Source organism: Notoacmeibacter marinus (assembly GCF_002238045.1).
Classification (GTDB): Bacteria; Pseudomonadota; Alphaproteobacteria; order Rhizobiales; family Rhizobiaceae; genus Notoacmeibacter; species Notoacmeibacter marinus.
Window position 1 is genome coordinate 1,476,301 of record NZ_NBYO01000001.1, and the last position, 98,700, is coordinate 1,575,000.

Here is a 98,700-nt window from a genome sequence, read left to right on the forward strand (position 1 = left end):
CAACCGGCGGATAGATCGCCGAAAGCCTGACGGGCGATCTCGATCTTCGTCACGCCGTCGATCTGCCCCCACATCGAGCCGGACACGTCGAGCACGACCATGAGTTGGCGGCCATCGTCCGCCGCTATTGCGCATGGTCCTGCCGAGAGCCCTGCGGCAAGCGCCGCGAAGGCCAGAATTGTCTTTCGCATGGTTCTACCTGAGATTGGACAAGGGTTGCCGGAGCGTAACCGCGGCCACTATGCTCAACAAGCTCAGGATTTCCTCAGGTAGACGGTATCAATCGTGGATGCAGATCAGTTTGCCGACTATGTGGAGCGTCTCGGTCGGGCCGACTCCAGGGACGTGGTCTGGTCCGTCGTTTGCGGTTATTTCGATCAGGCCGGCTTCGATGGGGTGTTCTATGCCGATCTTGCGCCCGGCCGCGCGATCCTTCGCACCAATCTGACGAAATGCTGGACCGATCACTACGCCGCCGAGCACTATTTCGACATCGATCCCTTTTTCCGGCATTCCTGCAGCCAGTTGGCCGTGACCTCGACGGGTCAGGACTATTTCGACGAACACCCCTATCTCGACCGCCAGGAGCGCCAATTCATTCTAACGGCGGGCGAAACCGGCATGACGGCGGGGTTGGCGCTGCCCGTCCGCCTGGCCGGTCCGGGAGGGGTCGGCGGCTGGAACGTGGTGACGAGCCATGGCCGTGAAACGGTTGACCGCCTGCGTGGAAGTGGATGGAGGATCTTTCACCTCGCTGCGCTTCTGGCCCACGAGCGAATGCGCGACATGACCGCGACGGACAAATCCGCGCCGCTGACCGAGCGGGAGATGGAAACGCTGCGCTGGGCGGCCAGCGGCCTGCGAACCAAGGAAATCGCGCTGAAGATGCGCATCAGCGCGGCGACCGTGGAATTTCACGGCCGGAACGCCCGCCACAAGCTCGGCGCGAAAACCCGCGAGCAGGCCGTCGCCATCGCCCTGACACGCGGGCTGATAGCGATGTGAGGGGGCCATGCAAAAAGACGGTCCTGAAAGTTTATCGAACCCCCGATATGTCTCCGGCCCACGAGGCGGGCTTTGGCCAAAACATCGCTTTACGACGCTGCCCTGACACGCCCCCGCTGCTCGGACCGAAAATTATTGCACTGGACGATATACTGTAATTCGACGATCAACATATGCGACAGGGACGGACGGTCCCACGGCACGATAGTCCTCCGGGAATTGCAGCCCAATCGGTTTCAGACTTGCGTTGAGCACTTCGGTGGAGAGGCCGTTTCGCGCTCCTTCAGGGCCTGGCATATACACGGCGATCCACATGGTGCGCAGATCGTCCTCGGTCAGTCGTGACAGCGCCCAGGTCAGAAAGTCGTTACTCCCATCATAGCCGGATAGAATCCAGGGCATGGACGGCACCCGGAAATCACCCATCCAGTTCAAGCCCGGAGCGCGGCCCGACAGGTCCAGCAGAACAGGGCGACCGTCCTGCCGTGCTTCTTTCCATTGCCGCGTCTCGCGCAATGCCGCCATCGCGCGATAGGTCTCGGCGATGGGCGGTGTGACACGCCAGACTTCGCCGCCGGCCTGGACGCGTTCTGTCGCTGCTGAGAGGGGCTCAAGCATTCGGTAGGGTTTGGAAGCTGCCAGATCGAGCGCGCTGAATGTAAGGCCCGCGCCGAGAAGCACCGTTATAGCCATCGCCGTATGGCGGCCGCGCTCCAAAGCCAAGGCCACGAGGAAAAGCGCCGCAATGGATGCTCCCGTGAAGATTGTCGCATGCGAAATGATTCTGCTGGCCGTGCCCAGACTCAACCCATACGGTGCACAACCGAAGAGCGTCGCAAAGAGCGCCAAACGCAGATCGCGGCCCGGCGCGAGCCAGACGAGTAGAGATGCGCCCAAGCCAAAAACCCATACGCGCTGGGCCATATTGTCGAAGTCGTTCACGTACTCCACCACGAGTGCGCATGTCCCGAGAAGTGCCAGCACCGTCAGGATCATCGGCATCCAACGCTGTCGGTCGTAGAGCCGGGTCTGCGCGAGGCCAAGACACAAAAGTGGCAACATGAGCATCAGCGGTTCGCCGAAGAGATATTCGGCAAACTGGGCAAGCGTGTCGAAAAGCTCTACTATGAGCTTTCCCAGGCTCACGTCGTGACTGGCGAGGATCGCCGCCGTCTCGAACCCGGTCGTCAAACGTTCCCACAAGATGGACAGCGGGAGCGTTGCGGCGGAGAGCAGCAGTGCAGAGACGAGCCCACCCATGATGACGCAGGATGCGACGAGGACGAGCGCTCCGAACACCCGGCCTGCCGGGAGCCGCGCTTGCCACAGCGCGGCGAGGGCGAAGAGCGGCAGAGCCATTACGACGAAGGCGACGCCGGAGCTGATCTTCAGAAACAGCAAACAGAAGAGTGCCGCACCCAGAGCAAGTCCGCCGCCGATCGCGGCAGTGACCCTACCGCTTGTTGCCGCGCTCCACAGTGCCCAGAGCGCAGCCGAGGCGATGAAGACGACCGGGAGGACGAGCCCGTTGTAATTCGGGTCCATCAGAAGCCATTTGTAGTAGGCCGAGTTCCCGGCCATGGCTGCAAGAAGCCCGGCAAGCAGAAGCGGCCACGGTTCTCCCTGCCGTCGTGCCCCAAGAATGGCGGGCACCAGTAAAGCGAGCGGGGCCGCGAAGATGAAGATGAGCGTGGCAAGCCGGATGGTTTGCAACGAGGCGTCCCCTGCGAAGGCGGCGACCAACGGACCGAAACCCGTCAGATTGCTGGCGATCTCGGCGTATTCCGTGTGCATGAGGACGTAGAAGGCACTGTCGGACAGCTCTGGTCCGAGGTCGATCGCGCCCCAAAGGAAGAACAGGGCCCATCCCAGCGCACCTGCCGCCAGAGCCAACGAGAGCCAGGGGACGAGATCGGCAAGAACACCCATCGCCCGCGTTGCGACCCTGATGGAGGCCGCCTTTGCTGGCAAAGTGCTGGGCGCGGTCATCGTATGATCTCCATTCTGCCCCGTGGAGTGGACGGATTGCGGCTTTGGATTCGGCAGCGTGTGGTGTATGTGCCAAACGATCTGCGTTGTCCATGAGAGGTGTCCCACCACAATGTTCAGCTATGCGACGTCCTTGGTTTTGCTGGCCTTGAGCATAATGTCGGTGGCGTCGTCTCAGTTGATCCTGAAATGGCGATTGGGCGATCTGACCGGTGAAGGCGACGGACGTTTGCCGTTGAGCCGATTTATCTGGGCCGCGGTCTCGGATGTCTGGGTCTGGGCCGGCGGTGCTTTGATCATCGTCAGCGCTGCCATGTGGTATGCTGCACTGACGCGGCTTCCCTTGTCCTTCATGATGCCCGCCGCCGCCCTTATCGCGCCCATCACCGTGATTTTCGCATATTTCCTTCTTCGCGAGCCGGTCTCACTCGGTCAGGCTTCGGCGATCCTGGTCATCACGGCAGGTGTCGCATGGCTGAGCTACCAGCAGTAGGACAGGGCATGGACAGGCTGCTCGATCGTCTCGATTCTTTTACAGAACGGCTGGACCGGGCAGCACTGGTGGATGCCGTTCTCCGTTATCGGGATATGCCCCGTGACCGGGCGACGCTGATGATTGAGACGTATCTGGGCGAGATGCCGACAGGCGCACGGATCGTGGCGCCGCATCTACAGCCCGGCCAACGCATCCTGGAGGTCGGCTCCGGCATCGGCGTGCTGAGTGCATTCCTGTTGAGCGAAGGTTTCGAAGTTCTCGGGATCGAACCGGGCCAGGACGGCGGTTTCAGCTTCATGACTGCGCTCTGCCAAGCGGTGCTCGATCAGATCCCGGCGGATTTTCGCCCGGATATCCTGCCCATCGGAGCCGAGGCGCTGACACCGGCGGAGCATGGGACCTTCGATTTGATCTTCTCGGCCAATGTGCTGGAGCATATCATGGCGCTCGACGCGGCGATTCCAGCCATGCGCGATGTGCTGAAACCCGACGGACTGATGCGGCACCTGTGTCCGAACTACCGCTTTCCCTACGAGCCGCATCTTGGCGTACCCCTGCTTCCTTTCGCGCCTCAGGCGACGCGTCACCTCATGCCCGGCAAGGTTGCCGCGAACCATGAAATCTGGTCGGGCGTGAATTTCATTACCGCTCACCGCATTGCACGTCTGGCGCGCGCGAACGGACTGTCCATCGCCTTCGATGATAGCGTGATGGGTGCCTATATGCGCCGGCTCAACGACGATCCCATTTTCGCCAGGCGCCATGGCGGCCTGCTGGGCGCCGTGGCGCGACGACCGCGCCTTGTGGAAGGGCTGGCGCGCCTGCTGGACGCGGTGCCTTCGGGATGGGCCAGCCCAATGACGCTGACATTGCGTCACAGCTGAGCCCGTTTGTCATTGAACGAAATACTTGTATGGACACTCCATGAACAAATCTTTCGAAATTATTCTTGTCACCGGCGGGTTAGGCTTCATCGGCAAGCATTTCGTGCGACGCTGCCTGGATAACGGTTGCTTTGTGCGCAACATCGATAAGGTGAGCTACGCGGCAGACCTTAAATCGATGGTCGAATTCGACGCCCACCCGCATTACCGGCTCCTGCAGATGGATGTCGCGGAGTGTGACTTCCTGCCGGAATGCGACGTCATCGTAAACTTTGCCGCCGAAAGCCATGTCGACAACGCCATTACGTCCAACAAGCAGTTCTGCCAGTCGAATTTCATGGGCGTCCAGAACATGCTTGAGCGGGTGCGTGCCAAGCAGGCGCGTGAACGCCCTCTGTTCATTCAGATCTCCACCGACGAGGTCTATGGCGACATCTCCAACGGAAAGCATTCCGAAGCCGATCTTTTGAAACCCTCGAACCCCTATTCGGCGACGAAGGCCTCGGCGGACATGCTTGTCACCAGCTGGGGCCGGACCTACGGGATCGACTGGAACATCATGCGTCCGACCAACAATTACGGTTGCCAGCAATATCCCGAGAAGCTTATCCCCAAGAGCGCCTGGCGGATGCGGCGCGGTCAGCCGGCGCTGATGCACGGGGATGGCAGTTATGTGCGTTCCTGGCTCCATGCAGAAGATACGGTCGATGCCATCCTGACGGTGATCGAGCGGGGGGAGCGCAACAGCATCTACAATATCGGCAGCGATACCGAATTGCGTAACATCGAAGTGCTTCGGGCGATCGCCGAGCATCTGAAGGTGCCCGAGGAAGATGCATGGATGGCGACCGGCAACCGAACGGGCCAGGATGTCCGCTACAGCCTCGACGACAGCAGGCTGCGAGAACTCGGCTGGGCGCCGAAGCGCCAATTTTTCGAGGAGTTGCCCGGCATTGTAGACAGCTTCGATTTCATGCGCTTCAGCTGAGTGAGCGGAGCCAAGCGAGAGCCATACGATGAAGGTGGATTTCTACAAACACGGATTGACCGAGACGGATGCGGCGGGGATCGCCGAGGTCCTCAAGACGCCCTTCCTGACGACCGGGCCCGTCGCGCATGGGGTCGAGGACCAGCTTCGGCGCTATTTCGACGTGCCCCACGCCGCGCTGGTCAACAGCTGGACGAACGGCGCAGTGGCGACGCTCCTTGCCATGGGCGTCGGACCTGGTGACGAAGTCCTTGTCCCGGCAGAGACATTCGTCGCATCTGCCAATGTCGTCGAATTGATCGGTGGGACAGCGCGGCTCGTGGATGTGGATCCCGATACGCTCCTCCTTACACCCGAAACTGCCGCTGCTGCCGTGACCGAGCGGACGAAAGCCGTCATGCCGGTCCACCTCTATGGCCGGATGGTGGATATCGCTGCGCTCCGTGATGCGATCGAAGCTGCCGCAGCGCCCGGCCAACGCATATACATCCTGGAGGATTGCGCCCACTGCTTTGAAGGAAAACTGGACGGGGACCGTCCGGGGGCTCATTCCGATGCGGCGATCTTTTCATTCTACGCGACGAAGAACGTCACATGCGGCGAGGGCGGCGCGGTGATCCTGCGGGATGATGCCCTGCATGGGAGCCTGTTGGAGACCCGCCTTCACGGCATGTCCGCGACCGCGATCGATCGCTTCAAAGGCGGTAAGTATAATCACTGGGGCATGGAGCAATTGGGCGTGAAGGCGAACCTGCCCGATCTGCTGGCGGCGCTTCTGCCGAGGCAAATCGAGACGATCGACGAGCTGCTTTCCCAACGTCATGCCCTCGCCGGTCGCTACCGCGCCGCGTTCGACGGCACGGGACTTCGGATGCCGGCCATCGTCGAGGGCGCGACGGATGCCGCGCACCTCTTCACCATCGGGGTGAATGAGCGTGACCGGGTCATCGCCATTCTCAACAACGCGGGAATCTCGGTGACGGTGAATTTCAGGGCGCTTCCCGACCTCGGTTATTACGCCAAGAAATACCCCGAGAGCCTGGCCGCCTGTCCGGCCGCCGTCGCCTGGGGACGCCAGACGATCAGCCTGCCGTTTTATCCGGGTATGCCGCAGGCGCATCAGGATCACGTTATCGAGACCGTTCTGCAGATTGCGGCATCGCCAGAGTTCCAGCTGCTATGACTTGCGTGGCCTGTGGGACGGCGACATTGGATCTGCCGGTGCCTCACCCCACACAATCTATGCTCAGCGATGGGCGAATCTCGCAGCGCGTGCTGGCAAAATCGCGTTGTCCGGCCTGCGGCCTCATCCAGCATTCGGAATTGCCGGACATAGCCACCGTGCGGAGCTTCTACGGGGCGGAATATAACCTGGCCGTGGAGACTGCGCCATCCGACGTGTCCCGGTCGTCTGCCTATGCTGATCTTCTGCTGGCGCGCCTGGATGCCGTACCTCTGCGCGTTATGGAAATCGGGTGCGGGTCAGGCCATACGCTGCGCGCCCTGGCCGCGACCTGGCAGAACACCGCCTTCGTGGGCTATGAGGCTGCGCCCCAAGTTGCGGCTTCGGCCAAAGGTGCAGACCCGCGCGTGACGATACGGAACGGCTTTGTCGAAGATCTGCTTCTGCCCGAGGCCGGAGCCGGATTCGACATGGTCTTTTCGATCAACGTCTTCGAACATGCCGCCGATCCGGTTGCCTTCCTCGCGGCTAAGGCTGCGCAGCTCACGATGGGCGGCGCGATCGTGATCATCTGTCCAAAGTCGGTTCCACCCAACATGGAGCTGGTTTTCCAGGATCACATTTACAGCTTCACACCGGAAGCTGTCGCCGCATTGGCCGAACGGGCTGGGCTCGTTTTGATAGAACATGATCCGGCTCCGGCTGGACTGGGCGATTTCCAACTCTTCGTCTTTTCCCGCGACGGTCAGAGCGCCGAGACCGCTTCTGCCGCCTCGCATGACGATTTTGCGACATACATGGCTGGTTGGTCGCGGCTCGACGCGGTGCTGTCAGAAGCCCTGAACGACATCACCGGCCATGCTTTCGTTTTTGGCGCGGGAGAAATGGCAGGGCTCCTTCGGGCCTATGCGCCCGCGACCTGGGGAGCGGTGGAAGCGTGCGTCGTGGACGACCTTGCCGGCGCGCGTGCGCTGGGAGTGCCGGTAAAAAAGCTGGAAGAGGTTCAGCCGGGCAATTGCGACGCCGTCATCGTCGCCACGCATCCCCGCACCCAGAAGGCCATTGCGCGGCGGTTCGGTGCATCGGAGGCGACCATCCTTACCTTCGACGAGCTGATCGCCCGATAAGACAGGAGACCGTTCCATGGAAATGGCAGTCAAGAATTACGGCGTGAAGCATCGAACTCCGCCAGGCGATGTCGTGGATCGCGCCCTGGAGCAACTGAAGCTCGTCGGATACGCAGTGGTCGACTCAGGGTACGATGCCGAAGAGCAAGCCGAAATCGCCGCCGCATTCGATCGCGCTCACGCGGCGCAGGCGGAAAGATACGGCGCCGATGCACTGCGCGAGATCGACGAGCACAATACCGTGCGGATGCCCATGCTCTATGAGGCGATCTTCGGAAAGCTGGCGCAGAACCCGCGGGTCCTGGCGATCACCGAGCACCTGATTGGCGGCTCATATAGCACCGGGACTTTCATCCTCAATCAGCAGAACGGGATCGTCAATCCGGCCGGGAAGGACTACAATCAGGCAGCCTATCACCGCGACCTGCCGTATCAGCACTTCACCAGCTCGCGTCCTCTCGCGCTGAACGCACTTTACTGTGTCGATCCCTTCACAAGCGAAAATGGCGCGACACTCGTCGTTCCAGGTACGCACAAAAGTGAACCGTTTCCGTCCGATGACACGGTGCGCGCCCTGGAGCGGCAGATCACGGCATCGGCAGGCAGTTTCCTCGTTCTCGACTGCATGGTCTATCATTCCGGGGCTCCCAACCGAAGCACCGCCGATCGCCGCGCTGTCAATCACGTCTACACGATCCCGATGATCCGTCAGCAGATCGACATGCCGGCGATCCTGGGCCATCGGGACGACCTGTCGGACGACGCGCGAAAGCTTTTCGGTTACGGCGCGCAGCACATCACGTCGCTCGACGCCTACTACGCCTCACGGCGTTCTCGATTGGAAGGCTAGGGATATGACAAGCCAGAAGACGGTCGTCATCCTCCAGTCGAACTACATCCCCTGGAAGGGCTATTTCGATCTGATGAATGCCGCGGATGTGTTCGTGCTCTTCGATGAAGTGCAGTTCTCCCGCCGTGACTGGCGCAACCGCAACAAGATCATCATCCAGGGACAGCCACGCTGGCTGACCATACCGGTGCAATCGAAGGGCAAGTATGCCGCCCCGGTCTCGGAAATCGAAGTCACCGATGGCAGCTGGGCCCAGAAGCACTGGACCTCCATCGAGCTCGCCTACGGCAAATCACCGTTCTTCCGGGACTACGCCCCTGGCCTCGAAACCACTTATGGAGAGGCCGCCAAGGAAACGCACCTGAGTTCGATCAACCGACTTTTCCTTGACCATCTGGCGACGGCCCTGGGCATAAACGTCACCTTCGGGCGGTCCGATTCCGTCCCGCGACAAAGCGATGATCCGGCCGAACGCCTGATCGAAATTTGCCGGGGGTACGGCGCGACGCGCTATCTTTCCGGGCCGGCGGCCAAGAGTTACATTGATCCCCAGCTATTCGTCGATGCCGGGATAGACCTCCGCTATGCCGATTATTCCGGCTATCCGACCTATGCGCAGCAAAGCGAGGATTTCGAGCACGGGGTGAGTATCATCGACATGTTGATGACCTTGGGGCCCGACACGGCCAGCCACCTGAAGTCGCAGATCCCCGGCGGCTTGTTCGAAACGCCAGAAAAGCGCTAAAGGGCCTTCATGCGCATTTCCCTCGTTACCCCGCTCTACCGAAGCGCATCCAGCCTGCGTGAGTTGTGCGACAGGGCTGATGCGACGATGAGAGCGCTGACGCCCGATTACGAGATCGTACTGGTCAATGATGGTTGTCCTGACAATAGCCTGACGGTCGCACGCGAGATTGCAACGGAAAATCCCCATGTCCGGGTCATCGATCTGTCACGAAATTACGGCCAGCACCCAGCGCTGATGACAGGGCTGGAGGCCGCGACCGGCGATTACATCTTCATTTGTGACAGCGATTTGGAAGAAGAACCGGAATGGATCGCGACCTTCTTTTCGCGACTTGTGGAAGAAGACGATTGCGACGTCGTCTATGGCATCCAGCAGGCGCGCAAAGGCAACATGTTCTATCGTGGCGCCAGGCGCCTGTTCTACCGAACATTGAGCTGGACGTCCGGCATCGATTTTCCCGCCAACATCATCACTGCCCGCCTGATGACCCGTCGCTACGTCGATGCGGTCCTTCAGTTCAGGGAACGAGAGCTTTTCGCCGCAGGCATCTGGCACATGGCGGGCTTTCGCCAGATTCCTTACGCCGTGGACAAACCACCACGCGATGACACCACCTACACATTCCGAAAGCTCGTGGGCATCTTCGTCAACGCGGTAACGGCCTTCTCCGTGCGGCCGCTTCAGGCGATCTCCATTGCAGGCGTTGTGCTCTCGCTTTCCGCAATCATTTTTATCATCTATCTGATATTCCAGCGGTTTTTCGGAGTAGTGCTGGAAGGTTGGACGTCCGTTATCGCAGCGATTCTTCTTGTTGGCGGGGTGACGCTTTTCTTCAACGGCGTCATCGCAATCTATCTTGCGAAAGTGTTTCTCGAGGTGAAGCGACGCCCGCTGACGATTGTGCGAGAGGTCATCAATCCCGAGCTTCCGCCCGCAATGATCGAAGGCGGCAATTATCGCAGCATCGTTTCCCATTACGAGGCATGTCTCGAGGATTACGGAGTGGGTCCCAAGGCGGTGGACTGGAAGGACGAGCATGCCGCCACGACGCGCTACGACGTCATGCTCGACCTACTGCCTAAAACAAAAGAGCCCGTGACACTTCTCGATTTCGGATGCGGGCTCGGCGGCCTGAAGAAGCATATCGACGCGCGGGGCCTCGACCATATCCAATATGAAGGCCTCGACCTTTCGCCAGCCTATGTTGAGGCCGCACGGAATGCCCTGCCCGGAACGACGATTCACTGTCTCAATGTTCTGGAAACGCCGGAGGCGCTGGGCAGCTACGATTACATCGTGATGAACGGGATCTTCACGCGGCGCCAGGACCTGACCGAAGCGGAGATGTTTTCCTATCTGGAACGACTTGGCGGGGCTGTCTTTGCCAGGGCCAAACGGGGGCTGGCCTTCAACGTCATGTCCATGCATGTCGACTGGAAGAACGAGAAGCTGTTTCACCCAGAAACTGCCGCACTCGCGCAGGTCGTATGCCGCGCATTCTCCCGGCACATAGTTCTGCGGGAGGATTATGGGCTCTATGAATGCACGTGCTACGCCTACAAGGCGGCCACATCCAGGAAAGACGTCTGAAATGCCCAAGCCTATCGTAATCTTCGGGACGGGAGAACTGGCAGAGGTCGCGGCGTTCTATTTCGAGGCCGACGCAGGCCGGGAGATTGCGGCCTTCACCATCGACGGAGACCGGATCGGGTCGAATCGTTTCGCCGGAAAAGCCGTGCTGCCCTTCGAAGATATCGTGACAAGTCATGGACCCGGCGACCACGATCTCTTCGTGGCGGTCGGCTATTCGGGGCTGAACGACCTGCGGGCGGCGAAATGCGCCGAGGCGGAAGGCAAGGGTTACACTCTGCCGAGCTACGTTTCGTCCAGGGCGACAACATTCTCGGATTTCGCCTGTGGGTCCAACTGTTTCATCCTCGAAGACAACACCATCCAACCATTCGTGCGCATCGGACGCGGTGTGACGCTATGGAGCGGCAACCATATCGGGCATCACAGCAGCATCGGAGATTTCGCCTTTATCAGCAGCCATGTCGTGATCTCCGGCGGCGTCAGTGTCGGCGCCCATAGCTTCATAGGGGTCAACGCGACCACCAACGACCACATCGCAATCGGAGCGCGCTGCGTCATCGGTTCGGGTACGACGGTCGCAAAGTCCATTCCTGACGAGACGGTCATCACGTCGGAGCCGGGCAAGATCGCCAAGATCCCGAGTTCCCGCCTCCGGGGTTTTTGACGGGTGGAGTTCAGGCGACTCAAGCGGGTCTTCGGTGCGGAGGACGGCCCTGACTGGATGGTCAGCCATGCCGCCTATCCAACCCCAGTTTGGCTGTCGGACGATCATCTGAGAGTCTTCATCGTCGCACGCGACAGCGACAATCGGGGTTCTGTCGGGTGGGTGGATCTGGACCCTCAGGATCCCACTCAGGTCGTTGCCGTTTCGGAAACGCCGGCTCTGCGGCCCGGTCCCACCGGAACGTTCTACGACCGTGGAATATCGATCGGCTCGATCCATCGGCGGCCGGACGGCGCGCTCTGGATGTATTTCCTTGGATGGAACAAGTCGGCCGACGTTCCCTTCCGCAACTCCATCGGCCTTGCCATAGACAGATCGGGGCGCGGTGACAGGTTCGAGCCTGCCTTCGAGGGTCCGCTCATCGACCGCAGCCGCCACGATCCATTCACGCTGAGCTATCCTTACACCAGTCCGCCACAGGCGACCGGTTGCCGGTGGCACATGCTCTACGGAACCAGTCGCGGAGGCGGTCTCGACGAGCGACAGATGCAACATGCGTTGTCCGAAGCCTGGTCGTCTGACGGGATCGACTGGTCACCGACAGGGCGTGATGTGATTCCCCTGGAGGAAGGCGAATACGGGTTGTCTCGACCCTGGATTTTCGATGCGCTGGGCGCACGGCAGGTCGTCTTCGCCATACGCCGCGCACAATACACGATAGGCTGGTCGAGCTGGGATCCGGATGCCGGTATCTGGCATCGCCAATCGCGGGACCTTCTGGGCCCTGGTGCCAAATGGGACGGTGAGGCCACCTGTTACCCGGCCGTGACCCACCTGGTTGGAAGGATTCTGTTGTTCTATAATGGCAATGGTTATGGGCGGACGGGCTTCGGTGTTGCCGAATGGACCGGACGATAGATGCATCTCTGATGTAACCGCTGTCCCGCGGCGATGATTTCGGTTCTCTTTTTGATTTGTGGTGTGAGGGTTTGCGGTCGGCCTCGCCGCACGTGCCCGGCGGGAGATGGAAACGCTGCGCTGGGTGGCCAGCGGTCTGCGAACCAAGGCGATCGCGCTGAAGATGCGCATCAGCGCGGCGACCGTGGAATTTCGCGGACGCAACGCCCGCAGGAAGCCCGGCGCCAAAACCTGCGAGCGGCTGTCGCCATCGCCCTGACGCGCGGCCTGATTGCGGTGTTAGGGCCGAAGTACTAGTATGGACTGATGTGTCCAGAACGGACACTTGAAAAATGGCGATCCCGACAGAATTCAAACCTGTCCCGCAGATTCAAATCCTGCCATTCCGACCATTTTCAACAGCGACAATTCAGCTCATACTCAGGCTCAGGTTCGCAGAAAAGCTCTTGCCGGGGAAATTCGATCTTGCCGCCAGGAAAAGTTGCGAAGAAGCCGCCATTCGCCCAGCACCACTCGCCATAACCAAATGCCTTCACATGGGCATCGCATGATCGGCCCAAGGCAAGCGTCTCGCGCTCAGACTTGATCTGTGTACCAGCGCCGTGCCCGATGAATCGGCCGACCGGATTGACAGACTTCAAGCTATAACCATTGGCATTGCAGGTCAGCCTATATTCATGCCCCTCTCCAGACATGTAGGCCGACGCTGGAGCCGCGAGGGCTATCAGAAAAATTCCTGCAAGTCCCAGCTTCATGCGCCTCTCCATGTTGCGTGGAACAGCCGAGCATAGCTGTATCTCGTTGTATTTCAATGGTTGCCAGTGCAACATGATCCAACATGAAATCAGCCAGATTGAAAACGTAAGCTTTTAAAATAGTTGGCGATCCCGACAGGATTCGAACCTGTGACCCTCAGATTAGGAATCTGATGCTCTATCCTGCTGAGCTACGGGACCGCGCGCTTTCCGCTTAGCAGAAGCGGCCGGGTCTTTCCAAGATGCAAAGAAGGGCGATATATCCCTGCGCTCTGGACCGGCGCGGCCGGAACGGCAATATTTGCGCTTCACGTCCGGGACCGTCCCATTGCCGCCGCAACTGGTTGTCAAAGCCGGCCGGATCAACGCTCAACGCCGTTCAGGACCAAAGATGCGCCACCGCTCCTTCCTCGCCAGCCTTCTCGTGCTCTGCCTGTCCATCGGAGCGGCGGGAGCCAATCCGCATATCGTAGTCGACGTCGAAACGGGCAAGGTATTGGCGCACGAACGGGCCTTCGACCGCTGGTATCCGGCCTCGATCACCAAGATCATGACGGCCTATCTGGCGTTCGAGGCCGTGCAGTCTGGCGATCTTTCCATGCGCTCGCCCGTCAGGATCACCAAGCGCGCCGCCGCCGAACCGCCGAGCAAGATGGGCTATCCGGTCGGCACCGAACTGACGCTGGAGAACGCAATCAAGATCATGCTCGTCAAAAGCGCCAACGATGTCACCATGGCCGTCGGCGAGGCGATCGGCGGCACGAGCGACAAATTCCTCGCCATGATGAACGAGCGGGCCGCCGCGCTTGGCATGACGGATACGAATTTTGTCAATCCGCATGGTCTCCCAGGTGCCGGTCAATATACCACGGCGCGAGATTTCGGCCTTCTGTCGGCGCTGGTGCGACGGCAATATCCCGAATATGCCGGCGTCTTCTCCATCGAGGCGCTGAAGCTGCCGGGCCGAAAGGCCCCCGTCACCAACACCAATATCCTCATCGGGCGGATGGCCGGCGCGGACGGCATGAAGACCGGCTATATCTGCGCGTCGGGCTTCAATCTGGTGGCCTCGGCCACACGCAACGGACGCACAGTCGTAGCCGTGGTGCTGGGCGCGCTCGACCAGCAGGAGCGCGCCGAGAAGGCGGCCGATCTTCTGGCGGCGGGCTTCGCCACCGATCCGGCAACCGTTTCGGACACGGTCCTGACCCTGCCGCGCTATGGCAATGGCGGCACCGAAGTGGCCGATATTCGCAGCGACATCTGCACCGGCGAAGCACAGCTCAACCGCTATGACGGCCGCGATGTCGACGGCAAGCTGATCTACCGCTCATCCAATATCGAGCCGATGCGGCGCGCGCCGGTCGCGGTCGCCGTTTCGCTGGGCGGGGCGGACGGCCCGCCCGCGCGCAATACGGGCATGGTGGACATTCCGATTCCGGCCAAGCGTCCCGCCGGTCTGCGCGATCTGGTGCTGGAAAGGCCGCCGGTCGATCCGGCGGGCCTGGTCGTTGAGGGCGAGGCCGAACCGACCGCCTCGGTTGCCGAAACCGGAGAAGCTGTCGCAGCCGATCAGGCAGAGGACACAATGGCCTCATCGCCAGGCGGGGAAGACGGCAAGGCGCAGTCGGCAGCCGTCGAGCCGGCCATTATCGCCATTCCCGTGCCACAGAGCCGACCGGAGCAGGTGCAGTGAGCGCAGGGACCGGCGGCCTGCCCGTCACCTTGCTGACGGGGTTTCTCGGCGCCGGCAAGACGACGTTCCTCAACCGTCTGCTCGCCGATCCGGCCCTCGGCGAAACGGGCGTGATCGTCAACGAATTCGGCGACGTTCCTCTCGACGGCACATTGATCGAAACCGCTACGGGCGGAGCCGTTCTGGAAATGGCGGGCGGCTGCCTTTGTTGCATGGATGGCGGTGTCCTCGACGAGACTTTGGCCGATCTTACCGAAGCGGCAAAGAAGCGCGGCAGGCCGCTATCGCGGATCGTTATCGAAACATCCGGGATGGCCGATCCCATGCCGATTCTCGGCGAAATCGGCGCGTCCGGGCGGGTCCGGCTGAATGGCGTCCTGACGGTCGTCGACTGTCTGCACGGCAAGACCACACTGGCCGATTTCGATGAGGCGCGACGACAGGTCGCCGCTGCCGACCGCATCGTCCTTTCCAAGGCCGAATTGGCCGATGCCGACAGTGTTTCGCGATTGCGCCGAGCCCTTGGCGACCTGGCGCCGCGGACGGAAATTTTGGATACAGGTGAAGAGCCCACGATGCTGCTTGGCGATCTCTCCTCCTTTTCTGGCGAGAGTGAGGTGTCGGATAGCGTGCCGCATGCGAGCCCCACCGACGGCGATCGCATCCATCATGCGCCGGCGGAGCACGCCCACCACCGGCACCACCATCATCATCATGGTACGGCCTACGCCACCACGGTGGTGCGGGCAGACCGGCCGCTCGCGCCGAGGGCGTTGAGCGGGTTTGTCGAAGTGCTGGTGGGCACACTTGGCAGTCGGTTGCTGCGGGTCAAAGGGCTGGCCCGGCTCAAGGGAGAAACAAGACCGTTCGTGGTGCAGGCGGTGCAGGGCATGGTTCATCCGCCCTATGCGTTGGATCGATGGCCGGACGATGCGCCTGAAGAGACGGCGCTCGTCGTCATCACCCATGGTCATCGCGATGGTGAAGTCGAGGCTTTGTTTGGCGCTTTCACAGGGGAGGTCGCGACGGATCGGCCCGATGCAGCCGCACTGTCCGACAATCCGCTTGCGATTCCAGGTTTCTCGTCGTTCTGAGCCTCAATCGCCTCAATCGCCTCAATCGCCTCGGGCGATGAGAAAGCGATGGCCCATCGACAGGCCTTCGCTTTTCAGAAGGACATGGCCATCCTCCTGGCAGAACGCCGGAATGTCGATCACCGCAAGCGGGTCCGATGTCAGGACGGCCAGTTGCTGGCCCGGCCGCATGTCGCGCAGGCGACGCCGTGTCTTCAGAACCGGCATCGGGCAGGAAAGGCCCCGCAGATCGTAGAATTCGGCGTTGTCGGCTTCCATTGGGCCAGCGGCTGATGCGCCGGCTGTCACCTTGCGAACCGCTGCTCGATCTCCGCTTCACCGCCGGAAGCCGGGATCGACGCCGTCGGGAGCGCATCGGCCTGCCCAGCCGCCGAAGGCTGCGAGGTGGCGGCGACGCTGGCTGCGATCATCGCGGCGGCGCGAGAGCGAGCAGCTTCGGCGCGGCGCTTTTCCTCGGCTGCCCGCTGCGGCGTCAGCGGCCTGTTGCCGCCCAGAGAAGGCGGCTGGCGCGAAGTCCGTTCACCGCGTACGCGCTTCTTCATCCATGCCGAAACGAGACGCGCTTCCTCGATTCCGTTGATCGAATGCCTCGGTGGCGCGACCTTGCCGCTCGCCGCGCGCTCCAGCGCCTTGGCGAAGACGCCCATATTGTCGACGGTCTTCTTGGCGAAGGCGAGCGACAGGGCAGCCGGCTGGTCCATGGGCGGGCAGTTGCCGCTATGGGCGGCGATGCCGTCGCGCTGGCGGCCGAACATATAACGTCCGTTGCAAACGCCAACAGCCGGCGGCTGGCCGGTCAGTTCGAAGAAGTCCGAACCGTCTTTCAGCTGTCGCCAGAAATCCATGTTCGGATCGCCGGCATAGCGGGCCATGTTGGCTTCGGTCATCTTGAACGGAAAGGCCTGGATCTGGAATTCGCGCTGGCCGCCCCGGAAGGCGTCGCGCGCAAAGGCGTAGATCTCGCCGACATATTCGTCGGTCATGGCATAGCAGCCGGACGACGAGCAGTCGCCATGGACCATCAGATGCTGGCCGGTGCGGCCATGGGCGCGGTCGAACGCGTTGGGAAAGCCGATATTGAAGGCGAGGTAATATTTGCTCGCCGGGTTCATCTGGTGCGGCCGCACCGTATAGAACCCTTCCGGCGCCTGACGGTCGCCCTCGACATATTTCGGACCGAGCTTTCCGGAATATTTGCAGATCGGATAGCTCTGGATGAAGGCGTAGCGGCCATCGGTCTTCTGTTTCCAGATTTCCAGCGTGCTCTCTTCCTTGTAGAGACGCACGAGAATGGGCGACGTCTCGCTCATGCCCATTGCCTTCATCTTGCGAACGAGCTTCTTGGGCAGGGGCTTTTCAGCCTTGGCGACCTTGTCGAGCGTATCGGTGCAGGCGGTCAGCGCGAGCGGTGCGGCCAGCGCAAGAAGAAAAGCGAGCGCACGAAGCGTGGCTTTTAACATGATCGATCCCAACCCCATCGTCCCCGAACATCCAGCCTAATGCCGGCGGGAGGTCACCATACCACCGCTGCCTTGCGGCAGGGTTAAGGCCGGCATTAACCAGACCCTCCCGAACCTTGGCGGATATGCTGCAAAGGTTCGGCCATTTTATGACCGTCCATCGCACCGAAGGCGTCAGATATTACGTCCGATGGCGAGGAACTTCTCGCGGCGCTCCTGCTTGAGGTCACGGCCTTCGCCCGAAAGTTCGCGCAAGGCCGCGTCTATCTGGTCGCCGGTCCGCGCAATGGTCTGGTCCGGATTGCGATGCGCGCCGCCGACCGGCTCAGGGATCACGCCGTCGATAACTTTCAGTTCGGAGAGGTCCTGCGCCGTGATCCGCATGCCGGTCGCCGCGTCCTTGGCACGCGCGCTGTCGTGCCAGAGGATCGAGGCCGCGCCTTCGGGAGAGATCACCGAATAGATGGCATGTTCGAGCATATAAACCCGGTTGGCGGTGGCCAACGCAATAGCGCCGCCCGATCCACCTTCGCCGATGACGATCGAAACCAGCGGCGTGGAGAGATTGAGGCAGGCCTGGGTGGAGCGGGCAATGGCTTCGGCCTGGCCGCGCTCCTCGGCGCCCATGCCGGGATAGGCGCCTGTCGTGTCGACAAAAGTGATGACCGGAATGGCGAATCGCTCGGCCAGTTCGATCAGCCGCACGGCCTTGCGATAACCTTCGGGCCGCGCCATGCCGAAATTGCGCTTCAGGCGCGATTCGGTGTCGTTGCCTTTCTCCTGGCCGAGAATGCAGACGCTCTGGCCGCGAAAACGGCCGAAGCCCGATATGACAGCCTCGTCCTCGGCAAATTTCCGATCACCGGCCAGCGGGGTGAAGTCGTCGATCAGACCTTTGACGAAATCGACGCAGTGCGGCCGGTCGGGATGGCGTGCAACCTGCGCCTTCTGCCAGGGCGTCAGCGATTTGTAGAGCTCGCGAAGCGCGTCCCGCGCGCGGGTCTCCAAGCCGGCAATCTCTTCCTTGACGTCGACCGAGCCCGTTTCGCCCATCGTCGTCTTCAGTTCGGTGATCCGGGTTTCCAGTTCGGCGACCGGTTTCTCGAAATCGAGATAGTTGTACATGCACGTCCTTCGGATCACGCGGCCGCGCCGCATCGTGAAAGTCGCAGCCGGCAAGAGGACCGGTTGCGGCGAAATCCTGATTTTCCTTACCGGCTCGTCTTTGGCCCCGCAAGCGGATGATGCTCCTGAACCAGCCGAACCAGCCGTTCTTCGAGAACATGGGTATAAATTTGCGTTGTGGAAATATCGGCATGCCCCAGCAATTGCTGGACGGATCGCAAATCCGCGCCGTTCTGCAGAAGGTGCGACGCAAATGCATGGCGCAGAACATGCGGCGACACCTTTTTCGGATCGAGTCCTGCCCGCGCCGCCAGCGCTTTCAGATCGCGGGCGAAGACCTGCCGCGGCAAGTAGCCCGCAGCAGCTTCACGCGATGGGAAGAGATAGCGGCTATCGGCATAGGCCGGTGCGCGGTCGCGCCGCTCGATCCACCGGTTCATGGCTTCGCGCGCCGGTGGCGACAGCGGCACAAGCCGCTCCTTGTCGCCCTTGCCGGTGACGACGAAATAGCGCGTGTCGCGCCGGGCGACCGAAGCGGGCAGAGAGACCAGTTCGGAGACGCGCAGGCCCGTGGCGTAGAGCACTTCCAGCAACGCCGCCATTCGAAGGGGGGCCAGTTTCTCACCAGCCATGCGCGCCTCTTCCTCCGCCAGATCGAGCAGCCTTGTCACATCATCCTCGCTGAGGATTTTCGGTAGCGGCGCCTTTTTCTTCGGATTGTCGAGCGTCGTGGTCGGGTCGTCGGAACGCAGGCCCTCCGCATAGAGAAACTGGAAGAACTGGCGTAGAGCCGCCAGTCGCCTAGCCTGCGAGGACGCCGCATAGCCTCTGGCGGGCAGGCCGGAAATGTAACCGCGTAGCGCCTTTTCGCCGGCCTCCGCCAGCGGCGCGTCGCAATGTTCGGACAGATCGCGCAGATCGCGCTCATAGGCCGCGAGCGTGTTGGCGGCGGCGCCCCGTTCCGCCGACAGCATCTCCAGAAAGCTTTCGATCAGATAGCCGTCCGCATTCATTGCGTGCCGTCTTGCCGGTCGGCTTCTTCCTCCGCCGACGCCTCCGCACCCTGTTGCGGCGTGATATTCGGGCGGGCGGCGCGTTCACGGCGCTCGGCGCGCTCCAGCAGGTTCTCGATCGGCAGTTCGATGCGTTCCTCGACCCGGGTGGGCTGCACGAAATTGGCAAGGAGAAAGGCGGCCGCATAGATGGCCGCGGCGCAGACAATGAGGATCGTGACGAAACGTGTGAGGGTGGGCATGACCCTATCTTTCCGTGTCATACCGAAGGGTTTGCCCCTTATGCGCGTCAGCCGGCGGTCGCGCAAGCCGGGACGCTTGACGCCCTGCCGCTTTTGATGTGCAAGGCAGCCATGACGACGCAATCGCAACCCAATGAAGCATCGCCGGCCGCGCAAGCGGAGGCGGCCCGGCAGGCCATCTTAAAGGGTCTGGATGGCCGTCACATCGTGTTGGTCGGGCTGATGGGCGCCGGCAAGACGGCGATGGGCCGCGTTATCGCAAGCCGCCTCGGGCTGCCGTTCGTCGACAGCGATGACGAGATCGAGACGGCCAGCACAATGGCCATTGCCGATCTTTTCGAATCCTATGGCGAAAGCGAGTTCCGCGATCTGGAGCGGCGCGTGATCGCTCGTTTGCTGGGAGAACAGCAGCGCGTCGTCTCCCTTGGTGGGGGCGCGTTCATCAACGATGAAACACGAGCGGCGATCGGCGCCGGGGGCTTTTCGATCTGGATCGATGCCGATCTGGACCTTCTTTTCGCGCGGGTCAGCCGCAAGCCGGGGCGACCTCTTCTTCAGAATCCCGATCCGCGCGGCACGCTCGCCCGGCTGATGGATGAGCGCTATCCCATCTATGCGCAGGCCAATCTGCGCGTGTGCAGCGAGGATTTGCCGCGTGACGCCATGGCGGCCAAGATGATTGAGGCCATGGCCGGGCATTTCAGTGAAACGAAAGAATCCACACATGAACCCGAATGAGGGCGATGTGAGACGGCTTCGGGTGGAGCTCGGTCCACAATCCTACGATATTCTGATCGGTCCGGACCTTCTGAAACGCGCCGGCGCGGAAATCGCGGCGCGGCTACCTGGCGTGCGCTGCGCCATTCTGACCGACGAGAACGTCGCGGCGCGGCATCTTTCCACGCTGACCGACGCGCTCACCGAAGCGGACCTTTCCTTCGAAACCAAGGTGCTGCCAGCGGGCGAAAAGACCAAAAGCGCCGAGTACCTGCTCGGCGCCGTCGATTTCGTGCTCGGCACACGGATGGAGCGCGGCGATGTCGTGATCGCCCTGGGTGGCGGCGTGATCGGCGATCTGTCCGGCTTCGTCGCCGGGATCGTTCGGCGCGGCATGAAGTTCGTCCAGGTGCCGACCAGCCTTCTGGCGCAGGTCGACAGTTCGGTCGGCGGCAAGACCGGCATCAATTCCACCCATGGCAAGAACCTCATCGGCGTCTTTCATCAGCCTTCGCTCGTTCTTTCGGATACCAACGTTCTGAACACCCTGTCCGAACGCGAATTTCGCGCCGGCTATGCCGAAGTCGTGAAATACGGGTTGATCGACCGGCCCGACTTCTTCGAATGGCTGGAAGAGAACTGGCAGGCGGTCTTCGCCGGCGGGCCGGAACGGGGCGAGGCCATCGCGGTATCGTGCCAGTGCAAGGCCGATGTCGTAGCTCGCGACGAGCACGAGGATGGCGACCGTGCTCTTCTCAATCTCGGTCACACATTCGGCCACGCATTGGAAGGGGCGACCGGCTATGACAGCCGCCGTCTCGTTCACGGCGAAGGGGTGGCGATCGGCATGGCGTTGGCGCACCGCTTTTCCGTGCGCCTCAACCGCTGCTCGGCGGACGATGCCGAACGGGTCGAGGCGCATCTGGTGGCGACCGGTCTGCCGACCCGCCTTTCGGACGTGCCGGGCGACATGCCTCCTGCCGAGGCGCTTCTGGACTATATTGCCCAGGACAAGAAGGTGCACCGGGGCGCGCTCACCTTCATCCTGACCGAAGGGATCGGCCGTTCCTTCATTGCCAGGGACGTTCCGTCCTCCGAGGTTCTGGCTTTTCTTAGGGAGTGCACATAACACCGATGTGGGTGATCATTTGCGTAATATTGGGGCTCATTGTCCTGTCCGCGACATTCTCCGGTTCGGAGACGGCGCTGACAGCGGCCAGCCGTGCGCGAATGCACAGTCTGGAAAATGGCGGCGATCCCCGCGCCGGCATCGTCAGCCGTCTGATCGAGCGCCGTGACCGGCTGATCGGCGCGCTGCTGATCGGCAACAATCTGGTGAATATTCTCGCGTCCGCCCTTGCGACATCGATGTTCCTCGAACTGTTCGGCGATCAGGGGGTGGTTTGGGCGACGCTTTCGATGACGGTGCTGCTGGTCGTCTTCGCCGAGGTGCTACCCAAAAGCTGGGCGATTTCCTCGCCCGATACGTTCTCGCTGGCCGTCAGCCGGGGCATGTCGGTCTATGTTGCGGTGCTGGGGCCGATCTCCTCGCTGGTAAACGGTTTCGTCCGCCAGGTGCTGCGCCTGTTCGGCATCAAGCTCGGCGAAGGGCAGTCCATGCTGACGGCGCATGAGGAGTTGCGCGGCACGATGGAGGTGCTGCATCGCGAAGGCGCCTTCGTCAAAGCCGATCGCGACCGGTTGGGCGGGCTTTTGGATCTGGCGGAACTGGAAGTTTCCGACGTGATGGTTCACCGCACCAGTATGCAGACACTCAATGCGGACGATCCGCCTGAAGATGCAGTGCGGCAGATTCTCCATGCGCCCTATACCAGGATGCCGATATGGGAAGGCACGACCGACAACATCGTCGGGGTCGTCCATGCCAAGGATCTGCTGCGCGCGCTTCACGATGTGAACAACGATCCGTCCCGGATCGATATCCGCGCTATCGCAGCGCCGGCCTGGTTCGTGCCCGACACCACGACGCTGCAGGACCAGCTGAACGCCTTTCTGCGGCGCAAAAGCCACTTCGCCATGGTCGTCGATGAATATGGCGAGCTGGAAGGGTTGATCACCCTGGAGGACATTATCGAGGAGATTGTCGGCGAAATCGCCGATGAGCACGACATCGAAATGAAGGGCCTGGCCATCGAGGCCGACGGCTCGGTCGTGGTCGATGGCTCGGTGCCGATTCGCGATCTGAACCGCGCACTCGACTGGAACCTGCCGGACGACTGGGCCACCACGGTGGCCGGGCTCGTTATTCACGAAACGCAGTCGATCCCCGACGAGCGGCAGGCCTTCACGTTTCATGGCAAACGCTTCGTGGTGCTGCGACGTGAGAAGAACCGGATTGTCAGCCTCCGCATCCGGCCGGTGCTGACGGCCGGCGAGGAATTGCCGCAGTAGAAGCGGACGGCTTTACCAACGTGTCGGTTCGCCTGGCGCCGCCGGTTCGATGGCAAGCGCATGGACCTTGTCGGGCGCCAATTCGTCGGCGAGCGCGTCGTTGATCGCGCGATGACGCTCGATCCGGCTCATTCCATCGAATTGCGCTGCGACGATGCGAACCCGGAAATGCGTTTCGCCCGCCCCGTCGAAACTGCCGTCATCGGCCGAATCGCGATTGTGATGGCCTGCGTGCAGATGGCTCTCATTGACGATCTGCAGTCTTTGGGGATCGAAACGCGCCACCAGTTTCTCACGCATCGCCGTTTCGAGGGGGCCGGTGGCGGACATGGTTCGTTCTCACATTGAGGTCAGGGCATATGGATCGCACCCTTCGGCTGAATTATATGCGCTTGTCAATTCTTGTTCTGGGGCGCGAAGCACCCCAATCTTTGGGCCATGAAACCGCGTTCCAACCTTTTTGATTCCATCCGCGTCAAATCGCAGCAGAAAAAGCGTGCGGAGGCGACGAGCGCGCCGACCTGCCAGTGGGATGGCTGCGACAGGCCGGGCGAGCACCGCGCGCCGGTCGGCCGCAGCGCGGAGGGCGAATATTTTCGCTTCTGTGTCGATCACGTGCGCCAGTACAACAAGGGCTACAATTATTTCTCCGGCCTGTCCGACGGCGAAATTGCCCGTTACCAGAAGGAGGCCGCCACCGGGCACCGTCCGACCTGGAAGATCGGCTCGCTCGGCAGTGAAACCTCGGCCGCACCGGAAATCAGTTCGATGCGCAGCGGCCGCGCCGGCTATTACAGCGCGACGGGACGCCGGCAGCCCGGACGTCAGGGCGCCAGTGTGGATTACGAAAAGCCGCTGAAACCGCTGGAGAAAAAGGCGATTCGTACGCTCGGCCTGGAAGGGCGTCCCGATTCCGAGGTGATCCGCGTGCGCTACAAACTGCTGGTGAAACAGTACCATCCCGACGCTAATCAGGGCGATCGCGGCAGCGAAGAGCGGTTTCGCGAAGTGCTCGACGCCTATCGATTGCTCAAGCGTTCCGGTTTCTGCTAGGGGACGGTAGCCCCGGACAAGCGTTCAAACGAGACATGCAAGAAGGACAAGGTGGGCCGCGGGGCATTTTGAGTCGCCGCGAAACCGCCGCGACGAAACGTGATGGATACTCAGACTTCCGACAAGCCCAGCCTTCCCGACACTTCCGTTTCGGTTCGTGAGACATTCGGCATCGATTCCGACATGGTGGTGCCGGCCTATTCCGAGGCCGATCCCCATGTGCCGGAACTCGACGCGGATTATCTCTTCGACCGCCAGACCACGCTCGCGATCCTGGCCGGCTTCGCCTATAATCGCCGCGTTCTGGTGTCCGGCTTTCACGGCACGGGCAAATCCACCCATATCGAGCAGGTCGCCGCCCGCCTGAAATGGCCAGCAGTGCGCGTCAATCTCGACAGCCATGTCAGCCGGATCGATCTGGTCGGCAAGGACGCCATCGTGCTGCAGGACGGCCAGCAGGTCACGGAATTCCGCGACGGCATCCTGCCATGGGCCTATCAGAACAACGTCGCGCTTGTCTTCGACGAATACGATGCGGGCCGACCCGACGTGATGTTCGTGATCCAGCGGGTGCTGGAAAGCTCCGGCCGGCTGACGCTGCTCGACCAGAGCCGCGTGATTCGCCCCCATCCGGCCTTCCGCCTGTTCGCCACCGCCAACACGGTCGGTCTCGGCGATACGACGGGCCTCTATCACGGCACCCAGCAGATCAACCAGGCGCAGATGGACCGCTGGTCGATCGTCACCACGCTGAACTATCTGCCGCACGACAAGGAAGTCGCCATCGTTCAGGCCAAGGCGCGGCACTATCAGAACGAGCAGGGCCGCGATGTCGTGGGCAAGATGGTGCGCGTTGCCGACATGACCCGCGCCGCCTTCACCAATGGCGATCTCTCCACGGTGATGAGCCCGCGGACGGTTCTGACCTGGGCGGAAAACGCCGACATCTTCAAGGATGTCGGCATGGCGTTCCGGCTCACCTTCCTCAACAAATGCGACGAGATGGAGCGGACGATCGTCAGCGAGTTCTACCAGCGCGCCTTCGGTGAGGAACTGCCCGAAAGCGCCGCGAATGTCGTGCTGGGGTAAAGCCCGTTCGGGTCGAACAGCCAACGAGCGCTGAAGTGGGCAGCCTGGCAATTGCCCCTTGCTCCGATTCGGGTTCACCCCTTATCTGCATTCCATGAGCAGTTCCGGTCACAATTCCCGCAAGGCGGCCAAGACGATCAGCGAAGCGCAGGACGGGTTCAAGCGGTCCGTTTCGGCGACCGTGCGCGCGATGAGCGGCGATCACGATCTCGAAGTGTCGTTCTCGCGCGACAAGCCGGCGCTAGTCGGCAATCGTGCGCGGTTGCCCGATCTGCCGAAGAAACCAAGCGCTGTGGATTTGTCCGTCACGCGCGGTATCGGCGATTCCATGGCGCTGCGCCGCGCCTGCCATGATGAGCGGTTGCATATGCGCCTTGCGCCGGAAGGCCGGCAGGCGCGGGCGGTCTACGATGCGGTGGAGGCCGCGCGCTGCGATTCCATCGGCGCCAACCGGATGCCCGGCGTGGCCGACAATATCGGCGCGATGTTGGACGATCGCTGCCAGAAGGCGAACTTCTCCGCGGCTACCGGCCGTGACGACGTGCCGGTCGAAGAGGCCGTCTCGATGCTGGTGCGCGAAAAGTTGACGGGGCGGCCCATGCCCGAGGCGGCGCGCAACGCCGTCTCCTTCTGGCGCGAATGGATCGAGGAGAAGGCCGAGGACCGGCTCGATACGCTGCTCGATGACATCGACAATCAGGACGATTTCGCCCGTTCCATCCGCGAACTTCTCGTTTCGCTGGAGATGGCCGAGGAACTGTCGGACGAGACGGAGGACGAACAGGACCCATCCGAGGATGAGGAGAGCGAGCCGGAGCCGCAGGACAGCGAAGACGAAGGGGGCGACCAGTCCGACGGCGAGGAGGATGCATCCGCCGATGCGTCGGAGCAGGATGGCGACCCGCAGGACAGCGACCAGACGGACATGGCGGAAGCCTCGGACGCCGATTTCGACGAGGACGAGGAAGGCGAAGACGAGGCGGAAACGCCGGGCGAGACACGCCGGCAGGAGGATGTCTTCTCCGACATCGCGGCCGAGCTGGACTACAAGGCCTACACGACCACCTTCGACGAGGAGGTCGCGGCGGACGAGCTGTGCGAGCATGACGAGCTGGAGCGGCTGCGCGCCTTCCTGGACAAGCAGATCGGCAATATGCAGCGGGTCGTCAGCCGCCTCGCCAACCGGCTGCAGCGCCGCCTGATGGCGCAGCAGAACCGGTCCTGGGATTTCGACCTCGAAGAGGGCTATCTCGATCCGGCACGGCTGTCGCGGATCATCATCGATCCGATGCAGCCGCTATCCTTCAAGCAGGAGCAGGACACCAATTTCCGCGACACGGTGGTCACGCTTCTCATCGACAATTCCGGTTCGATGCGCGGCCGTCCGATCACGGTGGCGGCCACCTGCGCCGACATTCTGGCGCGCACGCTGGAGCGCTGCGGCGTGTCGGTCGAGGTGCTCGGCTTCACCACGCGGGCGTGGAAGGGCGGCAGCAGCCGCGAGGAATGGCTGAAGGCAGGCAAGGAGCCGGGGCCGGGCCGCCTCAACGATCTGCGCCACATCGTCTACAAGAGCGCCGACATGCCCTGGCGGCGGGCCAAGCCCAATCTCGGCCTGATGATGCGCGAGGGCCTGCTGAAGGAGAACATCGACGGCGAAGCGCTGATGTGGGCGCATCGCCGGCTCCTGCAACGGCACGAACAGCGCAAGATCCTGATGATGATCTCCGATGGCGCGCCGGTGGACGATTCCACCCTGTCGGTCAATGCCGGCAATTATCTGGAACGGCATCTGCGCGCGGTGATCGAGCGCATCGAGACGCGCTCTCCGGTCGAATTGCTGGCCATCGGCATCGGCCATGACGTCACGCGCTACTATCGGCGGGCTGTGACCATTGTCGATGTGGAGGAACTGGCCGGCGCCATGACGGAACAGCTGGCCGGCCTCTTCGAAGACGAGACATCCGGCCACGGGCCACGCCGCGCCGCCGGACGCAGGTGAATATGTCGGGCCGATCCGCTGTCGCGCTGGCGATCGGCGCGCTGGTCGCGACCATTGCGATGACGGCGACCGCATGGGCCGAAGCGTTCGCTGTGCGGACCGAGCCGATCGAAACCTTTCGGATCGGTTCGGATGAAACGCAGTTCGGGCCGCTACGCTTCGTCGGTGGACTGAATCTCATCGGCGGTCACCGCCATCTCGGCGCGTTCTCCGCCTTTCGGTTTCGCGATGGCGATGGTGGCCGAATCGTTGCCGTCTCCGATACCGGCTTCTTCCTCTTCGCCCGGATCGAACGTGATGCTGAAGGGCGTCCCATCGGGATCGCCGATGCCAGCCTTTCGGAAATGACGGATCGAACCGGCAAGGTGCAGCGGGGGAAATATCTTTCCGACGCAGAGGGGCTGTCGCTGGATGGCGACCGCGCCTCCGTGGCGTTCGAACGCATCGACCGTATCGTCGAATTTCAGCTCGACGGGGACCGGGCCTCGCCTCTTCCCACCGAGGTGCCGATCCTCATCCCGGGCCGGGAACTGCGGTCCAATGGCGGGCTGGAAGCCTTGGTTCGCACGCCGGAGGGCGGCCCGTTCGAAGGCGCACGGATCGCCATCGCCGAGACGAGTATCGACCGGAACGGCAATATCCTTGCCGTGGTTCTGGAAGGGTCGCGGCGCGGGCAGTTCTCGGTGCGCAAGAGCGGCCGCTTCTCGCCGACCGATGCGGCTATCCTGCCGGGTGAACGCCTTTTGCTGCTGGAACGGTCCTTTTCGCTGGCGCGCGGTGTCGGAATGCAGTTGCGGATGATCGATCTGGCGACAATCCGGCCGGGCGCGACAGTGGACGGCGAGGTGATTTTGACGACAGATATGCGCTACCAGATCGACAATATGGAGGGGATCGACGCGTTTCGCGCGCCCGACGGCAAGCTGCGCATCGGCTTGATCTCCGACGATAATCGCTCGATCCTGCAGCGAACGCTCTATCTGGAGTTCGAACTGAACGCGGCCGATAAGGCGATTCGATAACGCATCGGGATGACCTCAACTGCCGGCGGATGAGGGCAAAGGCTCGCAGCCGGCACTGTCGCGTTCGCCAATCGCGTCCGGCAGGAGCCTCGTCAGCTCCGCAAATCGCGTGCCGTGTCCGGGATGGGTCGAGAGAATTTCCGGCAAACCCTTGCTGATCCTCGCCATACGTTCCCAGACCTTCGGCGCCGCGCGCGGATCGAAGCAGGCGCGCGCCATCAGAATCAGGCCGATCCGGTCGGCCTCGCTTTCATGCACGCGTGAAAATGGCCGCAACACGCCAAATTCGCTGCCGAGGCCCAGAAGCGCGTAGATCAGGCTCTGGCTCTCGGGACTGCTGCCGACGAAGATCGAAGCGGTCAATTGGCCGACACGCGCCAGTTCGGCCTGCGTCATCCGCTCCTCGGGGTGGCGCGCGATCACATGCGCCATTTCATGGCCGATCACCGCCGCGAGACCCGCATCCAGGCCGGTCGCCGGTAGAATGCCCGTATGGACGGCGATATTGCCGTTCGGCAGGGCGAAGGCATTGGGCGTGCTGTCGTTGAGGAGAACCACGTCCCAGTCGATCTGCCGACCGGAGAGTTCGGCCGCCGGACCTTCCAGGCGCGTAACGATACGCCGGATCGTCTCGGCTTCATCGCTATCGATAATGACAGCGTCGCTTTCGACGACCTTGGCAAAAGCCTGCTCGCCCATCTGTGCCGCGACTTCGGAACTGACGCCGATCAGCTGCGAGCGATCCGTATAGGGTACGGTCTGCCAACCGAACAGCAGGGTCCAGAGCGCACCGAACGCGGCGACGATGAAGGCGATGATTCCGATAGCTCTGCCCTTTCAAGACCGGACGGACCTGACAATAAGGGCGATCTAGGGTGACGGACAGGGCGCGCAAGCGCCATAGCCTCGTCATTCACGGGAGCAATGGCACAAAAGAAAACCGGGCCTGAACGGCCCGGCCAATTCTTTGCAGAAGCGATGCCTTGCGATCAGGCCGCCGGCAGGTTTTCCTTGTCGAGCGCCTTCTGGACCTGGCGCTTGATGAGCCGGGCGCGCTGCGACAGCGTCTCATTCTTCGATTTCATCAGGAAATTGTCCAAACCGCCGCGATGCTCAACCGTGCGGAGCGCCGCCGCGGAAACGCGCAGGCGATAGCTCTGGCCGGTCGCATCCGACATTAGCGACACGTTGACGAGATTGGGCAGGAAACGGCGCTTGCTCTTGTTGTTGGCGTGCGAGACGTTGTTGCCAACCATCACGCCCTTGCTGGTCAGTTCGCAGATGCGGGACATCGTGATCGATCCTTCGTTTGGTCCGTGGCCGAGCGGCTGCGTATCATACAGGCCGGCTGCTGAGGCGACACGCGAAAAAGCCGCGCACGCGCGGCTCGGTTCGGCGGGTCGGCCGGAAAAGTCGCTGTTCCATAGTGGCAAGTCGCATTGGCGTCAAGTCGGGATTGCCTCTGCGGCCAGGGCGCTTCCCGTCGCGATGGCGCCGCATTTTGGCGCTGATAGTAGTCGCCAAGGGGCGATCCGGGCAGAAGGATCGAAGAAATTATGACCATCGATACAATTCGGCGCGCTGGCGCCCTCGCCATTGTCGCGTTGATGATGTCGCCGCAACCGTCGGCGGCTGTCAGTCTCGGCGCCGATTACGTGTTTTCGGTCTTCGGTCTGCCGGCCATGAAGATCGATATCGACTGGAAGGGCGAGGGCAGCCGCTACGCCATCGACGGTAAGCTTCGGCCAGCCGGGATCGGCCGCATCTTCGGGAACATCAAGGGGGACCTCTCGGTCGATGGCCGGATGACGGCGGATGGCTGGAAACCACAGAATTTCGCCATGGGCTACAAGGGCAAGGATCCCTGGCGCGGCCGAGCGCAGTGGGCCGGCGACACGCTGACCATGTTGCAGACCGAACCCGACAACCGGCGCAAAGGCGGCAGTGCCTGGGTGCCGCTCGATGGCAATGCAAAGTCCGGCTTCGTCGATCTGTTCACCGGCATGGTGGTCGAATCGGATACGGCCAACGGGGTATGCGGTCGCGCGCTCGATCTTTTCGATGGCGAGATGCGCCTGAAACTCGCCATGGGCGCGCCCAAGCCGGTCGCCCTCCGCATCAAGGGCGCACCGAAAAAGGGCATACAGTGCGCGGCGCGCTTCACGCCGGTCGCAGGATACAGCAAGAAGAGTTCGTCGCGGCAGCACCTGGCGCGCCAGACCATCACGATCGTCTGGGCCAATCCGGTCGGTCGATACTGGGTGCCGGCTTCGGCGATCATTCCGCATAAGGATGCGACACTTCGCATCAAGGCTTCGCGGATCTATGGCAAGCCCTGAAGCTATCCGGCTTGCGAAGGCCCTTTCGCCGATCTAAGCCCGGCCATGATCCGCTCGACCCTTATCGGCTTTCTGGCCGTTCTTCTGTGGGCCTCGCTGGCCCTGTTCACGACGCTGTCGGGCGCGGTGCCGCCGCTATTGCTCAATGGCTTTTCCTTTGCGGTGGCGACACTGATCGGCCTTGTCTACGGCCTTTCCAACGCGGCGCGGCGACAAACCCTGAAGCAAACGCTTCGGCTGCCGCCTGTCGTTCTGGGTGCCGGCATCGCCGGCCTCTTCTTCTTTCACGCGCTCTACTTCGCCAGTCTACGGCTGGCCCCGCCGGTGGAAGCCAATCTTCTGAACTATCTTTGGCCGCTTTTCATCGTCCTGGGCTCGGGACTGGTGGCAGGCCGTGCGCCGGGCTGGCGGCAATGGATCGGCGCATTGCTCGGTCTGATCGGGACGGGGCTGATCGTGATGAAGGAGAGCGGGTTCCAGTTCGAGACCGCCTATCTGCCCGGTTATGCGCTGGCGCTGGGCGCGGCCTTCTTCTGGACGAGCTATTCGCTGGCGGCTCGGCGCTTTGCCCATGTGCCGACGCTGGCGGTCACCTGGTACTGCCTCGGCACGAGTGTGCTCAGCTTTATTCTCCACGCGCTGTTCGAAACGACGGTGCTGCCGCAGAACGGCCTCGAATGGGGTGCGGTCCTCTGTCTCGGCCTCGGGCCGGTGGGCATCGCCTTTTTCTTCTGGGACGAAGGCATGAAACGCGGCGACGTTTCCGTCCTCGGAGCCGCCGCCTATGCCGCGCCGCTTCTGTCGACCTTGTTGCTTATCGCTTTCGGTCAGGCCGAACTGACGCTGCGGATTGCCATTGCCTGCCTGCTGATCACCTTCGGGGCGGCGCTTGCGGCGTCCAGCCTGTTCGGCCGTGACCGCAAAACGGAACCTGCGGCCCAAACACCGGTTCCCTGACGGAAAGACCTCAGGACGGGTCAGGGGCAATGGCGGCTTCGCGATAGTTCTGCTCGGCGATGGAAGAACATAAATCGTGCCATTCGCAGCCTCCGCAGCCCGAACGGAGGCGGCCGGAGGCTAAAGCATCTCGCAGACGTCCGATCCGTTCGTCGGACAGAGCGAACCGCTCGCCGAGCCGGATCGGTCTTCGCAGGACCTGTTCGACGGCGTTGGCGGCGCGATCATCGCGTTCGTTGACCGAGCTACGATAGCAATGCGGATCGACTTCCCCGAGAAGCGGCGCGCAAATATCGTCCGGCCCCTCCACGATCTCGATATCCTCGCCAGCAGCCAGCCGCCCCGCGATCACGGCCAGATTGTCAGTGAAGGCGGGGCTGTAGCCTCTGCCGGCAAAAGTGAGAATGCAAAGCAGATGGTGCGGGCGAAGCCGAACCGTCATGTTTCCGCGCGTTTCGTGCCGCGCGTCATCGCTTTCAGCACTGCGGCGGCGAGAGCCGATTTAAGGACGCCGCCGATGATGAAGGGTAGAACGCCAGCGACGATGGCCTTCTCAACGCCGATCATGGCCGCCAGCCAAGCCGCGCCGAGCACGAGGCATAAGGCGTTGCCAATCAGCATCGCGGCGAAGGCGAAGGCTACGCGCTGGCCGTTCCAGCCGCGTTCTGCGAGCCAACCGACCACCATGCCGACGATGGGAAAGGCCAGGAGGTAGCCGCCCGTCGGGCCGAAGAAGTGCGCGAACCCACCTGCTCCACCGGCAAGCACCGGGAGGCCGGCCGCGCCTTCCGCCAGCCAGGCCAAGATCGTCAAGCCACCGAGACGCCAGCCATAGAGCGCGCCGATAAGCGTGACGGCGAAGGTCTGCATCGTGACCGGCACCGGATACATCGGCACTTCGATGTAGGACGAGAGCGTCAGAAGCAGGCTGCCGAGCAGTACGGCGCCGATACGCCATGCCAGCGAGCGGTTCTGCAGATCAAGCGGGCTGAAACCAGGTCGGGCGGTATAGGTTTGGGTGGGGTGCACGAGCGTATCCTTATTATAGATAATTTATTTATTCTATCGCTAAAGACTCCACAGAACGCGTGTCATTGCAAGTCCGTCTTTCGACGGAGCGATAAATTTCCTGCCAGAGCAGCCATTCGGCAGATCAAGCGAAGCGGTAATGAAGGGGAGGCTCTAGCGCCGTCCGCGCCGGTCGGCGCTGGTCTTTCCGATCCAGCCAACATGACGGGCCAGAAGGCGCGCCGCGCCATCGGCATCGCCGGCACGCAATGCGTTCAGGATGGCGCGATGATCACGATCGGTCGGCGTGTCCCATTCCGCCCGCCAGCCGGAGAAGAGAAAGCGAGCGCTGGCGGTGTGCAAATCGTCTATGGCCTGCAGCAGGCGTGGCATATCGCAAGGGGAGAGGATCAGCCGGTGGAACGTGCGGTTCGCCTCCTCCCAGCTCTCGACATCGCGTGCGCGGTCGCCTGCCCGGGTGGCCTCTTCCGCCGCGTCGAGAATGGCACCGGTCAGATGCGGAGCGGCGTTTCGTAGCGCCAGAGCCTCCAGAACCGCGCGCATCTCGGCGACCTCGCGAACCTCTTCCTGCGTAAAACCGGCAACACGGACGCCCCGGCGCGGCTCGCTCACCACGAGGCCCTGCGCTTCGAGGCGGCGGAAGGCCTCGCGGACGGGGACATGGCTGGTGCCGAATTCCTCCGCGAGATGATCCTGGCGCAGACGCGCGCCGGCTTCGATCCGGCCGGTCACGATGCGATCGGCCAGTTCGCGACCGATTCGCGCGGCAAGAGGTTCTGATTTCGCAGTCGACATCGTATTATCGATAATCCGCGATGGGCGCGGCGTCCAGAAGGCTTACCAGCCTCCCGGTCAGAAACGGTCCTTTCGCGCACGAATTTCGGCGAAAACCTCTGCCGGCGACGCGTCCACCATGCCGAGCGCGTTCTTCAGCGCCGGGTCGGAGGTCCGGAAATAGGGGTTGGTTTGCTTTTCCAGTCCGATGGTCGTCGGCAAGGTCATCTCGCCGGCCTGACGCTGTGCCTCGACCGTTCTCAGCCTTTGGCGCAATGCTTCGTTGTCTGGATCGACGGTAATCGCGAAACGGGCATTGGCGAGCGTATATTCATGGCCGCAATAGACCTCGGTATCGTCGGGGAGCGCCGCCAGCCTGTCGAAGCTCTTCTGCATGTCGGCCGGACTTTTTTCAAACAGGCGTCCGCAACCCATGGCGAACAGCGTGTCGGCGGCGAACAGTAATTTCGATTTCGGGAAAAAATAGCAGATATGGCCTGCCGTATGGCCGGGCGTTTCGATGATCTCGATCGGCTCGTCGCAGATGGAGATTGCGTCGCCATCGCCGACCAGTTCGTCCAGTCCGTCGATCTTGCCGGCCTCGCCCCTCGGGCCGGTCACTTTCGGCGTGAAGCGGTGTTTGAGCGGCTTCAGCGCTTCGACATGATCGCCGTGGTGATGAGTGATGAGAATATGGGTGAGGTTCCAGCCCGTGCGTTCCAGCGCGGCGAGAATCGGTCCTTCTTCGGGCGCATCGATGCAGATCGTGCTGTGACTTTCGGGATTGTGGACGAGGACGCAGAAATTGTCGCTCCGCGCCATGAACTGCTCGATTTCCAGCGGCATTGGGTCTCTCCACTTTGTGCGACCGTCAGAAAGGTGCGGCGGCGATCGGGGCGGTCAAGGTTTTCTTAAGCGCTCCGGCACCTTATCTTGCCACTATGCACTGCGAAATTCGTGCCCTTCGTGACTTCTACGCCAGCCCGCTCGGGGGTTTTGCCGCCGTGTCCATCACGCGGGCGCTGACGGCGGTGTGGGAACCAAGCGCCTCGGAGCGTTTCGTCGGCATCGGCTATCCGACGCCCTGGCTCGACCGGTTTTCGCCGGATGCGGAACGCACGCTCTGCTTCATGCCAGCCGGGCAGGGGGCCGTCGCCTGGCCGAGCGAACAGAACAGCGCCACCGCGCTCGTGTTCGACGAGGAACTGCCGCTGGCCGACAGTTCCGTCGACCGCCTTCTCTACATTCACGCGCTGGAGCATTCGGAAAATCCGCGCGAGACGCTGACCGAGGCCTGGCGGGTGCTGTCGCCCGGCGGACGTGTCGTCGCAGTGGTGCCGAGCCGGCGGGGTCTTTGGGCGCGATTCGAGCATACGCCGTTCGGCACCGGTCGGCCCTTTTCCGAAGGCCAGCTTTCGCGACTCCTGGAAGACAGCAATCTGACGGTGACGCACCGTGTCGAGGCGCTGCATTTTCCGCCCTTGCGGCGGCGCATGGGGCTTCGCTTTGCCGGCACGCTGGAGCGCATGGGCCGCCGGCTTTGGCCGGTCTTCGCCGGAGTGCGCATCGTCGTTGCGGAAAAGCGGCTCTATCAGGGCTTGCCGGTCGCCGAGCGCGCCAGCCGCCGGGTCTTCCAGCCGGTCCTGCAACCCGCCGGAGCGCTCAGCCGACACTTGCGGAGCCTCGACATGGACAGCCGCGCCGGATAATCAACGGGACCACTTTATCCCGTTCGAGAACCGCCATGACAGAACAAATGAAAACGGACGCTCCGCTGGCCCGCCAGTCCATCGGATCCATCAGCCCCTACGTGCCTGGCAAAAGCAAGGCCGAAGGCGGGGAAAAGGTCTACAAGCTGTCGTCCAACGAAACGCCGGTCGGGCCTTCACCGGCGGCCATCGAGGCGTTCCGCGCGATGGCCGACACGCTCGAACTTTATCCGGACGGCTCGTCCGCCGATCTGCGCGCGGCTATCGCAAAGGCCCATGATCTGGCCGCCGACCGCATCATCTGCGGCGCCGGATCGGACGAATTGCTGTCGCTGCTGGCCTACACCTATCTCAACCCCGGCGACGAAGGCATTTATTGCGAGCACGGCTTTCTGGTTTACCGCATCGCCATTCTGGCGGCCGGCGGCGTGCCGGTGATCGCGCCGGAAACCGGTGAAACGGCCAATGTCGACGCAATCCTGGAAGCCGTCACCGAGCGGACGCGGATGGTCTTCCTGGCCAATCCGAACAATCCGACCGGCACCTATCTGCCCGCCCACGAAGTGCGACGATTGCATACCGCCCTGCCGAAGAACGTGCTGCTCGTTCTCGACGCGGCCTATGCCGAATATGTCCGCAACGATGATTACGAATCGGGTCTGGAACTTGCGAGCACCGCTGGCAATGTCGTCATGACGCGCACCTTCTCGAAAATCTACGGACTCGCTTCGCTGCGCCTTGGCTGGATGTATGGCCCGGAGGCGGTGATCGATGCGGTCAATCGTGTGCGCGGACCCTTCAATGTGACCGGTCCGGCCATCGCTGCCGGCGTCGCCGCAATGGGCGATCAGGACCATCTGAAGCGCGCCGTCGCCCACAATGAGGAATGGCTGAAGAAGGTCACGGATGGGCTGGAGGCGCTTGGTCTGCGCGTTACGCCCTCGGTCGGCAATTTCGTTCTGATGCATTTCCCGGACGGGGACGATGCACGGAGCGCTGCAGCGGCCGATGCCTATCTCGCCAAGCGCGGCTATGTGTTGCGGCAGGTCGGCGGCTACGGTTTTCCGAACGCGCTGCGCATGAGTATCGGCACGGCGGAGGCCAATAAAGGCGTTCTGGCGGCGCTTGCCGACTTCATGGACAGTCCCGCATGAACCAAGAAACATTCGGCCGGATCGCGCTGATCGGTATCGGGCTGATCGGCTCGTCGCTGGCGCGCGTCATCGCGCGTGAAGGGCTGGCGGACGAAACCGTCATATCGACCCGTAGTCCGGCGACACTCGAAGAGGCCCGCTCGCTCGGTCTCGGCGACCGATATGAACAGGACGCCGCCGAAGCGGTTAAGGGCGCTGATCTGGTGATCGTTTCCGTGCCAGTCGGTGCGTCCGGCGCGGTGGCGCGGCAGATCGCCCCTGCGCTGAAAAAGGGCGCGATCGTCACCGATGTCGGTTCGACCAAGCGGTCCGTCATCGAACAAATGGCGCCCGAACTGCCGGACCATGCGCATTTCATTGCCGGGCATCCGCTGGCCGGTACGGAAAAAAGCGGCCCGTCGGCCGGCTTTGCGTCGCTATTCGAAGATCGCTGGTGCATTCTGACGCCCCAGGACGACGTCGATCCGTCGGCGATCGACCGCCTCACCGCATTCTGGGAAGCCTGCGGCAGCCGGGTAGAAACCATGGATGCCGCGCACCACGACCAGGTGCTGGCGCTGGTGTCACATGTTCCACACCTCATCGCCTACAATATCGTCGGTACGGCGGACGAACTGGAAAATGTGACCGAACGCGAGGTCATCAAATATTCGGCTTCCGGCTTTCGCGATTTTACCCGTCTGGCGGCATCCGATCCGACCATGTGGCGCGATGTCTGCCTTCACAATCGCGACGCCATTCTCGAAATGCTCTCGCGCTTCTCCGAAGATCTGACGGCGTTGCGCAAGGCGGTTCGGCGGGGCGACGGCGATGCGTTGTTCGACCTCTTCACCCGCACCCGCTCGGTGCGGCGGAGCATCATCGAGGCCGGACAGGATGTCGATGTGGCCGATTTCGGACGATCGATCGCGGGCGGACGTGACGGCGACGGCGCAAAACCGTAACGGGTGTCACGGTAGCGGCGGGATACGCGGCAGCTTGATGAAGAGGATCGACGGCACGCCATCCTTGATGCGGACGGGAATGGAGGGCGTCTTTCCGTCCGCGGTGAAGCCGTCCAGTGTCTTGAAGGCCGAGCGGATGGTGTCGGCCTCGCCGGGCGCCAGTTCGGCGATGATGTCTCCGAGCCGTTCGGGCGACTGAATGCGCACGCTGACATCGCCATTGATCAGGCCACGCTCATCGATCGAATAATCGCCGGATATCCAGATCTGCGGATCGCCGGACGGCGTGCGAAGGCGCAGTTCCCGCAAGGTGCCGGATAGACCCCTCATCGTCGTGAAACCGTTGCCGGCGAGCCGCGCTGCACCGTCGGTGATCGATGCCTTCGTGGTCAATGTCAGGGGTGGCAGGCGGACGGCCGTCGGCACCGCCGCGAAGAAATCCGCCAGTTCCAGTTCCAGATCGAGGTCGCCCTGGCGGAGGCGGCCTGAGAGGTCGATTTTGGTCGCTTCGGCGAAGGTAGCCTGCGAGGATTGCCTGGACAGCGTCACATTATCGGCGCTGATGGAAACACGTTGCGGCAAAGGCTCGTCATAGTCGGTCGAAAACCGGAGGTCGTTCCATCTCATGACCAGTGGAGGAATGGACGTTCCTCCCAGCGCCAGCGGCGCTTCCAGCTTGCCGCCGATGCGCTCGGGCTTTCGAATTTCCGCCGTCGAAACGAGGCTCTGCGCCGTCGCCGCGTACTGGCCATCTGCTGTCGCGAACGAGACCGAATCGCAGACCACACCAAGACGCATGGGATAGCCCGTCGCTTCGAGATCGGCGCAGGAGACCTGGGCGCCACCGGCCGCGATCTGTGCCAACACAGCCCGCGTTTGCTCTTCCAGCCGGCTGGCCATATAGAACCAGCCCGCGGTCCAGATAGCGCAGATCGCAAGGGTCATGGCGAGAAGGCCCGCGATCATCCGACCGGGACGGAAACGCGATTTCCGGTCATCGGGATGGATGGCCAGACGCCGGGTCATGAGGCCAGAACCTGCGGAAGGAAGAGGGCGAAGCACATGGGGGCGATATGACCGATTTCTGGGTTTTTGGCTATGGCTCTTTGATGTGGCGGCCCGAATTCGAACCGCTGGAAACGGTGCGCGCAAGGCTGCATGGCTACCGCCGCTCGCTCTGCATCTCGTCTCATATCATGCGCGGAACGCCGGAGCGGCCCGGTCTGGTGCTGGGCCTGGACCGCGGGGGTTCCTGTGTCGGGCTGGCCTTTCGCGTCGACGGCCGCCGCAAGGATGGCGTCATGGCCGATCTGCGGGCGCGGGAACTGGTCACCAATGTCTATCTGGAATGCGAGCGATTCGTCCGGCTCGTCGATGGCCGGCGGGTTCGCGCGGTCTGCTATGTCGTCGATCGCTATCACGCGCAATATCTCGGTGCGCTGAGCGTTCACGACGCCGCTAGCCGGGTGGCCGGCGCTACCGGCAAGTTCGGGCCGAACTCGGACTACGTCCTGAATACGGTCGATCATCTGCGCGAACTCAATATCAACGATGGCTGGTTGGAGGCGGTCGCCCGCCATCTGCGGCAGGACGAACGGTCAGTCGCGGCGCGGTAGACCGGCGGTCTCTATGCCCAGTTCTTCCAGCCGCGCGATCGCTGTTGGCGGAAAAGGCGGCGGACTATCCTCGCGCGCGATCTCAATCAGCAGTTCATCGCAGGCCGTTTCGATCCGCTCGCAGAGCAGTTTGCGAAAATCGGCCCGTGGCAGACCGGGTTGGATCGGCTCCAGAATGCGCGCCGTCATCACACCGGGATACCGTCGGAACTGACGGCGTGGCCAGTAAAGGCCCGCCAGATGCGCGATCGGCACCACCGGCACGTTCAGCCGGGCATAGAGTTCCACGATGCCGTATTTGTAATCGGGCGGAGCGCCCACTGCCTTGCGGGTGCCCTCCGGGAAGATGATGAGCTGACGATCCTGGTTGGCCATGCGCCGGCCAGCTTTCTCGACGATCTGGTCCATCACCGCGCGGCCCTTGCCGCGATCGATGGCGATAAAGCGGAAACGCAGCATGTACCAGCCGAAGAGCGGTATCCAGGTCAGTTCGCGCTTCAGCACGATCATCCCCGCCTTGATCTGTGGCACGAAGGCGAACGTGTCCAGGAAGCTCTGATGTTTGATGGCGACGATGCAGTTGGTGTCGACCATGTTCTCCCGGCCTTCGATGCGAAGGCGGATGCCGACGATCTTCTCGGCCAGCCAGAGATTGCTCGCCGACCAGGTCTTGCCGACCCCCCAGACATACCAGAACGGGCCGAGAAAGGTGAAAATGCCGAAGACCAGCATCTGGAACAGAAGGTTGAGATAGAAGACCGCGTTGAAGATCAGCGATCGGATGGCGAGCATTGTCATTCCGTTATGCGAGAGCAGTCCTGTCGACTGGCACATACACGAGGAGACAGCCGGCGAAAAGCGTCCAATACGGGCAGGGAAGCCTACAGCGTCCATCCATGCGACGCCGCGAAGGATCCGACCGGGCCGGGCACCGCGTTTCGAATGATGGTCAGCAGGTATTTGGCATATTCCTGCGCCAGAAGACGCAGGGTCGCGCTGTTGGAGAGCCAGATCCCTTCGCGGATCACATCGGTGCGCACCGGCGCACCGATCAGCGTCTTTCGGTCGTCCGCCTGGCGCAGTTCCAGCAAGGAGCGTGGCAAGTGCCAGTCGCTCGTTACGATGATCAGCGCGTCGAAGCCGTTTTCATCCGCCCAGGCCAGCGTCTCACGCGCATTGCCGGCCGTGTCGAGCGCCTCGGCGTCGAGATCGACGCAGCATTCGAAAAGGTCCGAATAGCCTTCATGTTCGGCGGCAAGGTCCGCGATCCTGTTATCGGGATGAACGCCGGAGATCAGAAGCCGCTTGCCCCTGCCATTCTTCAGCAGTTCCAGCCCCTTTTCGATGCGGCCGGAGGCGCCGGTGAAGGCGACGATGCCTGCATTGGCGGGAAACGCCGACGGCGCTTCGACCCGATGGATGGAATAGACGAAGAAGATGAACCCGCCCACGACCGCGCCAAGCGCGGCCAGCAGCAGCCAGTTCACAAATGTGCCAACGGTACGCAAACCCCGTCGTAACCCGCCGCTACGACGCATCGTTAGCGCCGCGGTGTCGTTCACCGAATGTCCGGCCCGGCTCATTTCCGTCCCTTTCGCGCCACCCCCAAAAAGCGGGTTGCGCCCTCTTCGAACGACGCATCACGAGTGCTCCAGAGCGCGCCGATCCATCTCGCCGAGATAGTTCAGAACGGTGACGTGGGAGGTGATCGCTGTCAATGCGGCGATCAGGATAATCAGTGCGCCGACACCGAGCCAGCCGGAAAGACCGATGGCGAAATCGCCGAACAGGGCGCTGGTCTGATCGCCCTGCGGCGTCGCCATGGAGTTGACGGACCAGACGTGGAAAAGCCCGAAGATCAGCAGCGCCGCCCCGCCGCCGCTGGCCGCGCCCCGAAGGCCGATCAGGAGGAAGTGCCTCCGGAATTCCCGCGCGATGAATCGCGCCTCCGCACCCACGAAATGCAGCACCTCGATAATCGGATCGTTGCCCGCCATGGCGCCTCGCGTGGCGAAAACGACGGTCAACACCGTGGCAACGATCATCATTGCAAGCACCGCGAACCCGATAATGATCGTCGTGCCTGCCATCTTGACGAGCCGATCGACCCAGCTTCGATGGTCGTCGAGCGACAGATTGTCGATTTCCGCCGTAAGGGCGGCGCGCAGTTCCGGAAAATCGGGCGGGTTCGCCTCATCGATCGTCAGCAGGATAAGGCGGGGCACAGGCAGTTCCGACAGGTCGAGGCCTGTGCCCAGCCAAGGCTCCAGCAAACGCCCGGTCTCCTCATCGTCGATGATCTTGGCGTCGACCACACCGGGGAAATCCTCGGCAATCGCAAGAGCGCGCTGCAGCGCGTCGGCCATGTCCAGCGATTCGCCCGGACGGATCTGAATGGTCGCTTCGCGGGCGATCTGGCTCTGCCAGCGTGAGGCCGTGTCGGCGACAAGGCTGACCGCTCCGATGGTCAAACAGCACAGGAACGTCATGATCGCGATGACGAGCGTCAGCGCCCGACCGGCGACGTTCTGCTGGGGGATGATCGGTGTTGCCTTGCTGCCGGGCTTGGCTGCGAAGCCCAGGCCGGCCCTCAGATGCGGCAACCGGGGAAGGCGCGGGGCCATGCCGACGCGATTGGCCGTGCGCGAGAGGCGAGAGGGCAGTTTGCCATTGCCTGAAAGGTTCCGCTTGCTGGGCGCGTCCTCAGTCATGCGTCACCAGATGGCCGTTCTCCAGCACCATGCGCCGCGCCTCGACCTGATCCATCAGGCCCAGATCGTGAGTGGCGATCAGTACGGCCGTGCCCGACCGGTTCAACTCGATGAAAAGGCGCAGTAGCCGGTGCGCCATGGGCGGATCGACATTGCCGGTCGGCTCGTCCGCCAGAAGAATGTCGGGCTGTTCGATCAGCGCGCGGGCAATGGCCACGCGCTGTTTTTCGCCGCCTGAAAGGACCTGCGGCATGACGTGCATGCGGTCACCGAGGCCCACCCATTTCAGCAGCTCGGTGACGTCGCTCGCATAACTGGCCTCGTCGCGGCCGCGCACGCGGAGAGGCAGGGCGACATTCTCCCAGGTCGTCATATGTTCCAGCAGGCGGAAATCCTGAAACACGATTCCTATCCGTCGGCGAATCTCCGGCAGATCGTGTCGCGTGACCTGCGCCCGGTCCTTGCCGAAAATTGTAATGAGACCACGGGTCGGCCGCAGTGACATGAAGAGAAGGCGCAAAAGCGTGGTCTTGCCCGCACCGGACGGACCGGTGAGGAACTGGAACGACCGCTCCGGAATGTCGAAACTGACATCGCGAAGGATCTCCGGGCCCATGCCGTATCGCAGACCGACATTTTCGAAGCTGATCAAAGCTGTTCCGCCCGTTGTGCCGTCGCCCCGTCATGGCGCGCTTCCACCGAATCCCTGTGCCCCAACATGGTTAAAGGAGCCTTAAGAAAGTCGTCAACATTCGACGAAATTAAGGTTTTGTTAAGCATAATGCGCTTAGCTCAATGCTGTATCGGACCCGGTAAACCCATCCATCCGACCGCAGGACAAATGATGAACACGCACCATCTGTGCAGTCGGCAGACGACCAAGACGGACATTGTGGAAGCCGAATTCGAGATTATTTCACCCACAGCTAAATCGGACCGATCATTTGCCGGCTCGGGCGGTGAAAATAAGATCGGATTTGCGATTCTAATGGTCGCGCTGTCATCGGTCGCCTTTCTTGTTTCAGGCGGATGGCATGTTTTTCGAAACTGAGAGGTATGATCGATGGCCCGCATTCTGATCGTGGAAGATGATGATGCCGTTCGCCATTTCACAGCGCGGGCGCTGATGCATGACGGCCATACCGTTTCAACCGCCGAGGATGGGGATTTGGGACTTGAACTCGTCGAGGAAGAAGAGGGCCGGTTCGACCTGATCCTGTCCGACATTCGCATGCCGGCCATGGACGGCATCGCCATGGCGCTGGCCATCGCCGAACGGTTTCCGCATCTGCCGATTCTCCTGATGACGGGTTATGCCGAACAACGCGAGCAGGCGAGCGACGTGCGGAGCGTCATTATCGACGTCCTGCCCAAGCCTTTCGAACTGGCCGATCTGCGCAGCTTCGTCGATCAAGCACTCGCCGAACGAAAGGCCGCGTGACCATTTTCGGGACAGGGTGGCGCGGATCGCCTCGCCACCGGCAGCGCGGCGTCGCTAATCACCAGCGGGCTGCGTGTGAAAACATTCGATCATCGCGGCGACGGTTCGCCTGATGGCCGCCCATTGCGGCAGATACGTTGCGGCATAGCTGATCTGCACGTCGATTGGCGCCATCTCGATCACATGGCGGCATTGTGGCACAGGCACGTCGTCCGGGTCCGAACAGAAAATGTAGTCGGTCATCCGCCCATTCTTGCGATGAATATACTGGATGTGACCGCCATGTTTGACGGGCAGGTCCAGCTTCCGCAGACCGTAGGCAAATGGCTTGCTTGATACCGGTCTATTCGTATTGAACTCATCATACGACCGGAGGGATACAAGCCACTCGATATCGAGCCGCTTGCTCATGAGTAGTCGCATGGCCTTGATGTCGACAGGCCCAGGCGTGTCAGGTCCCGATTGTCGATTTCAAGCAGGAGCGCGCCGTGCGTTGTACCATCCCGTTGGCCGAAACCGTCAAAGCTGCGCGGAACCTGAAAGGTGACCGGCTTTCCTGAATTGCCCTCCTCGATCGTCAGCGTCATCGTCGGTTCTGGAAGGGATTCGCAGACGCTGATGGGTTCCGCCGTGGTCGCGGTCGCCGTAATCGTTGCTGTCAGCAGGACGATACCCGAAAGGCCGGTCACGACGGGACGGCACCGACGTCTGGCCAAATCATCCTGCGAGCCGGTCATAACGCACCACTCCCCTTCGGCCCACAGCCTCCCGACCGACAACCCGCTTCATCGCGGGCCCACGCACGCCCTACTGCGTTTCCAGCAGCCGTTCCAGATATTGGCGCTCCAGTTCCGGTGAAAGGCGGTCGCCCAGCCGGCGGCGGATTTCTTCCAGAATGCGCCGCGCCCGTTCCGCTTCGATCTCTTCGGGAACCTTCGTCGTGTCGCCGAAATCGGGTCCGCGCGTGGCGCGCGGACGGCCCAGTGGATCGCGGTCGTCGGTTCCGCGAGCCTGACCGTTTTCACCGGGGCCGCCCTCATCGCCGGGTCGGCCTTCCTGCATGGCCTGCATCTGGTTCATCATATCCTGCGCGCCGCGTCGCATCGCTTCCAGCGCCTCGCCCTGATTGCCGACAGCGCCGCGGCCGTCCTCCTGGCTTAGATCGTCGCCCGCCCGCCCCATGGCCTCGCCCGCATCGCCAAACCCTTCGCCAGGTTCGATGCCGGAGCCGCGCAAATCGTCTGTCAGACGTCCGAGATCGCGCTGCAATTGTCGTTGACGGTCCTGCAGGTCCTGTAGCGTCTGGCCAGCCAGCCCGTTCTGACCCTCTCCGGGCTGTTGGCCCTGGCCTGACTGTCCTTGGTCCGGCTCACCCTGACCCGGTTGCACCTGGCCGGGTTCGCCTTGACCTGGCCGGTTCTGTCCCTGCCGGTTCGGATCACCGGGCTGCCCTTCCTGACCGGGCTCAGCCGGTTCGCCCTGCTCCCGGCGGAAGGTCTCGTCCATCAATTCCTGTTGTTCGCGCATGATTTCGCCGAGCTGATCCATCTGTTGACGCATGCGCCCTTGTGCGCTCTGCTGGCCGGACTGCCCTTGCATGGCCTGCATGTTCTGCATCATCTGCTCCATCATGGAGAGCAGTTGCTGCGCCGCTTCCTTGTCGCCGTTCTTGGCCAGTTCCTCCAGCCGATCCAGCATGTCCTGCAGGTCTTCGCCGGTCATCGTCTGGCTTGGATCGGGCGGCGGCTGGTTGGCGCGGTTCGGATCACGCGCAGCGTTTTCGGCCAGTTCGCGCATATATTCCGCCATGGCCGTGCGCAATTCCTGCATCAGGGCGTCGATCTCGTCCGGCGAAGCGCCGCGTTCGATGGCCTCGCGCAGGGCCTGCTGAGCATCGCGGAGACGTTTTTCCGCGGCGCTCAGATTGCCGTCTTCGATGCCGATGGCGACCTCCCACATATAGTCGACCACCGCCCGCAACTGATCGTCCGTCTCGGCCTGATCGAGGCGCGACACGACGGTCGACAGCGCCAGGTAGTCGGCCAGACGCGGTATTGTCTGTTCCGGCCGCAACATGGTGGATTTCAAAAGCCGCTCGACATAGGGCTTGTCGTCCGCATCCATCGCCAGCAATTGCCGCTGTTCGAGCACGGCCAATGCGAGCGGATTGGTGAAGCGGCGTTCCGGCAGAAAGATCTCTGCGGTGCGGCTGCGGGACGATTGCCCGGCGGCATCCTCCGCCATGATGTGAATGCCGACCGCCATGCCGGCAAAGGGACTCTCGATCAGTTCGGTCACTGTTTCGCCTGCCCCATCGCCACGTCGCGGCGGAATGCGCAGATCGATCACCGGCGGTTCGTAAAGGGGCCTTGCTTCGGGGTCGGGTGGATCGAGCGTCGCAACGATGGCTTCCGCCGAAACCACGCCGTAATCGTCCGTCAGCCGGTATTTCAACGCAAGCGCGCCGGTCGCTTCCTCCGCCGGCGCTTCGGTGAAGCGAACTTCCGGCGGGCTGTCCGGCGTGACGGAGAAGGCGAACGGACCGGCCTGTCCACCGCCGACCGCCAATGTGCCGTCATTCTCCAGCACGTAGTCATATTGCGCCGTATCGGGCCGTTGCTCGCTATCGGAGCGTGGAATGGACGCTGCCTCACCGCCGATCGGCGTCCAGTCGACCCCGGTTTCGCCGCCGATGACGCGGACCGTCACGGTCGAAAAGCGCGGCACCGTGAACAAGGTTTCGCTACGGTTCTGCTCGGCTGTCAGGAAAACCGGGGCGCGGCCGGTATAGTCGGGCGGCGTCACCCATGCGTCGATTCGCGTCGGCGGGGTGCCCGGCCCTCCTGCCCGGGCGGAAAAGGCATCTGTGATGCGGCCACCGGCGTCCGAGAAGGAAAAGGCGAAGGCGATAACGAGAAAAAGCGGCACCAGCGTTCGAAGCGCGTATGGGTCGCGTCTGGCGATGTCGCTGGCCGGCAGGCCCGTGCCGAGCGCACCGATGCGTCCGGCCATTCGCTTCTGGTGCTCGCGCCAGAGCGCTCGTGCAAGCGGATCGCTGGCGGAGGTATCTGCGAGATGATCGGTCTGCGTCGCGATCGGTCGATGGTGAAGCCGGTTGTGCCGCTCGAGACGAAGATCGATTTCCCCGGCAGTCGGCGAGCGAAAATGGCGCAGGCGGAGCAGCGACCAGATCACGCCGGCGCCAAAGGCGACAAGCAGACCGTAACGAACCGTATCGCCGGCGACCCGGAACAGCCCGAACCAGGCCGCGATCAGAAACAGCCCGCCAATAAGCAGCAAGGGCAGGATGAGTGGCCAGAGGCGCTCGGCCACCATGGCAGCGCCCATGCCGAAACGGGTCCGGCGCAGCCGAGACGCCAGCCCGTCTTCCGAACCGTTTTGAAGGGAATGCGATTGCGGCTGATCGGCCAACGCGATTCCTTTGCTTCTGCCGCGCGACCCACTCACGCTTTAAGCGGAAAGACTAGCAGCAAATGCGGGTTTTGCGAGGCCATGACGAATTTGTAATCTCGTCCGCCCCGCACCGTCATAGCCAGTCGGGGACCGAGTCGAGACCGATCAACGCCTCATAGTCCTGTCGTGGACGGATGACGTGCCAGCGGTCGCCATCGACCAGGACTTCCGGCACCAGAAGCCGGGAATTGTAGGTGCTGGCCTGAACCGCCCCATAGGCGCCCGCCGACGAGATGGCGAGCAGATCGCCTGCGCCGACCCGGCTCATGTCGCGCCCCTTGGCCAGATAGTCGCCGGTCTCGCAGACCGGGCCGACGACATCGGCGGTAATCCAAGGCGTGGTGGAAGCCTTGAGTTCGACCGGACGGATCGCGTGGTGCGCCTCATACAGGGTCGGGCGCAGCAGATCGTTCATGCCCGCATCGACAATGACGAAGTTCTTGGCATCGCCTTCCTTGAGGTAGATCACCTCGGTCACGAGTATGCCGGCATTGCCCGCGATCAGCCGACCCGGCTCAAAGATCGCCTTCACGCCAAGATCGCTGGCGTGTTTCGCCACGACCGCCGCATAGTCGGACGGCAGCGGCGGCGGATTGTTGTCGTCCAGATAGGGGATGCCAAGGCCGCCGCCGAAATCGACATGTTCGATCGTATGACCGTCTTCGCGCAGGTCGCGAACCAGATCTCTGAGGACGGTCGCCGCAGCGTCAAACGGCTCAAGCTCGATGATCTGGCTGCCAATATGCATGTCGATCCCGGTGATGCTAAGGCCCGGTAGTTCGGCGGCACGCCGGTAAATCTCGCGCGCATGGGCATAGGAAATGCCGAACTTGTTTTCTGCCTTGCCGGTCGAAATCTTAGCGTGGGTTTTTGCATCGACGTCCGGATTGATGCGGAGCGAGACCGGCGCGATCTTGCCGAGGGCGCTGGCGCGGGCGGACAGCATTTCCAACTCCGGCTCGCTCTCGACGTTGAAGCAGTAGATGCCGACGGAAAGCGCGTAGTCGATCTCGCGCGCCGTCTTTGCGACGCCTGAAAATACAACCTTCTCCGAAGGAATGCCGGCAGCCAGCGCGCGGCGCAACTCGCCTTCGGACACCACATCGGCGCCTGCGCCCTCTTTGGCGAGCAGCGTCAGAACCGCCTGGTTGGAATTGGCTTTCATCGCATAGCAGACCAGGCTGTCGATCTGAGCGAAGGCTTCGGAGAAGACCCGGAAATGGCGACGCAGCGTGGCGGCCGCGTAGATGTAGACCGGCGTGCCGACCTCCGCGGCGATGCTTGGCACAGCTACGTTTTCGGCGTGGAGCACGCCGTCGACATAATCGAAGTGGTTCATCGACTATTCCACAAGCCTGTCGAGAAAGAACGGACGGTCCGTGCGGGATTCGCCATCGTTTTCCACGACGCGCCGTTCGCCCTGCTGCGTCTCCAGCGTGCCATCCTCGAGATCGGCAGCAGCGGCTCGCGCCTCCGAACGGTCCTCGCGACCGAGTGGCACGGCCAGCGGGCCGGCGACGCGCTCGGGCTTCTCCACCAACGCCGAGGACGGCGCTTCGAGAGGGGCGCGACGTCCGCAGGCCGAGAGCGTCAACGCCCCGGCAAGCAGAAGGATAAGGGTCAGAAAAGACAGGCGCATGGTCGATGGGTTCCCGCGGATCGTGGCCGTTCTAGCGTGAAATCGGCCGGCATTGAAGTCCTTGCCGGACGTTCGGTTAAGTTTCGTCGCCCAACCGTTCGCGCCAGCTGGCGATCTGCTGGCGGACATTGTCCGGCGCGGTGCCGCCATAGGAGGTTCGCGCCTTGGCGCAGCTTTCCACCGTCAACACATGATAAACGTCTTCAGTAATGGCCGGATCGATGGCCTGTAGATCGGCGAGCGGCAGGTCGGCCAGATCGACATTGCGCTCTTCTGCCAGCGCAACGGCGCGACCGGTGATGTGATGGGCCTGGCGGAAGGGCAGGTTCACCTCGCGCACCAGCCAGTCGGCCAGATCCGTCGCCGTAGCAAAGCCGGCCCCGGCCGCGGCGGCCATGCGGTCGACCCGCACTTCCATGTCCGACACCATGCCGGTCATCGCCGCGATCATCAGATCGAGCGTTTCGGCGGCGTCGAAGACGGCTTCCTTGTCTTCCTGCATGTCCTTGGAGTAGGCGAGCGGCAGGCCCTTCATGACCGTCAGAAGCGTAATCAGCGCGCCATTCAGACGTCCGGTCTTGGCGCGAATCAGTTCGGCGGCGTCCGGGTTCTTCTTCTGCGGCATGATGGAAGAGCCGGTGGAAAACGCGTCGGACAGGCGGATGAAGCCGAATTGCGGCGTCGACCAGATGACGATCTCTTCTGCGAGGCGCGACAGGTGCACCCCGCAAATGGCTGCGAGCGACAGGAACTCCAACGCAAAATCGCGGTCGGAGACCGTATCGAGGCTGTTGCGGGTCGGCTCGCGGAAGCCGAGTTTCTCCGCCGTCATATGGCGGTCGATCGGCAGGGAGGTGCCAGCGAGCGCCGCCGCGCCGAGCGGGCTTTCATCGAGCCGGGCGATACAATCCGTAACACGCGAGCGGTCGCGCCCGAACATCTCGACATAGGCCATGCAGTGATGGCCGAAGGTGACGGGCTGGGCGGTTTGCAGATGGGTGAAGCCGGGAAGATAGGTTTCGGCATGGTCGTCGGCGCGGGCCAGAAAGGCTTCGATCAGCGTTTTCAGGGCGCCGTCGATGCGCATCAGCTCGCGCTTGACCCAGAGCCGGAAATCGAGCGCCACCTGATCGTTGCGCGAACGGCCGGTGTGGAGCCGTCCCGCGGCGGGACCGATCAGCGCGGCGAGCCGCGCCTCGATATTCATGTGAATGTCCTCGAGCCGGCGGGAGAACGCGAACGTGCCGTTCTCGATTTCCTTCTCGATTGCCTTCAAGCCTTCGGCGATGGCTTCGTGATCGTCCTTCGAAATAATATTCTGTGCGGCCAGCATCTCGGCATGGGCGAGCGAGCCCTCTATATCCTCACGGTAGAGGACCCGGTCGTAATCGATGGAGGCGTTGATCGCCTCCATCACGGCGTCCGGCCCGGAGGCGAAACGGCCGCCCCACATCTGATTGCTATTCTTCTCGCCGCTCATATCTGCCCGGTCCCTGCAAGGAGTATCTGATCCAATGGACGAAAAAGGCCGCCCGACCCGCCCGATGGGGCGCTATGTGTTTATCGGCTTTGCCATTCTTCTGGCCTTCACGGCGCTGCTATACGTGCTGGCAATGGTGGCTGGCAATGGTGGCGCCGAAACGCCGGATGACGCGGACCGCGCGGCGGCACGCTGCGTCGACAAGCCGGACCTGGCACAGGCCATCGACGATGCGAGAGTGGGCGAAGTCGCCGGGGTGTTGGCGAGCGACACGCAGGATTTGTCCGATCTTGCCTTCAACGGGCCGGATGGCGCTGCGATGACGCTGGCAGACTTTTCCGGAAAGACCGTTCTTCTGAATCTGTGGGCGACGTGGTGCGTACCCTGCCGCGAGGAAATGCCGGCCTTGAACCAGCTACAAACGACGCGGGGCGGCGAGGATTTCGAGGTGGTCGCAGTCAATATCGACACCGGCTCGCTCGACAAGCCGCGCGAATTTCTCGAAGAAATCAGTGTGACGGCCCTGCCGCTCTATTACGACAGTTCGACCGACGTCTTTCAGGAGATGAAGAAGCGCGGCTTGGCATTGGGATTGCCGGCCACGGCCATTGTCGATGCGGAAGGCTGTCTGCGCGCTCAGATCAACGGACCGGCGGAGTGGGCGAGCGACGAGGCCGTCCGGATGGTGGATGTCGTGGCAGCGGGCGGCGGCCAAGAAGGGTGATGGCGGTCGGTCTCTTACGTGGCAAGGCCGATGCTGTTCTTACGACCATGCTTGAGAGAGAAGATTTCCCGTCGCTTCGCGTATAAATTGCATGGTCCTTAAAATTCGACGCGTTTCCTTCAACGGTGTTTAGCACGCGGGCGACACAATGTGCTCGATCGGCTGCAATCGTGGCCGCTGCGGACATGACGTCCCTCAAGCTACGGGTTGGTCCGGTCATGATGACGGTACACCCAATGCGGCCGGCTCTCCGGCGGCCATATGGGGCAGGACATGGAATCCGCACTGAAAAAACGCGCATGGCTGGACGCGATTTTGCTCTGCTTTTTCGGCATCGCCATCTGGTTTTCAGGCTACCGATTCGATCTTTTCGAAGAGCTCACCGCTTTCGTGAAACGCCATGAACACTGGGAGCTCGACGAGATCATCCTGGCGGTTCTGACGGCCGGAACCCTGGGTTTCATTTACGCCATACGTCGCATGTCGGACCTGCGTTCGGAAACGAAGCGGCGTCGGTCCGCCGAACATGAAGCAAGATGGCATGCGGAACGGGACTCGCTGACAGGGCTCTTCAACCGACGCTATCTCGAACACTATTTCGACACGGTGCCGGCCAACCGCGTTCTGTCGGTCATGATGGTCGACCTCAACCACTTCAAGAAGATCAACGATCTGCGCGGCCATCATGTGGGCGACCGGATCCTCTGCGCGGTAGCCGATCGCGTCCGGTCGGTTCGTTCCGACGCTGTAGCAATCCGCTATGGTGGCGACGAGTTTGTCGTACTCCTTCCCAATGCCCTTTCGGATGAAGCGGGTATCGTCGCCACGGACATTCTTGACGCGCTGGAAAAGCCAATTTCCATCGACGACGAAGAATACAGGGTCGGCGCGTCCATCGGCGTGGCGACAATGCCGCAGCACACGACGGATGCGAACCAGCTCATCCATCTGGCCGATCTGGCCATGTATCAGGTGAAGGGGCGTCCGGGAGGCAGTTTCGAAGTTTTTCACCCATGGTTCCTGTCCGATGTGGAGCAGGCAGCCAATGCGGAACAGCAATTGCGGGACGCCATCCGAAACGAAACGATCCAGCCCTATTATCAGCCGCTGGTCGAACTGGAGAACGGCCGCGTTGCCGGGTGTGAAGCGCTTGCACGCTGGTTCCGTGAAGATGGCACGCAGGTTCCACCGGCCATCTTCATTCCGCTGGCCGAAAAGATCGGCATGATCGACGAACTGTTCGAAAACCTTTTGCGGCGCGCCTGCCTCGACGCGAAAGGCTGGGACGAACGGGTCACGCTCTCCTTCAACCTCTCCGCTCAGCAACTCAACAATGTGTCATTGCCGTATCGCGTTGCGTCGATCCTGGGCGAGACCGGGTTCAAGCCCGGCCGTCTGGAACTGGAGATCACCGAAAGCACATTTGTCCAGAACGCAGAGATCGCACTCGATACGATCGCCCAGTTAAAGGCACTCGGCGTGCGGATCGCGCTCGACGATTTCGGCACCGGCTATTCCAGCCTCTCGCAACTGGCCAAACTGAAGATCGACCGGGTCAAGATCGACCGCAGCTTCGTAATGCAGTGCATGGCGGACGAACGCAGCATGAGCGTGGTTCAGGCGATCGTTCAGCTCAGCCGGACGCTGCAGCTGGCGACGACCGCCGAAGGTATCGAAGGGAGCGACCAGTATCTGGAGTTGCAGAAGGCCGGGTGCGATATCGGCCAGGGTTACCTGTTTAGCAAGGCTCTCTCGTCACTCGATTTTCAGGTCTGGCTGGACAATTTCACCGAGCCCAAGCGCGGCGAAGGCACGCTCGCCGCCACCGGATAAACGCCGCCTTTCGTAGGCCGCTAGCCCAACCGTTCGGCAAAGTCTCTCCAGCCGAATTCACGGACCTTTTGGACCATGCCGGCCTCACTATCCCAAAGGGCGATGGCCGGAAGCGGCGTGCCGTTGAAGGTCGTGCTCTTGACGGTGGTGTAGTAGCCCAGATCGGTGAAGACGAGGCGGTCGCCGATGGATGGCAGTTCTGCAAAGCGATAGGTGCCGATCGTATCGCCGGCAAGGCAGGTCGGCCCGCCGACCCGTGCGATATTGGGATCGTTGACCTCGTTCGGACGGAGGGTGCGGGGCAGCGTCTCCGCCACTTCCAGTCTTCCTGTCGCAGTTCCGGACGGAAAACCGGCATCCACTTTTCCTGAAACTGCGACCAGACACTCCGGCGTAAAGGGCGCCTCCAGCGCGTCCGGCATGTGGCAGGTCGCCGAGAGGTCCGTCACGATGACCGGCGCGCCGACACCCTGGTCGGCCGTCATGACATCCAGAACCTCGCCGATCATCGCGCCGGCATGAAGGGCGACGGCGGTGCCCGGTTCGAGCGTGACGCGAAGGCCGGTGCGAGCCTGAAAATCCTTCAGAAAGGCAATCGCCTCGTCGAGCGGGAAATCATCGTCGGTCCAGAGAACGCCGCCGCCGAGATTGATCTCCTCGACGGCCTGGAACAGATGGCCAAGCCGGTCTTCGATGGCGCCGACCATGCGGGCGAAGGCATCGAAGCCATGGTCGCAAAGCGCATGGATATGCAGGAAGGAGAAGGGCGCCAGATCCTCCGTGGAAAGCGCCAGGCCATCGATGCCGAGCCGGCTCCATGGCCCGGCGGGATCGTATAGGGCGTTCTCCACCTCCTGATGGCGCGGATTGATGCGCAGGCCGAGATGCAGCCGCTCCGCCCCGTCGGTTTCGGCGAGCAGTGGGGCAAAGCGCCGGTACTGGCTGAGGCTGTTGAAGATCAGCGCATCGGTGTTTGCGACCATCTCCGGCAGGTCGCCGGGCTTGAGGCCTGGCGCGTAGGTGTGCACCTCGCCGGCGAACGCTTCACGTCCAAGCCTCGCTTCCCAGAGACCCGAGGCGGCCGTGCCGTCGAGATAGCGGTCGATGATGGGCGCGCAGGCCGGCAGGGCGAACGCCTTCAGCGCCAGCAGCACCTTGCAACCGGCCTCGTTGCGAAGGCGGGCGAGGCGACGACCGTTTTCCTCCAGCCTTGCCGTGTCGATTACCAGGCAGGGGGAAGGCACGGAAGCTGGATCGAAACGATGAAAATTTCCTTGCGGCAGCGGGCTCTGATGCGTGCTGCCTTCGGAGCCGCGGGGAGCGGTCACGATCAGGTCGCGCCGCGATCGGTCGCCGCGCTTTGCTGCGAAAGCGGGGCGGCGGAAGGCGAACCCGCGCCATCGGCGTAGGGCCAGGAGCCGTCCGTCGGCAGTTCGTCCGCCTGCCACGGGCAGCCCACTTCAGGCATCAATGCAAGGAACGGGTCGGGATCGAGTTCCTCGACATTGACCATGGTCTTCGGGTCCCAGGTGCCGTCCGCCATCAGCAGCGCCGCCGTGATAACCGGCACGCCGGTCGAATAGCTGATCGACTGGGCGCCGACCTCCTCGTAGTTCTCCTTGTGGTCGAGCGTCGACCAGATGAAGACGCGCTTGTCCTGCCCATCCTTCCTGCCGCTTACATCGACGCCGATGACGATCTTGCCGGTATAGTTTTCGGCCAGGCTCGCCGGGTCCGGCAGCAGCGCTTTGACCACGCGGTTCGGCGCGACCATCTGGCCATCGACCTCGACCGGCACGGAAGAGGTGAGGCCGAGCGTATCGAGCACCTCCAACACCTTCATGTAATGCTCGCCGAAGCCCATCCAGAAGCTGATGCGCGGCGTGTCCGGGAAGTTGACGGCGAGGCTCTGCACCTCGTCATGACCCATGGAATAGACGCGCTGCTCGCCGACCAGCGGCAGCGTGACGTCCTGCCAGATGCTGTGATGGGGGATGAACTTCCACTCGCCGTCCTCCCAGGTGATGACCTCCTCGGTCACTTCCCGCAGATTGACGTCCGGATCGAAGTTCGTGGCGAAGTATTTGCCGTGATTGCCGGCATTGACGTCGATGATGTCGATGGAATCGATCGCATCGAAATGATGCTTGCGCGCCCAGGCGCAGAAGATGTTCACGACGCCCGGATCGAAACCCATGCCGAGAAGGGCCGTCACACCCTTGGCCTTGAACTCGGGACGGCGCGGCCATTCCTTATGCTCGTACCAGTTCGGCGGGATATCGATGGTGAACTCGTCCTCGGCCAGCGCCGTGTCGAGATAGCTCGCGCCGGTCTGCAGGCAGGCGTCGGAGATCGCGACGTTGCAATAGGGCGAAGCGACATTGAGGACGATCCTTGCCCCCGTCTTCTCGATCAGCGCGGCAACGGCATCGGTATCGCGCGCATCGACCGGCTCGGCGGCAATGAAGGGGCTGTCCTCAGGCGCGCCGTACCGCGCGTTCACCGCCGCCGCCTTCTTCGCCAGCTTGTCGGCCGTGCGCGCCGCCCATGTGATCGTGCCGAAACGGTCGCGGAACTGGACCGCCTTGTTCGCCACCACGTCTCCGACGCCGCCGGCGCCGATAATCAGAAGATTGGGTCCCGCCATCTGGTCCGTTTCCCGTCCATTTTCTATTTTCGAGCGCCGATCCGGCTGCGATTGTCCGCCTTGCGGCGTATATGCAATGTCTTGTCGACTTTCGCCACTATGTCGCCTTCGCCATCCTCGACGACGACCGACCAGACCGGCCGCACGACATCGCCCTCATTCGGCGTGGCCGCCTCGATCTCTTCGATCATGGTATCGGTGACCCGGAAGGAGGCGCGAAGCGTACCCTTTCCCGGCTTCTTGAAGTCGATGAAGGCCGCTTTGTCCCACACGGTATAGTCGCGCGGCAGGATGTTCATGGCCATCAACATGAAGAAGGGATCGGTCATCGAGAAGATCGATCCGCCGAAATGCACCCCGACATAGTTCATGTTGAGCCGGCGCTGACGCAGTTCGACATCGACCCGGCGCCAGTCCTCGGCGATGTAGGTGACGCGGATGCCGGCGAAGAAATAGGGCGGCCAGAAATTCATGCCGCGTCGGAGCGTGGAGGGTTTCATGACGATCGGTCAGTGCGGCTCAACGGGTCGGGACCGGCTTCTCGCCGGAATAGTCGTAGAAGCCGCGCCCGGTCTTGCGTCCCAGCCATCCCGCCTCGACATATTTCACCAGAAGGGGGCAGGGCCGGTATTTGCTGTCGGCCAGGCCTTCATAGAGCACCTGCATGATTGACAGGCAGGTGTCGAGACCGATGAAGTCGGCCAGCTCAAGCGGGCCCATCGGATGGTTCGCACCGAGCTTCATCGCCGTGTCGATGGCTTCGACCGTGCCAACGCCTTCATAGAGGGTGAAGATCGCTTCGTTGATCATCGGCAGCAGAATGCGGTTGACGATGAAGGCAGGGTAGTCCTCCGCGACCGTTACCGTCTTTCCGAGAGTTTCGGCAAAATCCCTTGCCGTCTGAAAGGTCTCGCTGGCCGTCGCTATGCCGCGGATCACCTCGACCAGTTTCATCACCGGGACCGGATTCATGAAATGAATGCCGACGAATTTGTCCGGCCGGTCGGTCTGACTCGCCAGACGGGTGATGGAAATGGATGAGGTGTTCGAAGCCAGCAGCGCGCCAGGGTTCAGCGTCGCGCACAATTCCTTGAAGATGGCGTGCTTGACCTTCTCGTTCTCGGTCGCCGCCTCGATGACGAGATCGCACTCGCCAAGAGCTTCTAGACCCGAGACCGGCGCAATCCGCCCAAGCGCCGCTTCGGAGTCCTTCCTTTGCAGCTTGCCATTGTCGACCAGCCGGCCGAGACGCTTCTGGATGCCGCTCATACCGGCATCGGCCCGGCTCTGCTCGACATCGGACAACACCACCTCGTAGCCCGCGACCGCGGCCACCTGTGCGATGCCGGAGCCCATCTGTCCCGCGCCGATAATTCCGATCTTCTTCAAGCTTGCCATGACATATCCAAAAATTGATGTGTCCTGCATCTAGGCGAGCGTGGCCTAAGGGGCAACGGCGGTCGCATCCGACCGCCCATTTTTCTCTAGGCGAACGTGCCCGAGAATCGCCAGACGGTCCGCTCGAACTCCTCGAAATGGCCGCCCAGCTCGATGCCGCATCCTTTCAGGCCCGCTGCGACCTTGCCGTTGATGCCGAAATCGTCCTCGTAGCGCAGCGCTACCTCGATGGTGTTGAGGCCGCCATCCAGCCGCGACCGGGCGACGGAGCGCCAGGCCGTCTCATGCGGATACCAGGCCAGATCGTCCGGCAGGGCCGGTTCGCCTTCCGGCTCGAATGTCGCTTTCAGTTCGCCCGAACTCTTGCGGACATTCCTGGTCTCCGCAGAGGTTTCCAGTTTGCCGACAAGCTCCTCGGCGACCGAAAAGCCCACCGATCCGCCCTTCTTGTCGCTCCTGTCGGAGGAGTAGTTCACGGAGATCTCGCGCGCGCCGAGCGCGGTCAGGATGTGCGTCAGCTCGAAGAACTTGTCGATGAACATGGCGCGATGGAAACTGGCCATCGGGACGTATTTATTCGGGCGAAGGGGATGGCCGACATAGGCGACATCGTAGCGCGGATGACCGGGCGGGAAGTCGACGATCCGTTCGATGTCGGCGCCGTCGACGCGAACCAGCCGGCCACCGTCTCCGCTGCCGCCATTGCCGGAGCCGGTTCGTCCGCGAAGCCGATCGAACGCATAGCCGAAAATGCCGTAATTTCGGCTGTCGGCCCAGTAGTCCCGCTTTAGCCAGACGGAGGGAGGAGGGCCGGTCAGCGCGTTGTGGCGGAAATAGTCGGAGAGTTTTGCTTCGGCCGGTTGATCGTCGCGCGTGGCGTCGTCATGGCTCAGAACGATCACCTGCCGGTCGCGATAGGGTCGCGCGATGATCGCGTCGGCGTTCTGCAAAAGCATTCGTGGCCCCCAAGTTTCCCCAGGGGCCACGATAGCAGTCTGCCTCATTGCCGCAAGATGTCGTCAGCATTTGCGGGCCGGACGAGCGGGCGGCTACAGCTTCTGCTGCAGTTCCGGCAGTATCTGGAAGAGATCGCCCACCAGACCGTAATCGGCAACCTGGAAGATCGGGGCGTCCTCGTCCTTGTTGATGGCGACGATCACGCGGCTGTCCTTCATGCCGGCCAGATGCTGGATCGCGCCGGAGATGCCCGCGGCGATATAAAGCTCGGGCGCAACGACCTTGCCGGTCTGGCCGACCTGCCAGTCATTCGGCGCGTAACCCGCATCGACCGCGGCGCGCGACGCGCCGACTGCGGCGTTCAGCTTGTCGGCCAGCGGCAGGATGATCTCGTCGAACTTCTCCTTGCTGCCGAGCGCGCGTCCGCCGGACAGGATCACCTTGGCGGAGGTCAGTTCCGGCCGGTCGCTCTCTGCGATCTTCTGCGACACGAAGGCGGAGACGCCCGGTCCTGCCACCGCGTCGATCGTCTCTACCGAAGCGGAGCCGCCATCACCCGTTGCCTGGAAGGATGCGCCACGAATGGTCATCACCTTCTTGGAGTCGGAGGACTGAACCGTCTGGATCGCATTGCCGGCGTAAACGGGACGCTTGAACGTATCGTCGCCCTCGACGCTCATCACATCGGAAATCTGCATCACATCGAGCAGCGCGGCGACGCGCGGCATGACGTTCTTGCCCGTAGTGGTGGAGGGCGCGAGCAGATAATCGTAATCGCCAGCCAGGCTCTCGATCAGCGCGGCCAGCGGTTCGGCCAGTTGATGTTCGAGCTGGTCGCTTTCGGCGAGCAGCACCTTACGGACACCGTCCAGCTTGGCAGCGGCGTCGGCGGCGGCCTGCGCGCCCTTACCGGCAATCAGAATATCGATATCCCCGCCGATTTCCTTTGCAGCGGTAAGCGCCTTGGCCGTCTGGTCGGACAGGGTCGCATTGTCGTGGTCGGCAAGAAGAAGAAGTGCCATTTCAAAAGTCTCCCAAATCCGTACGGCTTACAGTACGCCTTCTTTGTTCTTCAGCTTGTCGACGAGCTGGTCGACATTTTCGAGAATTTCGCCGGCGGACCGCTCCGGCGGCTCCTCCGTCTTCAGCACCTTCAGCCGCGCGGCGACATCGACGCCGTAATCGTCGGGCGTCTTGGTATCGAGCGGTTTCTTCTTGGCCTTCATGATATTGGGGAGCGAAGCGTAACGCGGCTCGTTCAGGCGAAGGTCGGTGGTGACGATGGCGGGCAGATCGAGGCTAACGGTCTGCAGGCCGCCATCGACCTCACGGGTGATCTCGGCCTTCTCGCCCTCGATCTTCACTTCATTGGCGAAAGTGCCCTGACCCCAGCCGAGAAGCGCGGCCAGCATCTGGCCGGTCTGGTTGGCGTCATCGTCGATCGCCTGCTTGCCGAGGACGACCAACTTGGGGCTTTCTTCATCGACAACCGCCTTCAGTATCTTGGCGACTGACAGCGGCTCCACGATCTCATCCGTCTTGACGAGGATCGCACGGTCGGCACCCATGGCAAGCGCGGTCCGCAGGGTCTCCTGCGCTTTGTCCGGTCCGATGGAGATGGCGACGACTTCTTCCGCGGTGCCCGCTTCCTTCAGGCGGATCGCCTCTTCAACGGCGATCTCGTCGAACGGATTCATGCTCATCTTGACGTTGGCGGTCTCCACGCCCGAACCGTCCGATTTCACGCGAACCTTCACATTGTAGTCGATCACGCGCTTTACAGGCACCAGGATCTTCATCGGTTTCTCCCAATTCGTTCAATATCATGCGGACTTGGTGGCTATTTGGACCACTCGACCGACAATTCCATCCGTCCGGCACATCTAAATTGCCGCATCCGACCTAGCCTCAACGGCACGGAAACGCCAATAAGCAAATTTTGACGTTTACGTCAAAGCCGATTTCTTTGCCCCGTTGTCCATGGCCGTCTGTCCAGATCGGTCGCCAGAATGGCGGCCTCCGGCGGCTCCACGCGGCGGTCCAGGATAGGCTGGTCCTTGCGTTTGAATGGCCAGACGAGAAGCACACCGGTGACGATGCCACCGAGATGGGCGGCCCAGGAGACCTGATCTTCGGGCAGTGCGACAAACATGACGATTTGCATCGCAACCCAAGCTCCGAGAAGCCACTGCGCGCGCAGGCGCAGGGGGATCTTGGCGAAGACCAGCGCCCATATCTTCACCCTCGGATGGAGGATCAGATAGGCGGCGACGACGCCGGCAACGGCGCCGGACGCGCCGATCAGCGGCGCGGGCGAGCCCGGCAGCAGCAGGCCGTGGGCCATCGCCGCGCCGATGGCGCACAGGCAGTAGAAGGCCAGGAAGCGCAGATGGCCCATCGCGTCTTCGACATTGTCGCCGAAGACCCAGAGGAACAGCATATTGCCGCCGAGATGGAAGATGTCGCCATGCATAAAGGCATGGGTGAGATAGTGCTGGTTTCGCCAACGATTCCGAGGCCGGCGGGGTCGGGCAGAATGTCCTGAATATAGGCCGGCGTGAAGCCGAACGTCGTGGCGTAGGCTGCCAGAACCCGCTCGCCCATTGTGCCCGTGACGAGCCAGACTGCCACATTGGCGGCAATCAGACAGAGCGTCACATATTGGCGCTTGATGTAGATGAGGTCATTGGCGTCGTGAATCGAAATGAATATCGATACGACCCCAGTCGGATTATGGACGCTAGCGGCTCGCGCCCGGCACCCAGAGCACATCGTCGCGACCGTCGCCATTGCAGATGCGGGCGGCGACGAAGAGAAAATCCGACAGCCGGTTCAGATAGCGGATCGCCTCGTCGCCAATGGCCTCGCCCGCCTCGTCACGCGCTTCGACAGTCAGGCGCTCGGCCCGGCGGACGACGGTTCGGGCCAGATGCAGCATGGTGGCCGCCGGCGAGCCCGCCGGCAGGATGAAACTTTTCAACGGTTCGAGTCGCTCGTTGAATTCGTCGATGTCGCGTTCCAACCGTTCCACTTGGCTGGCGACGATCCGGAGCGGCTCATAGCCAAGATCTTCATCGGTCGGCGGCGTGGAAAGATCGGCGCCGAGATCGAAGAGATCGTTCTGGATGCGGGCCAGAACCCGGTCGATGTCGGCCGCGCCGTCCGCCGTATGCAGCCGGGCCAGACCGATCGTGGCATTGGCTTCGTCGACGGTGCCATAGGCTTCGACGCGGGCATCGTATTTCTTGCGGCGATCGCCGGAGCCGAGTCCGGTCGTGCCGTCATCGCCGGTCTTGGTATAGATCTTGTTCAATCGGACCATGGTCAGCCTTTTTTCGCGGTTCGATCAGGCCGGGCGGGCGAAGTAGAGCGCGCCGACAATCAATATGACGGCGATGAATTGCAGGAAGACCCGCATCTGCATCAGCTTCTGGCTTTTGTTGCTGTCCCCGGCGCGCATCATGTTCCAGAGGCCGCGCAACAGCACGATCCCCACGGCAAACATGGCAACGATAGCGGCAATCTGGAAAACGGTGGCCATCGATCTTTCCCTGTCCTGTGCGCATGCAATGTGGGACAAGAGGGAAAGATGTCATCCCCGTGCCGCCAAATCGGCGAGTGCTACCGCCATTTTTCCGGCAGCGCGCATTCCGATCGTGCTGGTTTCGCGTCGCACCGTTCCATATGAGTATGACATGATCGACGAGGGAACATATCCATGTGGCACACCGTCCGCGTTATAGCCTGGGACGCGCTCAGCCACTTCAACAATGACGATGGCTGGGCGTTTGCGAGCCATGTGGCGCTCTCCACGCTGATGGCGATTTTCCCGTTCCTGATCTTCGCCGCCTCGCTGGCCGGCTTTCTCGGCGCCGATTATTTCGCCCAATATGCCGTTCCGCTGCTGTTCGAAACCTGGCCGAACACCATCGCCGAGCCGGTGACGCGTGAGGTCCAGGCGGTGTTGTCCGGCGAGCGAGGCGACCTTTTGACGATCGGCGTGCTGCTGGCGCTGTTCTTCGCCTCCAACGGGGTGGAAGCCCTGCGGACTTCGCTTAACCGCGCCTATCGCCAGGTCGAAAGCCGCTCCTTCATTTCGCTGCGGCTGCAAAGTTTCGGCTTCGTCCTGCTGGCGACGATCTGCCTGACCATCGTCAGCCTGATGCTGGTGGCCGCGCCGATCATCCACTCCGTCCTTCTCAGCCGCGCGCCCGATCTGGTGCCGGAAGTGTTCGCGTTCGACGCGCTGCGGATCATCATCGCCATCATCGTTCTGCTGGTGGGGCTGGCGATCAGCCACATCTATCTTCCGGAAGGCAAGCGGCGCATCGTCGACATTCTGCCCGGCATGGCCCTGACCATTCTTTTCTGGGTCGTCGGATCGTGGGGCTTCGTCACCTATCTGGACAATTTCGGTCGCTATTCGACGACCTATGCCGGCCTTGCCTCGATCATCGTGGCGCTGGTGTTTCTCTATATGGTCTCGGCGATCTTCATCATCGGAGGGGAACTGAACGCCGCCATCATGCGCTTCCGGGCGCTGCACTCTGCCGGCGGTTTGCCGTTCCACCGGTCATCGCAACGGCAAGGGCGGTGATTACCATGCCGACGATCTGAACGGGCGAGAGCGGTTCGCCGAACAGGATGAAGGCGAACATCGCGGTGCAGGCCGGCACCAGATAGAAAAGCGCGGCGACCCGGCTAACGGCGCCTTTCTCGATCAGCCACATCAGCAACAGGATTGTGCCGACGGACAGCACCAGCACCAACCAGGCCATGGACAGGACGAGCGGCGTGGTGAGCGTAAACGTCTGCGTCTCGGTCAGAAGAGCGACCGGCAGTGTCAGAAGGCCCGCTCCGATGAACTGCCAGACGGTTCCCGCCACCGGATCGGCGCCCTTTAAGCGGCCCTTCTGCAAAACGGTGCCCGCGCTCATGCCGAGGACGGCCAGAAAGCTTGCGCCGACCGTCCAACCCGTCACACCTGAAGCCGTCAGGCCGATGCGCGGCCCCAGCACCATGGTGACGCCGACAAGACCGACAACCAACCCCATCCAGTGACGCGGCGTCATGGTTTCGCCGATCGTCCCGGCCGCGATGAAGGCGGTGAGAAGCGGTTGAAGTCCAACGATAAGCGCCGAGAGACCGGCCGGCATGCCATTGTCGATCGCCCAGAACACCATGCCGAGGTAAACGCCATGCAAAAGCATGCCGACGATCATGGCGTCGCGCCGCTGGGGCCAGGACAGGCGCGGCGCCTTCAGAAACGCGGCGATGACGCCGAGCGCCAGAATGGAAAGGACATACCGGATCGTCAGAAAGCTGAACGGCTCGGCATAGGGCATGGCGTATCGCGCACTGACGAAACCGGTCGACCAGAGCAGGACAAACACAACCGGAACGATTGCCGCACTAAACCGCATGATCACCGATCCATCGCATTGCGATCTTCTTTTTAAGCAAACGGCAATACGCCAAGATCTATATTTCCTGCTTCCGTGGTCCGTTTGAATCATCAGGAGACGCATCGATGCCATCAATCGATATGCCGACGATTATCATCGGATCGACAATTATTGCGTGTATCCTTCTGGTCTCCGGCTTCGCTCTAAACAATATGTTGGACGAGGACGGCTACGGCCCCTTCGGCAACACCGCCATTCTCATGCTCGGCTTTTTCGGCGTTCTCAAAGCTCTGCCGGAACTCGGCTATCGCGTCTATACTCTTCCTTCCGTGATCTTCATCGGTTTCGGCGGTGCGTTCGGCCTGATTATGCTGATGGTTATTCTGAAAGCAGCGCTCAGCCGGATGTTTCCGGAAGGCTGAATCCCGCGACCGGTTCGTCGACCGACAGAGACAGCGCTCTTGTTTCGGCGGCGCTCGATCCGGCTATCCTCCGCGCTGAAAGAGCGGCGCTCCCCGAGCTCTTCGACAGCTTTCGTCCATTCTCATCAAGAATCAGCGCATGGTGGTGATAGGTGGGTTCGGGTAAATCGAGCAAAGATTGCAAAACGCGGTGGACCGCCGTCGCCGTGTAAAGATCGCGCCCGCGAATGACATGGCTGACCGCCTGGTAGGCATCGTCCATGACCACTGCCAGATGATAGCTCGTCGGCGTATCCTTTCTGGCAAGCACGACATCGCCCCATTGCCGAGGGTCGAACCGCGCTTCGTCAGGCTCCTGGAGTGGTGCTGCGCTCTCACGCCATGATATTTCGGTCCGACCGAGCCTTTCGAGCGCCGCGTTCATATCGAGCCGCCAGGCATAGGCGCGGCCCTTCGCCATTAATTTGCGGCAATCCTCTTCGCTCCGGGATTTCTCGGATGCCGGCGGGTGGGGCGCGCCGTCGGGGTCGCGCGGCCATGGCGTGCCGGCGGCATCGGCTTCAGCGACCATCTGGCGCAGTTCGCCACGCGTCATGAAGGAAGTATAGGCCAGTCCCATTCCACGCAGCCGCTCCAGACCCTGGCCGTAAAAGGCAAAATGCTCGGACTGACGGCGGAGGGGTCCTTCGAATCGAATGTTCAGCCAGTCGAGATCGTTCTTGATTTGTCGTTCCAGTTCCGGCGTGCAGCGGGCGCGATCGATATCCTCCATCCGCAAGAGCAAGCGACCGCCGCTGCGCCTTGCCGCTTCGTCATTCAGGATCGCCGAGCGGGCATGGCCCAAATGCAGCGCGCCATTGGGCGAGGGAGCGAAGCGAAAAACGGGTTTGTCTGCGAACGCATTCATCATAGGCTTTGCTAAGCTGCGGCAACTGGTTTTCCAAGCGGCAAACCGAAGAGGCGAGATACGGTGATTCTTGATAGCGAAGCGGCGATCGCGCAATCGTTGGACGCGCTGCTGCAACGCGATCCGGCCCTCGTTCCGCTTGCCGAAGCGGCTGGTCCTCTGCCCGCGCGATCCATGGCCGGCGGCTATGCCGGTCTGGCGGCGGTAATCGTGGCGCAGCAGGTTTCCAAAGCCGCCGCCGATACGATCTTCGGGCGGCTGAAGGCGGCGGTCGATCCGCTGAGCGGGCCGGCGCTGCTGGCCGCATCCGAAGAGACCTTGCGCGGCGCAGGGCTCTCTCGCCCGAAAATCCGTACCCTTAGAGCCGTTGCGGAGGCCGAGAGCGGCGGCCTTGCCTTCGACCGTGTGCTGGCGCTGCCGGCGGAAGAGGCGATCGCCGCGCTGACCCCCATTACCGGGATAGGGCGCTGGACGGCCGAATGCTGGCTTCTGTTCGCTGCCGGCCATCCGGATATCTTTCCCGCCCGCGATCTCGCTCTGCAGGCGGCGGCCCACGAAGCGCTCGGGCTGGACGCGCGGCCGAACGAGAAAACCCTTGTCGATCTGGCCACAAGATGGGCGCCCAACCGCAGCGTGGCTGCGCGTCTGCTGTGGGCCTGGTATGGTGTGCGCAAAGCCGGAGGAGGCGCACCCGTTTGACGTTCCATTGTTATAAAATTGTTGCGCGGCCTGTGTATCGGCAGTGGAGAAAGCGGTGGATAAACAGGGATGGAGCCGTGCTGAAACGTCTTCACAATGGCGGATTTAGGCGCTTAACTGCTTCCGGACATCAATGATGTTCGCCTTTCGGTCCCTGTTTTGCTTTCGGAACCGAAAATGAAAGGAGCCGCCTGTCGTGACGGTGCATGTGCGTCCTGAAGCGCTTCCCGCGCTCGTCCTCAATGCCGATTACCGGCCCTTGAGCTACTATCCCCTGTCGATCTGGTCCTGGCAGGATGCCATCAAGGCTGTGTTTCTCGATCGTGTGTCCATCCTCGCCGAATACGATCACAGCGTTTCGTCGCCTTCACGGTCGATGAAGCTGCCGAGCGTGGTTTGCCTGAAGAGCTACGTGAAACCAGCAACCTGGCCGGCCTTCACCCGGTTCAACCTGTTTCTGCGCGACCGCTTCGAATGCCAATATTGCGGCAGTCTGCACGATCTGACCTTCGATCATGTGGTGCCGCGCCGCTGTGGCGGACAGACGACGTGGGAGAATGTGGTCGCGGCCTGCTCGCCCTGCAATCTTAAGAAGGGCGGGCTGATGCCCGACCATGCCCGGATGTGGCCGCGTCAGACGCCATTCCAGCCGACGACGCATCAACTGCATGAACGTGGCCGGGCCTTCCCGCCGAACTACCTGCACGAAAGCTGGCTCGATTATCTCTACTGGGACACCGAACTGGAGCCCTGATCAGGCTTTCGCGTCGGGCTGCCGGCGCAACGCGCCGTATAGGCACAAAAGAGCAAGCATCGCTGCGGCCAGGACGTTCCAGCCGGCAAAGGAAATGCCGAGAAAGCGGCCTGCTGCCTGGCCGCAGGAGGGCGGACGCTGGCTAAGCGAATCTAGCAGACTGCCGGCCTCGCTGACCGTGCTCGAAGCGCCGGCGCAATCGTCCGGCCCGGTCCACCAGGCCCATTCCACGCCGGCGTGATAGATGCCGAGCCCCATGGTCCAGATCATCAGAAGGACGCCAATGCCGAACAGCGCTTTGACGAGGCGGGGGCGCGTGCCGTGCGAAGCGGCGATGGCCGTGCCGATCATGAAGGGCACGCCGGCATAATAGGCGGTTCGCTGTTCCAGACACAGCATGCAGGGAATGTAGCCGCCAATGTGCTGGAAGCCGAGCGCGGTGCCGACGGCGAGCGCCATGCCGAACCCTATGAGGAGCGCCAGATTGCGGTTCGTTATCATGGGGTCTTTCTAAACGAGATATTTGATCGAAACAAAGCCGCCGACCAGCAGAATCATGAAGGCAAGGAAAAGCCAGTTCAGCCAGCGTTCGATGAAACGCTGAAGCGGTTCGCCATAGCGGCCGAGCAGCCAGGCGACCAAAAAGAAGCGGGCCGCGCGACCGATGATCGAAACGATCGTGAAGACAACGAAGTTCAGCCCGGTCGCGCCGGAGAAGATGGTCAACACCTTGTAGGGGAAGGGTGTGACGGCCGCGAAGAGAACGCCCCACCCGCCCCATTCATTGTAGAGGCCCTGGATCTTTTCGAAACTGTCGGCCTTGCCGTAGAATTGCAGGATGGGGTCGCCGATCAGATCCATGAACAGCGCACCGATCGCGTAGCCGAGAAAAGCGCCGAGCACGGACGCCACGGTGCAGATCAGCGCCAGTCGAACCCACCGATGACGCTGGGCCAGAACCATCGGGATCAGAAGTGCGTCCGGCGGGATCGGGAAGATGGAGCTTTCAGCAAAGCTGACGGCGGCGAGCGCCTTGTCGGCATGGCGCGTTCTGGCCAGGCCCATGGTCCAGTCGTAAAGGCGGCGGATCATCGGTTCATCCGTGGCGGCGTTCGGGGCCTCTGCCTATTTCGTGAAAGTGTCCCTGTCCAGCGGCAGGGCTGTTGACGAGCGGCATCGCGCTCATATAGTTGCCGCCGCGTTGCCCCTTTGGCGGAATTGGTAGACGCGCCGGATTCAAAATCCGGTTCCTTCGGGAGTGCCGGTTCGATTCCGGCAGGGGGCACCATCTGCAATAGCCGATTCGGTTCGCATCCACCGCTTTTCAGAGCGGAACACCCGGTTCTTCCTTCAGGACTTTCAGAACGATCTCGCTGCGCACCTGCATGATTTGTGGATGCGGCAGGAGCCGCTCGTGCACGAAATCCGAAAACGAATCGAGATCCTCGGTCAGTACGAGCAGAATGTAATCGGCGTCGCCCGACACGGAGAAGGCGCTGCGCACCTCGCGGCAGCTTGCCAGCAACGCGTGAAAATCCGCTGCCTGATTCTCGCCATGGGCGGCCAGGCTGACCCGGATCACCGCGCGCAAGCCGAAGCCGAGCGCTCTGGCATCGAGCCGGGCCGTGTAACCGGCGATCAGACCTTCCGACTCCAAACGGGCCCGGCGACGGGAGCATTGGCTGGCGGACAGATGCACGATCTCCGCCAGTTCGGCATTGGTGCACGTCGAATCTTCTTGAAGCGCCTTGAGTATCGCATGATCGAAACGATCTTTGAGAATTTTGTGCATCGATAACCATCCTCTCGCGTACGTCGTGCAAATTGGACTGGTTTTTCGATTATTTTGCAAGCCTTCTTCTCTGCCGTTCGGCTAGGCTCATGAAAAAACTGGGAGGATCGATCATGGGACCATTTCCGCACGACGCGCCGATGACCGGCATTACCGACGACAACCCCGCAGGAACTGACGGGTTCGAGTTCGTGGAATTCGCCGGACCGGAGCCGGACGCCATACGCGAACAGTTTCGCAAGATGGGCTTCGAACATGTCGCCGATCACAAATCGAAGGCGGTCGAGCTTTGGCAGCAGGGCGACATTTCCTATCTGCTTTCGGCGGAGCCAGACGATCACGCCATGCGTTTCGTCGAGGAGCACGGTCCCTGTGCGCCGTCGATGGGCTGGCGGACAGCCGATGCTAGGCACGCCTTCGATCATGCCGTAAAAAACGGCGCGGAAGCGGTGACGGAAGGCAAGACGCTGGACTGGCCGGCCATTCGCGGTATTGGCGGCAGCCTGATCTATTTCGTCGACGGCCACCGCGACCGCAGCGTCTACAACCGCGAATTCGACTGGCTGACCGACGCCTACCCGCACGGCGTGGGCTTCTACTATCTCGATCATCTGACTCACAATGTTCACAAGGGGAACATGGATGTCTGGTTCGATTTCTACGGCAAGCTGTTCAACTTCCGTGAAATCCGCTTTTTCGACATTCAGGGCAAGCATAGCGGCCTTCTGTCGCGTGCCCTGACCAGCCCGTGCGGCCGCATCCGCATTCCGATCAACGAGGATCGCGGCGAAACCGGACAGATCGTGGAATATCTGAAGCGCTACAATGGCGAGGGCATCCAGCACATCGCGGTCGGCACCGAAGACATTTACGGCTCGGTCGACGCGATCGCCGATCGCGGCCTGAAATTCATGCCACCGCCTCCGGAGACCTATTATCCGATGAGCCACGACCGGGTCGTCGGCCATGAGGAGCCGATCGACAAGCTGTCCAGGCACGGCATCCTGATCGATGGCGAAGGCGTGGTCGATGGCGGCAAGACCAAGATTCTGCTGCAGATCTTCTCCAAGACCATGATCGGGCCGATCTTCTTCGAATTCATTCAACGCAAGGGCGATGACGGGTTCGGCGAAGGCAATTTCAAGGCGCTGTTCGAAGCCATCGAGCAGGACCAGATCGAGCGCGGCGTGCTGAAGGAAAGTGCGGCGAGCTAGCATCCCGGCAGACGGTCAGAGCGCTCGCGCTCTGGTCGCCGCCTCTTAGGCCGCCCATATAGAGGCCGGCGCACTGAGCGCGGTGACGATGCTGGAGCGGTTATGACGGTTGATATTGCGGATCGGACACGAAGGCTTCGCCGCGTGGCGCGCGCGGCGCGGTTGATGGATACGGCCGTGCGCCTGCCGGGTGGGTTTCGTCTCGGCGCCGATTCCATCGTCGGCCTCATACCCGGTATCGGCGACACGGCGACGGTTGTTGTGTCGCTCTGGATCGTCAACGAGGCGCGCAAGCTCGGCGTGCCGGCGAACAAGCTGACCCGGATGCTCGGCAATGTGGGGCTCGATTATGTCATCGGCGCGGTGCCCATAGTGGGCGACGTGTTCGATGCGGTCTACAAGGCCAACCGCCGCAACCTCAACATGATCCTCGACCATTTCGGCCATCACGATCTGACCGATCTGGACGATATCGACGAGCGGGCGATGAAGGATGTGACGCCGAAGACCTAACGCCTGATCCGGCGCACCTTGTCCCGAAAATTCTTCGCCAGATTGCGCGTGCCGCGATAAAGATGCAGCTGGCGCGCGGTCTGGTTGACCGCGCGGTCCGTGCCGGGCGTGATCCCGACGATGATCGTGCCGTAGGTTCGGCTATCGTTCCACATGCGGCTCATCACCGGATGGTTTTCCACCGCGCAACTGTCAGCCTGCACGATGTTTGGATCATTGATCAGATATTCGGTGGTGTCGATCATCAGGAGTACGCCGGGCGAAAATTCTTTCAGCGTTTCATCGAAGGCCGTTTTCCACGTATAGGCCGTGCCGCCGGCCAGCAGAACGATGAGTGAGGCGATGGTCTCGCCATCCAGTTTCAAGGTGGCGATACGCACCATATCGCGCTCGGCCAGCCGGTAGACCGCCTCGCGTGCGAAGGCGGCCTGGTAGCGATCGGACGCCATGGCAGAGCGCGCCTTGCCCTTCCAACTCATTAGTTCCAGCGTCAGGAAGGTCTCGGTGGCTTCGCGCGTTTCTTCGGGCTGGCGGGCAATGTCGAAGGTCAGTTCGCCGCGTTCGGCGAGGCGGCGGCGCAGGCGGTTGTAATTGCGGCGATGGTGGCCGCTCACAGCTTTGGCGAAATGCTCATCGGCTTCGCCCGTTGCGTCGAGCACCGGGCGCGTCTCACCCTCTATGATATCGATCGGCAGATCGGCCGAGAGGGCCGCGGCGCGGATCGCGCCTGCTGCCGGCCCATCCAGCGGCATGTCGGGCAGGACCAGCACATTGGGAAGCCGAAGCTTCTTCTGCGCCATCAGGGCGAAGGTCGCGTTGACCACCTGCACCGGATCGTCGCTGTCGATCAGCGGCGCGCCGACGGGACCGAACGGCGTCGTCCAGCCGCGAATCACGCTCGGACCGATGCCGAGCCCCGGTCGCTCGATGGAGTACGGCAGGAGAAACCGCAAACGGGAGCGGGCCGTGTCCTCGTCGCGCAGCACGGCCAAAAATACGTCGCGATCGTCCAGCCGGGGCATGGCGGGCGCCAGAAAACGGGGTTCGAAGAAGACATTGCGCTCGATCGAACGGGCCGCAAGATAGTCCAACTCGTCCAGCAGTTCGAAACCGGCCGATGCCGGATAGACGGAAAGCCGCCGGTCGAATTCCGGCAGGCCGGAATCGAGCATGGCCTGATGCTGCGGCTTCCAGCCGGGAAGCGCCATCAGGTTGTCGAGCACGTGGTCGCTGAGCCGCGCCTTGCCGCTGGCTTCGACGAGAGGGGTTGTGGTGATGGTCATGCGATATTCCCCCGCATGAATTGTCTGATGTTCGGCAGGCTGTTCACGACCATCCAGAATCCGAACCGCCTATGGACGATAAATGCCAGAAGCGCCGCTTCCGTCGCGATGGCGATGGCGGTCGCGACGGCCGCGCCCCATAGGCCGAGCGGCGGCAGAAGAATGATGTTGAGTGAAATATTGATCGCGAGCACGGCGGCGTAAAGAGCGGCGCAGATATTCTGGTGACCCGTCATGGAGAGCAGGCTCTCCGCTGGCCCGACCGCCGCCCGGCAGCAGACGCCTGCCAGAAGAATGAACAGAAGCGGATAGCCATTTTCGAAGTTCTCGCCGAACAGCGACAGCAAGAACGGTCCGATCGCCAGCACCACCGCGCTCATCAAAAGCGATGGCCAGAATGTCCACGTCACCGTTTCGCGGGCGAAAAGGGCCAGTTCCGCCGGGTCGCTATCGCGACTTGCCAGGCGCGCATATCGCTGGGCGACGGCTGCCTTGACGGCAAAATAGACGAAATGCACCAGAACGATGGTCTTTACCGTGGCGAAATAGACCGCGACGTCTTCCGGACGGAGCACGATACCGACCATCAGCACGTCGGCATTGGTCAGAAGCGCGAAGAAGCCTTCGACGAGGAAGATCGGCAGGGCGACGCCGAACCACAGGCGCGGCTCGTATCTAGGGACCGGGTCGGTGACGTCCTTCAGGACCCGGCGCGGCAGAATGATCTGCTGTATCGCCGTGGTGATGATGGTCGCAAACACCGCCGCGCCGACGGCGGTCAGCGCAACGGCATCCATGCCCATCCATAGCGCCAGGCCCGTGCCGGCGACGATCAGGAATGGACGGACGAGATAGACTGGGACCATCGAGAGCAGACCCCAGCCCTGCGACCGCGCCAGGCCCTGATGGAAATCGCCAAGGCCGAGAAAGGGAACGGACGCGAAGGCGACCAGGAATGGCAAAATCCAATACGCATCCAGCGCGCCGCGCATGGCCCACACCAGAACCATGCCAAGCGCGCCGACCAGCAGGGGCAGAAGAAACGAGACCCATTGGCCGAGACGCAGCACTCCCCGGAGCCGGGCGACGTCCGCCTCTTCCTGATATTGCGGGGCAAAGCGGATAATGGCGGTATGGAAGCCGAGCCCGGCCAGATTGCCCAAAATGATCATCGTCACCCAGACAAAGGTGAAAACGCCGTATTCGAAACTGCCCATCCAACGCGCCAGCAGGATCTGGCTGACATAGGCAAGGGCGGCAGCGGCGAGGCGAACGCAGAAGGTGACGAGCGCCACACGGCCGGCCCGCGCCTTCTCGTCTTCACCAAGCAGGATCGCATCGAATTTCCGCGCAAACGGGCGCGCAACGGCACCAAGGCGCGCCGGCAGAAACCGTTCCGCTGTCAGTTCGGCGGATAATCGCAAAATCCCGCTTCCGTTTGATTCACCATCTCCAGAATAATTAGCGGGGATGGCTTAAGAAACGGTGATGGGGCGATGTGCTGTCCGGGTCTCGATCTAGACGAAGGCGCCGTGGCAATGCTTGAACTTCTTGCCCGATCCGCAGGGGCAGGGCTCGTTGCGGCCGACCTTGCCCCAGCTCTCAGGATCTGTGGTCTGCTCGCTGGTGGCCGAGACGGCATGGGCGTCGGACCATCTCATCGGTCCGCCATCCTCGCCTGCATCGTCTTCACCGGTCATCATGTCGAGATGGTGCGGCTCGGCGCCTTCCGGCACACCGTCGCCTTCCAGGCCCTCCGGCTCGTCCGTCGCCCGGATCTGAATGCGCATCAGCTGTTTGGTGGTCATTTGGCGCAGATTGGCGAGCATGGCCTGGAAGAGTTCGAACGCCTCGCCCTTATATTCCTGCAGCGGGTCGCGCTGGCCGTAGCCACGGAACCCGATAACCGAGCGCAGATGGTCCAGATTGACCAGATGTTCGCGCCAGAGGTGATCGAGCGTCTGCAGCAGAATGCTCTTCTCGACATAGGTGCGAACGTCCGGGCCGAAGCGATTGGCGCGCTCATCGGCTGCGGCGGTGGCGGCCACCAGAATGCGTTCGCGGATATCATCCTCGGCAATGCCGTCTTCTTCCACCCATTCGGCGATCGGCAGATCGATATTCAGCGCTTCTTCGACCTCGGCCGTCAGCCCCTTGATGTCCCAGCTCTCCGCATAGGCGTTCTCCGGAATATGCCGGCGGACCATATCGTCCACGACCTCCTCGCGCATCTCGGCAATCGTGTCGGTCAGGTCCTCGCCATCCATGAGGTCCAGACGCTGCTCGAAGACAACCTTGCGCTGGTCGTTCATCACGTCGTCATATTTCAGGAGGTTCTTGCGGATGTCGAAATTGCGCGCCTCGACCTTCTTCTGCGCCTTTTCCAGCGCCTTGTTGATCCACGGATGGATGATCGCCTCGCCTTCCTGAAGGCCAAGCTTCTGCAGCATTCCGTCCATGCGTTCAGAGCCGAAGATGCGCATCAGGTCGTCCTGGAGCGACAGGTAGAATTTCGAGCGTCCCGGATCGCCCTGGCGACCGGACCGGCCGCGAAGCTGGTTGTCGATGCGCCGGCTTTCATGGCGTTCGGTGGCAAGGACGTAGAGCCCGCCCGCTTCGAGCGCCTTCTGCTTCAGTTCGGCCACTTCGGCGCGGATGCGCTCTTCGGCAGCCTTGCGCTCTTCGCCTTCCGGCATGTCGGCCAACTCTTCGGCCAGACGCATCTCCAGGTTGCCGCCAAGCTGAATGTCGGTGCCGCGACCGGCCATGTTGGTCGCGATGGTGATCGAGCCGGGCACACCGGCCTGCGCCACGATATAGGCTTCGCGCTCATGTTGGCGGGCGTTCAGAACCTCGAAGCCCTTCAGCCCGGCCTCCTTGAGCCGCTCGGCCAGATATTCGCTCTTTTCGATGGAGGTCGTTCCGACAAGGGTCGGCTGGCCCTTCTCCTTGGCGGTCTTGATCTCCTCGACGATGGCGGCGAACTTCTCTTCCGCCGTCCGGTAGACCTCATCGTCCTCGTCGGCGCGGATGACCGGCAGGTTGGTCGGCACTTCGACGACTTCGAGACCGTAAATATTGCCGAACTCTTCGGCCTCGGTCGTCGCCGTACCGGTCATGCCGGCCAACTTGTCGTACATGCGGAAATAGTTCTGGAAGGTGATCGAGGCGAGCGTCTGGTTCTCCGGCTGGATCTCCACCTTCTCCTTGGCTTCGAGCGCCTGGTGCAGACCTTCGGAAAAACGGCGGCCCGGCATCTGGCGACCGGTAAACTCGTCGACGATGACGATCTCGCCGCGATTGACCATGTAATCTTTGTCGCGGGCGAAGAGCTTGTGGGCGCGCAGCGCATTGTTGGCGTGGTGGACGAGGGAAACGTTCTCCACGTCGTAAAGACTGTTGCCCTGCATGAGGCCGGCTTCGCGAAGCAGGTTCTCCATCTTCTCCGTGCCTTCTTCGGTGAAGGTCGCGGTCCGTTGCTTCTCGTCGATCTCGTAATCGTCTTCGCTCAGCTGCGGGATGAAGGTATCGACCTTGATATAAAGGTCCGACTTGTCGTCGAGCGGGCCCGAGATGATGAGAGGCGTGCGCGCTTCGTCGATCAGGATGGAGTCGACCTCGTCGACGATGGCGTAGCGGTGGCCGCGCTGCACCATCTGCTCACGCTCATATTTCATATTGTCGCGCAGATAGTCGAAGCCGAGTTCGTTGTTGGTGCCGTAGGTGATGTCGCAGCGATAGGCCTCGCGCCGCTCGTCGTCGCTCATGCCGTGGACGATGACGCCGGTCGACATGCCGAGAAAACCGTAGAGGCGGCCCATATGTTCGGCGTCGCGGCGGGCCAGATAGTCGTTCACGGTAACGACATGGACGCCTTTGTCTTCCAGGGCATTGAGATAGACGGCGAGCGTGGCGACAAGCGTCTTGCCCTCGCCGGTCCGCATTTCGGCGATGGAGCCTTCATGCAGAACGCGCGCACCGATCAGCTGCACATCGAAGGGGCGCATGCCAAGAGCGCGCTTGGAGCCTTCGCGAACGACCGCGAAGGCTTCCGGCATCAGATCGTCCAGCGATTCGCCATCGGCGACGCGCTTTTTGAACGCGTCCGTCTTGGCTCTCAATTCCGCATCGGAGATAACGGCGATCTCGTCTTCCAGAGCGTTCACGATATCAGCGAAAGGCTGAAGCTTCTTGATGCGACGATCATTGGCCGAGCCAAAGAGCTTTGTCGCAAAACCGCCGAGACTGACCATATTGGCCCTTTCTTGCCCCGCCTGTCCGTATCGCGTCGGGCCAGTCGTCGCCGCCGGATGGTCCGGTGGGTCTGGCCTGCCGCGCGGGGCCGCGGTGACGCTGAAAACCTTTCCAAAACGCAATCCGAAAGACCCGGAGGCCGGGTGGACGCTTTGGTGGCGGAGAGATAAGAGTGGCCCTATGTGATGTCAACGCTCGCGCCCATCGCGTGCCATGGCCCCCAAGCGATCCGCAAAGGTCGCCAACGGAACCGTCATTCAACCAGTTCGGAGCCTCTTCATGATTTCCCTGCGCCCCGCCCGCATTCTTCTCGCCGGCATCGTCCTGGCCGCCAGCGCCGCCGTTCCCGGTTTTGCGCAGGACAAGAACGAGACCGTCGCGACGGTCAATGGTTCGCCGATCACCCGCCAGCAGCTGGAGATGGCGATGGGTGAACTCGGTCCGCAATTCTCGCGTATTCCGGAAGACAAGCGCGATGCCGCGGCACTGGCTGCGCTTATCGAGATCAAGCTGATGTCTGGCAAGGCGCGCACGGCCGGACTCGATCAGGACGAAGAGTTCCAGCGCAGCATCGCCTTCATGACCGAGCGTGCGTTGCACGGTTTCTACATGCAGAAGCAGCTGGCCGACGGGATCAGCGACGATGACGTCCAGGCGCTTTACGACGAGCGTGTGGCGGACATGCCGAAGCAACAGGAGGTCAAGGCCCGGCATATTCTGGTCAAGACCAAGGAAGACGCCGAGGCGGTGATCGCCGAGCTCGAAGGCGGGGCGGATTTCGAGACCGTCGCCAAGGAGAAGAGCACCGGTCCGTCCGGTCCGTCGGGTGGCGATCTCGGTTATTTCCGCGCTGGCCAGATGGTGCCCGAATTCGAGAAGGCGGCCTTCGACCTCGACGCCGGTGCGATCACCAAGGAGCCGGTCCAGACCCAGTTCGGATTTCACGTCATCAAGGTAGAAGACAAGCGGGATGTCCAACCGCCGGCCTTCGACCAGATCAAGGATCAGTTGCGCAACGAACTTCTCGTCAAACGTTATACCGAGACGGTGAAAACCGAGCGGGACGAAGCCTCCGTCGAAGTGAGCGATCCGGAACTGAAGAAGGAACTGGACGCGTTGGAAGCGACGAAAGCGGCGGAGTAATCGCCCGCCCGACCACCGACGCGGACGCCTCAGACTTTCCAGCCGGCATCGTTCGATGCCGGCTTTTTCGTATGCGCATTTTCAGCGGGTGCGCGCTTGCATGTTGATGGAGCGTCGGGCAAGTCTGCCATCGAATTTGTCTGCTTCTGACCCGTTGAAAGTCGCTTTATGAGCACCGCCATCTCTCCGCTCGCCCCGAAATCCGTCCCGGCCATGCCACCCATCGCCGGCGTGACCATCGCAACGGCGCAAGCGGGGATCAAATATCGCGGGCGGACCGATCTGATGGTCATGACCTTTCCGGAGGGCACACAGGTTGCCGGCACCTTTACCCGCTCGCGCTGCCCGTCGGCACCGGTCGATTTCTGCCGCGCAAACCTGCCGCACGGCACCGCTCGTATTCTGGTCGTCAATTCGGGCAACGCCAATGCGTTCACCGGGCGCAAGGGCCGTGAATCGACCGAAACGACGGCCTTTGCGGCCGCTGCGGCGGTCGGCTGTTCGCCGAGCGAAGTGTTTCTCGCGTCGACCGGCGTTATCGGAGAGCCGCTCGCCGCGGACAAATTCTCCGGACTGCTGACCGGCATGGCCGAGGAAGGGGTGACCGATGGCTGGCTCGAAGCCGGCAAGGCGATCATGACGACCGACACTTATCCGAAATACGCAACGGCCAGCGTTGCGCTCGGCGACCACTTCGTCACACTGAACGGCATCGCCAAGGGGGCGGGCATGATCGCACCGGACATGGCGACGATGCTGTCCTTCGTTGCGACCGACGCGCCGATCGACGCGCCGGTTCTACAGGCCCTCTTGTCCGAAAGCGTCGGAGGCAGCTTCAATTCGGTGACAGTCGATAGCGACACATCCACATCCGATACGCTGCTGCTGTTCGCGACCGGTGCGGCGGCGGAAAGCGGCGCTCCGAGAATCAGTGCCGCCGACGATCCGCGCCTTGACAGTTTTCGCGATGCGCTCGATGCGATGCTGAAGGATCTGGCGCGGCAGATCGTCCGCGACGGGGAGGGTGCGCGAAAGGAGATCGAGGTTCGTGTCAAAGGGGCGCAATCCGATGCGTCGGCGCGCAGGATCGCTCTTTCCATCGCCAATTCGCCGCTCGTCAAAACGGCGGTCGCCGGTGAGGACGCCAATTGGGGCCGCGTGGTCATGGCTGTCGGCAAGGCCGGCGAACCGGCCGATCGCGACAAGCTTGCCATCTATTTCGGCGATATTCGCGTTGCGCACCAGGGCGAGCGCGATCCCGCATATTCGGAAGACGACACGTCGCGCTACATGAAGAACGATACGGTCGCCATCACCGCCGACCTCGGCATCGGTGAGGGCCGCGCGACGATCTGGACGTGCGATCTGACCAAGGAATACGTCGCTATCAATGGCGACTATCGGAGCTGACCTGTTACGATGAACCGTCCGACTGTCCCACGCGCTCCGCTGACCGTCGCGCGCCGCTTCACTGCGGCGGGCGCGCAGGCGTGGCCGGCGGAAACGCTGCATTATGACGGGGCGTGGGCGGTTCGCCTTTCCAGCGACTGCGCTGCGCGCCGCCAGAACTGCGTGACGCCGCTCGACCCGAGCGACGATGCCGATATTGCCGCGCGGCTAGACCGGGTGATCGAGCGTTTCGCCAATGCTGGCAAACGGCCGCGCTTTCTCATCGCGCCGCTCGCCTCGCAGCGGATCGTGGACGCGCTTTCCGAGCGTGGCTGGACGACGGAAGCGCGCACGACGATCCAGTCACGCGACCTCGATGGCTGGTCCGATAACGACACGCCGGAATTGCGCCGAGTGAAGGCCGACGAATTTGTTGCGGCCCATGAGGCTATCGGTGCGCGCTCCGTTCAGAGGGGCGACGATCTGCGCGCGATCCTGGCGCGGATCGAGCCGCCGAGTTTTCTGTTCCTGCTGGAGCGGGAAGGGCAGCCGGTCGCGAGCGTCATCTGTGTCCGCCAGGGCGATCTGGTCGGCAGTTTCGAGCTGAATGTCAGCGAGGATGCGCGCGGTGAAGGGATCGGCAAAGAGCTGATGCGTGGCGTTCTTGCCTGGGCGAAGAAGCGCAGGGCGTCGGGTGTCTGGGAGCAGGTCGAAACGGACAATGCGGCGTCGCTCGGGCTTTCGCGTTCGCTCGGCTTCGAGCCGGTCTACGATTATTACTATATGAGCGCCCCGGACGGCGCGGCATGAGCAACGCCGATCCGCGCATCCTGCTGGTCGTCGCCTGCGCGCTCGTCGATACCGATGGGCGCGTGCTTCTGACGCAGCGGCCAGAGGGCAAGGCGCTGGCCGGCCTTTGGGAGTTTCCCGGTGGCAAGATCGATCCAGGCGAAAGGCCGGAGGACGCGCTGATCCGCGAACTGGACGAGGAACTGGGTATCGTGACGCAGGCCGCCTGCCTCGCGCCGCTGACCTTTGCGTCCCACGCCTATGACGACTTCCACCTTTTGATGCCGCTCTTCGTCTGCCGCCGTTTTTCCGGCACGCCGATCGGGCGGGAGGGGCAGGCGATCAAATGGGTGCGGCCCAACGCGCTGCGCGACTATCCAATGCCGCCGGCTGACGAGCCGCTAATTCCCATTCTACAGGATCTGCTCTGATCCTGCAGTCGCGGCGCAGCCCATATCGCTGCGCCGCGACTGCAAACGGTCCCGCGTCATAGACCCATGAATTGGGCGATGCGTTCCGCAATCCGATCGTGAACCGCCCGCCGATCCGTTCCTGCAGGATCGTCGCAAATCGGTTCGTCTTCTTCTTCCGCCAGCATTCGGCTCGCATTCTCCTTGCAGGGCGCAAGAAAGGTGAAATGGGAGGCCGGCGCGATGGAGGAATAGGTCACGTCAGGCAGCTTGCGCGCGAGATCGCTGCCTTCGGGGCCGACATCGACCGGCGGAAGGCGGTGTTCGTCGCCGAGATTGATGAGGCCGATCGGCACGTCGATCGCCGCGATGCTTGCCGCATCCGCCATTTCCGTGAAGGCCGGGTCGATGGCGACCGCGCCGGCGATCCGGCCGTCGCGCATATGCGCGCTGAAACCGGCTGGCAGTGTCCGGAAATCGACGCCACCATTGTTAAAGAAGATGCAGTCCTCGCGCATGGCGTCGGCATCGCGGCAATAGGCCGTCTCCGGATTGGTCGAGAACCGAAGCCCCGCGAGGTTAAGCGCCGTTGCCCCGCCAAGTGAAAAACCGACGGCGACGATCCGGTCCCGGTCAACATGGGCGGCGAAAGCCGGGTCGGCGAGAAACGCGTCGAGAGCTGCCGACAGATCGGCGGCGCGCTCATCGAGCCGAACAGATCGGCGGGGCGAGGAATCGCCGGACGTGCTGCCCGGATGATTAACCGCCAGCACCATCGCGCCGTTGCCCGCCAGTTTGGAAGAGAGCCAGGACACGGTATCCATATTTCCGCCGGAGCCGTGCGAAAAGAGGACCAGCGGCATTTTTCCGCCCGCAACGGCTGCGCCGACAGAGGCGGGAGTTCCTTCGAAGATTGGATTGTCGCCGATTTTGACGATGTAGTTTTTCTTTCCGGCCGGGTACCAGATGGAAGCGGCCAGAGGAAAGGCGCGGTGCGCCGCGCGAACGTCCATGCGGTCATAGCCAGCGATGGGTTCGGCATTGGCGAACGGGGCGGCCAGTGCGGCGATGGCTGCGAGAATTGGGATGCGCATGACGATGTTCCTTCGATTGATCGGTCATGCGCTTTTCGCTTATCGCGCGCCTTCGCGCGTCCACAAACCGGTTTCAGGTCGTCACGAACCGGTTCCAGGACTATAGAACGCCATCATCGTTCGGACCCGCCATGATCGCCCTGCCCATTCCGCTCATCGTTTCGCTGATTGCCCTCTATCTGCTGCTGCGGGAGGCGTCCGGCGGGGCGAAGCCTTCGTTCTACTGGGCTCTTCTGGCTTCGTGCGCCCTTCAGGGACTGCTGATTTCGCTCGTTCACCATTATGAGGTGGCCGGTCTGCAACGCTTCCTACCGATAACGGCAAGCGCCATTCCGCCGATTGCCTGGATCGCGTTCCAGACATCGCTTTTTCGGCCTCTTCACCTTCGGCAGTATGGACTTCACAGCCTCGTGCCGGCTTTCGCCGCATTCTGCGGAGCCTACGCGCCGGCGGTCCTCGACCCGATTATCAGCTGCATCTTCCTCATCTATGGCGCAGCCATTCTAACTGTGCTGATGGGCCGGGCGGGTGACCTGCCTCTTGCCCGGCTGGCATCCGGCAGGGTTCCGGTCCGGGTGTGGCAGGCGCTCGCGCTCGCGCTCGTCGCATCGGCAATCAGTGATATCCTCATCGCCGTTGCCATGGCCAATGGGAGGGACGGCCTCCGCGATCTCATCGTGAGCTGGTTTTCCTCCCTATCGCTTCTCGCCATCGCCGTTTTAAGCCTGACAGGCCACGAGATGGCGGTGGATGAGGTCGACCTGGTCGGCGATCCACGTGTACCCGAGAAGAACGAGTCCGAAGCCGAGGGCAAGGCGTTGATGGCGCGGCTGGACCGAATTCTGGACGAGGACCAGCTTTATCTCGATGCCGATCTGACACTGACGCGTCTTGCCCGACGCCTCGGCGTTCCGTTGAAGCAGCTCTCAGCCGCCATCAACCGGCAGTCCGGCGATAATGTTTCGCGCTACGTCAACGCCTACCGCATTCGGCACGCCTGCGCGTTGCTTGCGCAAGGACGCTCGGTCACCGAAACCATCTTCGATAGTGGTTTCAACACCAAGTCCAACTTCAATCGTGAGTTTCGCCGGATTACGGGCATGGCGCCCAGCGCGTGGCAAGATCAACGGAAAGAGGAGACGGCTATCGCATGATAGTCGGCGGCTCAGGCCAGCATTAACGGGCTGTTCATGTGACAATGCGATGGTTGTCGGGTCTCGCTTGCGTTTCCGTTCGCGGGCATCTTTGGAGTGGCCTGATGAACAGGGGTGTCGACCTAACGCCGCTGAACGACAGAACAGAATCGGCGGCGCTACGTATGGGATTTGGTATATTGCGTGCAGCGCTGCTGTTCGGCACCGCAGGTATCATGCTTGCGCTGTTTCTTGCGCCCATGGCGGAAAAGAAGGCGGAGCAATACGCCCAGCGACCCCAGCCGGCTGCATTGCGAAACATGGATATGATTTCGACCGGCTCGGTGCGGCCCGCAGCCCCGAACGGCAATACTTATATTCTACGCCGCAGCGTGCTGTCGCCGCTGCCCGAAGTGATCTGCCTGCATTCCGCCGGCGGTACGGCGGATGACTGCTGATGGGCAGGCGGCGTGACGGCAGAGCCGGCGACGGACGAGCCGGGAGAGAAAACGTGATGGGCATGTTGCGTGGTTTTGTCGATGACAGGCGTGGCGTCACCGTCATCGAATACGGGCTGATCTGCTCCCTGCTGGCGGGCCTGCTCTTCATCAGCATCGAAGCCAGCGGCGGCCGCGCCATGTCGATCATCAGCAGTGTAGCCTCGTCCATCGGCGCTACAGACTAGGGTTCCCGATCTTGTGATCCGGCCGTTTCATCGGCCTGGCGCAGGGCCTCGGCAAGGCTCGCTTTCGCCGATCCCGGCGCGAGCGGTTTCTGCTGACTCTGGTCAGGGGCCCATCCGCTAAGCCAGATGATCTCGAAGACCGCCCGAACCCGGCCATCCGGATCGCTGTTTCTCTCCTGATAGATCTGCGCCGCCCGCCCCAGTATGCCACGCGTCAGGGGCAGCCGGCTCCGCGCCGCAAGCGCGTTGGTCGCCCCCATGGCGCGCAGATCGGCCATCAGGTTGATGAGGCTGTCATAGCGCACGGTTGTCGTTTCACGGTCGATCACCGGTAGGGCGAAGCCGACATGCTGAAGCAGTGCGCCCGCATCGCGCAGTGCGATCGCCGGGTGAACGCGCGGACTGGCGCCGTCCCGTTTCTCCGTTTCCGCCAGAAGCAGGGCCTCGCGTAGCCCGCCGAGGCTTTCGCCGCCTATAAAGGCCCCGAGAAAAAGGCCGTCCGGCTTCAATGCGCGGCGGCAAGCTGACAGATAGGCGGCGGGATCGGACACGTCCTGCAGATCGAGAAACGAGACGATCAGGTCACTCTCGCTCTGCGGCAGGGCATCGGTCCAGCCATCGCTATGCGCATCCAGCCGCTCGATGTCCGTCTGCCCATGGCCATGCTTGTGCAGAAGGGGCGTCAAATCCGGCCCGCGTGCGCCGATCAGCTTCACATTGGGGAAAGTGCGCGTGATGCCGGCCAGGCGGTCATCCATATCGTCGATGACGAGGCGAGCCAGAAAGTCGGCTCCATTGTTGGACATGTTTTCAGCCCGGCGACGACGCGCGCGAACCTGCCTGCTGTCGAACATGATAAAGCGCTCTCCTGGCGATTGCCGCACGTGGCCGCGGATGCCAGACTAGCTAGCGAGACGATACCGACCCTGCAAGTCCGAGCGGCGAGGCGATTTTGAAACGGTCCATGACCGAGCCATCCGATATGTGGGTGCCGCAAGGCGGTGACCATAATGATGCTGCGCCGACGAGTGAACGGTCCGCTAAGGCGAAGGCGGGAGGATCAGCCAGCATCCGGCGTCTGGCCGTCTCGTGGGGTGGATCGGCGGCGCGCATCTTCTTTCCGCCGTCCTGTCTGGAATGCGGCCGAATCGTCAGTGCGCCCGGTACCTATTGCCCGGAATGCTGGCCGCGCCTTCGGGCCATTGAAGCGCCGGTGTGTCCCGTTCTCGGTACGCCCTTCAGCGTGGAGATGGGGCCGGGCATCCTCTCGGCGGAGGCATTGGCCAATCCGCCGGTCTTCGAGCGAGCGCGTGCTGCGGTGGTTCACGACGGTCCAGCGCGGGGCCTGGTTTCAGCGCTGAAATATCACGACCGGACCGATCTGGCGCGCTGGATGGCCGGTTGGATGATCCGCGCCGGCGGCGAACTGCTCGATGATGCCGATCTGATCGTTCCAGTGCCGCTGCATCGCCGGCGGCTTCTTGCCCGCCGTTTCAACCAAAGCGCGGAACTGGCCCGCGCCATCGCGGCGCAGACCGATATTGCGCTTCGCCCCGAATGCCTCGTGCGCAAACGGGCCACGCCGCGCCAGGTCGGCCTGACGCGGGGCCAGCGACAGGTGAATGTGCGCGGCGCGTTCGAGGTGCCGGAGGCGGCCATTCCGCTCCTGTCGGGCCGTCGGGTGCTTCTCGTCGACGATGTCTATACGACCGGCGCGACCGTGACGGCCGCAAGCCGCGCTCTCCTTAAAGGCGGTGCCGGGGCCATCGATGTGATGACCTTTTCGCGGGTCCTTGCCGAAGGCCGGCTCGCCTGACGTTCTTCATATTTGGCGGTGGCCGGCAAAATCCTATATGCGGTGCGAAACGAACGGCAGCGCAAGGAGCCCTCAATGCCGCAGATCGATATCTACACCCGCCAGTTCTGCGGCTATTCGACGCGGGCCGTCCGGCTTCTGAAGAGCAAGGGCGTGGCCTTCACGGAGATCGACATCACCGAGGAGCCGCATCGCCGAAAGGAAATGATCCAGCGCGCCAACGGCGCATCGACCTATCCGCAAATTTTCGCGGGCGAGAAACATCTGGGCGGCAGCGATGACATTCACGCACTCGACCGGCAGGGCAAGCTCGACGCCCTGCTGAAGGATGGTTGAGGGCATCGCCATGGAGTCTTTCACCGCCGCCTGCGTTCAGATGCGCTCCGGGCGCGATCCGGCAGCCAATCTGGAGACCTTCGAAACGATGGTCCGGGAAGCCGCAGGGCAGGGGGCCGATTACGTCCAGACACCCGAAATGACCGGGCTGCTGGTGCGGGACCGCGACGAACTGCTCGGCAAGGTGCGGGACGAAGCCTCCGATCCGCTGGTGGCGAAGGCGTCGGCGCTTGCCGGCGAGCTTTCGATCCATCTGCATATCGGTTCGACAGCGATCCGGCTGGACGACGGCAAGGCTGCCAATCGCGGTTTTCTGTTCGGGCCGGACGGCGCGCTCATCGCGCGATACGACAAGATCCACATGTTCGATGTCGATCTGCCGGACGGCGAAAGCTGGCGCGAATCGAACACCTACCGCCCGGGCGATGAGGCGGTCGTCGCTAGCACACCGCTTGGCGCGATCGGCATGTCGGTCTGCTACGATCTGCGTTTTCCGCATCTCTATCGCGCACAGGCGCGGGCCGGCGCCGAGGTGTTGACCGTGCCGGCGGCTTTTACGCGGCAGACCGGCCGGAAGCACTGGCATATCCTCCTTCGTGCCCGGGCCATCGAGAACAGCGCATTCGTGATCGCCGCAGCACAGGGCGGCCTCCATGAAGATGGGCGGGAGACCTACGGCCATTCGCTGATCGCCGCACCCGACGGCACGGTGCTGGCCGAGGCGCAAGGCGACGAACCCTGTATCGTCACCGCCGATCTCGACATGAAGGCTGTCGCGGCGCAAAGGTCTTCGATCCCGAATCTGGCGAACGATCAGGATTTTACCATCGATGTCGTGGGTTGACTGGCGATGATCCGGTACGACCTTCGCTGCGTCGACGGCCATCGCTTCGACGGGTGGTTCCGCTCGTCGGACGATTTCGACACGCAGAAACGAAGTGGGTTCGTCATCTGCCCCCACTGCCAGACGTCTTCGGTGGAGAAGATACTGATGGCGCCGGCGGTCAGAACATCGGGCGAGAAGCGGCCAGTCGAGGGGAGCGAAGAATCGTCGTCATCGCAGCCGCAATCGGTCGGGTTGGTGCCGGACAGCCCGCAAGCAGAAGCGATGCGCAAGATGGCCGAGATGGTTCGCCAAATGAAGGCGAAAGCCACAAATGTCGGCGACCGGTTTGCCGAAGAAGCGCGGCGCATTCATTTCGGCGAGGCCGAGCAGACGGAGATTTACGGCTCGGCGAATGCCGAGGATGTCCAATCGCTGCTCGACGATGGCGTGCCGGTTTTGCCTCTGCCGGATTTGCCGGAAGACCAGAACTAGGGTCAGGCCGGCCGTTCGTAGAGAACCATGTAATTGACGTCGGTATCGCGGCTTCGTTGCCAGCTGTCCGATAGCGGGCTGTAGAACATGCCGGTAATGTCGCGGCGCAGAAGGCCTTCATCGGAGAGGGGGTTATGGATCTCTACGGGACGGACCAGCTTATCGTAGGAATGAGTGCCCTTCGGCAGCCAGCGCAGCACATATTCCGCCCCGACAATGGCCAGCGCATAGGCCTTCATCGTCCGGTTGATCGTCGCCACGAACATCAGCCCGCCGGGTTTGATCATTTCGGCGCAGCGGCGCAGATAGAGATCGACATTGGCGACGTGCTCGACGACTTCCATGTTGAGGATCACGTCGAAGCGTTCGCCCTCATCGGCCAGCGCTTCAGCTGTCGTCGCGCGGTAATCGATGTCGAGGCCCGACTGCTCAGCGTGGATACGCGCCACCTTGATGTTCGTTTCGGAAGCGTCGGCGCCGACGACTTCGGCGCCGAGCCAACGCATCGGTTCGCAGAGGAGGCCGCCGCCGCAACCTATGTCCAGAATGCGCAGACCTTCAAACGGCCTTTCGGCATTGAGATCGCAGCCGAACTGGCGGGCGACCTCGTCGCGGATGTAGCGCAGCCGAACCGGATTGAACTTGTGGAGCGGGCGGAACTTCCCCTTCGGGTTCCACCATTCCGCGGCCATTGCGGAAAAGCGCTCTACCTCAGCCGTATCGATCGTCGTGCCACCTGTCGCGTTCATGTCGGTCATCCTGTTTCATATTAGTGGTGACATCTGGAACTCGGGGTCGCAAGTCAAGCAGGCGCGCTTGCTTCATCGGGGCCTTTTGGCTATGGAACCGCCGATCACGCCGGCTTGCCCACCGGCGTGTTTTCTCATGGCCGGCATTGGCGGCAGGACCGACCGCTACGGCCTTTTCGTACCCCGATCCGAAGGGAGAGTTTCGCCCAAAATGGCGCGCATCGTGATGAAATTCGGCGGCACCTCGGTGGCCGATCTGGACCGCATTCATGTGGTCGCGCGCCACGTCAAGCGCGAAGTCGACGCCGGTCATGAGGTGGCCGTTGTCGTTTCCGCCATGGCAGGCAAGACAAACGAGTTGGTCGGTTGGGTAGAGAAAATGCCAACGGTCGCCGGCGCTGGCGCGTCCTTTTACGATGCGCGCGAATATGACGCGATCGTCGCCTCCGGCGAGCAGGTGACGAGCGGGCTCTTAGCCATTGCGCTGCAGTCGATGAATGTCGATGCGCGCTCCTGGCAAGGCTGGCAGATCGCACTGAAGACCGACAGTACGCACGGAGCGGCGCGAATCGACTCCATCGACGGGGATCGTCTGATCGAACGGATGAGCCAGGGACAGGTGGCGGTGGTCGCCGGTTTCCAGGGCATCGGGCCGGATGGCCGCATCGCGACGCTCGGTCGGGGCGGTTCGGACACCTCGGCCGTTGCCATCGCGGCGGCAGTGAAAGCGGATCGCTGCGATATCTACACCGATGTGGACGGCGTCTATACCACCGATCCGCGTATCGAACCGAAGGCCCGCCGCCTGCCGCGCGTGACTTTCGAGGAAATGCTCGAAATGGCCAGTCTGGGCGCCAAGGTTCTTCAGGTGCGCTCGGTCGAACTGGCGATGACGCAGGGCGTGCGGACATTCGTCCGTTCCTCCTTCGAAGATCCGGATGCACCGGGCATGGGAGATTTCGAAAACCCACCCGGAACGCTCATTTGCGACGAGGACGAGATCGTGGAACAGGAAACCGTCACCGGCATTGCCTACGCCAAGGAAGAGGCGCAGATATCGCTGCGGCGCGTGGCCGACCGGCCGGGCGTATCGGCGGCCATTTTCGGACCGCTGGCCGATGCGAACATCAATGTCGACATGATCGTTCAGAACATCTCCGAGGATGGCGCCGCGACGGATATGACCTTCACCGTGCCGTCCGGCGATCTGGAGCGGGCGGTCACGATTCTCGAAGAGACCAAGGGCACGGTCGGTTTCGACGCGATCCAGAGCGAGGCGGGCCTGACCAAGGTTTCGGTGATCGGCATCGGGATGCGCAGTCATACGGGTGTTGCGGCCACGGCCTTTAAGGCAATGGCGGACCGCAACATCAACATCCGCGCCATAACGACTTCGGAGATCAAGATTTCGATTCTGATCGACGGCGCCTATACGGAACTGGCCGTTCGCTCGCTGCATGCCGCTTACGGTCTGGACCGCAAGTAGCAGGCAGATGCTGCCGGCTCTAGCGGCCTTTCAGCAATCTAACGAGGCACAGGACGAGAGGAGGGACGAGCCATGACGGACTTCGCGGTCGGCCCACGAGTCCTGCTTCGCCGCCTGCGCGAACTCATGGCGGAGCCGCTGGAGGCACAGACGCGTCTGGACCGCATCGTTGCGGAAATCGCCCGCAACATGGTGGCCGAGGTCTGCTCGCTCTACGTGCTCCGCGCCGATGAGGTGCTCGAGCTCTACGCGACCGAAGGCCTGAACCCATCGGCGGTTCACCTGGCCTCGCTGCGCGTTGGACAGGGGCTTGTCGGCACGATCGCGGCCAGTGCACGGACGCTCAATCTGCCGGAAGCGGAAAAGCACCCTGCCTTCCGCTATCTGCCGGAGACGGGCGAAGAAGCGTTCTCCTCCTTTCTCGGTGTGCCCGTGCTGCGGGCGGGGCGCACGCTCGGCGTCCTGACCGTCCAGAACAAGACGAAGCGGGTCTACCGCGAGGAAGAGCTGGAGGCGATGCAGACCGTCTCCATGGTGCTGGCCGAGATGATGGCGAGCGGGGATCTCGCCAATCTTTCGCGCGCCGGCATCGAACTGGATATGCGCCGGCCGATCACCTTCGAGGGCGCGGCGATTTCCGATGGCGTCGGCCTCGGCTATGTGGTGTTGCACGAGCCGCGCATCGTCGTCACCAATCTCTTCGCCGAGGATGTCGATCTGGAATCGGCGCGGCTGCACGACGCCCTCGGCCATTTGCGCATCTCCATCGACGACATGCTCAACCGTGACGAGATCGCCGCGGATGGCGAGCATCGGGCCGTGCTCGAGGCCTATCGCATGTTCGCCCACGATACGGGATGGGTGCGCCGGCTCGAAGAAGCGGTGCAGAACGGGCTGACGGCCGAGGGCGCGGTCGAGAAGGTCCAGAACGATACCCGCGCGCGCATGATCCATGTCGCCGATCCCTACATTCGCGAGCGGATGAACGATTTCGACGATCTGGCCAACCGTCTTCTGCGCCAGCTTGTCGGTGGCGGGCGCGACGCGCTTTTGGTGGCCGACGATAATGTGATCGTCGCCCGTACTATGGGCGCAGCGGAACTGCTGGACTATCCGCGCGATCGCATTCGCGGTCTCGTGCTGGAAGACGGCGCGATCACCAGCCATATTTCCATTGTCGCCCGCGCCATGGGCATCCCGGTGACCGGCCAGACGCGCGGCGTCGTGTCGATGAGCGAGAATGGCGATGCGATCATCGTCGATGGCGATGAGGGGCGCGTCCATCTGCGCCCGCCGGCCGATCTGGAAACGCTATACGCCGAGAAGGTTCGGTTCCGCGCCAAGCGGCAGGAACTCTACCAGGCGCTGCGCGACAAGCCGGCGCGTACCCGTGACGGTATCGACGTAAGGCTGATGATGAATGCCGGCCTCGTGGTCGACATGTCGCAGATGGAAGCGTCCGGCGCGGACGGGATCGGCCTGTTTCGCACCGAACTGCAGTTCATGGTCGCCTCGACCTTTCCACGGGCCGACCGCCAGGAAGAACTTTACCGCGAGGTGATCGAGAAGGCCGACGGCAAGCCGATCCTCTTCCGCACGCTCGACATTGGCGGCGACAAGGTGCTGCCCTATTTCCGCAACGCGCCGCACGAGGAAAACCCGGCCATGGGGTGGCGGGCGATCCGCCTGACGCTGGATCGGCAGGGCCTTTTCCGCACGCAGATCCGCGCGCTTCTGCGCGCTGCCCGCGGCCAGAAGCTGTCCATCATGCTGCCGATGGTCACCGAAATCACCGAGATCGAACAGGCGCGCGACCTGATCGAGCGCGAGGAAAGCTATCTCAAGCGTCACGGCTACGATCTGCCGAGCGAGATCAGAATCGGCGTCATGCTGGAGGTGCCGTCGCTGATCTGGCAGATGGATCGGCTCAGCGGACTCGTCGATTTCATATCTGTCGGGTCGAACGACCTTTTCCAGTTCATCATGGCGACGGATCGGGGCAACCCGATGGTCGGTAACCGCTTCGACAGCCTGTCCTGCACGTTCCTACGGGCGCTTCGCCATATTGTGCGGGATTGCGAGCGTCTTTCGATTCCGCTGTCGCTGTGCGGAGAAATGGCCTCGCGGCCGATCATGGCGCTGGCCCTTGCCGGCATCGGTTTCCGGACGCTTTCGATGAGCGCTGCGTCGATCGGGCCGGTCAAGGCTGCTTTCCGGGACGTCGAACTGAACGATCTCAGCGACAAGCTGAACGCGGCGATCGACCATTCCGACAAGCAGGATATCCGCGCTTTCCTTGCCGACTATGCCGAGACGAACGGGTTGACGCTCTGACCATGTCCGAGGCTCTTCCCAAAGCACGGCTTGATGCTGTCGAAAAGCGCTTCCAGATGCTGGAAGCGGAGCTGGCCTCCGGCCCCAGCGCCGAACGCTATGGCAAGGCTGCGGCGGACTATGCCGAACTGGAGCCGGTGGTCGCGGCGATACGGGAACTGCGCGAGGCACAGGCCGAGCGGGCCGGCGTGGACGAACTGCTCGATGAAGCGGGAACCGACGCGGAGATGCGGCGAATGGTCGAGGCGGAGGCCGATGCTCTCGATAGTCGTATCGAAACGCTGACCGAAGACCTTCGCATCCAGATGCTGCCGAAGGACGAGGCGGATGCACGCAACGCCATTCTGGAAATCCGTGCGGGAACGGGCGGAGACGAAGCGGCGCTCTTCGCCGGCGATCTCTTTCGCATGTATGAGCGGTATGCCGCGAGCCAGGGCTGGAAGGTTTCAGTCGATTCCATTTCCGAGGGCGAAGCGGGCGGCTTCAAGGAGATTATCGCCGAGGTTTCGGGCCGCGGCGTCTTCGCCCGGATGAAGTTCGAATCGGGCGTCCACCGGGTACAGCGCGTGCCGGCGACGGAAGCAGGCGGGCGCATTCACACCTCCGCTGCCACAGTGGCCGTCCTGCCGGAAGCCGAGGATGTCGATATCGACATAGCAGACAGCGATATCCGGATCGATACGATGCGCGCGTCGGGCGCCGGCGGCCAGCACGTCAACACGACCGACAGCGCCGTGCGCATCACGCATCTGCCGACCGGCATCGTGGTGACGCAGTCGGAGAAGAGCCAGCATCAGAACCGCGCGCGCGCCATGCAGATCCTCCGTGCTCGGCTTTACGACGCCAAGCGCAGCGCGGCCGATGCCGAGCGCAGCGAATCACGACGGGCACAAGTCGGCTCCGGCGACCGGTCCGAGCGCATTCGCACCTACAACTTCCCGCAGGGGCGCGTGACCGATCACCGCATCAATTTGACGCTTTATAAGCTCGACCGGGTGATAGAAGGCGAGCTGGACGAACTGGTCGATGCGCTGATCGCCGACCATCAGGCGGCGCTTCTGGCCGAGATGGAATGAGGCTCGACACGCTGCTGGCGCAGGTGCGGCAGGTTCTGGCCGAGGCCAGGATAACCGATCCGGCAAGCGAAGCGCGGAAGCTGACGCTCGAAACACTCATGATCGAGCCGTCCTCATGGCTGGCCGACCCGGGACAGGCGGTGAGCGAAACGAATTGTGAAACGGTTCTGGAACGGGCGCGCCGGCGGGCCGAAGGCAGGCCGCTCTACCGTCTGCTCGGCTGGCGCGAGTTTCACGGGCTTCGACTGATGCTATCGAGCGAAACGCTGGAGCCGCGCGACGATACCGAAGCGCTGGTCGATCTTTGCCTTTCGACCTGTCGAACGGGCGCGCGTTCGGACGACGCTTTTCACATTGTCGATCTCGGCACCGGCACGGGAGCGATCGCGCTGGCGCTTCTCGCGGAAATGCCTGCGGCCCGCGCGCTCGGCGTCGATCTCAGTGCCGATGCGTTGCGGACCGCCGAGAGAAATGCCGACCGGAACGGGCTCGGCGAGCGCTTCTCGACGCGGCAGTCGCGCTGGTTCGAAAGCGTCGAAGGGTGTTTCGACCTGATCGTGTCGAATCCGCCCTATATCGAGAGCGCCGTCATTGCCGGGCTGGAAGGGACGGTTCGCGATCACGATCCGCATCTCGCGCTGGATGGCGGCGCCGACGGTCTCGATGCCTACAGGGCGATAGCGTCAGGCGCCGGCAGGCACCTTCGGCCCGGCGGGGCGGTTGCCGTGGAGATCGGCCGTGGGCAGGCCGACGATGTCGAACACATCTTCGCCAAATCCGGGTTTCATCGTGGCGATATACGACGGGATATGAACGGAATTCTGCGCGCCCTGCTTTTCAAAACCAGTGGGTAAATGCCCTGAATGCCCTTGGGGCTTGGCAAAGCTGAAAAAGGTGATTAAGTTCAAGGCACCGGATGAATGAAGCAAACGGCTTCTGCCGTCTCCGGCTTTCAAATTGCAAGCGGGATTGATGGCGGCAGGTGGGTCGACAATCGTAGTCACTACGTATTGTAGCGCTGGGGGCATTCGGCGAGAGACCCGAGAGTGACGGATCCACAGACTGTCTGACGCTTGGCGTTTTGGCAGTCGCAAAGAGCATGACGCGCGGCGGGACCGTGGCGTCGGCGTATGCCGGTTCGTACCGGTTTCCATCCGAATGTAGGATGAATTCAAAGAAGAGTTATCGATGAGGCCAAACCAGCAAAACCGCCGCAATCGTGGGCGGAACAACAATGGTGGCAATAATCGCAAGGGGCCCAACCCGCTTTCGCGTAGCTATGAAAGCAATGGGCCCGATGTGAAAATTCGCGGTTCTGCCCAGCAGATCGCCGATAAATACGCCACACTGGCGCGGGACGCGACGTCCGCCGGCGACCGGGTGATGGCAGAGAATTATTTCCAGCACGCCGAACATTACAACCGCATCATCGCCACAGCGATGGCGGCCAATGCCGAAGCGCAGCGGCAGCGCGATGCGCAGCGCGAGAATGACCCGTCCGACCGCGACAATGACGATGATTCGGACGACGGCGAACGCACGGCCGAGGCCCGCAGCGACAATTCCGAGGACAAGCCCCGGCGCGGACGTTCGGACAATCGCCGCAACCGCCGCGACGATCGGGCCGACAATGACGATGCGGGTGAAGCCGACAGCTCGTCTAGCGACGCCGAAGCCGAAAGCGAGACCGTACCCGTCGCGGCCCATTCTCCAGCCGATATCGTGGCCGAGGCCGAACGGCGCTCCAATGGTGACGATCCCGCTGACGAAACGCCGAAAGTACGGCGGACCCGTCGCAAAAAGGTCGAGCCCGACGCCGAAACGGGCGCGGATGCCGAGGGTGCGACGAAGGTGCGACGCACGCGCCGGCCACGCAAAGCGGCGCCAACGGACGATGAGGCTGCGCCGGATGCGAAGAGCGAGAATGGCGACGATCTACCGTTGGCCGCCAATAGCTGACAGGTCGACCCGGTAGAAATTCACTATCTGAAACCGCGGCGGAAACGCCGCGGTTTTTCTTTGCCAGGACAGTTTTTGGCGACCCGGGACTGCCGTTCCCAGCTGCAAGATTTTCGCTGTGTCGCCAGCCGCATGCGCTTGGAATTGCTGCTTGGCACACCCATATTTCTTTCGAAACCGGAAGCGCCTTCAAGGGCTTCCAGTCGTTCATCACCGAACCGGCGCCCGACGGGCCGGAGAGGGGAAGGAGACCAGAAGAATGAATATGGAAAAATACACCGAGCGCGTGCGGGGATTCGTGCAGGCGGCCCAGACTGCTGCCGTCACGCGCAACAACCAGCAGCTTCTGCCGGAACATCTGCTCAAGGTTCTGATCGACGATGAGGAAGGCTTTGCCGCCTCGCTGATCGACCGTGCCGGCGGCGATTCGAAAGCCATTCGGATGGCCGTCGACGCCGCGCTGAACGCGCTGCCACAGGTCGAGGGATCGGGCGCGTCGCTCTATATGAGCCAGCCGCTTGCAAAGGTTTTCGCGACCGCTGAGGAACTGGCCAAGAAGGCCGGCGACAGCTTCGTTACGGTGGAGCGTCTTCTGACGGCGCTCGCGGTGGAGAAAAGCGCGAAAACCGCTGAAATGCTAAAAAAGGCGGGCGTGACGCCCGTTGCCCTGAACCGCGCCATCGAGGATGTCCGGCAGGGCCGCACGGCCGATTCCGCGTCGGCCGAACAGGCCTATGATGCACTGAAGAAATATGCCCGTGACCTTACGGAAGACGCAAAAGCCGGACGCCTCGATCCGGTGATCGGGCGGGACGACGAGATTCGCCGGACGATCCAGGTGCTGAGCCGGCGGACCAAGAACAATCCGGTGCTGATCGGCGAGCCGGGCGTTGGCAAGACCGCCATCGCGGAGGGTCTTGCCCTGCGCATCATCAATGGCGACGTGCCGGAGAGCCTCAAGGACAAGCGCCTTCTGGCGCTCGACATGGGCGCGCTGATCGCCGGCGCGAAATATCGCGGCGAGTTCGAGGAGCGCTTGAAAGCTGTTCTGTCCGAGGTCCAGTCCGCCAGTGGACAGATCGTTCTTTTCATCGACGAGATGCACACGCTGGTCGGCGCCGGGAAGGCCGATGGCGCCATGGACGCCTCGAACCTTCTCAAGCCGGCCCTGGCGCGCGGCGAACTGCACTGCGTCGGCGCAACCACGCTGAATGAGTATCGCAAGCATGTGGAGAAGGACGCAGCGCTCGCGCGGCGTTTCCAGCCGGTCTTCGTCTCCGAACCGACCGTCGAGGATACCATTTCGATCCTGCGCGGGCTGAAGGAGAAGTACGAGCAGCACCACAAGGTGCGGGTCTCCGACTCCGCGCTGGTGGCCGCCGCGACGCTCTCCAACCGCTATATTACCGACCGGTTTCTGCCGGACAAAGCCATCGATCTGGTCGATGAGGGCGCCTCTCGCCTGCGCATGCAGGTCGATTCCAAGCCGGAAGCGCTGGACGAGATCGACCGGCGCATCATGCAGCTGAAGATCGAACGCGAGGCTCTGAAGAAGGAAACCGACGCGGCGTCGAAAGACCGTCTCGCGCGGCTCGAAAAGGAATTGTCCGATCTGGAAGAAGAAAGCGATTCGCTGACCAGCACGTGGATGGCCGAAAAGGAGAAGCTGGGTCTGGCCGCCGATCTGAAAGGCGAACTGGATGAAGCGCGCAACGAGCTTGCCATCGCCCAGCGATCCGGCGAGTTCCAGAAGGCGGGCGAACTGGCTTATGGCAAGATCCCCGATCTGGAGCGCAAGCTCGCCGAGGCGGAGGCCCATGAAGGCGAAGCCGGATCGATGGTCGAAGAGACTGTTACGCCCGACCATGTCGCCGGGGTCGTTTCCCGCTGGACGGGCATTCCTGTCGACAAGATGCTGGAAGGCGAGCGCGACAAGCTGCTGCGCATGGAAGACGAGATCGCCAAGCGCGTCGTCGGCCAGGGCGAGGCGGTGCAGGCGGTGGCGAAAGCGGTTCGCCGCGCGCGCGCCGGTCTGCAGGATGCCAACCGGCCGATCGGCTCGTTCATGTTCCTCGGCCCGACCGGGGTCGGCAAGACCGAACTGACCAAGGCGCTGGCGAACTTCCTGTTCGACGATGAGAGCGCGATGGTCCGCATCGACATGAGCGAATTCATGGAGAAGCATTCCGTCGCGCGGCTGATCGGCGCGCCTCCCGGCTATGTCGGTTACGACGAGGGCGGTGTGCTGACCGAGGCGGTGCGCCGGCGACCCTATCAGGTCGTCCTGTTCGACGAGGTGGAGAAGGCCCATCCCGACGTCTTCAATGTGCTGCTCCAGGTGCTCGACGATGGCCGGCTGACCGACAGCCAGGGCCGCACCGTGGATTTCCGCAACACGCTGATCATCATGACCAGCAATCTGGGTGCGGAATATCTCGTCAATCTCGGCGAGGGCGAGGATGTCGAATCGGTTCAGGATCAGGTCATGGGCGTGGTGAAAGCCGCGTTCCGGCCGGAATTCCTCAACCGGATCGACGAGGTGATCCTGTTCCACCGTTTGCGTCGCGCCGATATGGGCGCCATTGTCCGCATCCAGCTTGAGCGGCTGGAGAAGCTTCTGGCCGATCGCAAGATCAGGCTGGAACTCGGTGAGGATGCCATCGAATGGCTGGCTGAGAAGGGGTACGACCCCGCCTATGGCGCACGGCCGCTCAAGCGCGTGATGCAGAAGGAACTGCAGGACCCGCTCGCCGAAAAGATCCTAATGGGCGAGGTTCTGGACGGATCTCAGGTCAAGGTTGGCGCCGGATCGGACCGCCTGACATTCCATACGGCTCCCACCGACGCCAAGGAAGCGGCATGACACTGCACTTTTCGAACTAACTTCGAGGGCCGCCATCTGGCGGCCCTTTTCCGCTCTAAGCGGAACGTTTGCCGGCCGCTTGCCTGTCTCCCTTCGTGCCGTCGACGTCTGTCTTCGTTTTTCCGGGCTCGTTCCGGCGCATGACATTCGCGACGCTTTTCAGGATATGACCTTCCACCATATCGCTACTCATGGGCTCGGCGTAGAAATAGCCCTGAATTTCGTTGCATCCCGCCATCTCGGCAGAGTTCCGCTGGGCTTCGTTCTCCACGCCTTCCGCCGTTACGCGCAGCTTCATGGTCCGTCCTAGCGTGGCGATCGTCTCAAGGACGAAATTCACCGTCTCGCTCTGATCGAGCTGGGATACGACGGACCGATCCACTTTCAGCTTGTCGAAGGGGAAGCGCCAGAGCGAACTGAGGCTGGAATATCCCGTGCCGAAATCGTCCATGGCGATCTGGACGCCCAGGGTCTTCAATTCGTGCAACTGCCGTTCGATGGCGGCCACATCGTGGTCGCGGATGAACATGCTTTCGGTAATTTCCAGCTCGAGTCGGCTCGACCGAAGGCCTGACTGGGCTAACGCCGCTTTCACGGTTTTGACCAGATTGCCGTCGAACTGCTGGACGGAGAGGTTGACCGCCAACTGCAGGTGTTCGGGCCATGCGGTCGCTGTCTGGCAGGCGCGCTGGAGGATGCTGGCGCCGAGCCGGGGCATCAGGCGCAGTTCTTCGGCTAGCGGGATGAACTGATCGGGCGACACATATCCATTGGCGCCGTCCGGCAAACGGGCGAGGGCCTCGAAACCGCACAGCGCTCCGAGATTCGCATCGTGCTGGGGCTGGTAAAACACCTCGATCGTATCGTCTTCGACCGCCGCGATCAGCAGGTCGCGCATCTTCTGTCGGGTTCGGACAAGGTTCTCCATGGCCGGCTCGAACATCGCAGCCCGATCCTTGCCCTGGGCCTTGGCGTGATAGAGGGCCGCATCGGCGCGCGACAGCGCCAGATTGGCCGTCTCGTCGTCTGAAATCGTCTTGAGAATGTAGGTGCCGATACTGGCGGTGACGTGAACCTTGACCTTGCCCAGCTCCGTTATCTGGCGCACGGCTTCCGCCAGGCGATCGGCCAGACCGAGCGCGATGTCGCGGTCATGGACATCGGTCTGGATCACGGCGAATTCGTCACCGCCCAGCCGCGCCAGCAGATCGTCCTTTCGAATGGAACGAAGCAATGCATCGGTAACCGTGCGCAGCAATTCATCGCCGACGCCATGGCCGTAGCGGTCGTTAACAGTCTTGAACCCGTCCAGATCGATCATGTGAATGGCGGTTCGGGCGTCGACCTGCCGCCTGCCCTGGAACATCTTTTCGAGACGCTGGTGAAACACTTCGCGATTGGCAATTCCGGTCAGAACGTCGTGATGAGCCAGGTGGAAAGCACGGTCGCTGGCGCGCTTTTCCTTCTTCAAGAGGCGAGCGGTATAGACCGAATGGAGCATCGCGATGAGGCAGAGAACCAGGGTGAGGCCCAGATTGGGGTATAGCGCCTGGGCAAAAATCTCGCGTCGCGCGGTCTGATCGACATAAATTTCGGCGACGCCCGCAACCGTGCCGCCGCGTTCGATGGGCACGTAGCTTTCCGCGTAGAAATCTGGCTGGTCAGAGCCTTCGCCGGCATTGCGAAGATTGGTATGGCGGGAGCCTTGCAGGATATCAGCCGCGACATGCGGTTCGTGCTCGAAAAGAGATTCGGCGTTGTGCAGATGGGCGTGCCGGTCGGAGACCAGTTTCAGGTTTCCCTGCGCATCGTAAAGATTGAAACGGAAGATACTGCCTTCCTTGGCAATGATATCCAAAGTTTGGCGTTGCTGCGTCGAAAGAGACCGTTCGGCGAGAATAGTATCCATCAGATCCGCCTGAACGATGAAAGCGTCCGCCCATTGTTCGGCGATTTGACGGGCATCATCATCCAGGAGTCTGTCGATGGCGCGGAAGGAATAAATCGCGCCGAACGTGAACAACACCACCATGACGAACAGAACGGAAGATCTGACGAATGAGGCGGATTGAATTGTTTGCCGTTCGACCATTGCGAGCTCCGTTCCAGATCACCAGCGGGCTCAACTATGGGTAGAATCGTTCAATTATGTCTTAATCAGGTCCGGCCGTCTTTAATTCAGGGGACCGCTTTGAAACCTGCGGGTGCGGTACATTTATAACAACGGATCAGCTCGCCTCTGGAGGGGCGTTTACCCTTCGTTGACCATACGCGTCCCAAAAAAGGACATGCCCTGCAACGTTTTGCCGGGTTTCGCTGTTTTCATGCCAGGTTCATATTATCTCAACCATACTGGCCGGGCCATTGGGAGATTTCGATCATGCGAATGCGTGTTGCGACACTGACAGCGAGCGCTTTGGTGCTTCTGACGAGCAGCGTGATGCCGGCTTCTGCGCAGATACGCGCCGATGTGGTGATCGGGCAGAACGGGGAACGGATCTTTCTGGACCCACGGACCGGGGAGGTTCTGACCGTACAACCGCCGTCCGAGGTTCGGAGACTGCCGCCGGAACCGCAATTCGAACCGTTCCAGCGCGAGGAGGACATTCGCGACATCATCCGCGCCGAACGGCAGGCCGAACGACAACGACAACAGGAATTGCGCGCGGCTATGCAGCGGGAACGGGAGCGGACGGCGGAACGGTTGCGTGAACAGCGGGCCGCCCTTCCGGAGCAGGTTCCCGTGATACCCGATCCGCAGATGGGGACGACGCTTCCGGATGCCGTCGCGTCGACCGATGACGCGAACACAGCGACCGGTGCGGTACAGAGTCCGGGCTCGATTTCCGAGCCGGCTCTTCAAGCGCCCAAATCCACAAAGCCCAGCCTGGCTCCCGGCAAGATGACGGTTGCGAAAGCCCAGATTCTCCTCGACCGAGTCGGCGCATCGCCCGGCGTGATCGATGGGGTGAAAGGGCAGAATGTGCTCTACGCTATGGACAGCTGGCGCCGGTTGACCGGCGAACTCGTCGATTTCACCGATGAAAGCGCCATCGAAAAAGCGCTTCAGGCACGCGGCGGAGATGCTTTCGTCGACTATACCATCACTTCGGAAGACGTTTCGGGGCCCTATGTCGCGGCGATCCCCTCGGATTACGGCGAGAAGGCAGCCATGCCCGCCATGCGCTACACATCGGCGCGTGAAGCCATCGCTGAGCGGTTTCACATGGATGAAGACTTCTTGGAGAGCCTCAATCCCGATGCCGATTTCGGCCGACAGGGCGAAGTCATCCGCGTAGCCAGCACGGGCACGCCGAAATCCGGCAAGGTCACCCGTATCGTCGCCGACAAGAGCCGCGAGCAGGTTGTCGCCTATGATTCGTCGGGGCGTCTAGTCGCCAGCTATCCATCGACCATCGGTTCGGCCGATACCCCTTCACCCTCCGGGACCGTCAAGGTGGAGCGGATCGCAATCAATCCGAACTACACCTACAATCCGGAAAAGAATTTCAAGCAGGGCGACAATGACGAGATTCTGACGATACCGCCGGGGCCCAACGGACCGGTCGGCACCGTCTGGATCGCGCTGTCCAAACCCAGTTATGGCATTCATGGCACGCCGGAGCCGAGCAAGATCGGCAAGACGTCCAGCCATGGGTGCGTGAGACTGACCAATTGGGACGCCAAGGAATTGGCGAAGATGGTCTCGCCGGGAACGACGGTCGAATTCAAGGAGTGATCGCAGATCATCGCCTGGGTAGCCGCGTTGGGACAGGCGGGCCTTTTCATGGGAGCAGCCGCGGCGGCTTTTCTCCATCAATCGCGGCTGGCTCCGGGCGGTCTTTCTCCGATTACCCTGCGGCGGCGATCTGCTGTGCTTCGCGCTGGCGCAATATGGCGTCGATCCGCGACTTCTCGGTCTCGAA

Annotated in this window: 102 protein-coding genes, 2 tRNA genes and 3 pseudogenes (2 of these 107 cut by a window edge); 56 read left to right on the forward strand and 51 right to left on the reverse strand. The window is 62.2% G+C overall.

The features are described from left to right. Positions 1-191: the start of a vWA domain-containing protein gene (locus tag B7H23_RS07065; protein ID WP_094076590.1), read on the reverse strand. 2,005 nt of this gene lie to the left of the window's left edge; 191 of the gene's 2,196 nt are visible here — the first part of the coding sequence; the start codon lies at positions 189-191; the stop codon falls past the left edge of the window. Between the two features lie 94 nt (positions 192-285). Here B7H23_RS07065 and B7H23_RS07070 point away from each other — a divergent pair, with 94 nt between their 5' ends. Further along, positions 286-1,005: a helix-turn-helix transcriptional regulator gene (locus B7H23_RS07070; protein ID WP_094076591.1), complete on the forward strand. Its 720-nt coding sequence runs from the start codon at positions 286-288 to the stop codon at positions 1,003-1,005. 132 nt (positions 1,006-1,137) lie between these two features. Here the strand turns inward: B7H23_RS07070 and B7H23_RS07075 are convergent, their stop codons facing one another. Beyond that, on the reverse strand, positions 1,138-2,994 hold the full coding sequence (locus B7H23_RS07075) for a hypothetical protein (protein ID WP_094076592.1): 1,857 nt from the start codon (positions 2,992-2,994) through the stop codon (positions 1,138-1,140). A gap of 235 nt (positions 2,995-3,229) precedes the next feature. Between B7H23_RS07075 and B7H23_RS07080 the strand changes: the two genes are divergently transcribed. The 11 genes from B7H23_RS07080 (at position 3,230) to B7H23_RS07130 (ending at position 12,704) form a co-directional block, all read left to right on the forward strand. Continuing rightward, positions 3,230-3,487 (forward strand): hypothetical protein, encoded by a 258-nt coding sequence (locus tag B7H23_RS07080; protein ID WP_143534735.1) that lies wholly within the window; start codon positions 3,230-3,232, stop codon positions 3,485-3,487. Further along, positions 3,466-4,374 carry a class I SAM-dependent methyltransferase gene (locus B7H23_RS07085; RefSeq protein WP_094076594.1) on the forward strand — a complete coding sequence of 303 codons (909 nt, stop codon included), beginning with the start codon at positions 3,466-3,468 and terminating at the stop codon, positions 4,372-4,374. The genes B7H23_RS07080 and B7H23_RS07085 overlap by 22 nt, the downstream gene beginning before the upstream one ends. 40 nt (positions 4,375-4,414) lie before the next feature. After that, positions 4,415-5,362 carry a GDP-mannose 4,6-dehydratase gene (locus B7H23_RS07090; protein WP_094076595.1) on the forward strand — a complete coding sequence of 316 codons (948 nt, stop codon included), beginning with the start codon at positions 4,415-4,417 and terminating at the stop codon, positions 5,360-5,362. A 28-nt stretch (positions 5,363-5,390) separates the two neighbouring features. Then, complete coding sequence (locus B7H23_RS07095) at positions 5,391-6,545, forward strand: DegT/DnrJ/EryC1/StrS family aminotransferase (protein ID WP_094076596.1); 1,155 nt, start codon at positions 5,391-5,393, stop codon at positions 6,543-6,545. 158 nt (positions 6,546-6,703) lie between these two features. Further along, on the forward strand, positions 6,704-7,672 hold the full coding sequence (locus tag B7H23_RS07100) for a class I SAM-dependent methyltransferase (RefSeq protein ID WP_158215789.1): 969 nt from the start codon (positions 6,704-6,706) through the stop codon (positions 7,670-7,672). Positions 7,673-7,688: 16 nt separating this feature from the next. Next, positions 7,689-8,522, forward strand: a complete 834-nt coding sequence (locus B7H23_RS07105) for a phytanoyl-CoA dioxygenase family protein (protein ID WP_206608860.1) — start codon at positions 7,689-7,691, stop codon at positions 8,520-8,522. 4 nt (positions 8,523-8,526) lie between these two features. Continuing rightward, positions 8,527-9,267: a WbqC family protein gene (locus B7H23_RS07110; RefSeq protein WP_094076598.1), complete on the forward strand. Its 741-nt coding sequence runs from the start codon at positions 8,527-8,529 to the stop codon at positions 9,265-9,267. A 9-nt stretch (positions 9,268-9,276) separates the two neighbouring features. Next, positions 9,277-10,860: a glycosyltransferase gene (locus B7H23_RS07115; RefSeq protein ID WP_094076599.1), complete on the forward strand. Its 1,584-nt coding sequence runs from the start codon at positions 9,277-9,279 to the stop codon at positions 10,858-10,860. 1 nt (position 10,861) lies between these two features. After that, positions 10,862-11,527, forward strand: a complete 666-nt coding sequence (locus tag B7H23_RS07120; RefSeq protein WP_094076600.1) for an acetyltransferase — start codon at positions 10,862-10,864, stop codon at positions 11,525-11,527. Positions 11,528-11,530: 3 nt separating this feature from the next. Next, the gene (locus tag B7H23_RS07125; RefSeq protein WP_143534736.1) at positions 11,531-12,445 is read left to right on the forward strand and encodes a glycoside hydrolase family protein; all 915 of its coding nucleotides are present in this window, start codon (positions 11,531-11,533) and stop codon (positions 12,443-12,445) included. Between the two features lie 106 nt (positions 12,446-12,551). After that, positions 12,552-12,704: a LuxR C-terminal-related transcriptional regulator gene (locus B7H23_RS07130; protein WP_094076602.1), complete on the forward strand. Its 153-nt coding sequence runs from the start codon at positions 12,552-12,554 to the stop codon at positions 12,702-12,704. A gap of 136 nt (positions 12,705-12,840) precedes the next feature. Here B7H23_RS07130 and B7H23_RS07135 read toward each other — a convergent pair whose 3' ends face one another. Together B7H23_RS07135 and B7H23_RS07140 are read right to left on the reverse strand one after the other, a co-directional pair. Continuing rightward, on the reverse strand, positions 12,841-13,200 hold the full coding sequence (locus B7H23_RS07135) for a hypothetical protein (RefSeq protein WP_094076603.1): 360 nt from the start codon (positions 13,198-13,200) through the stop codon (positions 12,841-12,843). A 124-nt stretch (positions 13,201-13,324) separates the two neighbouring features. After that, positions 13,325-13,401 (reverse strand) — tRNA-Arg (locus B7H23_RS07140). A gap of 190 nt (positions 13,402-13,591) precedes the next feature. Between B7H23_RS07140 and B7H23_RS07145 the strand changes: the two are divergent. The 3 genes and pseudogenes from B7H23_RS07145 to B7H23_RS07150 all read left to right on the forward strand — a co-directional run bounded on the left by B7H23_RS07145 (position 13,592) and on the right by B7H23_RS07150 (position 15,990). Further along, positions 13,592-14,715: pseudogene (locus tag B7H23_RS07145) on the forward strand (D-alanyl-D-alanine carboxypeptidase family protein). After that, positions 14,672-14,896 carry a hypothetical protein gene (locus B7H23_RS16335; protein WP_420814466.1) on the forward strand — a complete coding sequence of 75 codons (225 nt, stop codon included), beginning with the start codon at positions 14,672-14,674 and terminating at the stop codon, positions 14,894-14,896. The pseudogene B7H23_RS07145 and the gene B7H23_RS16335 overlap by 44 nt, the downstream one beginning before the upstream one ends. Then, positions 14,893-15,990 (forward strand): CobW family GTP-binding protein, encoded by a 1,098-nt coding sequence (locus B7H23_RS07150; protein WP_094076605.1) that lies wholly within the window; start codon positions 14,893-14,895, stop codon positions 15,988-15,990. The genes B7H23_RS16335 and B7H23_RS07150 overlap by 4 nt, the downstream gene beginning before the upstream one ends. A 21-nt stretch (positions 15,991-16,011) precedes the next feature. On the opposite strand, the gene B7H23_RS07155 is transcribed toward B7H23_RS07150, so the two are convergent. The 5 genes from B7H23_RS07155 to B7H23_RS07175 all read right to left on the reverse strand — a co-directional run bounded on the left by B7H23_RS07155 (position 16,012) and on the right by B7H23_RS07175 (position 19,830). Further along, positions 16,012-16,248 carry a sulfurtransferase TusA family protein gene (locus tag B7H23_RS07155; RefSeq protein ID WP_094076606.1) on the reverse strand — a complete coding sequence of 79 codons (237 nt, stop codon included), beginning with the start codon at positions 16,246-16,248 and terminating at the stop codon, positions 16,012-16,014. A gap of 26 nt (positions 16,249-16,274) precedes the next feature. After that, entirely contained in the window at positions 16,275-17,450 is a 1,176-nt protein-coding gene (locus B7H23_RS07160; protein ID WP_094076607.1) for a L,D-transpeptidase family protein, read from the reverse strand. 174 nt (positions 17,451-17,624) lie between these two features. Next, a complete protein-coding gene (locus B7H23_RS07165) occupies positions 17,625-18,575 on the reverse strand; it encodes an acetyl-CoA carboxylase carboxyltransferase subunit alpha (RefSeq protein ID WP_094076608.1) in 951 nt (316 codons plus the stop codon). Positions 18,576-18,661: 86 nt separating this feature from the next. Then, the gene (locus B7H23_RS07170; RefSeq protein WP_094076609.1) at positions 18,662-19,588 is read right to left on the reverse strand and encodes a site-specific tyrosine recombinase XerD; all 927 of its coding nucleotides are present in this window, start codon (positions 19,586-19,588) and stop codon (positions 18,662-18,664) included. Continuing rightward, positions 19,585-19,830 carry a hypothetical protein gene (locus B7H23_RS07175; protein ID WP_094076610.1) on the reverse strand — a complete coding sequence of 82 codons (246 nt, stop codon included), beginning with the start codon at positions 19,828-19,830 and terminating at the stop codon, positions 19,585-19,587. Before B7H23_RS07175 ends, B7H23_RS07170 begins: the two co-directional genes overlap by 4 nt. 111 nt (positions 19,831-19,941) lie before the next feature. Between B7H23_RS07175 and B7H23_RS07180 the strand changes: the two genes are divergently transcribed. Genes B7H23_RS07180 through B7H23_RS07190 form a run of 3 tightly spaced genes read left to right on the forward strand, consistent with a single transcriptional unit; the run spans position 19,942 to position 22,959 of the window. Next, a complete protein-coding gene (locus tag B7H23_RS07180; protein WP_094076938.1) occupies positions 19,942-20,568 on the forward strand; it encodes a shikimate kinase in 627 nt (208 codons plus the stop codon). Continuing rightward, on the forward strand, positions 20,555-21,676 hold the full coding sequence (aroB, locus tag B7H23_RS07185; protein WP_094076611.1) for a 3-dehydroquinate synthase: 1,122 nt from the start codon (positions 20,555-20,557) through the stop codon (positions 21,674-21,676). The genes B7H23_RS07180 and aroB overlap by 14 nt, the downstream gene beginning before the upstream one ends. Before the next feature lie 5 nt (positions 21,677-21,681). Then, positions 21,682-22,959: an HlyC/CorC family transporter gene (locus B7H23_RS07190; RefSeq protein WP_094076612.1), complete on the forward strand. Its 1,278-nt coding sequence runs from the start codon at positions 21,682-21,684 to the stop codon at positions 22,957-22,959. Between the two features lie 12 nt (positions 22,960-22,971). Here B7H23_RS07190 and B7H23_RS07195 read toward each other — a convergent pair whose 3' ends face one another. Further along, complete coding sequence (locus tag B7H23_RS07195) at positions 22,972-23,289, reverse strand: BolA family protein (protein WP_094076613.1); 318 nt, start codon at positions 23,287-23,289, stop codon at positions 22,972-22,974. 108 nt (positions 23,290-23,397) lie between these two features. Here B7H23_RS07195 and B7H23_RS07200 point away from each other — a divergent pair, with 108 nt between their 5' ends. The 4 genes from B7H23_RS07200 (at position 23,398) to B7H23_RS07215 (ending at position 28,125) form a co-directional block, all read left to right on the forward strand. Next, positions 23,398-24,012, forward strand: a complete 615-nt coding sequence (locus tag B7H23_RS07200) for a J domain-containing protein (RefSeq protein WP_094076614.1) — start codon at positions 23,398-23,400, stop codon at positions 24,010-24,012. A gap of 102 nt (positions 24,013-24,114) precedes the next feature. Further along, the gene (gene cobS, locus B7H23_RS07205; protein WP_094076615.1) at positions 24,115-25,101 is read left to right on the forward strand and encodes a cobaltochelatase subunit CobS; all 987 of its coding nucleotides are present in this window, start codon (positions 24,115-24,117) and stop codon (positions 25,099-25,101) included. A gap of 94 nt (positions 25,102-25,195) precedes the next feature. Further along, positions 25,196-27,103, forward strand: coding sequence for a cobaltochelatase subunit CobT (cobT, locus tag B7H23_RS07210; protein ID WP_094076616.1), 1,908 nt, complete (start codon positions 25,196-25,198; stop codon positions 27,101-27,103). A 2-nt stretch (positions 27,104-27,105) separates the two neighbouring features. Further along, a complete protein-coding gene (locus B7H23_RS07215; protein WP_094076617.1) occupies positions 27,106-28,125 on the forward strand; it encodes an esterase-like activity of phytase family protein in 1,020 nt (339 codons plus the stop codon). Positions 28,126-28,140: 15 nt separating this feature from the next. Here B7H23_RS07215 and B7H23_RS07220 read toward each other — a convergent pair whose 3' ends face one another. Further along, a complete protein-coding gene (locus B7H23_RS07220) occupies positions 28,141-28,824 on the reverse strand; it encodes a M48 family metallopeptidase (protein WP_094076618.1) in 684 nt (227 codons plus the stop codon). Between the two features lie 290 nt (positions 28,825-29,114). Beyond that, positions 29,115-29,417, reverse strand: coding sequence for a 50S ribosomal protein L28 (gene rpmB, locus B7H23_RS07225; protein WP_094076619.1), 303 nt, complete (start codon positions 29,415-29,417; stop codon positions 29,115-29,117). A 264-nt stretch (positions 29,418-29,681) separates the two neighbouring features. Between rpmB and B7H23_RS07230 the strand changes: the two genes are divergently transcribed. Further along, on the forward strand, positions 29,682-30,464 hold the full coding sequence (locus B7H23_RS07230) for a hypothetical protein (RefSeq protein ID WP_094076620.1): 783 nt from the start codon (positions 29,682-29,684) through the stop codon (positions 30,462-30,464). A 45-nt stretch (positions 30,465-30,509) separates the two neighbouring features. Continuing rightward, positions 30,510-31,421: an aromatic amino acid exporter YddG gene (yddG, locus tag B7H23_RS07235; RefSeq protein WP_094076621.1), complete on the forward strand. Its 912-nt coding sequence runs from the start codon at positions 30,510-30,512 to the stop codon at positions 31,419-31,421. Between the two features lie 10 nt (positions 31,422-31,431). On the opposite strand, the gene B7H23_RS07240 is transcribed toward yddG, so the two are convergent. The 4 genes from B7H23_RS07240 to gloB form a co-directional block, all read right to left on the reverse strand. Beyond that, the gene (locus tag B7H23_RS07240; RefSeq protein ID WP_094076622.1) at positions 31,432-31,863 is read right to left on the reverse strand and encodes a DUF1284 domain-containing protein; all 432 of its coding nucleotides are present in this window, start codon (positions 31,861-31,863) and stop codon (positions 31,432-31,434) included. Beyond that, on the reverse strand, positions 31,860-32,450 hold the full coding sequence (locus B7H23_RS07245) for a biotin transporter BioY (RefSeq protein WP_094076623.1): 591 nt from the start codon (positions 32,448-32,450) through the stop codon (positions 31,860-31,862). The genes B7H23_RS07240 and B7H23_RS07245 overlap by 4 nt, the downstream gene beginning before the upstream one ends. A gap of 153 nt (positions 32,451-32,603) precedes the next feature. After that, complete coding sequence (locus tag B7H23_RS07250; protein ID WP_094076624.1) at positions 32,604-33,245, reverse strand: GntR family transcriptional regulator; 642 nt, start codon at positions 33,243-33,245, stop codon at positions 32,604-32,606. 57 nt (positions 33,246-33,302) lie between these two features. Continuing rightward, positions 33,303-34,070, reverse strand: coding sequence for a hydroxyacylglutathione hydrolase (gloB, locus tag B7H23_RS07255; protein ID WP_094076625.1), 768 nt, complete (start codon positions 34,068-34,070; stop codon positions 33,303-33,305). 158 nt (positions 34,071-34,228) lie between these two features. Between gloB and B7H23_RS07260 the strand changes: the two genes are divergently transcribed. Genes B7H23_RS07260 through B7H23_RS07270 form a run of 3 tightly spaced genes read left to right on the forward strand, consistent with a single transcriptional unit; the run spans position 34,229 to position 37,031 of the window. Then, complete coding sequence (locus tag B7H23_RS07260) at positions 34,229-34,933, forward strand: methyltransferase domain-containing protein (protein ID WP_338044322.1); 705 nt, start codon at positions 34,229-34,231, stop codon at positions 34,931-34,933. Between the two features lie 47 nt (positions 34,934-34,980). After that, the gene (gene hisC, locus B7H23_RS07265; protein ID WP_420814467.1) at positions 34,981-36,087 is read left to right on the forward strand and encodes a histidinol-phosphate transaminase; all 1,107 of its coding nucleotides are present in this window, start codon (positions 34,981-34,983) and stop codon (positions 36,085-36,087) included. Continuing rightward, entirely contained in the window at positions 36,084-37,031 is a 948-nt protein-coding gene (locus B7H23_RS07270) for a prephenate/arogenate dehydrogenase family protein (protein ID WP_094076628.1), read from the forward strand. Before hisC ends, B7H23_RS07270 begins: the two co-directional genes overlap by 4 nt. 6 nt (positions 37,032-37,037) lie before the next feature. Here B7H23_RS07270 and B7H23_RS07275 read toward each other — a convergent pair whose 3' ends face one another. Then, the gene (locus B7H23_RS07275; protein ID WP_094076629.1) at positions 37,038-38,057 is read right to left on the reverse strand and encodes a DUF2125 domain-containing protein; all 1,020 of its coding nucleotides are present in this window, start codon (positions 38,055-38,057) and stop codon (positions 37,038-37,040) included. 47 nt (positions 38,058-38,104) lie between these two features. Between B7H23_RS07275 and B7H23_RS07280 the strand changes: the two genes are divergently transcribed. Continuing rightward, a complete protein-coding gene (locus B7H23_RS07280; protein ID WP_094076630.1) occupies positions 38,105-38,647 on the forward strand; it encodes a gamma-glutamylcyclotransferase in 543 nt (180 codons plus the stop codon). On the opposite strand, the gene B7H23_RS07285 is transcribed toward B7H23_RS07280, so the two are convergent. The 4 genes from B7H23_RS07285 to ftsE all read right to left on the reverse strand — a co-directional run bounded on the left by B7H23_RS07285 (position 38,630) and on the right by ftsE (position 42,010). After that, positions 38,630-39,439, reverse strand: coding sequence for a lysophospholipid acyltransferase family protein (locus tag B7H23_RS07285; protein WP_094076631.1), 810 nt, complete (start codon positions 39,437-39,439; stop codon positions 38,630-38,632). The two genes, B7H23_RS07280 and B7H23_RS07285, sit on opposite strands and share 18 nt — an antisense overlap. An 89-nt stretch (positions 39,440-39,528) precedes the next feature. Next, positions 39,529-40,230: a YdcF family protein gene (locus tag B7H23_RS07290; protein WP_094076632.1), complete on the reverse strand. Its 702-nt coding sequence runs from the start codon at positions 40,228-40,230 to the stop codon at positions 39,529-39,531. A 57-nt stretch (positions 40,231-40,287) separates the two neighbouring features. Next, positions 40,288-41,271, reverse strand: coding sequence for a cell division protein FtsX (locus B7H23_RS07295; RefSeq protein ID WP_094076939.1), 984 nt, complete (start codon positions 41,269-41,271; stop codon positions 40,288-40,290). Positions 41,272-41,350: 79 nt separating this feature from the next. After that, a complete protein-coding gene (ftsE, locus tag B7H23_RS07300; protein WP_094076633.1) occupies positions 41,351-42,010 on the reverse strand; it encodes a cell division ATP-binding protein FtsE in 660 nt (219 codons plus the stop codon). A gap of 411 nt (positions 42,011-42,421) precedes the next feature. On the opposite strand from ftsE, the gene B7H23_RS07310 reads away from it, so the two are divergent. Further along, positions 42,422-42,799 carry a response regulator gene (locus B7H23_RS07310; RefSeq protein ID WP_094076635.1) on the forward strand — a complete coding sequence of 126 codons (378 nt, stop codon included), beginning with the start codon at positions 42,422-42,424 and terminating at the stop codon, positions 42,797-42,799. 54 nt (positions 42,800-42,853) lie between these two features. On the opposite strand, the gene B7H23_RS07315 is transcribed toward B7H23_RS07310, so the two are convergent. The 6 genes from B7H23_RS07315 to argH form a co-directional block, all read right to left on the reverse strand. After that, positions 42,854-43,210 (reverse strand): hypothetical protein, encoded by a 357-nt coding sequence (locus tag B7H23_RS07315; protein ID WP_094076636.1) that lies wholly within the window; start codon positions 43,208-43,210, stop codon positions 42,854-42,856. Continuing rightward, positions 43,207-43,536, reverse strand: coding sequence for a hypothetical protein (locus B7H23_RS07320; RefSeq protein WP_094076637.1), 330 nt, complete (start codon positions 43,534-43,536; stop codon positions 43,207-43,209). The genes B7H23_RS07315 and B7H23_RS07320 overlap by 4 nt, the downstream gene beginning before the upstream one ends. Positions 43,537-43,606: 70 nt before the next feature. Then, complete coding sequence (locus B7H23_RS07325; RefSeq protein WP_240534995.1) at positions 43,607-46,231, reverse strand: TIGR02302 family protein; 2,625 nt, start codon at positions 46,229-46,231, stop codon at positions 43,607-43,609. Between the two features lie 115 nt (positions 46,232-46,346). Beyond that, positions 46,347-47,612 (reverse strand): diaminopimelate decarboxylase, encoded by a 1,266-nt coding sequence (lysA, locus tag B7H23_RS07330; RefSeq protein WP_094076638.1) that lies wholly within the window; start codon positions 47,610-47,612, stop codon positions 46,347-46,349. A 3-nt stretch (positions 47,613-47,615) separates the two neighbouring features. Next, positions 47,616-47,912 (reverse strand): LPS translocon maturation chaperone LptM, encoded by a 297-nt coding sequence (gene lptM, locus B7H23_RS07335; RefSeq protein WP_094076639.1) that lies wholly within the window; start codon positions 47,910-47,912, stop codon positions 47,616-47,618. A 76-nt stretch (positions 47,913-47,988) separates the two neighbouring features. Beyond that, on the reverse strand, positions 47,989-49,392 hold the full coding sequence (gene argH, locus B7H23_RS07340; RefSeq protein WP_094076640.1) for an argininosuccinate lyase: 1,404 nt from the start codon (positions 49,390-49,392) through the stop codon (positions 47,989-47,991). A 34-nt stretch (positions 49,393-49,426) separates the two neighbouring features. On the opposite strand from argH, the gene tlpA reads away from it, so the two are divergent. Both tlpA and B7H23_RS07350 read left to right on the forward strand, forming a co-directional pair. Beyond that, complete coding sequence (gene tlpA, locus B7H23_RS07345; RefSeq protein ID WP_240534996.1) at positions 49,427-50,116, forward strand: thiol:disulfide interchange protein TlpA; 690 nt, start codon at positions 49,427-49,429, stop codon at positions 50,114-50,116. A 273-nt stretch (positions 50,117-50,389) separates the two neighbouring features. Then, on the forward strand, positions 50,390-51,949 hold the full coding sequence (locus B7H23_RS07350) for a putative bifunctional diguanylate cyclase/phosphodiesterase (RefSeq protein WP_158215790.1): 1,560 nt from the start codon (positions 50,390-50,392) through the stop codon (positions 51,947-51,949). Between the two features lie 20 nt (positions 51,950-51,969). Here B7H23_RS07350 and B7H23_RS07355 read toward each other — a convergent pair whose 3' ends face one another. The 10 genes from B7H23_RS07355 to B7H23_RS07400 all read right to left on the reverse strand — a co-directional run bounded on the left by B7H23_RS07355 (position 51,970) and on the right by B7H23_RS07400 (position 60,492). Beyond that, a complete protein-coding gene (locus B7H23_RS07355) occupies positions 51,970-53,277 on the reverse strand; it encodes a type III PLP-dependent enzyme domain-containing protein (RefSeq protein WP_094076643.1) in 1,308 nt (435 codons plus the stop codon). A gap of 2 nt (positions 53,278-53,279) precedes the next feature. Next, complete coding sequence (locus tag B7H23_RS07360; protein ID WP_094076644.1) at positions 53,280-54,596, reverse strand: saccharopine dehydrogenase family protein; 1,317 nt, start codon at positions 54,594-54,596, stop codon at positions 53,280-53,282. 23 nt (positions 54,597-54,619) lie between these two features. Beyond that, a complete protein-coding gene (locus B7H23_RS07365; protein ID WP_094076645.1) occupies positions 54,620-55,096 on the reverse strand; it encodes a DUF4442 domain-containing protein in 477 nt (158 codons plus the stop codon). A gap of 19 nt (positions 55,097-55,115) precedes the next feature. After that, entirely contained in the window at positions 55,116-55,994 is an 879-nt protein-coding gene (locus B7H23_RS07370) for a 3-hydroxybutyryl-CoA dehydrogenase (protein WP_094076646.1), read from the reverse strand. 86 nt (positions 55,995-56,080) lie between these two features. Then, positions 56,081-56,950, reverse strand: coding sequence for a hypothetical protein (locus B7H23_RS07375; RefSeq protein ID WP_094076647.1), 870 nt, complete (start codon positions 56,948-56,950; stop codon positions 56,081-56,083). A 93-nt stretch (positions 56,951-57,043) separates the two neighbouring features. Further along, on the reverse strand, positions 57,044-57,973 hold the full coding sequence (locus B7H23_RS07380) for an electron transfer flavoprotein subunit alpha/FixB family protein (RefSeq protein ID WP_094076648.1): 930 nt from the start codon (positions 57,971-57,973) through the stop codon (positions 57,044-57,046). A 27-nt stretch (positions 57,974-58,000) separates the two neighbouring features. Continuing rightward, positions 58,001-58,750 carry an electron transfer flavoprotein subunit beta/FixA family protein gene (locus tag B7H23_RS07385; protein ID WP_094076649.1) on the reverse strand — a complete coding sequence of 250 codons (750 nt, stop codon included), beginning with the start codon at positions 58,748-58,750 and terminating at the stop codon, positions 58,001-58,003. A 152-nt stretch (positions 58,751-58,902) separates the two neighbouring features. Continuing rightward, positions 58,903-59,424, reverse strand: a complete 522-nt coding sequence (locus tag B7H23_RS07390; RefSeq protein WP_240534997.1) for a rhomboid family intramembrane serine protease — start codon at positions 59,422-59,424, stop codon at positions 58,903-58,905. Between the two features lie 267 nt (positions 59,425-59,691). Further along, positions 59,692-60,273, reverse strand: coding sequence for a cob(I)yrinic acid a,c-diamide adenosyltransferase (locus tag B7H23_RS07395; RefSeq protein ID WP_094076650.1), 582 nt, complete (start codon positions 60,271-60,273; stop codon positions 59,692-59,694). Between the two features lie 24 nt (positions 60,274-60,297). Then, the gene (locus B7H23_RS07400) at positions 60,298-60,492 is read right to left on the reverse strand and encodes a twin transmembrane helix small protein (RefSeq protein ID WP_094076651.1); all 195 of its coding nucleotides are present in this window, start codon (positions 60,490-60,492) and stop codon (positions 60,298-60,300) included. A gap of 177 nt (positions 60,493-60,669) precedes the next feature. Here B7H23_RS07400 and B7H23_RS07405 point away from each other — a divergent pair, with 177 nt between their 5' ends. After that, a complete protein-coding gene (locus tag B7H23_RS07405; RefSeq protein ID WP_094076652.1) occupies positions 60,670-61,548 on the forward strand; it encodes a YihY/virulence factor BrkB family protein in 879 nt (292 codons plus the stop codon). Here the strand turns inward: B7H23_RS07405 and B7H23_RS07410 are convergent. Continuing rightward, entirely contained in the window at positions 61,475-62,374 is a 900-nt protein-coding gene (locus B7H23_RS07410; RefSeq protein WP_094076653.1) for a DMT family transporter, read from the reverse strand. The genes B7H23_RS07405 and B7H23_RS07410 overlap by 74 nt on opposite strands. A 107-nt stretch (positions 62,375-62,481) precedes the next feature. Here B7H23_RS07410 and B7H23_RS07415 point away from each other — a divergent pair, with 107 nt between their 5' ends. After that, positions 62,482-62,778 carry a thiamine pyrophosphate-dependent enzyme gene (locus tag B7H23_RS07415; protein ID WP_094076654.1) on the forward strand — a complete coding sequence of 99 codons (297 nt, stop codon included), beginning with the start codon at positions 62,482-62,484 and terminating at the stop codon, positions 62,776-62,778. Here B7H23_RS07415 and gluQRS read toward each other — a convergent pair. After that, the gene (gene gluQRS / locus B7H23_RS07420) at positions 62,753-63,688 is read right to left on the reverse strand and encodes a tRNA glutamyl-Q(34) synthetase GluQRS (RefSeq protein ID WP_094076655.1); all 936 of its coding nucleotides are present in this window, start codon (positions 63,686-63,688) and stop codon (positions 62,753-62,755) included. The two genes, B7H23_RS07415 and gluQRS, sit on opposite strands and share 26 nt — an antisense overlap. Before the next feature lie 60 nt (positions 63,689-63,748). Here gluQRS and B7H23_RS07425 point away from each other — a divergent pair, with 60 nt between their 5' ends. Beyond that, a complete protein-coding gene (locus tag B7H23_RS07425) occupies positions 63,749-64,384 on the forward strand; it encodes a DNA-3-methyladenine glycosylase family protein (protein ID WP_240534998.1) in 636 nt (211 codons plus the stop codon). 196 nt (positions 64,385-64,580) lie between these two features. Then, the gene (locus tag B7H23_RS07430; RefSeq protein ID WP_094076656.1) at positions 64,581-65,138 is read left to right on the forward strand and encodes an HNH endonuclease; all 558 of its coding nucleotides are present in this window, start codon (positions 64,581-64,583) and stop codon (positions 65,136-65,138) included. On the opposite strand, the gene B7H23_RS07435 is transcribed toward B7H23_RS07430, so the two are convergent. Next, the gene (locus B7H23_RS07435) at positions 65,139-65,639 is read right to left on the reverse strand and encodes a disulfide bond formation protein B (protein ID WP_094076657.1); all 501 of its coding nucleotides are present in this window, start codon (positions 65,637-65,639) and stop codon (positions 65,139-65,141) included. Positions 65,640-65,648: 9 nt separating this feature from the next. Continuing rightward, entirely contained in the window at positions 65,649-66,230 is a 582-nt protein-coding gene (locus B7H23_RS07440) for a YqaA family protein (RefSeq protein WP_094076658.1), read from the reverse strand. A 111-nt stretch (positions 66,231-66,341) separates the two neighbouring features. Here B7H23_RS07440 and B7H23_RS07445 point away from each other — a divergent pair. After that, a tRNA-Leu gene (locus tag B7H23_RS07445) sits at positions 66,342-66,426 on the forward strand. A gap of 36 nt (positions 66,427-66,462) precedes the next feature. Here the strand turns inward: B7H23_RS07445 and B7H23_RS07450 are convergent. Further along, positions 66,463-66,930 (reverse strand): Lrp/AsnC family transcriptional regulator, encoded by a 468-nt coding sequence (locus tag B7H23_RS07450; RefSeq protein ID WP_094076659.1) that lies wholly within the window; start codon positions 66,928-66,930, stop codon positions 66,463-66,465. Between the two features lie 113 nt (positions 66,931-67,043). Between B7H23_RS07450 and hppD the strand changes: the two genes are divergently transcribed. Further along, a complete protein-coding gene (gene hppD / locus B7H23_RS07455) occupies positions 67,044-68,144 on the forward strand; it encodes a 4-hydroxyphenylpyruvate dioxygenase (RefSeq protein ID WP_094076660.1) in 1,101 nt (366 codons plus the stop codon). A gap of 102 nt (positions 68,145-68,246) precedes the next feature. Then, positions 68,247-68,657 (forward strand): DUF4112 domain-containing protein, encoded by a 411-nt coding sequence (locus tag B7H23_RS07460; protein ID WP_094076661.1) that lies wholly within the window; start codon positions 68,247-68,249, stop codon positions 68,655-68,657. Here the strand turns inward: B7H23_RS07460 and B7H23_RS07465 are convergent. The 4 genes and pseudogenes from B7H23_RS07465 to secA all read right to left on the reverse strand — a co-directional run. Further along, the gene (locus B7H23_RS07465) at positions 68,654-69,934 is read right to left on the reverse strand and encodes a GNAT family N-acetyltransferase (RefSeq protein ID WP_094076942.1); all 1,281 of its coding nucleotides are present in this window, start codon (positions 69,932-69,934) and stop codon (positions 68,654-68,656) included. The two genes, B7H23_RS07460 and B7H23_RS07465, sit on opposite strands and share 4 nt — an antisense overlap. Positions 69,935-69,936: 2 nt before the next feature. After that, positions 69,937-71,364, reverse strand: a complete 1,428-nt coding sequence (locus tag B7H23_RS07470) for a lipopolysaccharide biosynthesis protein (protein ID WP_094076662.1) — start codon at positions 71,362-71,364, stop codon at positions 69,937-69,939. Positions 71,365-71,457: 93 nt separating this feature from the next. Beyond that, positions 71,458-71,550, reverse strand: a pseudogene (locus B7H23_RS16340) (SEC-C metal-binding domain-containing protein); the annotation flags it as partial. Between the two features lie 170 nt (positions 71,551-71,720). Next, a pseudogene (gene secA, locus B7H23_RS07475) lies at positions 71,721-74,193 on the reverse strand (preprotein translocase subunit SecA); the annotation flags it as partial. A gap of 280 nt (positions 74,194-74,473) precedes the next feature. Here secA and B7H23_RS07480 point away from each other — a divergent pair. The 4 genes from B7H23_RS07480 (at position 74,474) to mutT (ending at position 77,946) form a co-directional block, all read left to right on the forward strand. Further along, positions 74,474-75,337 (forward strand): peptidylprolyl isomerase, encoded by an 864-nt coding sequence (locus tag B7H23_RS07480; RefSeq protein ID WP_094076664.1) that lies wholly within the window; start codon positions 74,474-74,476, stop codon positions 75,335-75,337. A gap of 168 nt (positions 75,338-75,505) precedes the next feature. Continuing rightward, complete coding sequence (argJ, locus tag B7H23_RS07485; RefSeq protein WP_094076665.1) at positions 75,506-76,747, forward strand: bifunctional glutamate N-acetyltransferase/amino-acid acetyltransferase ArgJ; 1,242 nt, start codon at positions 75,506-75,508, stop codon at positions 76,745-76,747. Between the two features lie 9 nt (positions 76,748-76,756). Beyond that, a complete protein-coding gene (locus B7H23_RS07490; RefSeq protein ID WP_094076666.1) occupies positions 76,757-77,536 on the forward strand; it encodes a GNAT family N-acetyltransferase in 780 nt (259 codons plus the stop codon). Then, complete coding sequence (gene mutT / locus B7H23_RS07495) at positions 77,533-77,946, forward strand: 8-oxo-dGTP diphosphatase MutT (protein ID WP_094076667.1); 414 nt, start codon at positions 77,533-77,535, stop codon at positions 77,944-77,946. The genes B7H23_RS07490 and mutT overlap by 4 nt, the downstream gene beginning before the upstream one ends. A gap of 56 nt (positions 77,947-78,002) precedes the next feature. Here mutT and B7H23_RS07500 read toward each other — a convergent pair whose 3' ends face one another. After that, a complete protein-coding gene (locus B7H23_RS07500; protein ID WP_094076668.1) occupies positions 78,003-79,019 on the reverse strand; it encodes an alpha/beta hydrolase family protein in 1,017 nt (338 codons plus the stop codon). A gap of 26 nt (positions 79,020-79,045) precedes the next feature. Between B7H23_RS07500 and B7H23_RS07505 the strand changes: the two genes are divergently transcribed. The 3 genes from B7H23_RS07505 (at position 79,046) to B7H23_RS15870 (ending at position 80,837) form a co-directional block, all read left to right on the forward strand. Further along, positions 79,046-80,173: an AraC family transcriptional regulator gene (locus tag B7H23_RS07505; RefSeq protein ID WP_094076669.1), complete on the forward strand. Its 1,128-nt coding sequence runs from the start codon at positions 79,046-79,048 to the stop codon at positions 80,171-80,173. Between the two features lie 104 nt (positions 80,174-80,277). Next, on the forward strand, positions 80,278-80,610 hold the full coding sequence (locus B7H23_RS07510) for a hypothetical protein (protein ID WP_143534737.1): 333 nt from the start codon (positions 80,278-80,280) through the stop codon (positions 80,608-80,610). Continuing rightward, positions 80,610-80,837: a Flp family type IVb pilin gene (locus B7H23_RS15870; RefSeq protein ID WP_143534738.1), complete on the forward strand. Its 228-nt coding sequence runs from the start codon at positions 80,610-80,612 to the stop codon at positions 80,835-80,837. Before B7H23_RS07510 ends, B7H23_RS15870 begins: the two co-directional genes overlap by 1 nt. Here the strand turns inward: B7H23_RS15870 and B7H23_RS07515 are convergent. After that, the gene (locus B7H23_RS07515) at positions 80,834-81,691 is read right to left on the reverse strand and encodes a methyltransferase domain-containing protein (RefSeq protein WP_094076671.1); all 858 of its coding nucleotides are present in this window, start codon (positions 81,689-81,691) and stop codon (positions 80,834-80,836) included. The genes B7H23_RS15870 and B7H23_RS07515 overlap by 4 nt on opposite strands. A gap of 110 nt (positions 81,692-81,801) precedes the next feature. Between B7H23_RS07515 and B7H23_RS07520 the strand changes: the two genes are divergently transcribed. The 4 genes from B7H23_RS07520 (at position 81,802) to B7H23_RS07535 (ending at position 84,307) form a co-directional block, all read left to right on the forward strand. Then, positions 81,802-82,653, forward strand: a complete 852-nt coding sequence (locus B7H23_RS07520) for a ComF family protein (RefSeq protein WP_240535000.1) — start codon at positions 81,802-81,804, stop codon at positions 82,651-82,653. Between the two features lie 75 nt (positions 82,654-82,728). Beyond that, positions 82,729-82,989: a glutaredoxin 3 gene (gene grxC, locus B7H23_RS07525; protein WP_094076944.1), complete on the forward strand. Its 261-nt coding sequence runs from the start codon at positions 82,729-82,731 to the stop codon at positions 82,987-82,989. Between the two features lie 10 nt (positions 82,990-82,999). Continuing rightward, on the forward strand, positions 83,000-83,833 hold the full coding sequence (locus B7H23_RS07530) for a carbon-nitrogen hydrolase family protein (RefSeq protein WP_094076672.1): 834 nt from the start codon (positions 83,000-83,002) through the stop codon (positions 83,831-83,833). Between the two features lie 6 nt (positions 83,834-83,839). Next, on the forward strand, positions 83,840-84,307 hold the full coding sequence (locus B7H23_RS07535) for a DUF1178 family protein (RefSeq protein WP_094076673.1): 468 nt from the start codon (positions 83,840-83,842) through the stop codon (positions 84,305-84,307). Between the two features lie 2 nt (positions 84,308-84,309). Here the strand turns inward: B7H23_RS07535 and ubiG are convergent, their stop codons facing one another. Continuing rightward, positions 84,310-85,056 carry a bifunctional 2-polyprenyl-6-hydroxyphenol methylase/3-demethylubiquinol 3-O-methyltransferase UbiG gene (gene ubiG, locus B7H23_RS07540; protein ID WP_094076674.1) on the reverse strand — a complete coding sequence of 249 codons (747 nt, stop codon included), beginning with the start codon at positions 85,054-85,056 and terminating at the stop codon, positions 84,310-84,312. Between the two features lie 211 nt (positions 85,057-85,267). On the opposite strand from ubiG, the gene B7H23_RS07545 reads away from it, so the two are divergent. The 6 genes from B7H23_RS07545 (at position 85,268) to clpB (ending at position 94,774) form a co-directional block, all read left to right on the forward strand. Next, positions 85,268-86,542: an aspartate kinase gene (locus B7H23_RS07545; RefSeq protein WP_094076945.1), complete on the forward strand. Its 1,275-nt coding sequence runs from the start codon at positions 85,268-85,270 to the stop codon at positions 86,540-86,542. A gap of 72 nt (positions 86,543-86,614) precedes the next feature. After that, positions 86,615-88,876: a phosphoenolpyruvate--protein phosphotransferase gene (gene ptsP, locus B7H23_RS07550; RefSeq protein ID WP_094076675.1), complete on the forward strand. Its 2,262-nt coding sequence runs from the start codon at positions 86,615-86,617 to the stop codon at positions 88,874-88,876. 2 nt (positions 88,877-88,878) lie between these two features. Beyond that, positions 88,879-89,952 (forward strand): peptide chain release factor 1, encoded by a 1,074-nt coding sequence (gene prfA, locus B7H23_RS07555; protein WP_094076676.1) that lies wholly within the window; start codon positions 88,879-88,881, stop codon positions 89,950-89,952. After that, positions 89,949-90,806: a peptide chain release factor N(5)-glutamine methyltransferase gene (prmC, locus tag B7H23_RS07560; RefSeq protein ID WP_094076677.1), complete on the forward strand. Its 858-nt coding sequence runs from the start codon at positions 89,949-89,951 to the stop codon at positions 90,804-90,806. The genes prfA and prmC overlap by 4 nt, the downstream gene beginning before the upstream one ends. A gap of 334 nt (positions 90,807-91,140) precedes the next feature. Continuing rightward, on the forward strand, positions 91,141-91,911 hold the full coding sequence (locus B7H23_RS07565) for a DUF4167 domain-containing protein (protein WP_094076678.1): 771 nt from the start codon (positions 91,141-91,143) through the stop codon (positions 91,909-91,911). Positions 91,912-92,170: 259 nt separating this feature from the next. After that, positions 92,171-94,774, forward strand: coding sequence for an ATP-dependent chaperone ClpB (clpB, locus tag B7H23_RS07570; protein ID WP_094076679.1), 2,604 nt, complete (start codon positions 92,171-92,173; stop codon positions 94,772-94,774). Positions 94,775-94,829: 55 nt separating this feature from the next. On the opposite strand, the gene B7H23_RS07575 is transcribed toward clpB, so the two are convergent. Further along, positions 94,830-96,866 carry a putative bifunctional diguanylate cyclase/phosphodiesterase gene (locus B7H23_RS07575; RefSeq protein ID WP_094076680.1) on the reverse strand — a complete coding sequence of 679 codons (2,037 nt, stop codon included), beginning with the start codon at positions 96,864-96,866 and terminating at the stop codon, positions 94,830-94,832. Between the two features lie 288 nt (positions 96,867-97,154). Here B7H23_RS07575 and B7H23_RS07580 point away from each other — a divergent pair, with 288 nt between their 5' ends. Next, positions 97,155-98,513 carry a L,D-transpeptidase family protein gene (locus tag B7H23_RS07580; protein ID WP_094076681.1) on the forward strand — a complete coding sequence of 453 codons (1,359 nt, stop codon included), beginning with the start codon at positions 97,155-97,157 and terminating at the stop codon, positions 98,511-98,513. Between the two features lie 112 nt (positions 98,514-98,625). Here the strand turns inward: B7H23_RS07580 and B7H23_RS07585 are convergent, their stop codons facing one another. Beyond that, on the reverse strand, positions 98,626-98,700 hold the final stretch of the coding sequence (locus B7H23_RS07585) for a M23 family metallopeptidase (RefSeq protein ID WP_094076946.1). It continues 1,881 nt past the right edge of the window; the window shows 75 of its 1,956 coding nt (coding positions 1,882-1,956); its start codon lies off the right edge, out of view; it ends in the stop codon at positions 98,626-98,628.

Bases quoted from the DNA above. Each gene is read 5' to 3' on its own strand.
- B7H23_RS07075 (WP_094076592.1), bottom strand. From the start codon at position 2,994: ATGACCGCGCCCAGCACTTTGCCAGCAAAGGCGGCCTCCATCAGGGTC.
- B7H23_RS07085 (WP_094076594.1), top strand. From the start codon at position 3,466: ATGGCTGAGCTACCAGCAGTAGGACAGGGCATGGACAGGCTGCTCGAT.
- B7H23_RS07090 (WP_094076595.1), top strand. From the start codon at position 4,415: ATGAACAAATCTTTCGAAATTATTCTTGTCACCGGCGGGTTAGGCTTC.
- B7H23_RS07095 (WP_094076596.1), top strand. From the start codon at position 5,391: ATGAAGGTGGATTTCTACAAACACGGATTGACCGAGACGGATGCGGCG.
- B7H23_RS07105 (WP_206608860.1), top strand. From the start codon at position 7,689: ATGGAAATGGCAGTCAAGAATTACGGCGTGAAGCATCGAACTCCGCCA.
- B7H23_RS07110 (WP_094076598.1), top strand. From the start codon at position 8,527: ATGACAAGCCAGAAGACGGTCGTCATCCTCCAGTCGAACTACATCCCC.
- B7H23_RS07115 (WP_094076599.1), top strand. From the start codon at position 9,277: ATGCGCATTTCCCTCGTTACCCCGCTCTACCGAAGCGCATCCAGCCTG.
- B7H23_RS07120 (WP_094076600.1), top strand. From the start codon at position 10,862: ATGCCCAAGCCTATCGTAATCTTCGGGACGGGAGAACTGGCAGAGGTC.
- B7H23_RS07130 (WP_094076602.1), top strand. From the start codon at position 12,552: ATGGAAACGCTGCGCTGGGTGGCCAGCGGTCTGCGAACCAAGGCGATC.
- B7H23_RS07135 (WP_094076603.1), bottom strand. From the start codon at position 13,200: ATGAAGCTGGGACTTGCAGGAATTTTTCTGATAGCCCTCGCGGCTCCA.
- B7H23_RS07155 (WP_094076606.1), bottom strand. From the start codon at position 16,248: ATGGAAGCCGACAACGCCGAATTCTACGATCTGCGGGGCCTTTCCTGC.
- B7H23_RS07160 (WP_094076607.1), bottom strand. From the start codon at position 17,450: ATGTTAAAAGCCACGCTTCGTGCGCTCGCTTTTCTTCTTGCGCTGGCC.
- B7H23_RS07165 (WP_094076608.1), bottom strand. From the start codon at position 18,575: ATGTACAACTATCTCGATTTCGAGAAACCGGTCGCCGAACTGGAAACC.
- B7H23_RS07170 (WP_094076609.1), bottom strand. From the start codon at position 19,588: ATGAATGCGGACGGCTATCTGATCGAAAGCTTTCTGGAGATGCTGTCG.
- B7H23_RS07175 (WP_094076610.1), bottom strand. From the start codon at position 19,830: ATGCCCACCCTCACACGTTTCGTCACGATCCTCATTGTCTGCGCCGCG.
- B7H23_RS07180 (WP_094076938.1), top strand. From the start codon at position 19,942: ATGACGACGCAATCGCAACCCAATGAAGCATCGCCGGCCGCGCAAGCG.
- aroB (WP_094076611.1), top strand. From the start codon at position 20,555: ATGAACCCGAATGAGGGCGATGTGAGACGGCTTCGGGTGGAGCTCGGT.
- B7H23_RS07190 (WP_094076612.1), top strand. From the start codon at position 21,682: ATGTGGGTGATCATTTGCGTAATATTGGGGCTCATTGTCCTGTCCGCG.
- B7H23_RS07195 (WP_094076613.1), bottom strand. From the start codon at position 23,289: ATGTCCGCCACCGGCCCCCTCGAAACGGCGATGCGTGAGAAACTGGTG.
- B7H23_RS07200 (WP_094076614.1), top strand. From the start codon at position 23,398: ATGAAACCGCGTTCCAACCTTTTTGATTCCATCCGCGTCAAATCGCAG.
- cobS (WP_094076615.1), top strand. From the start codon at position 24,115: ATGGATACTCAGACTTCCGACAAGCCCAGCCTTCCCGACACTTCCGTT.
- cobT (WP_094076616.1), top strand. From the start codon at position 25,196: ATGAGCAGTTCCGGTCACAATTCCCGCAAGGCGGCCAAGACGATCAGC.
- B7H23_RS07215 (WP_094076617.1), top strand. From the start codon at position 27,106: ATGTCGGGCCGATCCGCTGTCGCGCTGGCGATCGGCGCGCTGGTCGCG.
- B7H23_RS07220 (WP_094076618.1), bottom strand. From the start codon at position 28,824: ATGGGCGAGCAGGCTTTTGCCAAGGTCGTCGAAAGCGACGCTGTCATT.
- rpmB (WP_094076619.1), bottom strand. From the start codon at position 29,417: ATGTCCCGCATCTGCGAACTGACCAGCAAGGGCGTGATGGTTGGCAAC.
- B7H23_RS07230 (WP_094076620.1), top strand. From the start codon at position 29,682: ATGACCATCGATACAATTCGGCGCGCTGGCGCCCTCGCCATTGTCGCG.
- yddG (WP_094076621.1), top strand. From the start codon at position 30,510: ATGATCCGCTCGACCCTTATCGGCTTTCTGGCCGTTCTTCTGTGGGCC.
- B7H23_RS07240 (WP_094076622.1), bottom strand. From the start codon at position 31,863: ATGACGGTTCGGCTTCGCCCGCACCATCTGCTTTGCATTCTCACTTTT.
- B7H23_RS07250 (WP_094076624.1), bottom strand. From the start codon at position 33,245: ATGTCGACTGCGAAATCAGAACCTCTTGCCGCGCGAATCGGTCGCGAA.
- gloB (WP_094076625.1), bottom strand. From the start codon at position 34,070: ATGCCGCTGGAAATCGAGCAGTTCATGGCGCGGAGCGACAATTTCTGC.
- hisC (WP_420814467.1), top strand. From the start codon at position 34,981: ATGAAAACGGACGCTCCGCTGGCCCGCCAGTCCATCGGATCCATCAGC.
- B7H23_RS07270 (WP_094076628.1), top strand. From the start codon at position 36,084: ATGAACCAAGAAACATTCGGCCGGATCGCGCTGATCGGTATCGGGCTG.
- B7H23_RS07275 (WP_094076629.1), bottom strand. From the start codon at position 38,057: ATGACCCGGCGTCTGGCCATCCATCCCGATGACCGGAAATCGCGTTTC.
- B7H23_RS07280 (WP_094076630.1), top strand. From the start codon at position 38,105: ATGACCGATTTCTGGGTTTTTGGCTATGGCTCTTTGATGTGGCGGCCC.
- B7H23_RS07285 (WP_094076631.1), bottom strand. From the start codon at position 39,439: ATGCTCGCCATCCGATCGCTGATCTTCAACGCGGTCTTCTATCTCAAC.
- B7H23_RS07290 (WP_094076632.1), bottom strand. From the start codon at position 40,230: ATGAGCCGGGCCGGACATTCGGTGAACGACACCGCGGCGCTAACGATG.
- B7H23_RS07295 (WP_094076939.1), bottom strand. From the start codon at position 41,271: ATGGCCCCGCGCCTTCCCCGGTTGCCGCATCTGAGGGCCGGCCTGGGC.
- B7H23_RS07310 (WP_094076635.1), top strand. From the start codon at position 42,422: ATGGCCCGCATTCTGATCGTGGAAGATGATGATGCCGTTCGCCATTTC.
- B7H23_RS07315 (WP_094076636.1), bottom strand. From the start codon at position 43,210: ATGAGCAAGCGGCTCGATATCGAGTGGCTTGTATCCCTCCGGTCGTAT.
- B7H23_RS07320 (WP_094076637.1), bottom strand. From the start codon at position 43,536: ATGACCGGCTCGCAGGATGATTTGGCCAGACGTCGGTGCCGTCCCGTC.
- lysA (WP_094076638.1), bottom strand. From the start codon at position 47,612: ATGAACCACTTCGATTATGTCGACGGCGTGCTCCACGCCGAAAACGTA.
- lptM (WP_094076639.1), bottom strand. From the start codon at position 47,912: ATGCGCCTGTCTTTTCTGACCCTTATCCTTCTGCTTGCCGGGGCGTTG.
- argH (WP_094076640.1), bottom strand. From the start codon at position 49,392: ATGAGCGGCGAGAAGAATAGCAATCAGATGTGGGGCGGCCGTTTCGCC.
- tlpA (WP_240534996.1), top strand. From the start codon at position 49,427: ATGGACGAAAAAGGCCGCCCGACCCGCCCGATGGGGCGCTATGTGTTT.
- B7H23_RS07350 (WP_158215790.1), top strand. From the start codon at position 50,390: ATGGAATCCGCACTGAAAAAACGCGCATGGCTGGACGCGATTTTGCTC.
- B7H23_RS07360 (WP_094076644.1), bottom strand. From the start codon at position 54,596: ATGGCGGGACCCAATCTTCTGATTATCGGCGCCGGCGGCGTCGGAGAC.
- B7H23_RS07365 (WP_094076645.1), bottom strand. From the start codon at position 55,096: ATGAAACCCTCCACGCTCCGACGCGGCATGAATTTCTGGCCGCCCTAT.
- B7H23_RS07370 (WP_094076646.1), bottom strand. From the start codon at position 55,994: ATGGCAAGCTTGAAGAAGATCGGAATTATCGGCGCGGGACAGATGGGC.
- B7H23_RS07375 (WP_094076647.1), bottom strand. From the start codon at position 56,950: ATGCTTTTGCAGAACGCCGACGCGATCATCGCGCGACCCTATCGCGAC.
- B7H23_RS07380 (WP_094076648.1), bottom strand. From the start codon at position 57,973: ATGGCACTTCTTCTTCTTGCCGACCACGACAATGCGACCCTGTCCGAC.
- B7H23_RS07385 (WP_094076649.1), bottom strand. From the start codon at position 58,750: ATGAAGATCCTGGTGCCTGTAAAGCGCGTGATCGACTACAATGTGAAG.
- B7H23_RS07390 (WP_240534997.1), bottom strand. From the start codon at position 59,424: ATGCATGGCGACATCTTCCATCTCGGCGGCAATATGCTGTTCCTCTGG.
- B7H23_RS07395 (WP_094076650.1), bottom strand. From the start codon at position 60,273: ATGGTCCGATTGAACAAGATCTATACCAAGACCGGCGATGACGGCACG.
- B7H23_RS07400 (WP_094076651.1), bottom strand. From the start codon at position 60,492: ATGGCCACCGTTTTCCAGATTGCCGCTATCGTTGCCATGTTTGCCGTG.
- B7H23_RS07405 (WP_094076652.1), top strand. From the start codon at position 60,670: ATGTGGCACACCGTCCGCGTTATAGCCTGGGACGCGCTCAGCCACTTC.
- B7H23_RS07410 (WP_094076653.1), bottom strand. From the start codon at position 62,374: ATGCGGTTTAGTGCGGCAATCGTTCCGGTTGTGTTTGTCCTGCTCTGG.
- B7H23_RS07415 (WP_094076654.1), top strand. From the start codon at position 62,482: ATGCCATCAATCGATATGCCGACGATTATCATCGGATCGACAATTATT.
- gluQRS (WP_094076655.1), bottom strand. From the start codon at position 63,688: ATGATGAATGCGTTCGCAGACAAACCCGTTTTTCGCTTCGCTCCCTCG.
- B7H23_RS07435 (WP_094076657.1), bottom strand. From the start codon at position 65,639: ATGATAACGAACCGCAATCTGGCGCTCCTCATAGGGTTCGGCATGGCG.
- B7H23_RS07440 (WP_094076658.1), bottom strand. From the start codon at position 66,230: ATGATCCGCCGCCTTTACGACTGGACCATGGGCCTGGCCAGAACGCGC.
- B7H23_RS07450 (WP_094076659.1), bottom strand. From the start codon at position 66,930: ATGCACAAAATTCTCAAAGATCGTTTCGATCATGCGATACTCAAGGCG.
- hppD (WP_094076660.1), top strand. From the start codon at position 67,044: ATGGGACCATTTCCGCACGACGCGCCGATGACCGGCATTACCGACGAC.
- B7H23_RS07460 (WP_094076661.1), top strand. From the start codon at position 68,247: ATGACGGTTGATATTGCGGATCGGACACGAAGGCTTCGCCGCGTGGCG.
- B7H23_RS07480 (WP_094076664.1), top strand. From the start codon at position 74,474: ATGATTTCCCTGCGCCCCGCCCGCATTCTTCTCGCCGGCATCGTCCTG.
- argJ (WP_094076665.1), top strand. From the start codon at position 75,506: ATGAGCACCGCCATCTCTCCGCTCGCCCCGAAATCCGTCCCGGCCATG.
- B7H23_RS07490 (WP_094076666.1), top strand. From the start codon at position 76,757: ATGAACCGTCCGACTGTCCCACGCGCTCCGCTGACCGTCGCGCGCCGC.
- mutT (WP_094076667.1), top strand. From the start codon at position 77,533: ATGAGCAACGCCGATCCGCGCATCCTGCTGGTCGTCGCCTGCGCGCTC.
- B7H23_RS07500 (WP_094076668.1), bottom strand. From the start codon at position 79,019: ATGCGCATCCCAATTCTCGCAGCCATCGCCGCACTGGCCGCCCCGTTC.
- B7H23_RS07505 (WP_094076669.1), top strand. From the start codon at position 79,046: ATGCGCTTTTCGCTTATCGCGCGCCTTCGCGCGTCCACAAACCGGTTT.
- B7H23_RS07510 (WP_143534737.1), top strand. From the start codon at position 80,278: ATGAACAGGGGTGTCGACCTAACGCCGCTGAACGACAGAACAGAATCG.
- B7H23_RS15870 (WP_143534738.1), top strand. From the start codon at position 80,610: ATGGGCAGGCGGCGTGACGGCAGAGCCGGCGACGGACGAGCCGGGAGA.
- B7H23_RS07515 (WP_094076671.1), bottom strand. From the start codon at position 81,691: ATGTTCGACAGCAGGCAGGTTCGCGCGCGTCGTCGCCGGGCTGAAAAC.
- B7H23_RS07520 (WP_240535000.1), top strand. From the start codon at position 81,802: ATGACCGAGCCATCCGATATGTGGGTGCCGCAAGGCGGTGACCATAAT.
- grxC (WP_094076944.1), top strand. From the start codon at position 82,729: ATGCCGCAGATCGATATCTACACCCGCCAGTTCTGCGGCTATTCGACG.
- B7H23_RS07530 (WP_094076672.1), top strand. From the start codon at position 83,000: ATGGAGTCTTTCACCGCCGCCTGCGTTCAGATGCGCTCCGGGCGCGAT.
- B7H23_RS07535 (WP_094076673.1), top strand. From the start codon at position 83,840: ATGATCCGGTACGACCTTCGCTGCGTCGACGGCCATCGCTTCGACGGG.
- ubiG (WP_094076674.1), bottom strand. From the start codon at position 85,056: ATGAACGCGACAGGTGGCACGACGATCGATACGGCTGAGGTAGAGCGC.
- B7H23_RS07545 (WP_094076945.1), top strand. From the start codon at position 85,268: ATGGCGCGCATCGTGATGAAATTCGGCGGCACCTCGGTGGCCGATCTG.
- ptsP (WP_094076675.1), top strand. From the start codon at position 86,615: ATGACGGACTTCGCGGTCGGCCCACGAGTCCTGCTTCGCCGCCTGCGC.
- prfA (WP_094076676.1), top strand. From the start codon at position 88,879: ATGTCCGAGGCTCTTCCCAAAGCACGGCTTGATGCTGTCGAAAAGCGC.
- prmC (WP_094076677.1), top strand. From the start codon at position 89,949: ATGAGGCTCGACACGCTGCTGGCGCAGGTGCGGCAGGTTCTGGCCGAG.
- B7H23_RS07565 (WP_094076678.1), top strand. From the start codon at position 91,141: ATGAGGCCAAACCAGCAAAACCGCCGCAATCGTGGGCGGAACAACAAT.
- clpB (WP_094076679.1), top strand. From the start codon at position 92,171: ATGAATATGGAAAAATACACCGAGCGCGTGCGGGGATTCGTGCAGGCG.
- B7H23_RS07575 (WP_094076680.1), bottom strand. From the start codon at position 96,866: ATGGTCGAACGGCAAACAATTCAATCCGCCTCATTCGTCAGATCTTCC.
- B7H23_RS07580 (WP_094076681.1), top strand. From the start codon at position 97,155: ATGCGAATGCGTGTTGCGACACTGACAGCGAGCGCTTTGGTGCTTCTG.